Here is a 100,408-nt window from a genome sequence, read left to right on the forward strand (position 1 = left end):
CCCTGGGCCAGCTGCCCAACCTGCTGGGCATGGACCTGCCAAGCCAGGCCACGGCGTTGAAGACCGTGCAGGACCTGGCCAGCCATGCCGGCGAGGTCGACCTGCCTTCCTTGATTCTGGGCCTGGCCACAGTGGTGATCGGCGTAGGCTTCAAGCTCTGGCGCCCACGCTGGCCCAGCCTGTTGATAAGCCTGATTTTGGTAAGCCTGCTGGCCTGGCTGCTGCCCGGGTTCTTTGGCCATGTGCCGCGTGTGCCGGCATTCACTGGCCAGCTGCCACCCTTCAGCCCGCTACCCTTGCTGGATGTGGAACTGATCCTGCGCCTGCTGCCCAGCGCCGTGGCAGTGGGCATGCTCGGGCTGGTCACCAGCCTGTCGATCGCCCGCTCGTTGTCGGCACGTTCGGAGCAGTTGATCGACGCAGACCAGGAAATACGCGCACAGGGCCTGTCGAACATCGTCGGTGCGTTTTTCTCCGGTTACCTGTCTTCCGGCTCCTTCACCCGCTCCGGGCTGAGCTACGACGCCGGCGCCCGCTCGCCCATGGCCGGGGTATTCTCGGCGCTGTGGGTGGCGGTGTTCGCCGTTGCCGGGGCCGGGCTGATTGCTCACCTGCCGATTCCGGCCATGGCCGGCAGCATCCTGCTGATCTGCTGGGGGTTGGTGGACCACCGGGGGATTCGTGCGCTGTTCCGGGTCAGCCGCTCGGAGTTTCTGGTAATGGCGCTGACGGCGGCAGCGACCTTGTTGCTGGAGCTGCAGACGGCGATCTATGCCGGAGTGCTGGCGTCGCTGTTCTTCTATCTGAAGCGCACCTCGCGACCACGGGTGCAACAAAGCCGTGAAGGGGAGGCGGATGTGCTGCGGGTGGGCGGGTCGATCTTCTTTGGTGCGGCGCATTACCTGCAGGTGCGCTTGCAGCGCTGCCAGGGGCCGCATGTGGTGATCGATGCGCGGCAGGTGAACTTCATCGATTACTCGGGTGTGGATATGTTGCACCGCGAGGCGCGGCGGTTGCGGCGGGCGGGGGGGAGTCTGACCCTGCACCGGGCCAGGCCGCAGGTGATCGAGGAATTGCAGAAGCTGGAAGGGGTGGAGCTTTGTCCGATCCGGTTTGAAGAGTGATGTTGGGTTGAGATTTTTGGGGCTGCTGCGCAGCCCATCGCGACGCAAGGCCGCTCCTACACCGACCGAGCAATGCCTGCTGACGCGGTCCCCTGTAGGAGCGGCCTTGTGTCGCGATGGGCCGCAAAGCGGCCCCGGCAATCTCAGCCCCGAGCCAGCTGCCGGCGCAACTCAGCCAACACTGGCGCCGTATCCGGCCGCACCCCACGCCAGATAAAGAACGCCTCAGCCGCCTGCTCAGCCAGCATCCCCAGCCCATCCAGCACCTTGGCCGCCCCCAGCTTCTCGGCCCACTGGCAAAACGGCGTAGGCTCCTTGCCATACATCATGTCGTAGCAAACCGTGCGCCCCGCCTCGACCAGGCTGTCGGCAATCGGCGGCAACTCACCGGCCAGGCTCGCCGAGGTGGCATTGATGATCACATCCACCGGCTCCTGCAACCAGGCAAACCCGCTGGCTACCACCGGCCCCAGCTCATCGAACTCACGCGCCAGCTGCTCGGCCTTCTCCACAGTCCGGTTGGCAATCACCAGCGACTGCGGCTTGTGCGCCAGGATCGGCTCCAGCACGCCACGCACCGCACCACCAGCACCCAGGATCAGAATGCGTTTGCCCGCCAGCTCGACCCCGGCATTCACCGTCAGGTCGCGCACAAGGCCAGCGCCATCGGTGTTGTCGCCCTGCAGGGTGCCATCGGCCAGCTTGCTCAGCGTGTTCACCGCGCCAGCGCGCCGGGCACGCGGGGTCAGGCTGTCGCACAGGCGGAAGGCCTCTTCCTTGAACGGCACGGTGACGTTGCCACCGCAGCCTTGCTTGAAGAAGCCGCGCGCGCAGTCGCTGAACTCGTCCAGCGGCGCCAGCAGGGTGGCGTATTCCAGGTCCTGGCCGGTCTGTTCGGCGAACAGGCGATGGATCAGCGGCGACTTGCTGTGGCCGATGGGGTTACCAAAAACGACGTACTGGTCCATGACGGCTCCTTGATTGTCCACAGGCTTACTGGCCGAGCCAGTCGCGGTCCTGCAGGAAGTACTCGGTCAGGCGTGCTTCTTCGCTGCCGGGCGCGGCCTTCCAGTCGTAGCCCCAGCGCACCTGCGGCGGCAGCGACATGAGGATGGACTCGGTGCGGCCACCGGACTGCAGGCCGAACAGGGTGCCACGGTCGTAGACCAGGTTGAACTCCACGTACCGGCCACGGCGGTATTCCTGGAACTCGCGCTGCTGCGGGGTGTAAGGGGTGTTCTTGCGGCGCTGGATGATCGGCAGGTAGGCGTTGACGTAGGCGTCGCCGATGGCGCGGATGAAGGCGAAGCAGGTGTCGAAGTCCCACTCGTTCAGGTCATCGAAGAACAAGCCACCGATGCCGCGTGGCTCGCCACGGTGCTTGAGGTGGAAGTAGCGGTCGCACCAGGCCTTGTAGCGCGGGTACACGTCGGCGCCGAACGGCGCGCAGGCCTGCTCGGCCACACGGTGCCAGTGGATGCAGTCTTCTTCATTGCCGTAGTACGGGGTCAGGTCGAAGCCGCCGCCGAACCACCAGACAGCCTCTTCACCTTCCTTTTCGGCGATGAAGAAGCGCACGTTGGCGTGGGAAGTGGGCACATGCGGGTTGTGCGGGTGGATCACCAGCGACACGCCCAGGGCCTCGAAGCCACGGCCCGCCAGCTCGGGGCGGTGGGCACTGGCCGACGGCGGCAGACCGGCGCCGAACACGTGGGAAAAGTTGACCCCGCCTTTCTCGATCACCTTGCCATCGCCGATCACCCGCGTGCGGCCCCCGCCGCCGGCTTCGCGCACCCAGGCGTCCTCGACGAAGCGGGCGCCGCCGTCTTCTGTTTCGAGGGCAGAGCAGATGCGGTCTTGCAGGTCGAGCAGGTAGGCTTTCACGGCCTCGGTGCGGCTAGTCATCGGGTCACCAGGAGCGGGCAGGGAAGAATTCGCCGGGTAGCATACCACCGCCAGCCCGCGTGCCGCAGTTGACGGCGATCAAGCAAAGGCGTCCGATAGGAAGCCTTTCCCGATCCCGACGACAGGAGTGCGAGATGGCCAAGCGTATCAAGTTCAGCCAGCATGGCGGCCCGGAAGTGCTGCAGTTTGTGGAGTTCGAACCTGCCCCGCCCGGGCCACAGCAGGTGCGTGTGCGTAACCATGCGATCGGCCTGAACTTCATCGATACCTACTTCCGCAGCGGGCTGTATGCGCCGCCATCCCTGCCTTCGGGGCTGGGTACGGAAGCGGCGGGCGTGGTCGAGGCTGTGGGCGAGGGCGTGACGCGGCTGAAGGTTGGGGACCGCGTGGCCCATGCCGGTGGCCCGCTGGGGGCATACAGCGAGGTACATACGTTGCCGGAGGCCAACCTGGTCAAGCTGCCCGATAACATCAGCTTCGAGCAGGCAGCGGCAGTGATGCTCAAGGGTTTGACCGTGCAGTACCTGCTGAAGCAGACCTATGAGGTGAAGGCGGGTGACGTGATCCTGTTCCACGCAGCAGCTGGCGGCGTGGGTTCGTTGGCGTGCCAGTGGGCCAAGGCCTTGGGCGCCAAGCTGATCGGGACCGTGAGCTCTGCCGAGAAGGCCGAGCGGGCCAAGACGCTGGGGGCGTGGGCGACCATCGATTACAGCCGTGAAGACGTGGCCCAGCGGGTGCTGGAGCTGACCGACGGCAAGAAATGCCCGGTGGTGTATGACGGTGTGGGTGCCGACACCTGGCTGACCTCTCTGGACTGCCTGCAGCCGCGCGGGTTGATGGTGAGCTTTGGCAATGCCTCGGGGGCGGTTAGCGGGGTTAACCTGGGGATTCTGGCGCAGAAGGGCTCGCTGTATGTGACCCGGCCCACGTTGGCGACCTATGCCAACAATGCCGAGAATACCCAGGCCATGGCCGATGACCTGTTTGCGATGATTGGCAGCGGCAAGCTGGTTGTGGATATCCAGCAGCGTTATCCGCTGAGTGAGGCGGCCAAGGCGCAGGCGGAGCTGTCGGCGCGCAGGACTGTGGGGTCGACTGTACTGATCCCCTGAGCCCACTCCCACAGGTTCCCAAGAACTGGGGCCAATCACTTTACCTGTGGGAGCGGGTTTACCCGCGAAGAAGACACCGCGGTGCATGGCACCGGCTTTGCCGGTGTTCGCGGGTGAACCCGCTCCCACAGGTACTGCGTCGGCCTTGAATACGGCGCTATCCCTGTGGGAGCGGGCATGCCCGCGAAGCAAGCACCGCGGTGCATGGCACCGGCTGCGCCGGTGTTCGCGGGCGCGCCCGCTCCCACAGGTACTGCACCAGCCTTGAATACAGCGCCATCCCTGTGGGAGCGGGTTTACCCGCGAAGAGGGCACTGCGGTGCATGGCACCGGCTGCGCCGGTGTTCGCGGGCGCGCCCGCTCCCACAGGTTGCACCAGCGTTGAATACGACGCTATCCCTGTGGGAGCGGGTTTACCCGCGAAGAAGACACTGCGGTGCATGGCACCGGCTACGCCGGTGTTCGCGGGTAAACCCGCTCCCACAGGTACTGCGTCGGCCTTGAATATGGCGCTATGGCTGTGGAGGACGGGTGGTTGGTATCGACTCGATACCATCGAGAATCGCCTCCACCAATCCCTCCGCCAGTTCAATGGAATGCAGGCTCGACCAATACATGCCACGGCCTTCTTCGCGCAGGTACTCGAGGGCTTTCGAGCCCGTTTCGTAGGCGCCTCGCAGATACAGAGCTACATGAACCAAGGCGTCCTCGGCGGAAATGTTCGGGTTTACGGTGAACAGCGGTTCGTGGCCGGCATCGCAGCGGCCGAAGGGGCGGGTGGAGGTGCAGGGAAGCGGTGGATCGGGGACTATTTTCTTCATCATTGGAAAATGCTCCTCATTGCCGCCACCAATCACTACCACGTGAATGGGTGGCGACTGTACGCGAGGTGGTAGACCCGGGCATTTTCCAATCCAGGCAGGCTCGAAAGCCTCCCACGCACAGTCACCATAGACTGCCATGGAAAAAATGCATCCGGGCTACCACACCCGATCGCCAAGGTATTCAGCGACGGATGAAGCCTAGAGGCACTGGTTCCCACTGAGAAGGTGATGGCAGGGGACGCGGCTCGTAGGATATTTCCCAAGCCGCAAGCTGGACAGCCATTCGAGACAAAATCAGAAAAATCCGCAGGGACTTGGCCCTGACCTGTGGGAGCGGGCATGCCCGCGAACACGGGCGAAGCCCGTGCCAGGCACCACGTTGGATTCTTCGCGGGCTCGCCCGCTCCCACAGGAGGTCGCGGCCAGGCCTGTGGATATGTATCAGCCCGGACGAACGACTTCGCCAGTCACCAGGTCACGAATCACACTCGGGTTCTTCCTTCCACCCAAGGCCCCACCCAGCACCAGATCCAGCTGCCCATGGAAGTACTGCTCCACCCGCAACCGGGTCTTCGCCGCCGGGCGCCCGCCCGGGTTGCACGAAGTGGAAATCAACGGCCCCACCAACGCACACAGCTCGCGCACCAACGGGTGGTCGCTGACCCGCAGCGCCACGGTGTCATGCTCCCCGGTCACCCACTCGGGCAACAGGTTCTGGTGCGGCACCAGCCAGGTGTTCGGCCCCGGCCAGGTGCTGCCCATGCGGTCGATCCAGTCTTCGGGGAAATCCTCGAACAAGAAGTCGAACTGGCGGATGTTGTCTGCAACCAGGATCAGGCCTTTATCCACAGGCCGCGACTTCAGCGCCAGCAGGCGATACACCGCATCCTCGTTCCACGGGTCGCAGCCCAGGCCCCAGACCGCTTCCGTCGGATAGGCGATCACTGCGCCCGCCCGGATCTCACGTGCGGCTTGTTGCACACGAAAACTGCTCACCATTTCTGTTACTCCGCCTATATACCTTGCTTGTGAGCAGTGTACTTAGCCCGCGCGGGCAAACCAACGCCCGGCTTCATTGCTCACCCGGCCCTCCAGCTCCAGTTCGGTCAGCTGCGCCAGCACGTCGGCCAACGGCAGCTCGCTGCAGTGGGCCAGGCTTTCGCTGGTTTGTGGCGCAGCATGCAGCAAGGCGAGCAGGGGATGGTCGAATTTATCCACAACCGCAGGCGGCAGGTTCTGCCAGCCCTGCAGGCTTTCCAATATCTGCTCCACGCTCTCCACCAGCAGCGCGCCGTCACGGATCAACTGGTGGCAGCCCTTGGCCCCGGGGTGGTGAATGGAGCCCGGTATGGCATACACCTCGCGGCCTTGCTCGGCAGCCAGGCGTGCCGTGATCAGCGAACCACTGGCCAGGCTGGCCTCGACCACCAGCACGCCCAGCGACAGGCCACTGATGATGCGATTGCGCCGCGGGAAGTTGCCAGGCAGCGGCCCGGCATCCAGCGGGTACTCGGAAACCAGCGCGCTACCGTTGTCGATCATCGCTTGCGCAAGCGACTTGTGGCGCTGTGGATAAAGTTTTTGCAACCCCGTACCGAGCACGCCAATCGTGCCCCCACCAGCCTGCAATGCGGCCCGATGAGCGGCACCGTCGATGCCCACGGCCAAGCCGCTGGTAATGGTGAAACCGGCCTGCGCCAGGTAGCGGGAAAATGCCGCAGCAGTGTCGAGCGCTGGAGGTGAAGCACGCCTGCTGCCCACAATTGCCAGCTGTGGGCGCTCGAGCAAGGCCGGGTTGCCAGCGACGAAAAGCAGCGGAGGGGCATCGTCGATTTCCGCCAATAGTGGCGGGTAGCCAGGGCCGTCCCACATCAGTAAATGCTGGCCCGGGCGCTCTAGCCAGGCCATTGCGGCCAGTGCACCTTCACGTACTTCGGCACTGCGCCGGGCATCGATGGTGGCCTGTGGTATGCCCAATGCGCGCCACGCGCCGGCCGGTGCGCACAGTGCCGAAGAGGCACTGCCAAAGGCCTCCAGCAAGGTGTTAAAACGACGCAATCCCGTTTCCGGCAGCTGGTGCAGGCGTAATCGCGCCTCCAGTTCGGCAGGCGGAAGAGGCGACGAATGGTAAGTCTGCATGGGGATCATCCTTGATCGAATTGGGGCCATCGACGTGGCACAAACTGTGGATAACTTTGTTGATAACGCTTTGACAACCTGTCCATCGAATGGGCTATAAGCGGCCCTTGAAAACCCTAGCCGAGCTTTGCCAGGTGCTGAAATCCCCGTTTCCCTTTATTATGTGTGCTCAGTTTTCAACCGAACGCACAGTGACTGCCTGACCTTATGGCCATCTTGAACATTCTCGAATTCCCGGACCCGCGCCTGCGCACCATCGCCAAGCCGGTGACGGTGTTCGACGACGCCCTGCGTCAGCTGATCGACGACATGTTTGAAACCATGTACGAAGCCCCTGGCATCGGCCTGGCCGCCACCCAGGTCAACGTGCACCAGCAGGTCGTGGTCATGGACCTCAGTGAAGACCGCAGCGAGCCGCGCGTCTTCATCAACCCCACGGTCGAAGAGCTGACCCATGACATGGGCCAGTACCAGGAAGGCTGCCTGTCGGTACCTGGCTTCTACGAGAACGTCGACCGCCCGCTGCGTGTGCGGGTCAAGGCCCAGGACCGTGACGGCAAGCCATACGAGCTGGAGTGCGAAGGCCTGCTGGCGGTGTGCGTGCAGCACGAATTCGATCACCTCAACGGCAAGCTGTTCGTCGACTACCTGTCGCAGCTCAAGCGCGACCGGATCAAGAAGAAGCTGGAAAAGCAGCACCGCCAGCAAGCCTGATCCCCACCTTCCAGAAGGCTTGCTCCGGCAAGCCTTTTTCTTTTTTGAAGCGAGAACTCCATGCGCATCGTCTTTGCAGGCACTCCAGAGTTTGCCGCCGAACACCTCAAGGCCTTGCTCGACAGCCCCTACGAGATCGTGGCCGTCTACACCCAGCCCGACCGCCCGGCCGGCCGCGGCCAGAAGCTGATGCCGAGCGCGGTCAAGCAACTGGCTGTGGCCCATGACATCCCGGTGTTCCAGCCGCCGACCCTGCGCAACGCCGAAGCCCAGGCCGAACTGGCCGCGCTGAAGCCGGACCTGATGGTGGTGGTCGCCTATGGCCTGATCCTGCCGCAGGTGGTGCTGGATATCCCGCGCCTGGGCTGCATCAACAGCCATGCCTCCCTGCTGCCACGCTGGCGCGGTGCCGCACCGATCCAGCGCGCCGTGGAAGCCGGCGACGCCGAGAGCGGTGTGACCGTGATGCGTATGGAAGCGGGCCTGGACACCGGCCCGATGCTGCTCAAGGTGGTCACCCCGATCAGCGCCGAAGACACCGGTGGCAGCCTGCACGACCGCTTGGCCGAGATGGGCCCGCCCGCAGTCGTCCAGGCCATTGCCGGCCTGGCCGACGGTTCGCTGCAAGGCGAAGTGCAGGACGATGCCCTGGCCACCTACGCGCACAAGCTGAACAAGGACGAAGCACGCATCGACTGGAGCCGCCCGGCCGTCGAGCTGGAACGCCTGATCCGTGCCTTCAACCCGTGGCCGGTTTGCCACAGCACCCTCGATGGCGAAAGCGTGAAAGTGCTGGCCGCCAACTTGTCCACAGCGACAGGCACCCCCGGCGAGATCCTCTCCGCCAGCAAGGACGGCCTGGTGGTCGCCTGCGGTGACCAGGCGCTGAGCCTGACCCGTCTGCAACTGCCCGGCGGCAAGCCGCTGAACTTCAGCGACCTGTTCAACAGCCGTCGCGAGAAATTCGCCAGCGGCAAGGTGCTGGGCCAATGAACCCACGCCTCGCCGCCGCCCGTGCCCTTGCCGCTGTGCTCAGTGGCAAGGCCTCGCTGAACAGCTCGCTGCCGGCGCAACTGGACAAAGTCGATGAACGCGACCGCGGCCTGACCCAGGACCTGGCGTTCGGCACCGCGCGCTGGCAGCCACGCCTCGACCTGCTGGCCGCGCAGCTGCTGCAGAAGCCGTTCAAGGCCGCCGATGCCGATGTGCAGGCGCTGCTGCTGGTCGGCCTGTACCAGCTGTTCTATAGCCGTATCCCGGCCCACGCGGCCATTGGCGAGACTGTCGGCTGTGCCGACAAGCTGAAGAAGCCGTGGGCCAAGGGCCTGCTCAATGCCGTGCTGCGCCGCGCCCAACGCGAAGGCGAAGAATTGCTGGCCGGCATGGAGCGCGACCCGGTGGTACGCACTGCCCACCCGCGCTGGCTGCAGAAGTCGCTCAAGGCCTTCTGGCCGGAGCAGTGGGAGGCCATCTGCGCCGCCAATAACGCCCACCCGCCGATGATCCTGCGGGTCAACCGCCGCCACCACAGCCGCGATGCCTACCTGGCACTGCTGGCCGAGGCAGGTGTTGGCGCCAGCGCCTGCCAGTACAGCCGTGACGGTATCGTGCTGGCCGAAGCCTGCGACGTGCGCGGCCTGCCAGGCTTTGCCGAAGGCTGGGTGAGCGTTCAGGACGAAGCCGCGCAGCTGTCCGCCGACCTGCTGGAACTGGCCCCCGGCCAACGCGTGCTCGACGCCTGCTGTGCACCGGGCGGCAAGACCTGCCACCTGCTGGAAGCCGAAGCCGGCCTGGCCCACGTGGTGGCCATCGACCTCGAAGCCAAGCGCCTGACCCGCGTGCGCGAGAACCTCGACCGCCTGCAACTGGACGCCGAGCTGATCGCCTGCGATGCCCGCGACACCGCCAGCTGGTGGGACGGCAAGCCATTCCAGCGCATCCTGCTCGACGCACCATGCTCGGCCACCGGCGTGATCCGCCGTCATCCGGACATCAAGCTGACCCGTCAGGCCGACGACATCCCGGCCCTGGCCACGCTGCAAGGCGAGCTGCTCGATGCCCTGTGGCCGACCCTGGAAGTGGGCGGCATGCTGCTGTACGCCACCTGCTCCAGCCTGCCGACCGAGAACACCGAAGTGATCGATGCCTTCCTCGCCCGCACCCCGGGCGCCCGTGAGCTGGACCTGGCCACCGAAGCCGGCCTGCGCCAGCCTCACGGCCGCCAGTTGCTGGCCCAGGAAGGCGGCCACGACGGTTTCTACTATGCCAAGCTGATCAAGATCGCCGCCTCGCGCGGGTAAGAACAAAAGGTAGGGAGTAGCGGATGAAGATCATCATCCTCGGCGCAGGGCAGGTAGGCGGTACGCTGGCGGAGCACCTGGCCAGCGAAGCCAACGACATCACCGTGGTCGACACTGACGGCGACCGCCTGCGCGACCTGGGCGACCGCCTGGACATCCGCACCGTGCAAGGCCGCGGCTCGCTGCCTACGGTGCTGCGCCAGGCCGGTGCCGACGACGCCGACATGCTGGTGGCGGTAACCAACAGCGACGAAACCAACATGGTCGCCTGCCAGGTGGCCTATTCGCTGTTCCACACCCCGACCAAGATCGCCCGGGTGCGCGAGTCGGCCTACCTGACCCGCGAAGAGCTGTTCGACAACGACCATATCCCGGTCGACGTGCTGATCAGCCCCGAGCAGGTGGTGACCAACTACATCAAGCGCCTGATCGAGCACCCGGGCTCGCTGCAGGTGATCGACTTCGCCGAAGGCAAGGCCCAGCTGGTGGCAGTGAAGGCGTACTACGGTGGCCCGCTGGTAGGCCAGCAACTGCGCCAGATCCGCGCGCACATGCCCAACGTCGACACCCGCGTGGCGGCCATCTTCCGCCGCGACCGCCCGATCACCCCGCGGGGCGACACGGTGATCGAAGCCGACGACGAAGTGTTCTTCATCGCCGCGAAGAAGGACATCCGCGCGGTGATGGGTGAGCTGCGCCGTATCGACGAAACCAACAAGCGTGTGGTCATCGCCGGTGGCGGGCAGATCGGCGAACGCCTGGCCGAGGCCATCGAAAGCCGCTACCAGGTGAAGATCATCGAGATGAGCCCGGCCCGTTGCCGACACCTCTCCGACACCCTGGAAAGCACCGTGGTGCTGCAGGGCAGCGCCTCGGACAAGGACCTGATGCTGGAGGAGAACATCGCCGACGCCGACATCTTCCTGGCCCTGACCAACGACGACGAGGCCAACATCATGTCGTCGCTGCTGGCCAAGCGCCTGGGTGCGCGCAAGGTGATGACCATCATCAACAACCCGGCCTATGTCGACCTGGTGCAGGGTGGCGACATCGACATCGCCATCAGCCCGCAGCTGGCCACCATCGGCACCCTGCTGGCGCACGTGCGCCGGGGCGACATCGTCAGCGTGCACTCGCTGCGCCGTGGCGCTGCCGAAGCTATCGAAGCGGTGGCGCACGGGGATTCGAAGTCGAGCAAGGTGGTCGGCAAGGCGATCGAAGACATCGCCCTGCCGCCGGGCACTACCATCGGCGCGATCATTCGTGACGAAGAGGTGATGATTGCCCACGACGACACCATGATCGAATCGGGCGACCATGTGATCCTGTTCGTTGTGGATAAAAAGCATATTCGGGATGTGGAGAAGCTGTTCCACGTCGGCTTGAGTTTCTTCTAGGAGCACAGGGCATGCGCGAATCGCTGGAGAAGATGCTGGCCAAGGGTGTGGATAACCCGCTGCTGAGGTTTGGCTTGGGCAAGGCCTGGCTGGACGAAGGCAATGGTGCTGAAGCGGCAGTGCATCTGGCACGGTGCGTGGAACAGGACCCGAAGTACTCGGCGGCGTGGAAGCTGCTGGGCAAGGCGCATCAGCTGCAGGGCGACCTGGCGGCGGCGCGCAAGGCCTGGGAGGAGGGGATCGTGGCGGCGCAGGCCCATGGGGACAAGCAGGCCGAGAAAGAGATGACCGTGTTTCTGAAGAAACTGAACAAGGTCTGAAATCGCCGGGGCTGCTTTGCAGCCCATCGCGACACAAGGCCGCTCCTACAGGAGACCGCGATCCCTTGTAGGAGCGGCCTTGTGTCGCGAAAGGGGCGCGAAGCGCCCCCAGAAATATCAGTACCAGCGCGGCTCGCCAGCCGGGCGCTTCTTGAAGCGCTTCATGCTCCACATGTACTGGCTCGGGTACTCGCGCACATAGCGCTCGACCACCTTGCTCATCGCCGCTGCCGACACGGTCACGTCGGTGCTGTACATCTCTTCCGGCGCCGCCTCCAGGAACACCTTGAAGCCCGAGCCATCCGGCAGCCGCAGGGCATGCAGGAACACCCCCACCGCCTTGCCCCCGGCCAGCATGTTCGGCACGAACTTGCTGGTCAGCGCCTGGGTACCCAGGAACGGCACGAACACCCCCGCCGACTCTGCCGGCTCCGGGTCGGCAGGAATACCTACCTGGCCACCACGGCGCACTTCCTTGATCACGCTGAGGATGCCTTCCTTGGTCGAAGGCGCCACGCGGTTGCCCATCTGCACCCGCTGCTCGCGCAGCAGGTCATCCACCGCCTTCAGCTTCGGCGGGCGGTAGAAGATGATCGGTTTGCACTGGTTGCAGTAGAAGTGGTTCAGCACTTCCCAGTTGCCCAGGTGGCTGGTGATGCCGACCACGCCCTTGCCCGAGGCCAGGGCCTGCTCCAGCACTTCCAGGCCGTGCACTTCCTTGACCAGCTCCAGCGAGCGCTGCGGCGGCCAGATCCAGGCACAGGCACTTTCGACGAAGGATTTACCGATATCCTTCAACGCGCGGCCAACCAGCTGCTCGCGCTCGGCCGGGTCCATCTCCGGGAAGCACTTGGCCAGGTTGATGCGCACGACATTGCGCGAGCCGTTGGGGATCTTCCACATCAGCCAGCCGATACCGGCGCCGACGCGCTGCACAGCACCCCAGGGCAGCTTGGCAAACAGACGCAGCACCCCGACCATCAGGGCGCCCTTGAACTTTTCCACAGGCGAATTCCTTATTTCAGCAAGGCGCGCATTGTAACCCCTCAGCGCAACAAGGCGGCGTAGCGATCGCAATCGGTGGTGTGGTCCATGACCATGCCGGTGGCCTGCATGAAGGCATAGCAGATGGTCGGGCCAACGAACGTGAAGCCGGCTTTCTGCAGGGCTTTGCTCATCGCCTTGGCTTCATCGGTAACCGCTGGCACCTCGCTGCGGCCTGTGAAGTGGTTGATCTTCGGCGCACCACCAACGAATGACCAGAGCCAGTCGGCGGGGTTGTCCACAGCCAGCCAGGCCTGGGCATTGCGCCTGGCAGCCTTGAGCTTGAGGCGGTTGCGGATGATGCCGGCATCCTGCATCAGCTCCTCGATGCGTTCGTCGCTCATGACGGCGAGTTTCACCGGATCGAAGCCGTGCATCACCTCGCGATAACGCTCGCGTTTACGCAATACGGTGATCCACGAAAGCCCCGCCTGGAACCCTTCGAGCAAAAGCATCTCGAACAGCAACGCCGGGTCACGCTGGGGCGTTCCCCATTCCTGGTCGTGGTAGGCCTGGTACAACGGATCGTCGGTACACCAAAAGCAGCGTGGCATAAGGCTCCAATGAGTAGAGGGCGAGGCGAATCAGGTTATACTCCCGCTCTTTACATCCGCATCCCCAGATACAGGTGAATTTCGTGAGCCAGCCTACGCCAGCCGTGCGTACCTTCCAAGACCTGATCCTCGCCCTGCAGAACTACTGGGCCGAGCAAGGTTGTGTGGTGCTTCAGCCCTACGATATGGAAGTAGGCGCCGGCACTTTCCACACCGCTACATTCCTGCGCGCCGTGGGTCCAGAAACCTGGAACGCCGCCTATGTGCAGCCTAGCCGTCGCCCTGCCGACGGGCGGTATGGCGAAAACCCCAACCGCCTGCAGCACTACTACCAGTTCCAGGTGGTACTGAAGCCCAACCCGGCCAACTTCCAGGAGCTGTACCTCGGCTCGCTGAAAGCCATCGGCCTGGACCCGCTGGTCCACGACATTCGCTTCGTCGAAGACAACTGGGAATCGCCGACCCTCGGCGCCTGGGGCCTGGGCTGGGAAATCTGGCTCAACGGCATGGAAGTCACCCAGTTCACCTACTTCCAGCAGGTAGGCGGTATCGAGTGCTACCCGGTCACCGGTGAAATCACCTACGGCCTGGAGCGCCTGGCCATGTACATCCAGGGCGTCGACTCGGTGTACGACCTGGTGTGGGCCGACGGCCCGTTCGGCAAGGTCACCTACGGCGACGTGTTCCACCAGAACGAGGTGGAGCAGTCGACCTACAACTTCGAGCACGCCAACGTCGAGAAGCTGTTCGAGCTGTTCGACTTCTACGAAAGCGAAGCCAACCGCCTGATCAAGCTGGATCTGCCGCTGCCGACCTATGAAATGGTGCTGAAGGCCTCGCACACCTTCAACTTGCTGGACGCCCGCCGTGCCATCTCGGTAACCGAGCGCCAGCGCTACATCCTGCGTGTACGTACCCTGGCCCGGGACGTGGCGCAAAGCTATCTGCAAGCCCGCGCACGCCTGGGCTTCCCGATGGCCACCCCTGAACTGCGTGACGAAGTGTTGGCTAAGCTGGAGGCTGCACAATGAGTGCTCAAGATTTCCTGGTAGAACTGGGCACCGAAGAGCTGCCACCGAAGGCCCTCGCCAGCCTCGGCGAAGCCTTCCTGGCTGGTATCGAGAAAGGCCTGCAGGCCGCTGGCCTGAACTACACCGGCAAGCAGGTTTACGCCGCGCCGCGTCGCCTGGCCGTGCTGATCCGCCAGCTGGATGTGCAACAGCCTGACCGCAGCATCAATATCGACGGCCCGCCCCTGCAGGCTGCTTTCAAAGACGGCGAGCCGACCCAGGCTGCCTTGGGCTTTGCCAAGAAATGCGGTGTGGATCTGTCGGAAATCGACCAGACCGGCGCCAAGCTGCGTTTCTCCCAGCACATCCCGGGCAAGGCCACCGCTGGCCTGCTGCCGACCATCGTCGAAGACTCGCTCAACGACCTGCCGATCCCCAAGCGCATGCGCTGGGCGGCCAGCCGTGAAGAGTTCGTGCGCCCGACCCAATGGCTGGTGATGCTGCTGGGCGACCAGGTGGTCGACTGCACCATCCTGTCGCAGAAGGCCGGCCGTGAATCCCGTGGCCACCGCTTCCACCACCCGGAAAACGTGGTCATCACCACCCCGGCCAACTACGTCGAAGACCTGCGCAAAGCCTACGTGCTGGCCGACTTCGCCGAGCGCCGCGAGCTGATCAGCAAGCGTACCGCCGAACTGGCCATGCAGCAGGAAGGCAGCGCCATCGTGCCGCCGGCACTGCTGGACGAAGTGACCGCCCTGGTCGAGTGGCCGGTGCCGCTGGTGTGCTCGTTCGAGGAGCGTTTCCTCGAAGTGCCACAGGAAGCCCTGATCACCACCATGCAGGACAACCAGAAGTACTTCTGCCTGCTGGACAGCGAAGGCAAGCTGCTGCCGCGCTTCATCACCGTGGCCAACGTCGAAAGCCGCGACCCGAAGCAGATCGTGCAAGGCAACGAGAAGGTCGTGCGCCCACGCCTGACCGATGCCGAGTTCTTCTTCAAGCAGGACAAGAAGCAGCCGCTGGAAACCTTCAACGAGCGCCTGAAGAACGTGGTGTTCCAGGCTCAGCTGGGTACCGTGTACGACAAGGCCGAGCGCGTTTCCAGGCTGGCCGCCTTCATCGCCCCGCTGATCGGCGGCGACGCCCAGCGCGCCGGCCGTGCCGGCCTGCTGTCGAAGTGCGACCTGGCCACCGAGATGGTCGGCGAGTTCCCTGAAATGCAGGGTGTTGCCGGTTACTACTACGCGCTCAACGACGGTGAGCCGGAAGATGTGGCCCTGGCCCTGAACGAGCAGTACATGCCGCGCGGTGCTGGCGCCGAGCTGCCGCAGACCCTCACCGGTGCTGCCGTGGCCATCGCCGACAAGCTCGATACCCTGGTCGGCATCTTCGGCATCGGCATGCTGCCTACCGGCAGCAAGGACCCGTACGCCCTGCGCCGTGCCGCCCTGGGCGTGCTGCGTATCCTGATCGAGAAGCAGCTGGACCTGGACCTGACCGGTGCGGTCGAGTTCGCGGTCAAGCAGTTCGGCACCAAGGTCAAGGCCGCCGGCCTGGCCGAACAGGTGCTGGAGTTCATCTTCGACCGCCTGCGTGCGCGTTACGAAGACGAAGGCATCGACGTGGCCACCTACCTGTCGGTACGTGCCCTGCAGCCAGGTTCTGCCCTGGACTTCGACCAGCGCGTACAGGCTGTACAAGCCTTCCGCAAGCTGCCGGAAGCCGAGGCCCTGGCCGCGGTGAACAAGCGCGTGTCGAACCTGCTGAGCAAGGCCGAAGGCGCCATCGCCGATCACGTCGAGCCGAAGTACTTCGACAACGCCAACGAGTTCTCCCTGTACTCGGCCATCCAGCAGGCCGACCAGGCCGTGCAACCGATGGCTGCTGCACGCCAGTACAGCGAATCGCTGGCCCGCCTGGCGGCCCTGCGTGACCCAGTCGACGCCTTCTTCGAGGCGGTGATGGTCAACGCCGAGGATGCCAAGGTACGCGCCAACCGTTATGCCCTGCTCAGCCGCCTGCGCGGCCTGTTCCTGGGCGTGGCCGACATTTCGCTGCTGGGGTAAGCCTTGAAACTGCTGATTCTCGACCGTGACGGAGTCATCAACTACGACTCCGACGCCTATATCAAGACGCTGGACGAGTGGGTGCCGATTCCTGGCTCGGTCGAAGCGATCGCGCAGTTGAGCAAGGCGGGCTGGACGGTGGCGGTGGCCACCAACCAGTCCGGCATTGCCCGTGGCTACTATGCGCTGGCAACCCTCGAGGCCATGCACGCGCGCCTGCGCGCGCTGGTGGCCGAGCAGGGTGGCGAGGTGGGTCACATCGTGTATTGCCCGCACGGGCCGGACGAAGGCTGCGATTGCCGCAAGCCCAAGCCTGGCATGCTGCGGGCGATCGCCGAGCATTACCAGGTCGGCCTGGAAGGCGTCTGGTTCGTTGGCGACAGCAAAGGTGACCTGGAGGCCGCCCTGGCCGTCGGTGCACAACCTGTGCTGGTGAAAACCGGCAAGGGCGAGCGGACCCTGGAAAAAGGCGTCCCGGAAACTACACTGATTTTCGACGATCTGGCAGCTATCGCCAGAGAACTAATTTAAACAGTGCGCCTTCGGGCGCATTTTTCTCAGGCGGGCATGCCCCGCAATGGTACAAGCCACTATGTCGATCCTGCAGGCGATCAGAATCTTTCTTTTTTACCTGCTGCTGGGCACCAGTTCGCTGCTGTGGTGCTCGCTGAGCTTCTTCGTCGCGCCGTTCCTGTCGTTCCCCAAGCGCTACAAGTTCATCAACGTGTACTGGTGCCGTTGCGCGTTGTTCCTGGTGCGCACCATCCTGGGTATCGACTACAAGATCACTGGCGCCGAGAACGTGCCTGATGAGCCTTGCGTGATCCTGTCCAACCACCAGAGCACCTGGGAAACCTTCTTCCTTTCCCAGTATTTCTCGCCACTGAGCCAGGTGCTCAAGCGCGAGTTGCTGTACGTGCCGTTCTTCGGTTGGGCAATGGCCATGCTGCGGCCGATCGCGATCAACCGCGATAACCCCAAGGAAGCCCTGCGCCAGGTAGCCAGCAAGGGTGACGAGCTGCTCAAGCAGAAGACCTGGGTGCTGATCTTCCCGGAAGGCACTCGCGTGCCATTCGGCACCATGGGCAAGTTCTCCCGTGGTGGTACCGCGCTGGCGGTGAATGCCGGGCTGCCGGTGCTGCCGATTGCCCATAACGCCGGCAAGTTCTGGCCGAAGACCGGTTGGGGCAAGCGCGCTGGCACCATCGAGGTGGTGATTGGCGAACCGATGTACGCCAACGGCACCGGGCCACGGGCCATCGCCGAGCTCAACGACCGCGCCGCGGCGTGGAACGAAGCGACCCAGCGGGCCATGGGTTCGCTGCCGCCAGCAGAGGAAAAACCCCAGGAACAGATGGCCTGACCATCTGTGGATAACTTGTGAACTGTTTTTGGATTAAAAGCTTGAAGTGATCGCTAAGTGTTTGAATTAGCTGTTTATTTCTGTGTATGACATTTTTCTGAAAATCGTGCATAAGTTTTTTCGGGACATAAGAAAACCGGCTTTTACAGCCGGTTTTTTTATGGGCTCGGTAGCAGGATTGCACCATCTGTGGGAGAAGACTGTGGGAGCGGCCTTGCGTCGCGAAAGGGCCGCAAGGCGGCCCCAGCAATTCATGCATCACAGCTGAAATCCTGGGGCCGCTGCGCAGCCCAATCGCGACACAAGGCCGCTCCCACAGCAAGCGCGTCAGCGCCTGAGCATTTGGTGCAGGCCTTGAGCTGTCAGATCTTGTCGATATCCACGTCCTTGGTTTCTTTCAGGCAGAAGATCCCCACCACCAGGCTGACCCCGGTCACCAGCACCGGGTACCACAGCCCGTAGAAGATATCCCCGGTATACACCACCAGCGCGAACGACACCGTTGGCAGGAAGCCACCAAACCAGCCGTTGCCAATGTGGTAGGGCAGCGACATCGAGGTGTAGCGGATGCGGGTCGGGAACAGCTCGACCATCACCGCCGCCAGCGGGCCATAGGTCATGGTCGCGATCAGGATCATCGCCACGATCAGCACCACCACCATCACCTGGTTGACCTGCCCAGGGTCGGCCTTGGTCGGGTAGCCGGCCTGTTCCACCGCCGCACGCATGGCTGCTTCGTCGAAGCCGTTGATGGTCTTGTCACCGATGTTGACCACCACATCGCTGCCGGCCACATCCACAGAGCTGTACGGTAGGCCTTGCTTGACCAGGAAGGTCTTGACCTTGTCGCAAGGGCTGTCGAAACGCGCCTTGCCCACCGGGTCGAACTGGAAGGTGCAGCCTTGCGGGTCGGCAGTGACAACGATCGGCGCCTGGCGGCTGGCCGCGTCGATCTGTGGGTTGGCGTAGTGGCTCAGCGCCTTGAACAGCGGGAAGTACAGCACCGTGGCCAGGAGCAGGCCGAGCATCAGGATCGGCTTGCGGCCAATACGGTCGGACAACCAGCCGAAGAACACGAAGAACGGCGCACCAATGACCACGCTGATGATCAGCAGGGTGTTGGCCTGGGCCGGGTCCATCTTCAGCATCTGGGTCATGAAGAACAGCACGTAGAACTGCGCCGTGTAGAAGGTCACGGCCTGCCCGGCGTTGATGCTGAACAGGGCGGTGAGCACCACTTTCAGGTTCGGCCAGGAGGTGAACGACTCACGGATCGGCGACTTGCTGACCTTGCCCTGGGCCTTCATTTTCACGAAAGCCGGCGACTCGTGCATGCTCATGCGGATCCAGGTGGAAATCGCCAGCAGCACGATCGACAGCAGGAACGGCAGGCGCCAACCCCAGGTTTCGAACTGGTCGCCACTGATATAGCGGCTGCCCAGCACCACCACCAGCGACAACAACAGGCCAAGGGTGGCGGTGGACTGGATGAAACCCGTGTGGAAACCGCGCTTGCCGGGCGGAGCATGCTCGGCCACATAGGTGGCCGCACCGCCGTATTCACCACCCAGCGCCAGCCCCTGCAGCATGCGCAGGACCACCAGGATGATCGGTGCCGCGATGCCGATGCTGGCGTAGGTGGGCAACAACCCCACCGCGAAGGTGGACAGGCCCATCAGCACGATGGTGACCAGGAAGGTGTACTTGCGCCCGATCATGTCGCCCAGCCGGCCGAACACCAGCGCACCGAACGGCCGCACCAGGAAGCCGGCGGCAAAGGCCATGAGGGCGAAGATGAAGGCGGTGGTGTCGTTCACGCCAGCGAAGAACTGCTTGCTGATGACCGCTGCCAGCGCACCATAGAGAAAAAAGTCATACCACTCGAAAACTGTCCCGAGGGATGACGCGAAAATGATCTTGCGTTCTTCACGACGGCTGGAGCTGCTGGCCGCCGCACCCTGCTCTTGGATGTAATCCGACATCGTTGCTGTCCTCGGCCCGCAGGCCACAGTGATTATTCTTGTTGTTCCACTGTCGGCAGCTTCTGACCGCCAGCTGCCGGTACTGCACGCACCCGGGGTCAGGGCGTCGGTATTGCGTCTTCGTTCAGATAGGTCTGGGTAGCAGCTCCTTTGAGGATCAGTTGAGCCGCCTTCTCGGCGATCATCAGGGTGGGTGAACAAGTATTGCCGGAGGTGATCTGCGGCATGATCGAGGCGTCCGCCACGCGCAGGCCAGGGATGCCGTGTACGCGCAACTGGTTATCCACAACGTCCAGTTCGCCATTGCCCATGCGGCAGGTGCCTACCGGGTGGAAGATGGTGGTACCTATCTTGCCGGCGGCTTCGAACAGCTCTTCTTCGGTTTGCAGGGCTGGGCCCGGCAGGTATTCCTTTGGGTCGAACGCAGCGAGGGCAGGGGCCTGGACGATACGCCGGGTAAGGCGAATGGAATCGGCGGCGACGCGCAGGTCCTGGGGGTCGCTGAGGTAGTTGGGGTCGATCAGCGGTGTGCTGTTCATGTCGCTGCTGCGGATATCGATACGCCCGCGGCTGGCCGGGCGCAGGTTGCACACCGAGGCGGTAAAGGCCGGGAACCTGTGCAGTGGCTCGCCGAAGCGCTCAAGTGACAGCGGCTGCACGTGGTACTGCAGGTTGGCGGTGGCCTGCTCCGGGCTCGAACGCACGAACGCGCCCAGTTGGCTCGGCGCCATGGCCAGCGGGCCACTGCGGTCATAGAGGTAGCGCAGGCCCATGCCCATCTTGCCCCACAGGCTGTTGGCCATCTGGTTCAGGGTACGGGTATTGCGGATCTGGTAGATCAGGCGCAGTTGCAGGTGATCCTGCAGATTGCCGCCAACACCGGGCATGTCGTGACGCACGCCAATGCCCAGGCTTTCCAGTAACTGCCGCGGGCCGATGCCGGAGCGCTGCAGGATACCGGGAGAGCCCACAGCACCCGCACAGAGGATGATCTCGCGACGCGCCGCAAACTCGTGCCAGGCACCCTGCCAGAACGCCTTTACCGCCCGTGCACGGGTGTTGTTGAGCAGCACCTGGTCAACCTGAACGCCGGTCAGCACCGTGAGGTTGGGGCGGTCCTTGATCGGCCGCAGGAAAGCCTTGGAAGCGTTCCAGCGCACACCGCTGCGCTGGTTGACCTGGAAATATCCACAGCCCTGGTTGTCGCCGGTATTGAAGTCATCGACCTTGCCGATCCCGCTTTGCTCGGCGGCATCACGGAAAGCATCGAGGATCGGCCAGCTGTAGCGCTGGCGCTCGACCCGCCATTCGCCATCACCACCGTGGTGCTCGCTGGCGCCGGCAAAGTGGCTTTCGCTGGCCTTGAACAGCGGCAGTACGTCCTTCCAGGCCCAGCCGTCGTTGCCTTGCTCGGCCCAACGGTCGTAGTCGGCGGCCTGGCCGCGCATGTAGATCATGCCGTTGATCGAGGAGCAGCCACCCAGCACCTTGCCGCGTGGATAGCCCAGCGCACGACCGCCCAGGCCGGGCTGCGCCTCGGTCTTGAAGCACCAGTCGGTGCGCGGGTTGCCGATGCAATAGAGATAACCGACGGGGATATGGATCCAGGGATAGTTGTCGCGCCCACCCGCTTCCAGCAGCAGCACTCGGCAGGAAGGGTCGGCGGACAGACGATTGGCCAATAGGCAACCGGCGGGACCGGCCCCTACGACCACGTAGTCGAAGACAGAATCGGCTGATGGCATGTGCAACCTCGGGCCTGATTATTATTCTTGTCCCGATCCATCTTAGTGAGTAATTTCGTGGAGGAAACACGAGATTTCGCGCAGCCGCTGTGCGTTTTAGCACAGCGATCATCACGGCAACGGCGCGGCCCTGTAGGAGCGGCCTTGTGTCGCGATGGGGCGCGCAGCGGCCCTGAGTCAGCACATGTGGTCCTTCAGGTAGACCGATTTTGCTGAATTCAGGGCCGCTGCGCGCCCCATCGCGACACAAGGCCGCTCCTACAAAGGTTCGCGCGGTCTGGATGCATAGGGACAAGCATGTTCGACTGGAACGATCTGCGGTTTTTCCTCGAGTTGCAGCGCAGCGGCCGCCTGCTTACCGCCGCCAAGCGCCTCAACACCACCCACAGCACCGTGGCCCGGCACATCGAGAGCATCGAGCAAAGCCTGGGCACCGCGCTGTTCGTGCAGCATGCCCAGGGCTATGAACTGACCCCCTCGGGCCAGGCCCTGCTCAAGCACGCCGAAGCCATGGAAAACGTCGCCCTGCTGGCGCAGGAAGAAATCACCCAGGCCATCACGCCGCTGGGCAAGATTCGCCTGGGGGTGACCGAAGGCATCGGCATCATGTTCTTCACCCCGCGCATGAATGCGCTGTTCGACCGCTACCCCGGCCTGGAAGTGGAGCTGGTGGCAGTGCCGCGCTTCGTCAGCATCCTCAACCGCGAGGCAGAGATCAGCATCCACCTGGAACGGCCCAACGCCGACCTGCTGATCACCCGCAAGCTCACCGACTATCGCCTGGCCCTGTACGCCAGCCAGGACTACCTGGATCGCGCGCCCCCGCTGCGCAACCGCGAGGACCTGGCCCGGCACAGCTGGATCGGCTACGTCGACGACTTGCTGTTCAGCCAGGAACTGCTGTTTCTCAACAGCTTCTGCCGGGCCCCCAACGTGGTGTTTCGCAGCACCAGCGTGATCGCCCAGCAAACCGCCGCCCGCGCCGGGTTGGGCATCGCCGTACTGCCCAACTACATGGCCCGCCACGACCCCACGCTGGTGCGCGTGCTGCCTGGCGAAACCATCCAGCGCAGCTACTGGATCTGCACCCGCCGCGAACTGCACAAGTCGGTGCGCCTGCGGGTAGTGTGGGACTACCTGCTGGCGCTGTGCGCGGCAGAACAGAGCGAGCTGCTAGCCCAGTAGCGCCTTGCCGGCCAGCAGTAGGGCGGCAGCCCAACCGGCCACGGCAAACATTTGCTGCAAGCGCGGCCCGGCCAGCCTGGCCGCCAATGGCCGCGCCAGCAGCAGGCCGAGCACCGCACCGACGGCGAACGGGGCGCCAACCTGCCAGTGCATGACCCCTGCCAGGCTGGCGCTGACCACACTGCCGGTGGACACCAGCGCGATCACCGCCAGCGAGGTGGAGACGATGCTGGCCATGCGCAGGTTGGTGTAGCGGTTAAGGGCCGGGATGATGACAAAGCCACCGCCCACGCCCAGCAGGCCGGACAGCAGCCCGGACAATGCGCCGGTGAAGGCCAAGGCGCGCGCGCAGGGCAGGGTCCAGCGCAAACGGCCCTGCAGCGGGTTCAGCACGCAGGGTTCGATGTAGCGATGGGCATCATTGGCTTCGCCGCGCAGTTCCTTGGCCGCCTTGCGCCAGATGCGCAGGCAGGCATAAACCAGCACCCCGGCGAACACCAACTGCAGTGGCGTGTTCGGCAAGCGGTGCGCCAGCATCAGCCCGAACGGCGCCGCTGCCACACCGATCAATGCGATGAACAGCGCCGCCCGGTAGCGCACCAGGCCCTGACGCAAGCCCAGCACAGCACCCACCGCCGCCGCCATGCCTACGGCCAGCAGGCCGACCGGTGCCGCCTCGACCATCGACAGCCCCAGGCCGAACACCAGCAAAGGCACTGCGAGAATGCCACCGCCGGCACCGGTCAACGCCAGCACGGCACCGATGATCGCGCCCAGGCCCGCTCCCAGTATTTGATGTTCGATCACCGCCGGCCCTCGGCTACCAACGGCTGTGGCCGTGCCAGCCACTCGCGGCCCTTGAGCATGCCTTTCCAGTACAAGGGTGGCAGCACCTGCGCCTTGAGCAACCAGGCCAGACGTGTCGGCTTGCGGCCATCCAGCAACCAGTTGGGGAAGCTTGGAGCCAGCTTGCCGCCATAGGTGAACTCGGCCAGGACGATCTTGCCGCGCTCGACGGTGAGCGGGCACGAGCCATAACCATCGTACTGGGCCAGGGTAGGCAACCTGCCCAGGGCCACCAGCACGTTGTTGGCCACGACCGGAGCCTGCTTGCGTGCGGCGGCGGCGGTCTTGGCATTGCTGGTGTTGGTCACGTCCCCAAGGGCATGGACATTGGTGAAGTGGCGATGGCGCAGGGTGTGCGGGTCGACATCGACCCAACCGCCACTGTCGGCCAACGGGCTTTCACGAATGAAGTCCGGTGCCACCTGCGGCGGTACCACGTGCAGCATGTCGAAGGCCTCGATACGGGTTTCGCTGCTGCCATCGGCCAAGGTGCGCACGAAGGTGGCGCGCTTGTTCGGGCCGTCCACGGCGACCAGGCGGTGGGAAAAATTGAGGTCCACGGCGTACTTGTCGATGTACTTCATCAGTGCGGGCACGTAGTCCGCCACTCCGAACAACACTGCGCCGGCATTGAAGAAGCTGGCTTTCACAGCCCCCAGGTGACCATGCCGCAGCCAGTGGTCGCAAGACAGGTACAGCGCCTTCTGCGGCGCGCCTGCGCACTTGATCGGCATGGGCGGCTGGCAAAACAGGGCTCGGCCTTGCTTGAGCTTCTGTACCAGTTCCCAGGTGTAGGGCGCCAGGTCGTAGCGGTAGTTGGAGGTGACGCCGTTGCGGCCCAAGGTCTCGCTGAGGCCATCAATGGCCGCCCAATCCAGCTTGAGGCCGGGGCAGACCACCAACTGTTCATAACTGATGGCGCGGCCGCCTTCGAGGAGGACCAGTTGGCCCAGCGGGTCGAACCCCTGCACACGTGCCTTTATCCAGCGCACGCCGCGCGGAATGGTCGAGGCCATGGTGCGGGCAGTGCTTGGCGCCTTGAACACACCGGCACCGACCATGGTCCAGCCGGGCTGGTAGTAATGCACTTCGGCGGGGTCGATCAAGGTCACATCCAGCGACGGGTCACGGCTGATCAGGCTGGAAGCGGTGGCGATTCCGGCGGCGCCGGCACCGACGATGACCACTTTGTGGTGGTCGGTATTGGCAGGGGACAACAAGGCAGGCATGGCGGTAAATCCTGTAAATCTGGTTATGGGGCAGGGCGGTCACAGCTTGTTCAGCGGAATCTTCAGGTAGCTCACACCGTTATCTTCCGGCGCGGGGAATTGGCCGCTGCGCATGTTCACCTGCACCGAAGGCAGGATCAGCACGGGCATGTCGAGGGTCTTGTCGCGGGCTTCACGCATGGCGACGAAGCTGTCCTCATCGATGCCCTGGTGGATATGAATATTGTTGGCGCGCTGCTCGGCCACGGTGGTGACGTACTGCATGTCACGGCCACCTGGCAGGTAGTCGTGGCACATGAACAGCCGGGTCTGGTCGGGGAAGGCCAGCAGGCGACGGATCGAGCGGTACAGGGTGCGGGCATCGGCCCCAGGGAAGTCGCAACGGGCGGTACCGTAGTCGGGCATGAACAAGGTGTCGCCGACGAACACCGCAGTCTCGCCGGCGTCCTCGATCATGAAGCTCATGCACGCAGGCGTGTGCCCCGGGGTGTGCAACGCGCGGGCATACAGGTTGCCAATGCGGAAACCTTCCTCGTCCTCGAACAACACATCGAACTGGCTGCCATCGCGGGCGAAGCCAGGCTCGGCGTTGAACAGGGCACCGAACACTTTCTGTACCTGGGTGATGTGTGCGCCGATGGCGGTATGGCCGCCAAGCTTTTCCTTCAAATAGGCCGCTGCCGAAAGGTGGTCGGCATGCACATGGGTTTCCAGCACCCACTGCACGTCAGCTCCCAACTCCTTCACCCGGTCAATCAACTGGTCCGCCGAAGCAGTGCAGATACGCCCCGACTTGGGGTCATAGTCCAGGACACTGTCGATCAACGCACACTTGCGCGTTTCGCCGTCCATGACCAGGTAGCTGATGGTCGAGGTCGCCTTGTCGTAAAAAGCGTCCACGTGCAGGTTGTTGCCGATGATCATCGCGTTCTCCAATTTATCCGCCCAGCCTTGTACAGGCGTAGGCAGTGCCAGGAGGTTTATCAAGATGCATGCCAGGCATTTTCCTGCGCTTGGGCCAATGAAACCGGCCCGTTGCTGACAATTGCCGACGACAGTGGCAGCGCAGGTGGCAGTCGACTGTCAGCCAATGGCAGTGTTTGGCAGTCCTTGTTACCCTGCGCCGGTCATCCAATCGGTGCCGTCATGCCTGAAGCCCATCCCCTCATCCTAGCTTTGGTTTCCTATCTTGAGCACGATGCCCTGCCAACCATCGTGCTGGATACCGACTACAACATCCTGGCGGCCAACGCTGCCTATCGCCGCCAGTTCGGTCGCCATGAGCAGGCGCCGCTGGGCGAGAAATGCCACAAGGTCTCGCACCACTACGCCGTGCCTTGCGACCAGGCCGGCGAGCATTGCCCGATGCGCAAGGCGTGGCAAAGCAAGGTTCCGGAGCGGGTGTTGCACATTCATCACACGCCACGCGGCCCCGAGCATGTGGATGTCGAGCTGCGGCCGATCCTGGATGAACAGGGCAGGGTGGTGGCCTTTGTCGAACGCCTGACCAGCATCACCCTCGCGTCGGCGCAGCCTCAGGAACAAGGCCTGGTCGGCCGGGCGCCAGCGTTCAAGGCGGCCCTTGCCAGCCTGCAACGCGCGGCGCCGGCGCAGATCCCGGTGTTGCTGCAGGGTGAGTCGGGTACCGGCAAGGAACTGTTCGCCCGTGCGGTGCACATGGGCAGCCCCAGGGCCAACGGCCCGTTGGTGGTGGTCGACTGTACCGGCCTGACCGAATCGTTGTTCGAGAGCGAGTTGTTCGGCTACGAGAAGGGCGCTTTCACCGGCGCCAACCAGCGCAAGATCGGCCTGGCTGAAGCGGCGCATGGCGGCACCCTGTTCCTCGATGAAATTGGCGAGGTACCGCTGGCGATGCAGGTGAAGCTGCTGCGCCTGATCGAGTCCGGCAGCTTCCGCCCGGTGGGTAGCCTGCGCACGGTGCATTCGGATTTCCGCCTGGTGTCGGCAACCCATAAACCGCTCAGGCAAATGGTCGCGGACGGCAGCTTCCGCGAAGACCTGTACTACCGCATCAGCGGCTTCCCGATCCGTCTGCCGGCATTGCGCGAACGCGTAGAAGACCTGCCCTTGCTCGCCCAGAGCCTGCTGCAGCGCATGGCAGGCAAGCCGACGCCCAGGCTCAGCGACGAAGCCTTGCAGCAGCTTGGGCTGCATCCATTCCCGGGCAACATTCGCGAGCTGCGCAACATTCTGGAAAGGGCGCGCTTGTTTGCCGATGACGGGCTGATCCGGCCCGAGCATTTGCCGGAGGATATCGGCCCGGCGGGGGCGATCAAGACTGGTGGCCGGCGCAATCACCTGGGTGAGATGGCGCAGGCACTGGAACAGTTCAAGGGCTCGCGCAGTGAACTGGCCCGTCACCTTGGCCTGAGCGAGCGCACGCTGTATCGCCGGTTGAAGGAGCTTGGCCTGAATTGACGCGTTCGGTTAACGCGGTCTACAAGGGCCCGCGTATCCCCGAGGGCAACACACATCCTGTGGGAGCGGGTTCACCCGCGAACACCGGCGAAGCCGGTGCCATCCACCGCGCCTCCTCAGACCTTTACCGGACCTTTACCTCTGTCCTGACATTAAGCGGGAATGATTGTGGTCTGATCAGTTAACCGAACCTGGCAGCCAGTCAGCTCCCGCCAGGCGTCAACAAGCAGAGGACCGCAAAATGAAGAAAACCCTGACCGTGATCTGCGCCGCGCTCATGCTCAGCGCCCCCTTGGCCAGTTTCGCGCAGCCAGGCCCACCTGACCGGCATGATGGCGGCCCATCGCACCAGGGCAACCCACCGCATGGGCAGCCACAGTACCAAGGCCGACATGATAATGGTCGCGGTCCCGCCTACCGCGACCCGAACTTCCGCCCACAACAGGGCATGCCGGTTCCGCATCAACAGTGGCAACGTGGCCATGTGGTTGACCCGCACTACCGTGGCGACCGGTACTGGGTGACCGACTGGAAAGCACGCCACCTGTATGCGCCACCGCGTGATCACCGTTGGTTGTATGTGAACGGGGACTATGTGCTGGTGGCTATTGCCAGTGGTGTGATCGTCAACGTCCTCAGCGGTTACTGAATACCTGTTCCACGTGGAACGTTGAATCGTTGTCGGAGCGATTCTACCAACCCTTGCGTGTAGTCCCACCATGGGACTACACTGCCAAACATGAAGATCATCGCCATCAGCCAGTTGAAAGCCTTTTGGGAAACCTACCCAAACGCTGAACAACCACTACGCGCATGGGTCGACGAAGCCAGGAAAGCGACATGGACGAGTCCTGATACCATCAAGAGCCAGTACCGTAACGCAAGCATCCTGAAAGGCAGACGCGTCGTCTTCAATATCAAAGGGAACGATTACAGGCTGGTGGTAGCCGTTGCCTACCGCTTTGGAGCGGTCTACATCAAGTTTGTCGGAACGCACGAAGAGTACGACAAAATCGACGCAAACACTGTGGAGATGGAGTGACTATCAATGAACATCCGCCCAATCCGCACCGACGACGACTACCGGGCAGCACTCAAGGAGATCTCTCCGCTGTTCGAGAATGAGCCAGAACCTGGCACACCCGAGGGAGACGCTTTTGAAGTCATGATCACCTTGATCGAGGCTTACGAGAGCAAGCATTTTCCGGTGGAGCTGCCAGACCCGATCGAGGCCATCAAGTTTCGTATGGAACAGTCCGGCCTAACCGCTGCCGATCTGGCTCCTGCCATAGGTAAGACAAACAGGGTCTATGAAGTGCTAAATCGTAAGCGTTCATTGACGCTGCCAATGATTTGGAAATTGCACGAAATGTTTGGCATTCCGGCTGAAAGCCTGATCAAACCAATGAAGACTGCTTGAAGCTATCTGTCAGTGGAGCAGAGGAAATTCGAGGCAAAAAAAAGCCCGCGCGTGCGAGCTTGTTGTTGACCGGTGGGGACCAGAATCTGGGCCCGGCCGGTCATCTATTTGTGAAAGCGTGCAGCTTTTCTGTGAACCTACACCGAATCAGAAGTCCAGGTTCGATACCGACAGCGCGTTGCTTTCGATGAAGTCACGACGTGGCTCGACCGCATCACCCATCAGGGTGTTGAAGATCTGGTCGGCTGCGATCGCATCCTCGATGGTGACCTTGAGCATACGGCGGACGGTCGGGTCCATGGTGGTTTCCCACAGCTGCTCAGGGTTCATCTCGCCCAGCCCTTTGTATCGCTGGATGGTGTGGCGCTTGGTGGTTTCGTTCATCAGCCAATCCAGGCCTTCCTTGAACTCGACAATTGCCTTGCGGCGTTCACCGCGCTGCACATAAGCACCTTCGCCCAACAAGCTGGACAGCTTGGCACCAATGTTGACTACGGTACGGTAGTCATTACTGCCAAAGAAGTCACGGTTGAAGGTGACGTAGCTAGCCAGGCCGTGGGAGGTAACTTCCACTTCTGGCAACCATACGTTGCGCTCTTTGTCTTCGCGCAGGCTGGCTTTGTAAACCAGGCCGGACTTCTGGCTATTGTTCAGGCGTTCCTGGAACTGGGCCAGCCAGGCTTGCATCACAGCGTGGTCACCCAGCTGTTCCAGGCTCACCTCCGGCAGGTAGATGAAGTGCTCGGTCAGCTCTTCCGGGTACAAGCGCGACAGACGCTTGAGTGTCTTCATGACACTACGGAATTCATTCACCAGTGCTTCCAGCTGCACACCGGAAACCGCTGGTGCCGACTCGTCCAGGTGCAAGCTGGCATCTTCCAGGGCCGACTGGGTCATGTACTCTTCCATGGCCTCGTCGTCCTTGATGTACTGCTCCTGCTTGCCTTTCTTCACCTTGTACAGCGGTGGCTGGGCAATGTAGATGTAGCCGCGCTCGACCAGCTCCGGCAGCTGACGGAAGAAGAAGGTCAGCAGCAGGGTACGGATGTGCGAACCGTCAACGTCAGCATCGGTCATGATGATGATGTTGTGATAACGCAGCTTGTCGATGTTGTACTCTTCGCGGCCGATACCGCAGCCCAGTGCAGTGATCAGCGTGCCCACTTCCTGGGACGAGATCATCTTGTCGAAGCGCGCTTTCTCGACGTTGAGGATTTTACCCTTCAACGGCAGGATTGCCTGGGTACGACGGTTGCGGCCTTGCTTCGCCGAGCCCCCCGCGGAGTCACCCTCCACCAGGTACAGTTCGGAAAGGGCAGGGTCCTTTTCCTGGCAGTCGGCCAGTTTGCCTGGCAGGCCGGCAATATCCAGCGCGCCTTTACGGCGAGTCATTTCACGGGCTTTACGTGCCGCTTCACGAGCACGGGCAGCGTCGATCATCTTGCCAACGACGGCCTTGGCCTCGTTGGGGTTTTCCAACAGGAAGTCGGCGAAGTACTTGTTCATCTCCTGTTCCACGGCGGTTTTCACCTCCGAGGAGACCAGCTTGTCCTTGGTCTGCGAGCTGAACTTAGGGTCCGGCACCTTCACCGAGATGATCGCGGTCAGGCCTTCACGGGCGTCGTCGCCAGTGGTCGCCACCTTGTTCTTCTTGGCCAGGCCTTCCTGTTCGATGTAGCTGTTCAGGCTACGGGTCAGCGAGGAACGGAAGCCCACCAGGTGAGTACCACCATCACGCTGCGGAATGTTGTTGGTGAAGCACAACAGGTTTTCGTTGAAGCTGTCGTTCCACTGCAGGGCGACTTCAACACCCACGCCATCGTCACGCTGGACGTTGAAGTGGAATACCTGGGAGTTGACCGGGGTCTTGTTGGTGTTCAGGTATTCGACGAACGCACGCAGGCCGCCTTCGTACTTGAAGAACTCTTCCTTGCCGCTACGTTCATCCTTCAGCAGGATGCCAACGCCCGAGTTGAGGAACGACAGCTCGCGGATACGCTTGGCCAGGATGTCCCAGCTGAAGTGGATGTTCTTGAAGGTTTCAGCCGAAGGCTTGAAGTGGATGTGGGTACCGGTGGTTTCGCTGTCACCGACAACCGCCATCGGCGCCTGTGGAACACCGTGAACGTAGGTCTGTTCCCAGATTTTGCCGCTACGGCGAACGGTCAGTACCAGTTTCTCGGACAGGGCGTTCACTACAGAAACACCTACGCCGTGCAGACCGCCGGAAACCTTGTAGGAGTTGTCGTCGAACTTACCGCCAGCGTGCAGCACGGTCATGATGACCTCGGCTGCGGAAACGCCTTCTTCTTTATGCACGTCGACCGGAATGCCGCGACCGTTGTCGCGCACACTGATGGATTCGTCCGGGTGGATGATGACGGTGATGTCATCGCAGTGACCGGCGAGGGCTTCGTCGATCGAGTTGTCGACCACCTCGAAGACCATGTGGTGCAGGCCGCTACCATCATCGGTGTCGCCAATGTACATGCCGGGGCGCTTGCGCACGGCATCCAAACCTTTCAGCACCTTGATGCTGGAGGAGTCGTACGTTTGATTTTCGCTCATGCATTCACTCCCGATGGTCGTGGGTCTGGGTGATACGGCCTTGTTCCACGTGGAACAAAGCAACTGGCGTTTCCGTCTGCCAGCCTTCCCTCAGTAATTCGTGATCTACACAGGTGATGAACACCTGGCAGCGTAATTCTTCAAGCAAGCGACACAGCGCGCGGCGATGCTGGTCGTCCAGTTCGGACGGCAAGTCATCCACGAGATAAATACAGTGACCGCGGCGAGCCTGACTAACGAGGTGGCCTTGGGCAATGCGCAATGCGCACACCACCAGCTTTTGCTGACCACGCGACAGGATGTCGGCTGCATTGTTGGCAGCCAGACGAAGACGCAGATCAGCACGCTGCGGACCGGCCTGGGTGTGGCCCATCTGCTGATCGCGAAGGAGAGAGGAAGCGAGTACTTCTTGCAGTTCCCGGTCCTTGTCCCAGCCTCGGTAGTAGCTAAGGGTCAACCCGTCCAGCTCGACCAGTTCGCTCAGGGTTCGCTCGAAGACGGGCTTCAAGGCCTTGATGTAGTTGCGACGGTATTCATCTATTTCCGCGCTGGCCAGGCACAATTCCCGGTCCCAGGCGGCTTGCGAAGCTAGGTCAAGTGTACCATGCCGCAACCATGAGTTCCGCTGCCGCAGTGCCTTCTGCAGCCGTTGCCAGGCTGGCAGAAAACGAGGTTCCACGTGGAACACCCCCCAATCCAGGAACTGGCGGCGTATTTTCGGAGCGCCTTCCAACAAGCGGAAACTGTCTGGATTGATGAGCTGAAGCGGTAGCAATTCAGCCAGTTGCGCCGCACTCCGCGCATTCTGCCCATCGATGCGAATAGTGAACTCCCCCTGCCGCTCCCGGGATACACCCAGGTTACTGCTGCCACCCTCGGCCAATTGCACTTCGCCGAACACGGTACAGGCCGGTTGTTCGTACTGGATAACCGGGTTCAGGCGGGTGCTGCGGAACGAGCGCGCCAGCCCGAGCAGGTGCACGGCCTCAAGCACGCTGGTTTTGCCGCTGCCGTTGGCGCCGTAAAGGATGTTGATGCGGGGGGACGGTGAGAGTGTCACCGGGTGCAAGTTGCGCACCGCGGTGACCATGATACGTCGAAGAGACATTTCGCCTGCTACGGGTTACAGACGCATCGGCATGACAACGTAGGAAGAATCGTCATTGCCAGCTTCCTGCAGCAGGGCACTGCTGTTGGAATCAGACAGGATCAGACGAACTTGCTCGGTAGTCATTACGCCCAGCACGTCCAGCAGGTAGCTGACGTTGAAGCCGATCTCCAGCGAGCTACCTTCGTAGTCCACGCTGATTTCTTCTTCAGCTTCTTCCTGCTCGGGGTTGTTGGCCTGGATTTTCAGTTGGCCAGCAGCCAGTTGCAGGCGGATACCGCGGTACTTTTCGTTGGAAAGAATCGCAGTACGGCTAAAGGCTTCACGCAGCGCCTGGCGGTCGCCGACCACCAGCTTGTCACCGCCCTTGGGCAGTACGCGCTCGTAGTCCGGGAACTTGCCGTCCACCAGCTTGGAAGTGAAGGTGAATTCACCAGTGGTGGCGCGAATGTGGTGCTGGCCCAGGACGATGCTGACCATGCCTTCCGGGTCGGTCAGCAGGCGTGCCAGTTCGAGGATACCTTTGCGTGGCACGATGACCTGGTGGCGATCATCCTGCTCGATCGGTGCGCTCATGGAGCACAGCGCCAGGCGGTGACCGTCAGTGGACACAGCTCGCAGGGTGTTGCGGGAAACCTCCAGCAGCATACCGTTGAGGTAGTAGCGCACATCCTGCTGGGCCATGGCGAAACTGGTGCGCTCGATCAGGCGGCGCAGCTTGCTCTGTTCCAGGTTGCAGGTCAGCGAGCCCGGGCCTTCTTCCACGGTCGGGAAGTCATTGGCTGGCAGGGTCGACAGGGTAAAGCGGCTGCGACCGGCCTTGACCAACAGTTTCTGCTCGTCGACCTTGATATCGATCAGGGCGTCGTTAGGCAGGCTTTTGCAAATGTCCATCAGCTTGCGTGCCGGGACAGTGATTTCGCCAGGCTCGGCCGGCTCTTCCAGTTGCACGCGGCCTACCAGTTCGACTTCCAGGTCGGTACCAGTCAACGACAGTTGCTGGCCTTGCACGACCAGCAATACGTTGGACAGGACCGGCAAGGTCTGGCGGCGCTCGACGACACCGGCGACCAGTTGCAGGGGTTTCAACAGGGCTTCGCGTTGAATGGTGAAATGCATGGTCTAGTCCCTTGCCTTCAATTAGCTGCGCAGACGGCCATCAGGTCGTCAGCGTCCGCAGCAGGTTCTTGTAGTCCTCGCGGATGTCCGCGTCGGATTCCTTCAGTTCGTTGATCTTGCGGCAGGCGTGCAGCACGGTCGTATGGTCGCGACCACCGAACATGTCGCCGATTTCCGGCAGACTGTGGTTGGTCAGTTCCTTGGACAGCGCCATGGCCACCTGGCGTGGACGCGCCACGGAACGCGAACGACGCTTGGACAACAGATCGGAGATCTTGATCTTGTAGTACTCGGCGACGGTACGCTGAATGTTATCCACACTGACCAGCTTGTCCTGGAGCGCCAGCAGGTCCTTGAGCGACTCACGAATCAGTTCGATGGTTATGTCGCGGCCCATGAAGTGCGAGTGAGCGATCACCCGCTTCAATGCGCCTTCCAGTTCACGGACGTTGGAACGGATGCGCTGGGCAATGAAGAAGGCCGCGTCATGCGGTAGTTCGACCTTGGCCTGGTCGGCCTTCTTCATCAGGATCGCCACGCGGGTTTCCAGCTCCGGTGGCTCGACGGCAACCGTCAGGCCCCAACCAAAGCGCGACTTCAGGCGCTCTTCCAGGCCTTCGATCTCCTTGGGGTAGCGGTCAGAGGTAAGGATTACCTGCTGACCACCCTCGAGCAGGGCGTTGAAGGTGTGGAAAAACTCTTCCTGCGAGCGCTCTTTACGGGCAAAGAACTGGATATCGTCGATCAGCAACGCATCCACCGAGCGGTAGAAACGCTTGAATTCGTTGATGGCGTTGAGCTGCAGCGCCTTGACCATGTCCGCGACGAAGCGCTCCGAATGCAGGTACACGACCTTGGCGTTCGGGTTCTTTTTCAGCAGGTGGTTACCCACAGCATGCATGAGGTGGGTTTTACCCAGGCCCACACCACCATAAAGGAAGAGCGGGTTGTAACCATGCTTGGGGTTGTCTGCCACCTGCCAGGCAGCCGCGCGCGCCAGCTGGTTCGACTTACCTTCGACGAAGGTGTCGAACGTGAAGGTGCGGTTCAGGTAACTGGTGTGTTTGAGCGCACCTTCAACCTGCACGGTGCGCTGTTCGGTCCGGGCACTGCCGGCCGACGCTGAAGCCGGCTCGGCCATGGCATCGAAGCTGTCACGCGAGGATGGCTCGGCCAGTTCATCGACCAGCACAGGCTCGGCAGCCGCCACGGCGACGGGTTCGACCGCTGCCGGCACTGCCTTCTGTGTCTGGCTCTGGGCCTGGGTCTGGGCCAGCGAGGCGGCCACCGCAGCACTTACTGGCGCGTTGGGTGCGGCACGTGGCGCAGAGCTGCGACGGCTGCCGATCAACAAGGAAAGGGCAGGCGCAATGCCGCTGCCGTTTTCGCCCAACAGCTCGAGCAAACGACCCAGGTACTTTTCATTGACCCAATCGAGAACGAAACGGTTAGGCGCATAGACGCGCAACTCGTCGCCTTCGGCTTCGACCTGTAGCGGACGGATCCAGGTGTTGAATTGCTGGGCAGGCAGTTCATCGCGCAGAAGCTCCACGCACTGCTGCCAAAGTTCCACTGACACGGATATCCCCTGAGTTTGAAAGCCGGATGAGGCAAAAACAAACCGCCATTGTACCGGTCGAGCGTTCAGTTATCCACATGTGGACACGTTAGGAACCATGACAAAACAGCCATTTATCGACCAAAACGGCTTCTTCGCACTGTGAATAAGCCCTGTGGATAAGCAGCCATGAGCGCTATGCACAACCCTGAGGTCAAGCCTGTTGATAACTCTGCTGTGGATAAGCGGCTATTTAATCCACAGCTTTTGACCACGAATAAAACAAGCGCAGCACCGGTTGAGAACACAGTTGTAAAACTCTGTACAGCCCGGATTTTATGGCCTCAAGCAGGTTATCCACAGAAGGTTATCCACTTAAGATTTATAGATTCTTCAGAAAAGCTTTTTATATGTCTCTTCTTTTTTTTCATGTTGTCCCCAATTCGTGTGTCCGATCAAGCACCCTTGGGGGATGGACAAGGACGCACCGTCCATCACGTGCTCTATATGGAAAGACTGGTTGGAAATTGACCTACGGGCTTGCTTTCTCTAGAATCGCCGGTCTCTTAAAAAGGGGGCCATCCCGGCCCGTCGTCGACAAACCAGGTAACACGCCATGAAACGTACTTTCCAACCAAGCACCATCAAGCGCGCGCGCACCCACGGCTTCCGTGCCCGTATGGCTACCAAGAACGGCCGCGCTGTTCTGTCGCGTCGTCGTGCCAAAGGCCGTAAGCGTCTGGCCATTTGATTTTTCGGCACAGGTGGTGAGTCAGGACTTCAGTCGGGAAAAGCGACTGCTTACACCCCGACATTTCAAAGCGGTCTTCGACTCCCCAACCGGCAAGGTTCCAGGGAAAAACCTGCTGATCCTTGCTCGCGAGAACGGCCTCGATCACCCACGCCTTGGCCTGGTGATCGGCAAGAAGAGCGTCAAGCTCGCCGTTCAACGCAACCGCCTCAAGCGCTTGATGCGCGATTCCTTTCGCCTGAACCAGCAATTGCTTGCCGGGTTGGACATTGTGATCGTCGCGCGCAAGGGATTGGGTGAGATAGAAAACCCGGAATTGCACCAACACTTTGGCAAACTCTGGAAACGCCTGGCGCGCAGCCGGCCCACTCCAGCAGTGACCGCCAATTCCGCAGGGGTAGACAGCCAAGATGCGTAAACTGGCGCTCGTTCCGATCCAGTTTTACCGTTACGCCATTAGTCCTCTGATGGCCAACCACTGTCGTTTCTTCCCCAGTTGCTCCTGTTACGCTTATGAAGCCATCGAAAACCACGGCCTCTGGCGTGGTGGGTGGCTAGCCGTTCGTCGCCTGGGGCGTTGTCATCCGTGGAACGACGGCGGTTTCGATCCCGTTCCTCCCGCTCCTTCCTCCCGAACTTCTTCGATAGCCGAGTAATCATGGATATTAAACGCACGATCCTGATCGTCGCCCTGGCAATCGTGTCCTACGTCATGGTCCTCAAGTGGAACCAGGACTACGGCCAGGCTGCCCTGCCGACTCAGAATACTGCTGCCAGCACCGTTGCCCCGGGTTTGCCGGATGGCGTACCGGCCGGTAACGCCGGCGCCAGCGCCGATGTGCCAAGCGCCAACGCCGAAACCAGCGCAGCCGAACTGGCACCGGTTGCGGTCAGCAAGGACCTGATCCGGGTCAAGACCGATGTTCTGGAGCTGGCTATCGATCCGGTCGGTGGTGACATCGTCCAGCTGAACCTGCCGCAGTACCCACGTCGCCAGGACCACCCGGACATTCCGTTCCAGCTGTTCGACAACGGTGGCGAGCGTGTCTACCTGGCACAAAGCGGCCTGACCGGCGTCAACGGTCCGGATGCCCGTCCTGCCGGTCGCCCTCTGTACGCTACCGACAAGAAGGGTTACCAGCTGGCCGATGGCCAGGAACAACTGGTGGTCGACCTGAAGTTCAGCGACAACGGCGTCAACTACATCAAGCGCTTCAGCTTCAAGCGCGGCGAGTACGACCTGACCGTCAGCTACCTGATCGACAACCAGAGCGGTCAGGCCTGGAGCGGCAACATGTTTGCCCAGCTCAAGCGTGACGCCAGCTCCGATCCGTCGTCGAGCACTGCCACCGGCACCGCCACCTACCTGGGCGCTGCCCTGTGGACTGCTTCCGAGCCTTACAAAAAGGTCTCGATGAAGGACATCGACAAAGGTAGTTTGAAAGAAAATGTGTCCGGCGGCTGGGTTGCCTGGCTGCAGCACTACTTCGTGACCGCCTGGATTCCGGCCAAGTCGGACAACAACGTTGTTCAGACCCGCAAGGACAGCCAGGGCAACTACATCATCGGCTATACCGGCCCGGCCATCAGCGTGCCTGCTGGCGGCAAGGTCGAAACCAGCGCCATGCTGTACGCCGGCCCGAAAATCCAGTCCAAGCTGAAAGAGTTGTCCCCAGGCCTGGAACTGACCGTCGACTACGGCTTCCTGTGGTTCATCGCCCAGCCGATCTTCTGGCTGCTGCAACATATCCACAGCCTGCTGGGTAACTGGGGCTGGTCGATCATCGTGCTGACCATGCTGATCAAAGGCCTGTTCTTCCCGCTGTCGGCTGCCAGCTACCGTTCGATGGCGCGCATGCGTGCCGTTGCGCCGAAGCTTGCTGCACTGAAGGAACGCTTCGGTGACGATCGCCAGAAGATGTCCCAGGCGATGATGGAGCTGTACAAGAAAGAGAAGATCAACCCGCTGGGCGGCTGCCTGCCGATCCTGGTGCAGATGCCAGTGTTCCTGGCCCTGTACTGGGTACTGCTGGAAAGCGTGGAAATGCGCCAGGCTCCATGGATGCTGTGGATTACCGACCTGTCGATCAAGGATCCGTTCTTCATCCTGCCGATCATCATGGGCGCCACCATGTTCATCCAGCAGCGCCTGAACCCGACGCCGCCGGATCCGATGCAGGCCAAGGTGATGAAAATGATGCCGATCATCTTCACCTTCTTCTTCCTGTGGTTCCCGGCTGGTCTGGTGCTGTACTGGGTTGTGAACAACTGCCTGTCGATCGCACAGCAGTGGTACATCACCCGCAGCATCGAAGCAGCCAGCAAAAAAGCTGCTGCTTGACAGGCTACTGCGCTAGCCTGTGAATAAAAAACGCCCCCTAGTGGGGCGTTTTTGCTATCTGTCGTTTTTGTCGTAGAGGCTTTCGAGCATGAACACTGTGCGTGAAACCATCGCCGCCATTGCCACCGCCCAGGGCCGCGGCGGTGTGGGTATTGTCAGGTTGTCCGGCCCTCTGGCCGCCAAGGCCGGCCAGTTGATCACCGGCCGTACGCTTACCCCGCGCCACGCCCATTACGGCCCGTTCCGCGACGAGGAAGGCCTGGTACTGGATGAAGGGATCGCGCTGTTCTTCCCCGGGCCGAATTCGTTCACCGGCGAGGACGTGCTGGAACTGCAGGGCCATGGTGGCCCGGTGGTGCTGGATATGCTGCTGCAGCGCTGTGTACAGGTTGGCTGCCGGCTGGCTCGCCCGGGTGAGTTCAGCGAACGTGCATTCCTCAACGACAAGCTCGACCTGGCCCAGGCCGAAGCCATTGCCGACCTGATCGAAGCCAGTTCCAGCCAGGCTGCGCGCAATGCACTGCGTTCGCTGCAGGGCGAGTTCTCCAAGCGCGTGCACAGCCTGACCGAAGCACTGATAGCCCTGCGCATATACGTCGAGGCGGCGATCGACTTCCCCGAGGAAGAAATCGACTTCCTCGCCGATGGCCATGTACTTTCGATGCTCGATAACGTTCGCGGCGAGTTGTCCACAGTGCAGCGGGAAGCCGGGCAGGGCGCCTTGCTGCGTGACGGCATGACCGTGGTCATCGCCGGTCGGCCGAATGCCGGCAAGTCGAGCCTGCTGAACCAGCTGGCCGGGCGGGAAGCGGCCATCGTCACCGATATTGCCGGCACCACGCGGGACATCCTGCGCGAACATATCCACATCGACGGCATGCCGCTGCACGTGGTCGATACTGCCGGTTTGCGCGACACCGATGACCATGTGGAAAAGATCGGCGTGGAACGTGCGCTGAAGGCCATTGGCGAGGCAGACCGGGTGTTGTTGGTGGTGGATTCCACCGCGCCCGAGGCCAGTGACCCGTTCGCCCTGTGGCCAGAATTTCTCGACCAGCGGCCAGACCCGACCAAGGTGACGCTGATTCGGAACAAGGCCGATCTTAGTGGTGAGCGGGTAGCGCTGGAACAGTGCGATGACGGCCATGTAACGATCACCCTCAGTGCCAAAGGGGACGATGCGGGGCTGCAGTTGCTGCGTGACCACCTGAAGGCCTGCATGGGTTATGAACAGACGGCCGAGAGTGGTTTCAGCGCTCGCCGGCGCCATCTGGATGCCCTGCGCCAGGCCAGTGAGCACCTGGAGCATGGCCGTGCACAACTGACCCTGGCTGGCGCGGGTGAGCTGTTGGCGGAAGACCTGCGGCAGGCGCAGCAGGCCCTGGGGGAGATTACCGGGGCATTCAGCTCTGATGACCTGTTGGGGCGGATTTTCTCCAGCTTCTGCATCGGCAAGTAATTCACAGCCAGGCAAAACCAAGAGCCGCTCCTTCGGGAGCGGCTTTTTTTTGCCTAAATTTCGCAGCTTCTACGGAAATCGCGCCGCACCTGAAGGCTGTGCAGAACCCTGTGGGAGCGGGTTCACCCGCGAAGAGGCCGGTGCAGGTTCACAATTTTTTTTTATTCACCTACCCCAATCTGCTCTCAGGAGACCTGTGGAAAACTCGCCTTCAGCCCCGTTGATAAGCAGGCTTTTTTTCTGAGGACAAACCCGCTTGTGGGTAAACAGCCATTTAATCCACAGGCTAAATCCTGTTATCCATAGCCCTCATGGTACTCCAGCCACAGGGTTTAATTTTTCTCTACACGGCATGAATAAAGGCCTGCATAACCTTATCCACAGCAAAGCTTGTGCATAAGAATAAACATAAAAACAAAGCTTTTTTAAATTTTTCCTCTTTGATTTCTGTTGGCTGCCACTCATCCACAGACTGGTCAAAATTTGCTCAGACGGTTTCTTTACAGGGGGTGAAGTCCCTATACTTGTCCGCTTACCTTCTCTATTCGCAAAAACAGGCACGAGGTGCGTGGTGGATTTCCCTTCCCGTTTTGAAGTGATCGTCATCGGCGGCGGCCATGCCGGTACCGAGGCTGCGCTTGCGTCTGCACGCATGGGTGTGAAAACCCTGCTGCTGACCCATAACGTGGAAACCCTCGGTCACATGAGCTGCAACCCCGCCATTGGCGGTATTGGCAAAAGCCATCTGGTCAAAGAGATCGATGCCCTCGGCGGCGCCATGGCGCTGGCCACCGACAAGAGCGGCATCCAGTTCCGCGTTCTGAACAACCGCAAGGGCCCGGCCGTACGCGCCACCCGTGCACAGGCCGACCGCGCCATCTACAAGGCAGTGGTGCGTGAAATCCTGGAAAACCAGCCGAACCTGTGGATATTCCAGCAGTCCTGCGACGACCTGATCGTCGAGCAGGACCAGGTCAAAGGTGTGGTGACCCAGATGGGCCTGCGTTTCTTCGCCGAATCGGTGGTACTGACCACCGGTACCTTCCTCGGCGGGCTTATCCACATTGGTTTGCAAAACCATTCCGGTGGTCGCGCCGGCGATCCACCTTCGATCGCCCTGGCCCACCGGATGCGTGAACTGCCGCTGCGCGTCGGCCGCCTGAAAACCGGTACCCCGCCACGCATCGACGGCCGCTCGGTGGACTTCTCGGTGATGACCGAGCAGCCAGGCGATACGCCGATTCCGGTGATGTCGTTCATGGGCAATGCCCAGATGCACCCGCGCCAGGTGAGCTGCTGGATCACCCACACCAATGCGCGCACCCACGAGATCATCGCCTCGAACCTCGACCGTTCGCCGATGTACTCGGGTGTCATCGAAGGTGTCGGCCCGCGCTACTGCCCGTCGATCGAAGACAAGATCCACCGCTTCGCCGACAAGGAAAGCCACCAGGTGTTCATCGAGCCGGAAGGCCTGACCACCCATGAGCTGTACCCCAACGGTATTTCCACTTCGCTGCCATTCGACGTGCAGCTGGAGCTGGTGCGGTCGATCCGCGGCATGGAGAACGCCCACATCGTTCGCCCGGGCTATGCCATCGAATACGACTACTTCGACCCGCGCGACCTCAAGTACAGCCTCGAGACCAAAGTCATCGGCGGCCTGTTCTTCGCCGGCCAGATCAACGGCACCACCGGTTACGAAGAAGCCGGCGCCCAGGGTTTGCTGGCCGGGACCAACGCGGCCCTGCGGGCGCAGGGCCGAGACAGCTGGTGCCCGCGCCGCGACGAGGCGTACATCGGCGTACTGGTCGACGACCTGATTACCCTGGGTACCCAGGAGCCGTACCGCATGTTCACTTCGCGTGCCGAGTATCGCCTGATCCTGCGCGAAGACAACGCCGACCTGCGCCTGACCGAAAAGGGCCGCGAACTCGGCCTGATCGACGACCAGCGCTGGGCCGCCTTCTGCGCCAAGCGCGACGGCATCGAACGCGAGGAGCAGCGCCTGAAGTCGACCTGGGTACGCCCGAACACCGAGCAAGGCCAGGCGATTGTGGATAAGTTCGGTACCCCGCTCAGCCACGAGTACAGCCTGCTCAACCTGCTGGCGCGCCCGGAAATCGACTACGCCGGGCTGATCGAGGCAACCGGCGGCGAAGCGATCGATCCACAGGTCGCCGAGCAGGTCGAAATCCGCACCAAGTACGCCGGCTACATCGACCGCCAGCAGGATGAAATCGCACGTCTGCGCGCCAGCGAAGACACCCGCCTGCCTGTGGATATCGATTACTCGACGATTTCCGGCCTGTCCAAGGAAATCCAGGGCAAGCTGGGCCAGACCCGACCGGAAACCCTGGGTCAGGCTTCGCGTATCCCGGGCGTGACCCCGGCGGCGATTTCCCTGTTGCTGATTCACTTGAAAAAACGCGGCGCTGGCCGCGAATTGGAGCAAAGCGCTTGAGTTCCCTGGTCACCCCGCAACACGCTGAAGAGTTGTCCACAGGTGCGCGCCAGCTCGGTGTCGAGCTGAGCGCCGAGCATCACGAAAAGCTGCTCGGCTACCTGGCCCTGTTGATCAAATGGAACAAAGCCTACAACCTCACCGCCGTGCGCGACCCCGACGAGATGGTGTCGCGTCACCTGCTCGACAGCCTCAGTGTCATGCCGTTTATCCACAGCGAGCGTGACAACTGGCTGGATGTCGGCAGTGGCGGTGGCATGCCCGGTATCCCATTGGCTATCCTGCATCCGCACAAGCGCGTGATGGTGCTGGACGCCAATGGCAAGAAGACCCGCTTCCTGACCCAGGTGAAAATGGAGCTCAAGCTGGACAACCTCACGGTTATCCACAGTCGGGTCGAAGCCTTCCAGCCGACACAACCGTTCAGCGGAATCATCTCCCGCGCCTTCAGCAGCATGGAGAACTTCACCAACTGGACCCGCCACCTGGGCGACACCGGGACGCAATGGCTTGCAATGAAGGGGCTGCATCCTGCCGATGAACTGGTAGCATTGCCCGCAGACTTCACAGTGGAAAGCGAGCAGGCCCTGACCGTTCCAGGTTGCCAGGGCCAGCGCCATCTGCTGATACTGCGCCGCAAGGCATGACTGGGAACACACGCAACAATGGCTAAGGTATTCGCAATCGCGAACCAGAAAGGTGGTGTGGGCAAGACAACCACCTGTATCAATCTCGCCGCCTCGCTGGCCGCGACCAAGCGTCGTGTGCTGCTGATCGACCTCGATCCGCAGGGCAACGCCACCATGGGCAGCGGTGTGGACAAGCACGAGCTCGAGCACTCGGTCTACGACCTGTTGATCGGGGAATGCGACCTGGCCCAGGCCATGCATTACTCCGAGCACGGTGGTTTCCAGTTGCTGCCGGCCAACCGTGACCTGACCGCCGCCGAAGTGGTGCTGCTGGAAATGCAGGTCAAGGAGAGCCGACTGCGCAACGCCCTGGCGCCGATCCGCGAGAACTACGACTACATCCTCATCGACTGCCCTCCGTCGCTGTCGATGCTCACGCTCAACGCCCTGGTCGCCTCCGATGGCGTGATCATCCCGATGCAGTGCGAGTACTACGCACTGGAAGGTCTCAGCGACCTTGTGGATAACATCAAGCGCATCGCCGCCCGGTTGAACCCGGAGCTGAAGATCGAGGGCCTGCTGCGGACCATGTACGATCCGCGCCTGAGCCTGAACAACGATGTCTCGGCGCAGCTGAAGGAGCACTTTGGCCCGCAGCTGTACGACACGGTCATTCCGCGCAACATTCGCCTGGCCGAGGCCCCGAGCTTCGGCATGCCGGCCCTGGCCTACGACAAGCAATCGCGAGGCGCGCTGGCTTATCTGGCCCTGGCCGGGGAACTGGTACGCCGTCAACGCCGTCAATCACGCACTGCACAAACAACTTAAGGAATCCGTATGGCCGTCAAGAAACGGGGTCTCGGACGTGGGTTGGATGCACTGCTCAGTGGTCCTTCCGTCAGCGCGCTCGAAGAGCAGGCTGTGAAGATCGACCAGAAAGAACTGCAACACCTGCCGGTCGAGCTGATCCAGCGTGGCAAGTACCAGCCGCGCCGGGACATGGACCCGGAGGCGCTGGAAGAGCTCGCGCACTCGATTCGCAACCATGGCGTGATGCAACCGATCGTGGTGCGCCCGATCGATGGCAACCGCTTCGAGATCATCGCCGGTGAGCGCCGCTGGCGCGCCACCCAGCAGGCTGGCCTGGACAAGATCCCGGCGATGGTCCGCGAAGTGCCCGACGAAGCCGCCATCGCCATGGCGCTGATCGAGAACATCCAGCGCGAAGACCTCAACCCGCTGGAAGAGGCCCTGGCCCTGCAGCGGCTGCAGCAGGAGTTCGAGCTCACCCAGCAACAGGTGGCCGATGCCGTGGGCAAGTCGCGGGTGACCGTGGCCAACCTGCTGCGCCTGATCACCCTGCCTGACGCGATCAAGACCATGCTCGCCCATGGCGACCTGGAGATGGGCCACGCCCGTGCATTGCTCGGCCTGGAAGAACACCGCCAGGAAGAGGGGGCGCGTCATGTTGTCGCACGTGGCCTCACCGTGCGCCAAACCGAGGCACTGGTTCGTCACTGGCTCAGCGACAAACCTGATCCGGTCGAACCGAGCAAACCTGATCCGGATATCGCACGCCTTGAACAGCGGCTCGCAGAGCGCCTGGGCTCGGCCGTGCAGATCCGCCATGGCAACAAGGGCAAAGGCCAATTGGTTATTCGCTACAACTCGCTTGACGAGTTGCAAGGCGTGCTTGCTCACATCCGCTGAAACAATTCCCGTTGTAGCGCGCAGTCGGAAATCACTACCGAATAGTTGAATAGGGGTTAATCCACCCCTATACTCTGCGCGCATTTTGTCGGCACAAATTATGCCAAGTCATAACTGACTTGCTGGTCGACTTCCGAGGAGCAGTTGTGATGGAAATCCGCACGCCAAACCGCCTGCCTTTCCATCGCTGGGCGGTTTTCCCGGTACTGCTGGCTCAATTCGTCGTACTGCTGCTGGCAACGTTGGTGTTGTGGCAGTGGAAAGGGGCGGTCAGTGGATATTCAGGCCTCTGCGGAGGTTTGATTGCCTGGCTACCCAATGTGTATTTCGCCTGGAAGGCTTTTCGCTTCAGCGGGGCCCGGGCGGCACAAGCCATCGTCAAGTCGTTCTACGCTGGCGAGGCAGGCAAGATGATTTTGACGGCAGTGCTTTTTGCACTGACCTTCGCAGGAGTGAAGCCACTGGCGCCGTTAGCAGTATTCGGCGTCTTCGTGTTGACCCTTTTGGTCAGCTGGTTCGCGCCCCTGCTGATGAATAAAAGACTTTCGAGACCTTAGGGCGTTTGAGGCAACCATGGCAGCAGAAACCGCTTCGGGCTATATCCAGCACCACTTGCAGAACCTGACCTACGGTCAACTACCAGACGGCAGCTGGGGCTTCGCCCATTCGGCTGCAGAAGCCAAGGCAATGGGCTTCTGGGCGTTCCACCTGGACACCCTGGGTTGGTCCGTCGCGCTGGGTCTGATCTTCCTGTTCATCTTCCGCATGGCGGCCAAGAAGGCGACTTCCGGCCAACCTGGCGGCCTGCAGAACTTCGTAGAAGTGATGGTGGACTTCGTCAACGGCAGCGTGAAGGACTCCTTCCACGGCCGTAGCCCGGTAATCGCTCCGCTGGCGCTGACCATTTTCGTCTGGGTATTCCTGATGAACGCCGTCGACCTGGTACCGGTCGACTGGATTCCTCAGCTGGCCATCCTGATCTCCGGTGACCCGCACATTCCGTTCCGCGCCGTGTCGACCACCGACCCGAACGCGACCCTGGCCATGGCCTTCTGCGTGTTCGCCCTGATCATCTTCTACAGCATCAAGGTCAAGGGCCTGGGCGGCTTCATCGGTGAGCTGACCCTGCACCCGTTCGGCAGCAAGAACATCTTCGTTCAGATCCTGCTGATTCCGGTCAACTTCCTGCTGGAATTCGTCACCCTGATCGCCAAGCCGATCTCGCTGGCACTGCGTCTGTTCGGCAACATGTATGCCGGCGAACTGGTGTTCATCCTGATCGCTGTAATGTTCGGCTCCGGCCTGCTGTGGCTCAGCGGCCTGGGTGTGGTGCTGCAATGGGCGTGGGCTGTGTTCCACATCCTGATCATCACCCTGCAAGCTTTCATCTTCATGATGCTGACCATCGTCTACCTGTCGATGGCTCACGAAGATAACCATTAAGACCGCCTGGCGTGTCTGATAGCCTTCCCCGCCTGTTCGGGGGGAGGGCTTAAAAAGTCCGCAAGGGCATGCTGTACCAAACGATTTGTTTTACCGCTTCAAACTAAAAACCTAACCAATACGACGTAAAAGTCGGGAGGAAAGATGGAAACTGTAGTTGGTCTGACCGCTATCGCTGTTGCTCTGCTGATCGGCCTGGGTGCTCTGGGTACCGCCATTGGTTTCGGCCTGCTGGGCGGCAAGTTCCTGGAAGGCGCTGCTCGTCAACCAGAAATGGTTCCGATGCTGCAGGTTAAAATGTTCATCGTTGCCGGTCTGCTCGACGCCGTAACCATGATCGGTGTTGGTATCGCTCTGTTCTTCACCTTCGCGAATCCGTTCGTTGGTCAGATCGCCGGCTAATCACTCGTCACCACGAGTTGATGGCTGTATGAATTAAGACCGAGCGAGGTGTTGGCGTGAACATTAATGCAACCCTGATTGGCCAATCCGTTGCTTTTCTGATTTTTGTACTCTTCTGCATGAAGTATGTATGGCCTCCGGTCATCACTGCCCTGCAAGAGCGCCAAAAGAAGATTGCCGACGGCTTGGACGCTGCCAACCGCGCAGCTCGCGACCTGGAGCTGGCCCAAGAGAAAGCGGGTCAGCAACTGCGTGAAGCTAAAGCACAGGCAGCCGAAATCATCGAGCAAAGCAAGAAACGCGCTGCTCAGCTTGTCGAGGAAGCCCGTGATCAGGCCCGCGTCGAAGCTGACCGTGTGAAAGCTCAGGCTCTGGCCGAGATCGAACAGGAACTGAACAGCGCTAAAGACGCCCTGCGTGCCCAAGTGGGTGCCCTGGCCGTTGGTGGTGCTGAAAAGATCCTTGGCGCCACAATCGATCAAAACGCGCATGCGGAGCTGGTTAACAAACTGGCCGCTGAAATTTAAGCGAGGGCGATCATGGCAGAACTGACCACGTTGGCCCGACCTTACGCTAAGGCTGCCTTTGAGCATGCCCAGGCCCATCAGCAACTGGCCAATTGGTCAGCCATGCTCGGCCTGGCTGCTGCGGTGTCGCAAGACGACACCATGCAGCGCCTGCTCAAGGCCCCGCGACTGACGAGCGCAGAAAAGGCCGCCACGTTCATTGACGTGTGCGGTGACAAGTTCAATGCACAGGCACAGAATTTCATTCATGTTGCCGCGGAAAACGACCGTCTCCTGCTTCTGCCGGAGATTGCCGCCCTGTTCGACCTGTACAAGGCCGAGCAAGAGAAATCCGTGGACGTGGAAGTCACCAGTGCCTTCGCGTTGAACCAAGAACAGCAAGACAAACTCGCCAAGGTTCTCAGTGCACGGTTAGGCCAGGAAGTGCGCCTGCACGCGTCGGAGGATGCCAGCCTGATTGGCGGCGTCGTCATCCGCGCTGGTGACCTGGTAATCGATGGCTCTGTTCGCGGCAAAATCGCGAAACTGGCCGAAGCATTGAAATCTTGAGTTTGAAGGGGCAGCAGAGCAATGCAGCAACTCAATCCTTCCGAAATTAGTGAAATCATCAAGGGCCGCATCGACAACCTCGATGTGAGCTCCCAAGCCCGTAACGAAGGTACCGTTGTTTCGGTATCCGACGGTATCGTGCGGATCCACGGTCTGGCCGACGTCATGTACGGCGAAATGATCGAGTTCCCTGGCAGCGTATTCGGCATGGCCCTGAACCTGGAGCAAGACTCCGTAGGTGCAGTGATCCTGGGTGCCTATGACACCCTCGCCGAAGGCATGAGCGCCAAGTGCACCGGTCGCATCCTGGAAGTTCCGGTCGGCAAAGGCCTGCTGGGCCGCGTCGTCGACGCTCTGGGTAACCCGATCGATGGCAAAGGTCCTCTGACCACCACCGAAACCGACGCGGTCGAAAAGGTCGCTCCAGGCGTGATCTGGCGTAAGTCGGTAGACCAGCCTGTACAGACTGGCTACAAGTCCGTCGACGCCATGATCCCTGTCGGCCGTGGCCAGCGTGAGCTGATCATCGGTGACCGTCAGATCGGCAAGACCGCCATGGCCATCGACGCCATCATCAACCAGAAAGACTCCGGTATTTTCTGTGTTTATGTTGCTGTCGGCCAGAAGCGTTCCACCGTTGCCAACATCGTTCGCAAGCTGGAAGAAGCCGGCGCCCTGGCCAACACCATCGTGGTCGTTGCCAGTGCTTCGGAATCCGCCGCACTGCAGTTCCTGGCGCCATACGCCGGCTGCACCATGGGCGAGTTCTTCCGTGACCGCGGTGAAGACGCCCTGATCGTTTACGATGACCTGTCCAAGCAGGCCGTTGCCTACCGTCAGATCTCCCTGCTGCTGCGCCGTCCACCAGGACGTGAAGCGTACCCAGGTGACGTGTTCTATCTCCACTCCCGTCTGCTGGAGCGTGCATCGCGCGTTTCGGAAGAGTACGTCGAGAAGTTCACCAACGGTGCAGTGACTGGCAAAACCGGTTCCCTGACCGCCCTGCCGATCATCGAAACCCAGGCTGGCGACGTTTCCGCGTTCGTTCCGACCAACGTGATTTCCATCACCGACGGTCAGATCTTCCTGGAATCGGCCATGTTCAACTCGGGCATCCGCCCTGCAGTGAACGCCGGTGTTTCGGTATCCCGCGTAGGTGGTGCCGCTCAGACCAAGATCATCAAGAAGCTGTCCGGTGGTATCCGTACCGCTCTGGCTCAGTACCGTGAACTGGCTGCATTCGCCCAGTTCGCTTCCGATCTGGACGAAGCGACCCGCAAGCAGCTGGAGCATGGTCAGCGCGTTACCGAGCTGATGAAGCAGAAGCAGTACGCGCCGATGTCCATCGCGGACATGGCCCTGTCGCTGTACGCCGCTGAGCGTGGCTTCCTGACTGACGTAGAAGTCTCCAAGATCGGTAGCTTCGAGCAAGCACTGATCGCCTTCTTCAACCGTGATCACGCTGAACTGATGGCGAAGATCAACGTGAAGGGTGACTTCAACGACGAAATCGACGCAGGCCTGAAAGCCGGTATCGAGAAGTTCAAGGCCACCCAGACCTGGTAAGCCGCAGCGGGGGCTCAGGCCCCCGCTTGCTAACCTGATAGGTGATACATGGCAGGCGCAAAAGAGATTCGCAGTAAGATTGCGAGCATCAAAAGCACGCAAAAAATTACCAGCGCCATGGAGAAAGTGGCGGTCAGCAAGATGCGCAAGGCACAAATGCGCATGGCTGCTAGCCGTCCTTACGCGGAGCGTATCCGCCAGGTGATCGGTCATCTGGCCAACGCCAACCCGGAATACCGCCACCCGTTCATGATCGAGCGCCCTGTAAAGCGCGCCGGTTATATCGTGGTGAGCAGTGACCGTGGTCTGTGCGGTGGCTTGAACACCAACCTGTTCAAGGCCCTGGTCAAGGACATGAACGAAAACCGCGAACAGGGCGTGGAAATCGACCTGTGCGTGATCGGCAGCAAGGGTGCGACTTTCTTCCGCATCTTTGGCGGCAACGTCGTAGCCGCGATCAGCCACTTGGGCGAAGAGCCATCGATCAACGATCTGATCGGCTCCGTCAAAGTAATGCTGGACGCCTACCTGGACGGCCGTATCGATCGCCTCTCGGTGGTTTCGAACAAGTTCATCAACACCATGACCCAGAAGCCAACGGTCGAGCAATTGGTACCGTTGGTGGCAACCCCGGATCAGGATCTCAAGCATCACTGGGACTACCTGTACGAACCCGACGCAAAAGAGCTGCTGGACGGCTTGATGGTGCGTTACGTGGAGTCGCAGGTGTACCAGGCGGTGGTCGAGAACAACGCTGCTGAACAAGCGGCCCGGATGATCGCCATGAAGAACGCCACAGACAACGCCGGTGATTTGATCAAAGAGCTTCAGTTGATCTACAACAAGGCGCGTCAGGCTGCGATCACCCAGGAGATCTCGGAAATCGTCGGCGGCGCTGCCGCGGTTTAACGGTTCAAATATTCAGAGGATCCAGCTATGAGTAGCGGACGTATCGTTCAAATCATCGGCGCCGTCATCGACGTGGAATTCCCACGTGACGTCGTGCCGAGTGTTTACAACGCGCTGAAAGTACAAGGCGCGGAAACCACCCTGGAAGTTCAGCAGCAGCTGGGCGACGGCGTGGTTCGTACCATTGCGATGGGCTCGACCGAAGGCCTGAAGCGCGGTCTGGAAGTCGTTGACTCCGGCGCTGCCATTTCCGTTCCTGTTGGTAAGGCCACCCTGGGCCGTATCATGGACGTACTGGGCAACCCGATCGACGAGGCCGGCCCGATCGGCGAAGAAGAGCGTCGCGGTATCCACCAGCCAGCGCCTTCGTTCGCTGACCAGGCAGGCGGCAACGACCTGCTGGAAACCGGCATCAAGGTTATCGACCTGGTTTGCCCGTTCGCCAAGGGTGGTAAGGTTGGTCTGTTCGGTGGTGCCGGTGTCGGCAAGACCGTAAACATGATGGAACTGATCCGTAACATCGCCATGGAACACAGCGGTTACTCCGTGTTCGCTGGTGTGGGTGAGCGTACTCGTGAGGGTAACGACTTCTACCACGAGATGAAGGACTCCAACGTTCTCGACAAGGTAGCGCTGGTCTACGGTCAGATGAACGAGCCACCAGGAAACCGTCTGCGCGTAGCGCTGACCGGCCTGACCATGGCCGAGAAGTTCCGTGACGAAGGTAACGACGTTCTGCTGTTCGTCGACAACATCTATCGTTACACCCTGGCCGGTACCGAAGTATCCGCACTGCTGGGCCGTATGCCTTCGGCAGTAGGTTACCAGCCGACCCTGGCTGAAGAGATGGGCGTTCTGCAAGAGCGTATCACCTCCACCAAGGAAGGTTCGATCACCTCCGTTCAGGCCGTATACGTACCTGCGGACGACTTGACCGACCCGTCGCCAGCGACCACCTTCGCCCACTTGGACGCCACCGTCGTTCTGTCCCGTGACATCGCCTCCCTGGGTATCTACCCAGCGGTCGACCCACTGGACTCGACTTCGCGCCAGCTGGACCCGAACGTGATCGGCAACGAGCACTACGAGACCGCTCGTGGCGTTCAGTATGTTCTGCAGCGCTACAAAGAGCTGAAGGACATCATCGCGATCCTGGGTATGGACGAACTGTCCGAAGCCGACAAGCAACTGGTAGCCCGCGCTCGTAAGATCCAGCGCTTCCTGTCGCAGCCGTTCTTCGTGGCCGAAGTCTTCACCGGTTCGCCAGGCAAGTACGTTTCCCTGAAAGACACCATCGCTGGCTTCAGCGGCATCCTCAAAGGTGACTACGACCACCTGCCAGAACAAGCGTTCTACATGGTCGGCAGCATCGACGAAGCGATCGAGAAAGCCAAGAAACTGTAATTCCTGCGCCCCGCAAGGGGCGCTATCAGGTTGAGGCAAGCAGATGGCTATGACAGTCCATTGCGATATCGTCAGCGCGGAAGGAGAGATCTTCTCCGGCCTGGTCGAGATGGTAGTTGCGCACGGTAACCTAGGTGATCTTGGTATCGCTCCGGGTCACGCGCCGCTGATCACCAATCTCAAGCCTGGTCCGATCACGCTGACCAAGCAGGGTGGCGCCCAAGAGGTGTTCTACATCTCTGGTGGTTTCCTCGAGGTTCAGCCGAACATGGTCAAGGTGCTTGCCGATACCGTGCAACGTGCTGCAGACCTGGATGAAGCTCAGGCTCAGGAAGCCCTCAAGGCTGCCGAGAACGCCCTGAATCTGAAAGGCGCGGACTTCGACTACGGCGCCGCCGCCGCACGTCTGGCCGAGGCCGCAGCTCAGCTGCGTACCGTCCAGCAAATGCGCAGAGGCAAGTAATCGGCCCTCGGCTGATAACTTCTGTAGCGATTGAGTAAAAGGGTAGCCTCGGCTACCCTTTTTCTTTTTCTGATTTCTCCCCCCGGTCATTTCACTGACCACCCAGGATTGGTAGCCAGTAATGTCACTCGATATCGTTATTCTCGCCGCCGGCCAAGGCACCCGCATGCGCTCGGCGCTGCCCAAGGTGCTGCACCCGGTAGCCGGCAACTCCATGCTCGGCCATGTTATCCACAGCGCGCGTCAGCTGCAGCCGCAAGGTATTCATGTGGTCATTGGCCATGGTGCCGAGCTGGTTCGCGAGCGCCTGGCCGCCGACGACCTGAACTTCGTCATGCAGGACAAGCAGCTGGGGACCGGCCATGCGGTTGCCCAGGCACTACCGGGCTTGACCGCCGAAACCGTGCTGGTGCTGTACGGTGATGTGCCGTTGATCGAAGTGGAAACCCTGCAGCGTCTGCTGGCCAAGGCCAACGAGCAGCAGCTGGGCCTGCTCACGGTGACCCTCGACGACCCGACCGGCTATGGCCGCATCGTGCGTGACGAGCAGGGCAAGGTGACCGCCATCGTTGAGCACAAGGACGCCAACGATGCGCAGAAAGCGATCAAGGAAGGCAACACCGGTATTCTGGCCCTGCCAGCCGCGCGCCTGGCCGACTGGATGGGCCGTCTGTCGAACAACAACGCTCAGGGCGAGTATTACCTGACCGACGTCATCGCCATGGCTGTGGCCGATGGCCTGGTGGTGGCTACCGAACAGCCGCATGACCCGATGGAAGTGCAAGGTGCCAACGACCGCCGCCAGTTGTCGGAGCTGGAGCGCCACTACCAGTTGCGCGAAGGCCGTCGCCTGATGGCCCAGGGTGTGACCCTGCGCGACCCGGCGCGCTTCGATGTCCGCGGTGAAGTGACTGTTGGCCGTGACGTGCTGATCGACATCAACGTGATTCTCGAAGGCAAGGTGGTCATCGAGGATGATGTGCAGATCGGCCCTAACTGTGTGATCAAGAACACCACCCTGCGCAAAGGCGCAGTGGTCAAGGCCAACAGCCACCTCGAAGGCGCCGTGATGGGCGAGGGCAGCGATGCCGGCCCGTTCGCCCGCCTGCGCCCGGGCAGCGTGCTGGACGCCAAGGCCCATGTGGGTAACTTCGTCGAACTGAAAAATGCCCACCTCGGGGAAGGCGCCAAGGCCGGTCACCTGACCTACCTGGGCGATGCTGAGATCGGTGCACGCACCAACATCGGCGCCGGTACCATCACCTGCAACTACGATGGCGCCAACAAGTTCAAGACCGTGATGGGCGAGGACGTGTTCATCGGCTCGAACAACTCGTTGGTAGCGCCTGTGGAAATCAAGGCTGGTGCGACCACTGCTGCCGGTTCGACCATCACCCAGACCGTGGAGGCAGGCGACCTGGCGGTGGCTCGTGCGCGTCAGCGCAACATCTCGGGTTGGAAGCGGCCGGAGAAGATCAAGAAGAGCTGAGTTATACACAGCTGTTTCGATCGAAAGCCGACTTATGTGAATAAGTCGGCTTTTTTCTTGGTCGTTTGGTGTTACTTGTGGGAGCGGCCTTGTGTCGCGAAAGGGCTGCGAAGCAGCCCCGGCAATATTCGCGTTACCTTTGAAATCATTGGGGCCGCTTTGCGGCCCTTTCGCGACACAAGGCCGCTCCCACAAGGGCATGGCGAGTGCCGGAAGAAACTATCCACAGGCAGTGACACCTTGACGAATCGCTCATCTTAGGTTTTGATTGCCACCATTATCTTTCGAATCGAAACTTAAGCGCTCATGTCGAAACGAAACACCCCGCAGCGGCGGCACAACATCCTGGCTTTGCTCAGCGAGCAGGGCGAGGTGAGTGTGGACGCGTTGGCCAAGCGTTTCGCTACCTCGGAAGTCACCATCCGCAAGGACCTCGCTGCCCTCGAAACCAACGGCCTGTTGCTGCGGCGCTACGGTGGCGCGGTCCCGGTGCCACAAGAGTTGCTCGGTGAACCTGCCCAGCCGGTGTCTTCCTATAAAAAGGCCATCGCCCGCGCCGCCGTGGCACGTATCCGCGAACATGCGCGCATCATCATCGACAGCGGTAGCACCACGGCAGCCATGATCCCCGAACTGGGGCGCCATCCTGGCTTGGTGGTGATGACCAATTCGATGAACGTGGCCCGCGCCATCTGCGACCTCGAACACGAGCCGGTGCTGCTGATGACCGGTGGCACCTGGGACCCGCATTCCGAGTCGTTCCAGGGCCAGGTGGCCGAGCAAGTGTTGCGCTCCTACGATTTCGACCAGTTGTTCATCGGCGCCGACGGCATCGACCTCGGTCGTGGTACCACCACCTTCAACGAACTTCTCGGGCTGAGCCGGGTCATGGCCGAAGTCGCCCGTGAAGTGATCGTGATGGTCGAATCGGACAAGGTAGGGCGCAAGATCCCCAACCTTGAGCTGCCCTGGGGCAGCGTGCACACCCTTATTACTGACGAACGCCTGCCCGCAGCGGCACGCGAACAAATTCAAGCCCGCGGCATCAACCTGATCTGCGCCGCGATCAGCCAGGAGCAATAAACCATGTGTGGAATCGTTGGTGCCGTCGCCGAACGCAACATCACAGCCATCCTGATCGAAGGCCTCAAGCGTCTTGAGTACCGCGGGTACGACAGCGCCGGCCTGGCCGTCCTCACCCAGAGCGGTGAACTGCAGCGCCGCCGCCGTATCGGCAAGGTCAGTGAACTGGAAGCCGCTGCTGCCGCCGAGCCACTGGCGGGCCAGCTGGGCATCGCCCACACTCGCTGGGCCACCCACGGTGCGCCGACCGAGGGCAACGCCCACCCGCACTTCTCGGGCAATGAAGTGGCCGTGGTGCACAACGGCATCATCGAGAACCACGAAGAACTGCGCGAAGAGCTGAAGGGCCTTGGCTATGTCTTCACTTCGCAGACCGATACCGAAGTCATCGTCCACCTGATCCACCACACCCTGAAGAGCATTCCGGACCTGACCGATGCCCTGAAGGCTGCGGTGAAGCGCCTGCATGGTGCTTACGGCCTGGCGCTGATCAGTGCCAAGCAGCCTGACCGCCTGGTAGCTGCACGCAGTGGCAGCCCGCTGGTGATCGGCCTGGGCCTGGGCGAGAACTTCCTGGCGTCCGACCAGCTGGCCCTGCGCCAGGTCACCGACCGCTTCATGTACCTGGAAGAAGGCGACATTGCCGAAATCCGCCGTGACCAGGTCTCCATCTGGGACCAGGATGGCCACAAGGTCCAGCGCGAAACCGTGCAGTACCACGAAGGTGCCGAAGCTGCCGACAAAGGCACCTACCGCCACTTCATGCTCAAGGAAATCCACGAGCAGCCAAGCGTGGTGCAGCGCACCCTGGAAGGTCGCCTGGGCAAGGACAACGTGATGGTCCAGGCCTTCGGCCCGCAGGCTGCCGAACTGTTCGCCAAGGTGCGTAACGTGCAGATCGTTGCCTGCGGTACCAGCTACCACGCCGGCATGGTCGCCCGTTACTGGCTGGAAAGCCTGGCCGGCATCCCGTGCCAGGTCGAAGTGGCCAGCGAGTTCCGTTACCGCAAGGTGGTAGTGCAGCCGGACACCCTGTTCGTCTCCATCTCGCAGTCTGGCGAAACCGCCGACACCCTGGCCGCACTGCGCAACGCCAAGGAGCTGGGCTTCCTCGGCAGCCTGGCGATCTGCAACGTCGGTATCAGCTCGCTGGTGCGTGAGTCGGACCTGACCCTGCTGACCCTGGCTGGCCCGGAAATCGGCGTGGCCTCGACCAAAGCCTTCACCACCCAGCTGGTTTCGCTGATGCTGCTGACCCTGGCTCTGGGCCAGGTGCGCGGTACCCTGGAAGCCGGCGTCGAAGCCGAGCTGGTTGAAGAACTGCGCCGCCTGCCGGCCCGCCTGGGCGAAGCCCTGGCCATGGACGCCACCGTCGAGAAGATCGCCGAACTGTTCGCCGACAAGCACCACACCCTGTTCCTCGGCCGTGGTGCGCAGTACCCGGTGGCGATGGAAGGTGCGCTCAAGCTCAAGGAAATCTCCTACATCCACGCCGAAGCCTACCCGGCAGGCGAGCTGAAGCACGGCCCGCTGGCGCTGGTGGACAGCGACATGCCAGTGGTAACCGTTGCGCCGAACAACGAACTGCTGGAGAAGCTGAAGTCCAACCTGCAGGAAGTACGCGCCCGTGGTGGCGAGCTGGTAGTGTTTGCCGACGAGCAGGCCGGCATGACCAATGGCGAAGGTACCCACGTGATCAAGGTGCCGCACATCGCCGACGCCCTGGCGCCGATCCTGTACACCATCCCGCTGCAGCTGCTGTCCTACTACGTGGCCGTGCTCAAGGGCACCGATGTGGACCAGCCGCGTAACTTGGCCAAGTCGGTTACGGTCGAGTAAGCCAGAAGCCAGGGGCGCTTTGCTGTTTTTGAATAATAAAGGTTGTCACAAAACAATAAAGGTTGTCACAACGTAATAAAGGTTGTCACAAGGCAGGCTCTGACCGCACATCGGGCCGGAGCCAGGCCTTGGAGATTCGGGTGACAATCCTCTACCCAACGCTGTGACTGTTGTCCTGGCTTAGCCCGCTCTCTGGGGTGTCCCCTGTGCACGACACCTGTCCTCGTCCCGGTCGAGCGGGTCGCCCAATTTTGAGCGACTCGAACAATGGCATCCATGCCCATAGCTCCGGTCAAGGCTGCACATCGCAAGCTGATGACCCAGGCAAAAATAGATAAGAAAATTCAATCGGGTCGTGGGTGTGGAGTCAGAGATTCCTATAAGCCATGGATCAAAGTGTGGGAGATCAAATCAAAGGGTGTCTCTCATATGATCGCGGGAGTTAAAATTCACCGCACACACCACCTGCTGTCCAATGCAGAGCGAGATTACTTAACTGTACTTGAGCACGATGCCTCGATCATCGATATCCGAGAGCAGTATCCTCTGCTGACACAGGCTGAGACCCAAGCAATTGCCTCAAGTATTAACTGTCGCCACCCTGTATATCCTGGCACGCAAATACCTGTCGTTATGACGACGGACTTTCTCGTTACCTTCTTAGATTCCTCTGGCGAAACAAGGCTAGCTGCTCGATCAGTGAAATACCGAAAAGAGTTTGAGCAAGCTGATCTTCAGGCGCGTAATCGAATAGCAGAAAAGCTAGCCATCGAAGAAAAATACTGGGCAATGAGGGGGGTGGACTGGAAGCTGGTCCTGCATGAAAACCTCTCAAAGATAAAATTAGCGAACCTCAAGATTCTCAGGACATACGCCAGTATTCATCCCTCGTTACCGACGGAGAAGAACATCGGCAATTTGCTTGGATACATTGAGGAGGCAAAGACGGATCAAATACCGTTAAAAATTCTTTTGGATAAAGCGTCTCGTGACCTTTACATTGAATATATGGGGGTAAAGCGCCTCTTCCATCACCTGCTATGGAACGGTCGTTTAGAGTCAGATCTTACCTCGAAAATAATAAGCATGTCGCAGCCGTTGCACGTATGGCCGAATCAAAGGTCAGCGGCTTTGTCTCTGCCAAACGAGGTTTCCCATCATGCTTGATCTTAAAATCAACAGCATTGTCACTCCTGGCGAAGAACCTAGCCTACTAAAAAAAGCGGTTCGGATTTTAGGCATAGATGATGCTTCTGTAATTGTGATTGAGCTGAGTACGAATCCCAGCAAGCCGTGGCAGATCGAGCGGTCCGTTTTGATTGACGATATTGACGCAGGGCGCGCAATCTTAAGTCGAGAAATGGTGCCCTTACATCTGCTCAGAAGTGATGATGAAATTAGTGAAAATGAAAAATCGAGCCGAAATCGTAACTGGAGCCTTATAAGAGGGTTAGTAGAAGATCGCTCCGCCTTGGAAATTCTTGGACCGGGTTTTGGAAAGCTGGTTGCTAGGCATGCCCTAGAGGCAGGAGTAGAGCGTAAACAGATATACCGGCTTCTATACCGCTACTGGAGCATGGGGCAGACACCTAACGCGTTTCTATGGAACACTAGTGCTTGCGGTGGTCGGGGAAAGAAAAAGGATCGATCCTCAGGCATTATCCCCGGTAGGCCGCGTAAGTATCGTGGTGTCGTTGTCAATGATGGTGGTGCTATCACGCTCGAACCGCGCCATCTCTCTCATATCCGTTTGGCTTACGGGCGGGTTGCTAGCGGCAAATGCGGCACCCTGAAAGATGCACATAAGTGGATGTTAAACAAATTTTATAGAGAGACTCTGCCAGACGGCTCGAAAGGGAATATTGTACGCGGCAGTTACCCGACTACTACCCAGCTCAGATATCACGGTAAGCTTTTTTTCGATGATCTTTATAAACTTAAGGTGCGTGGCGGTTCTGTTCGATACAACAAAGATCATCGTGCTATCGTTGGCGCAGCTTCCCAAGGCCTGATGGGTGCGACCCATCGATATGAGATAGATTCCACCATCGCTGATGTATATTTAGTGCATCGCGTTAACAGGCTATGGCTCATAGGACGCCCCATACTTTATGTGGTCGTCGATACCTTTACTAGAATGATTGTAGGGATTCACGTGGGCCTTGAGGGTCCCAGTTGGAATGGGGCTCGACACGCGATATACAATGCTTGCACCCCAAAGGTCGATTTTTGCAAGCGATACAATGTTGAAATAGATGAGGCTGACTGGCCGTGCTCGCACTTGCCAGTCGAAATTGTTGCTGACCGGGCCGAACTTCTAAGTGAGGCTGGGGCAACGCTGTCGCAAAGCTTGGGACTAGCGGTGCAAATTTTGCCCCCCTTTAGGCCTGATTGGAAAGGGATCATCGAAAGCCGCTTCCGTCTGATCAATGAACACCTGGACTTGAAATTTGTTCCAGGCGGAGTAGATGCTCGTAAAATGGAGCGTGGTGATAGGGACTACCAACTCGATGCGATTTTGGATATCGACGAGTTCACAGAAATGGTTATTGTAGGGGTCTTGGCGCACAATAAGAGCCTACGCATACCACACCTATTAAGTCGCGAGATGATTGCCGACGGTATAGAAGCGACGCCTATAGCAGTTTGGAATTGGTCTAAAGCTAATAGTCCTATCAATTCTAAAGTGGTTTCTCCGGCTGAGTTGAAAATTGCTTTACTGCCCTCTCAAGAGTGTCGTATCAGTCGAGGCGGTATTGTTTTCCAAGGCGTCCAATATACATGTCAAACAGCCTTGCGTGAGGAGTGGTTGGAGCGCTCACACAATCTGCGGACGAAGTATGTTCGAGTATTCTACGATCCTAACTCTATTGAAAATTGTTGGATCAAGTCCGAAGCAGGTTTTGAGGCTTTAACTATTGTACCGCAGCAACGGCAGAAATATGGTGGACTCCGTATGGAGGAGGTTCTTGATATGGTCCATGTCTTGAACCAAGTATCGCCGGATGCCCGTTATGACAGTGACAATACTGCGGCGCTGGTAAGGGGGCGGCAAGAGGAAATCCTTGACCGGGCCAAAGCCAAACGTGCCGCACAGGGTGACCCGAAATCGAATGCAGATTTCAAGCGGGACAAACGTGCCAAGCGTGCGACCGAAGCTCAGACCGAGCGCGATTCCCATACCGCTGATCTGAATCAGCTACGCGTTGTGGATCACACGCCCCTTGCGGGAGAAAATTCTAGGCCAGTCACCGGCAGGCCCAGTTCCACAAGAAGCGCGGCGTTTCTGAAACTGGTAGTCAGCGAGGGTAGCGAGACAGAGACATGAACGATTTGACCTTCTCCCCCGCAGAATATATTCCTACAGGCATGCCTCAATATGATGGCAACCCGCTGATTGAATGCTTGCCTAGAATTCTCTCGGATGTTGATGTGGTGAGGCGTGTTGGGAACCTTCCGCCGAAGCCCGACGAGGCCGAACGAGCGTTGCCACCGAAGCTTCGCGGCCATGGGATCAACCGGCTCAAAGATGTTGTGGTTCCATTCGAAATCCACTTGCGCCTCGAAGACCTATTCAGCCAGCTGATCCGCTACGGCTATTCGGGCCGCAATCCGCTGTTGGCCTCATCTGTTAGGCATCGATTGCCTTCCTCAGCAGATGCCAAGCGCCATGGATTCATGTCCACCGCTGAGACGATGACCCTGATTGGCTTGAGTGGTATGGGCAAGACCACAGCGCTTAATTCCATAGCAAGGCTTTATCCGCAGGTGATCAGTCACAGCAGATATAAAGACGCGATTCTCATCGAAACCCAGGTTGTGTGGCTAAAGATTGAGTGCCCTCACGATGGCTCGTTGCGCGGTTTTTGCGCAGCATTCTTCTCTGCACTGGACGCTGCGTTAGGTGTCGAAAAATACTCTCGCAGGGGCGGTGCCGCCAACAGCATCAGCGTAATGCTCCAGCACATCAGTCAGCTGTGCAAAACCTTTTTTATCGGTGCTTTGATAATTGATGAAATGCAGCATCTTTGCTCGTCGCGAGGGGGGCAGGATCGGGAAAAGTTACTGAATTTCTTCGTAACTTTATCCAATGATGCGGGCGTTCCGCTTGTCTATGTAGGGACCAACGCAATGCTTCCGCTTTTTTCTGGTGTGTTGCGTAATGCCCGAAGAGCGGCGGGGATGGGACCAATCGCCTTTGACCGTTTCAGCGAAGACGATCCGTTTTGGCATCACTTGGTGTCCCAACTCTGGGCCTATGACTGGACGGAATCTTGCGCTCCCCTGACGAGTGACCTCCTGTCCAAGATCTATGATCTCACCCAGGGCAATACAGATTTCCTAGCGAAACTGCTTATGCTTGCGCAGCGTCATGTTATTTGGGAAGGAATCGACGCCATTACGCCAGCCGTGCTTCAGCAGGTGTATGACAATCAAATGAGGCTTTTGCACAAGCCCATCGAGGCCCTTCGAAGCGGTGATCCTCTTCAGATTGCTGATTTCGAGGACATGATGCCTACAAAAGACCAAATCGCTCAGATGATGAGCTACGACTTGGCTCGCCGGGCGGACCGGGCTCATCTTTCGCTACTTACACAGACCGCAATAGCACCTTCACCTCTAGCAAAGGAAAAATCGGTGCCGAAGGCTCCGAGTCGTACGGTCGTACCGGTTGCTGACGGCGCGTTAACTAACGTGCATTTTTCGAAGGACGAAGACCTTCAGGCTCAGCTCGAACAGCGCGGCTGGGTGGATAGGGATTCTTCCTGGTAATTTGACGCAGGGGAGCTCAGGGCAGTGGCTAACCTTCTGTTCTTCCCCCAGCCGTTTCCGGATGAGTCGCTCTATAGCCTGGCCGTGCGCTATCACAAGCTAGCAGCGAATCAGGGATACCGAGCGACCAGCCAAGAGCTGTTCGGTAGCTACTCGCGTACCTGCGGTTCCATCCTGCCGTGCTGCTTAGAGGCTCTGTCTGAACGTCTCAGAGGCGCCTTCTCTGTAGGAGAGCTGATCGAGCGCTTCACGCTTTTACCGCTTTTTCTGCCTTTTTTGGACGACGAGAAGGGCCGCGATGCTGCCGTTCTAATGGGAGGTAATCGAGGTACAGGCCTCAAGATGGCCTTGGGCATTACAGCATCGCGTTTCCTCCAACACGCCTCGTTTAGGTATTGCGAGAGCTGCGTCAGAGAGGACATTCTGGAGTGCGGCTCAGCTTATTGGCATCGTATTCACCAAGCATCGGGCACTTGCATTTGTCCACGCCACAGCGAAGTACTACAGGCGATTAGATTCCCCGGATGGTCAGATTGGCGTTGTATGTTGCTTCCGGGGGAATCTGCTGGAACGCCGGTTATGGACTGTGGTGACCACAGCGGGGCCGTTGCCATTGCCCACATGCAGCTGTGGGGGCTAGACCATCCCAATGAGATGAAAACGATTCTGGCTGGAAATTTGCTCAGGAACCGTTTGGACGAGATGGGTTTTATCAGGTCTGGACGAATTAGAGAGCAGATGCTGAGAGATTTTTTAACCAGGCGACTTCGGTGCAGTCCTAGCGCCGCCGAATTCGAAGAAATGGTTCGATCCGCTGAGTGGGTCTTTCAGATATTGCGGCGACAAGGTCGAACCGTGCAGCCTTTCAAGTTCTATTTTCTCTGCTGGCTCCTTGATCTAGAGCTGGAGCACCTGAAGACCTACCGTCTAGAGGACGTTAATCGCGCTGGTATTGTGGTCCGGCCTGATGAACCGAATAACCTCATCCCTGACGATGACCTTCACGCCCGGCGAATAGCGTTTGCGAAGAGTACGAATCTCAAATGTCATGACAAGCCGGGCTATCAGTGGTTGTACCGCCACGACAGGGAATGGTTGGCCCGTTATGTTGCTGGGAACCCCTACCACAGAGACCGAAGAATTTTGATCGATTGGCAATCCAGGGACTCGGCCCTTGCGTTGGAGCTCGCTAAAGCGAAGACGATGATTCTTTCTGTAGACGGAAAGCCTCAGCAGGTCACCCGCGCTGCTCTATGTAGGCGTGTCCTAAACGCTCATGCTTTCCTCAAGATGCCGGACCACTTTCCGATGAGCACTAGGTTGATGGCGGGTTTACTTGAGTCTACTCATGACCATCAGCTACGTAAAATCCGGTGGGCAATTCGAGAATACTCGCTGACTGAAAACTGTGCGATGAGTGTTTTATACCGTTATGCAGGAATAAGAATATCTCGCGTATCCGAAGATGAAGTCTTTACGCAGATACGTGACGATATGGATTAGTTTTCATGGCTTCGTGCAAAAGTTTATTGAATATGACTGTTTTCTTCTCCCGCAGCACGTCTTGCTCATCCTTATTATTTAGCAAGTTGAAATAATTTTCAGCGGTGTGGCATCCAAGAAACACATAGATAGGATATTTGTCGCTGGTAGAGATACTGACATGGGTGAGTCTCGAAGTTATGCCCATTTCTTCGTTGATCAGTTTGGAAATATTCAGCTGGGTTTTTTCGAATGCGCTAGTTCGATTTATCATGAGGCTTGCATATGCGACAAAGTCTGCCATTCCATCCTTGATCATAGGGCCGCTATAGTCCAAAAGGTCTGCGACAAATTTGGCATACATATGACGGTTTGATCCGAATTCTCGCTTTTGACGTTTTGACCATGTGTTAAGCTTGCTGCACTTGGCTAGGTGATTAATCTCGTGCTTTTTCATTGGTATTGAGCAGGTCGGACATGTCTCGATTAGAGCGCAGGCATGAGTACTGCACACCTGTACGGAACCCAATACGTGCCTGCGATGAATATAGGGGCTTCCGCAATTATCCAAGTCTTCGCGAACACAATCTGGACAAACCTTTTCCCAAGTTTTCGGTGTGACGATTGCGGTCGCTCGATGACGCCCGAGGGCAGCTATCATAGGATACAAAGTGTGATCGCTTAAGGCTAGGTCCGAAATCTTGTGCTCGTCTAGCAGCTTTGGGTAATAGAATTCTTGATGCGGCCGCCACTCTGTTTGCAACTTCCCCAAAGTCTTATTAATTCCGAACCCAATACGAGGTTTCGCTTTTATATAGAAATCTTCAGTTTTCAACGATTTAATGCCTAGGAGCTCATTGCCGCGCTTAAGCGCAGATGCGATATATTCTCCAGGTAATGGTGTGAAAATTTTCATGCAATGATGTTCTGGAAGACGAGTGGTATGGCATTTTAGTTAGAAGACACCGGTACTGCATACACATTAGTGATCGTTTTGGGCTAAGGTGTGAAGGTTAAAGGGCGTCGGGCGTGCTTGGGAATCAAATTCGATCTAGTCTGACAGCCAACGCACAAGAGGAGGTCGATGCAATGAATCCTACAAGCACGCCCCCACCTGTTGAATCGCAGGCTTTTGCACCAACGTTCCACTTGGTTCATACCGACCTTGATGAGTTGAGCCAGCTGGAGCTCCTGCGTCTTGTCCAAACAGGATTTTTTTTCAGCGACGTGAAATGCATGGTCGAGTCCTCAAGCCTATTCAAGGCTCGTAACCTCGTCAGGCGAATCACAGGAATATCGACCAGAAGCGTTCACCGTCTGAGCCATTCCGTTCAGGCCCATCGCCTGGATGCCCAGCAGAGCGCGGTGGCGTTTCAATATGCGAAAGGACTGGAGCTTGCGTCGAAGGTATTTGGCTCTCAGATGCTCGCGGAGCAGTGGCTTTGTCGGCCGTGCGGCCGTTTGATGGGGTTTGTACCCTTCGAGATGCTCGACACGTCGCTCGGATTCAGCGTGGTAGCGGACTATCTTGAGCGTCTTCGCCTGGGTGTCTATCAGTAGTGTGCCTGAGGGGAATTGGTATGCCGTGTAGACGCAACGCTACCTCCATCTGCAAGCCGGACTTACAACCTTGTAATCCCCGTATCACTCAATTGACAGCGACAAAATCCTAATCTTCAGTCACGTCTATTGGAGTGATTGAAATGAAAGTCATCAAAAGCATCGCGGCCATCCTGGCCATAGTGGCCTCCTCAACCGCGCTCGCCGAAGGAGGATCCGACCGTCTATACGGGAAGATGATTCAGGCCAATGAGCAAGCTATGCGAGCTTATGCGGCCGTCAATGATATGAAGCCACCGGAGGTGATCCATTATCGCTACGGGATGCGGCTCGACGTGGCGAGAGTAATCAGCATGACATCGACCAAGGCGAGCTGTGACGTGATGCCAGCACAGATGAACTACGAGGATTCCAATGGAGACCTGAAAATCCTTGAGTACCGGACCGCTGGTATCGGTTGCCGGGGCCAGAACTGAGCACTGATCGAGCGGGCAGGACTTACGCTGATAAAAAGCCGGGTTGAAGCGTCAATTCCGGCGATTGATCGCCTGGTTACCGGCTTTCATGACTGGTGGAGTACGATGAGAATTGGTAGCTCAGGCAGGACAGCCCAATGACTCAATCAGCGCGCACCACGGTCAAGTGCCTTGATCCCGGCGACGGCTCCGGCGATGTGATTGTGGAACTACCCGACGACATTCTGAGCGAGCTCGGGGTCACGACGGGCGACAGACTCTCCATCGAGCTTATCAACGGCGATATCGTACTCAAGCCAGTCCGCGAGCGCCGTGAATCTGATTAGCTACGCTTTGCAGGCCCTCTGTGTCGTCGTGTTGAGCTGATGAAACTTTCTAGCGGGGATTTATGGGACGGCAGTCAGCCTACTGCCGTCCTTCTGGTCGGTGGGTTATTTGGCTGGATAGTTGGCGACTACTTGGTCCTCGCCGCTTTTGGTCAAACCAATAACCTGGTAGGCATGGCTTACACCATCAACCTCCATGCCTGGGGATCCAGCTGGCATTCCTGGCACGGCGATCCCTACCAGATCGTTCCGCTCCTTGAGTTCTCGAATCTGCTCAGCTGGCACGTGACCTTCAACAAACTTTCCGTCAATCACGGCTGTGTGGCAGGAGGCTAACCGTGGCGCTACGCCCAGCTTCTGTTTCACTGCGCTCATGTCCGTCTCAACATGGTCGGTCACTTTGAAACCATTGGCTTCCAGGTGCGCGATCCACTTCTTGCAGCAACCGCAGTTCGCATCTCGGTGAACGTCGATGGACAATGACTCTGCGGCGTAGGCCGCCGAGGCCACCAGCAGCCCAGCGATTGCGGCTAGCCGAACGAGTATCCGGTTAGTTGGCATGAGTGTGCTCCTTACCGTCTTTGTGAACATGCGTCTTTGTCGACGATTTCGGGTGGGCGTCCGAATGGGCTTCGGCCGCATTGTGGTCACCGTGATGATCTGCCGCTTGGGCGGCGCCTGCGGGTGCAGCTCCATGGTCGTGAGCTGTCTGAGCATGGTCGTCATCTGCCGCTTCGTCGTGATCGCCACGCTCGGCATGACCGCTCCCGCCGTGCTGGCCCTCATGATTATGCATATCGCTTTCACCGCCGCCGTGCTGATGGCCGCCGCTCGTGGCCACCAACGCCTTGTACTGCTCAGAATTCATTTGGGGCAGTTGGTCAAGGAACGCGACTATTCCCCAGATGTACTCATCACCCATGCTCTTGCCCCAGGCGGGCATGCCGGTGGCTTTGATGCCGTGCTTGATCGTCCAGAATGCGGCAGCCGGATCGTCTCCGACACCCACCTTGGTGAGGTCAGGTGGCGACGGGTATAGCGCTTGGCTGAGTTCTGTCTTTCCAACGCCAGGGGCGAGGTGGCACCCAATGCACATGGCGTTGTAGTTGCCTGCGCCTGCCTTGATCAACGCAGCGTTCTTCAGGTCAGGCACTTCAATGTCTCGCGCTCGAACCTCAATCGACCGGTCGCGAGCCATGGCGAGAAACGAATGGACAGCCGGGAAGTGAGGATCATCGGCGCCGACATTCACCAAGCCGAAATACGCGGTGCCCAATACCGCAGCACTTCCGACAGCACCGGCCACAAGCAGCGTTGTAATTGTTCTTTTCATGTTGGAATTCTCAGAACCACATCCTGATACCGGCAACGAAGCGTGCCTCATCAACATCTCCACCCTCGTCTCGGATGAAGTCAGCGGTGTTGCCGTAGGAGCGGCTCCAGGTAACGCCTATGTACGGGGCAAACTGGCGGACGATTTCATACCGTAGACGCAGCCCGACTTCGGTATTGGCCAGACCCGATCCAACACCGCGCTCAGGATCGTTCTTGCCATAGAAGTTCGCCTCAGCCGTGGGCTGCAAAATCAAGCGATTGGTCAGCAGGATGTCGTATTCGCCTTCAAGACGCGCAGCAGTCTGGCCGTTTTCGCCGATGAACGCCGTAGCTTCGGCCTCGAAGTCATACAAGGCCATGCCCTGAATACCAAAGGCTGCCCAGGTCTGCGGTGATTCCGGTTTGAAATCCTGACGGACCCCGGCGACCACGTCCCACCAAGGACTGACCGAGCGCCCGTATAGCAGTTGCAGCTCAGCATCTTCGGTTACCCCGTTGGTGCGCTCGCCTTCCGACCGAACCCAGAGTCGATTGATGTCGCTACCTACCCAGCCAGATGCATCCCAAGCCAGGGTGCTGCCCTCATCGGCGTCCTGGTATTCGAGCTGGTCCAACAGAAAGAAGCTGTTGATTCCGCTGTCGTGCACCTGGTGGCCACCCAAAGGCGGAAAGGCTGCCTCGCGGTCGGCATCAGTGAGCACTGGAATCGGCGTGCGGCTCGTTGTGGTCGGAGAAGTCGCTGAACCAGGATTCATCTGGGAATGGTCCATGCCCTTCATCGAACCGTGATCCATGCCCTTCATGTTTCCATGGCCCATTTTGCTGTGGTCCATCTTGCTATGGTCCACCGGGCTGGATTTGCTCTGGCTTTGAGCATGCCCCATCTGGCTGTGATCAACAGGGGCAGGCTGTTTCTGCTGTTTGCTCATCCCCATCTTGCTGTGATCCATCGCCGGCATCGATTCGGACGGAGCAGCATCCATTTGCATGGAACCGTGCCCCATTTTCGAATGATCCATGCCCGAGTGATCCATTTCTTCAGCGGCGAAGCTGGGCGTTACGCCCAGCATGCCGATTGAAACAGTCAGGGCCAGCAGCGAAGGCCGCCCAAGGCTATTGACCATCTTTCCCTGCCTTAGCTTTGTCGCTGCCATGCGATTCCATCATTTTGTCGTGGTCCATGCCTTCCATCGAGCCATGGTCCATCCCCTTCATCGAGCCATGGTCCATCCCCTTCATCGAGCCGTGGTCCATACCTTCCATGGACCCATGGTCCATGCCTTCATGGTTCATGCCCTGGCCCTGCTTGTCCTGCGAACCTTTGGCTTTACCGGCCTCGGTGGATTTCTGGGAATGCTGATCGTGGTTGTCGCTAGACCACGACGACGGGGCATAAACAGCCAACATGCCGACCATCGCAGCAGAGAGGAAAAAGGCGCTTCGTTTCATTGGTTTGCTCATCTCAAATCTCCAGTTCATTCGTCCACACGGACTTCTCGGAACATGCCCATTTCCATGTGGAACAGTAGGTGACAGTGATAGGCCCAACGTCCCAAGGCATCTGCGGTGACGCGATAGCTTCGTTTTGAGCCAGGTGGCATGTCGATGGTGTGCTTGCGAACCATGAAGTTGCCGTTCTCGTCCTCCAGATCACTCCACATACCGTGGAGATGGATGGGGTGAGTCATCATGGTGTCGTTGACCAAGGTGATGCGAAGACGCTCGCCATATTTCAACCGCAGCGGTTCAGCGTCGGAGAATTTGATACCGTCGAACGACCATGCGAACTTCTCCATTTGGCCGGTAAGGTGCAGTTCGATTGTGCGTCCAGGCTCTCGACCATCGGGATCGATGAAGGTGCTCCGCAAATCGGCGTAGGTCAGCACTCGGCGCCCGTTGTTGCGCAGGCCAATTCCCGGATCGTTCAGCTTCGGGGTCGGCGACATGGTCTGCATATCGACCAACGGGTTGTTGGTCTCGGAAGTCGGATGGCTCTGCATTGCACCGCTCATGCCGGCCATGCCCTCATGACCCATCCCAGCCATCTTGCTGTGATCCATGCCGGCCATGTTGCCGTGGTCCATTCCAGCCATCTTGCTGTGGTCCATGCCGGCCGTGCTGCCATGGTCCATTCCAGCCATCTTGCTGTGGTCCATGCCGGCCATGTTGCCATGGTCCATTCCAGCCATCTTGCTGTGGTCCATGCCGGCCATGTTGCCGTGATCCATTCCAGCCATCTTGCTGTGGTCCATGCCGGCCATGCTGCCATGGTCCATCCCAGCCATCTTGCTGTGATCCATGCCGGCCATGTTCCCTTGGTCCATGCCAGCCATGCCGCCGTGATCCATTCCGCCCATGCTGCCGTGGTCCATGCCCATATCGCTCATGGCGATGATCGGGCGTGGATCTACCTCCGGTACGGGCGCTTGCAAGTCTTCACGAACTGCCAGGGTGCCTCGGGAGTACCCGGTACGGTCCATGGATTGCGCGAAGATCGTATAGGCCTGCTCGTTTTCAGGTTCGACGATGACATCGTAGGTTTCGGCAACGGCGATCCGGAACTCATCGACCGATACGGGTTTGACGTACTGGCCGTCAGCAGCCACAACCGTCATCTTGAGCCCAGGAATCCGGACATCGAAATAGGTCATGGCCGAGCCGTTGATAAAGCGCAGGCGGATCTTCTCGCCGGGCTTGAAGAGTCCCGTCCAGTTGCCGTTCGGAGCCTGGCCGTTCATGAGGTAGGTGTAGGTATACCCGCTCACGTCAGCGAGGTCGGTGGGGCTCATCTTCATTTCAGCCCACATCTTCCGATCCGCTACAGCGGCCGACCAGCCTTTCTCGCTCACATCGTCAACGAAGTCGCTTACAGTGCGCTTGTGGAAGTTGTAGTAGTCAGATTGCTTCTTGAGTTTGGAGAGCACCCGCGCCGGGTCTTCATCCGTCCAATCGCTGAGCATGACGACGTAATCACGGTCGTACACAAACGGCTCCGGATCCTTGGCATCGATCACCAACGCCCCATAGACCCCGGACTGTTCCTGGAGGCCTGAGTGGCTGTGATACCAGTAAGTGCCGTTCTGGTGGACCTTGAACTTGTATTCGTACATGCCATCGGGAGCGATGCCGTGGAAGCTCAAGCCCGGCACACCGTCCATGTTGGCGGGCAGGATGATGCCGTGCCAGTGAATGGAGGTGTCCTGTTTCAGCCGGTTGCGTACGCGCAGCGTCACGGTGTCGCCTTCGCGCCATCGCAGGATCGGCCCTGGCACGGAGCCGTTGATGGCCATGGCCGTACGAGCTGCACCCGTGATGTTGACGGGCAGTTCGCCGATATACAGATCGAAGTCCGTGCCGCTGAGCACGTTCGGTTGGCCAGGGCTGGTCACGGCCCAGACCGGCGCGCGCCACATGCCGAGCCCACCCAGAAGTCCGGTAGCGGCCAGGCCTTTGACGAAAGATCGTCTCGTGGTTTTGCTTTGCATGCCGTTGCGTCCAGTCAGGTAGATCGCTGATATCCAGGCTGCTAGATGGTGCAGCCCTTGGGTTCATTGGAGCTCTCACCAGTCTCGTAGACTTTCGCCACTACGCGAGGCTGATGAGAGGCCGTACTCTGAAACAGCCATAGTTCAGATTCCGGGATGATTACTTTTCTGTAAGCTAGGATCAGCAGCTTTCGTGGCCCGCGTGCTTGCTGGACTGGGCGGCGAATGGCGCCTGCTCTTTCTTCCCCTGCGCAACCTGGGAGGCCTGCATGGAGCTTTGGAGAGCCGCTTCCATCCGTGCAAAGGTCCGGTCCGCGCCGCCCTCTGCCAGGGCAATGCCTGCCATGCCGAAGGTAACGACCATCACAATTGCTTTGACCATGTTCATCTGGAGATCCTCAGTGGGTTCTGCGCCTCATGGCGTCAGGTACAGGGTCAAGTTAGCCTCGCGGTGCTGTCAGAAAACTGATCTCGACATTACTTTTCCGTCAGCTTCTGGTTGGGCTTCTTTTTTCCCGCAAACTGGAAATGCACCCCGCGTGGATGAGAGCAGATGAAATTACTCGTGGCCGAAGATGAGCCGAAAACCGGTGTCTACCTCCAGCAAGGTCTAACAGAAGCTGGCTTCACCGTTGACCGGGTGATGACAGGCACTGACGCCCTGCAACAGGCACAGAGCGAAGCGTATGACTTGCTGATCCTCGACGTGATGATGCCGGGGCTCGATGGCTGGGATGTCCTGCGCAAGATCCGTGCGGCGGGTCAGGATGTGCCGGTCCTTTTCTTGACGGCCCGAGACGGCGTAGACGACCGCGTGAAAGGTTTGGAACTGGGCGCTGATGATTACCTGGTGAAGCCCTTTGCGTTCTCGGAGCTGCTGGCTCGAGTTCGTACGTTGCTGCGCAGAGGCAACGGTGGTTCTGCTCAAACCACTATGAAGATGGCAGACCTTGAGGTGGACCTGCTCAAGCGTCGAGCTACGCGAAACGGCAAGCGGATCGACCTTACTGCCAAGGAGTTTTCCCTGTTGGAGCTGCTCATGCGCCGACGCGGCGAGGTGCTTCCCAAATCGCTGATCGCTTCTCAGGTGTGGGACATGAATTTCGACAGTGACACCAACGTGATCGAGGTCGCGATTCGCCGACTGCGGGCCAAGATTGATGACGACTTCGCGCCAAAGCTAATCCATACCGCCCGAGGCATGGGCTACATGATGGATGTGCCCGAGTGATGCGCCCGCAATCATCGCTCGTCAAGCGGCTGACCCTGATGTTCATGTTCGCGGTGACTGCTGTCCTGGTGGTTGCCGGCGTCGCTTTCTACGGGCTCAGCCAGCACCATTTCCGGATGCTGGATGAGCAGGCGCTTTCTGAAAAGCTGGAGTCAACGCGTCATATCCTTTCCATCTCAGCAGCGCGAGGCGGGCTCGACGATCAGGAGCAGCAGCTGCGGGCATTGCTCGGCGCACATCAGGATCTGTCGGCGAAAATCACCAAGGCTGACGGAACGGTCCTGTTTTCAGACCCCAAAGCCTCCCAGATTCCTCAGCGGTTCGAGCAGGCGCATCGGGGTGCGGTCTGGGAGTGGCAGGATAAAGCGCAGAACTTCCGCGGCATTACCGCCCAGCTGACCATTGCAGGCGAGCCGGAACCGGTGACGGCCGTGCTGATGCTCGATGTCACCACTCACGCCCATTTCTTTGTCACCCTGCAATGGTGGTTCGGAATTGGTCTGGTGATCAGCGCGATTGTGAGCGCAGGCTTGGGCTGGGTCGTGGCCAAAAGCGGGCTTCGGCCTTTTGGGCAAATCACCAAAGTGGCCACCGGGATGTCGGCAAGATCACTTCGCGAACGCATTCCGCTGGAGCCCGTACCGCTAGAGCTTCAGGAGCTCATCCTGTCTTTCAACGGGATGCTGGGACGGTTGGAGGATGCATTCGTTCGGTTGTCCAACTTCTCTGCCGATATCGCTCACGAATTGAGAACGCCAGTCAGCAACCTTCTGACCCATACCGAAGTGGTGCTCACCAAGAAGCGTGACCTGGATGCCTATGAAGAAAACCTCTATTCGAACCTGGAAGACCTCAAGCGCATGTCGCGCATGATCGACGACATGCTGTTCCTGGCCAAGGCGGATAACGGTCTGATCGTGCCCGAGCAGATCGATGTGGAGCTCTCCGAACTCGTATCAAAGCTGTTCGAGTACTACCAATTCCTGGCTGAGGATCAAGGCATCCAACTGACCCTACACGGGCAGGGTAAGGTTCGTGGCGATCGCCTGATGATTGACCGAGCGCTTTCCAACCTTCTATCCAACGCGTTGCGCTACACCCCGGAAGGCAACGAGATATCAGTGCAGATCGAGCAGACGCCTGAAAGCGTGACGCTTTCCGTGCGTAACAGCGGGGTAACCATCGATCCCCAGCACATTGGCAAGATCTTCGACCGATTCTATCGAGCCGATCCAGCCAGACGCGAAGGCGGCCCAAGCAATGCAGGCCTGGGGCTGTCGATAACCCGCTCTATCATCGAGGCTCATAGCGGACGAATCTGGTGTACATCAGCGGAGGGTGTCACAACATTCTTCATCAGTCTCCCAGCCTCCAAGCGGTTGGTTAGTGCAGCCCCAACCCCTTAATGCTGAACTCATCCCGGTAACCTATACTCGCCCATCATGAATCGGCTCATTCGACTACTCACCCTCCTGATGCTAATCGTGGCGCTTCCGCTTAACGGGATGGCGGGCATCGATTCGGCGACTGAACCTTGCCCAATGCAGGCGATGGGCATGGAAATGATGGCGGGCATGGACCATGACTGCTGCCAGGACCAAGACCTGGGTAAGACTGGCGACCATGCCAAATCCTGCAAGGTCGGCCAGGAGTGCAGGACTGCCAGTACCGTACAGATTAGCTTCCTGACGCCTGGGCTGACTTTCGCCAAGCCACGACCTGCCGATACCTACGCTGTAGGCATAGCGACAGGTTCTCCCCCCGATCCGTGGCGTCCTCCCCGCGTCTGATTCCCTCTTAATTTCACACCGTCGTTCCGCCTAGCAGCGGGGCGATGGCACGCGCCTGGGCGCTGATCTTTCGAGGAATCATTTTCATGACTCCCCAACGTTTTCAGGGACGGATAACCACGGCCGTCCTGTTCATACTGCTGCCGGCTGTCTCGGCACAGGCTGCAACGCTGTCGCTGGATGAGGCGCTGCAACTGGCTGAACGTAACGCTCCCTCTCTACAGGCCCGCCAGGAGCAGGCATCAGCTGCGCGCAGCGCAGTCATTCCAGCGGGCGAACTACCCGATCCGCGCCTGAATCTCGGGGTACAAAACCTGCCGATTGAAGGCACCGATCGCTGGAGCATGAACAGAGACTTCATGACCATGCAGGTGGTTGGCCTGTCCCAAGAAGTACCGAACCGGGACAAACGCAAAGCTCGCATAGAGACAGCGCAGGCCACGGTCGAGCGAGCCGATGCCGAGGCGATCTTCGAACGCTTGAAGGTTAGGGCGGCAACCGCACAGGCTTGGGTTACTGCGTACACCGTGCAGCGAAAGCTTGAACAGTTCGACGCCTTCTACAAAGAAAACCAGCTGCTGGCTTCCACGGTGCGGGCCCGCCTGGCCGGAGGCGCAGGCTCCAGCGCCGATACGCTGGCTCCCAAGCAAGAAGCCGCGCAGTTGGACGAGCAGAAAGACGTTCTATTGAGTCAGTCAGCTCAGGCGCGAGCCGCGCTGAAGCGCTGGATTGGGCAGGACGCCGAAGTAGGCGCGCCGACCTTCCCTGTCTGGCCTGTAGACGCAGCTGAATACTTGCACTCCGTCCATGCCCATCCGGAGCTCAATACCTACAACGCCATGACACGCGAGGCTCAAGCCCAGGTACACCAGGCTCAGGCGGAAAAGAAATCGGATTGGTCCTGGGGAGTGGATTATCAGCGCCGTGGTCCGGACTTCAGCAACATGGTCAGCCTGCAAGTCAGCTTCCAATTGCCATTGTTTACCAGCTCACGGCAAGACCCGATGATTGCGGCACGACGCGCACAAGTTCGCCAATTGGAAGATGAGCAGGACGCTGCCCTGCGCGAGCATCAAGCCCAGCTTGAAACAGACCTTGTCGAGTACCAACGCTTGCAACGGGCAGTGCGGCGCAGTCGCGAAACACTTTTGCCCCTGGCCGAGGACCGGGTACGCCTCGCTCTGGCGGATTACCGCGCCGGTAAGTCGCCGTTGAGTGAAGTGCTGTCGGCACGCCGGCAGCGTGTGGAGGCACTACTACAGGATGTGGACCTGCAAGGACAGTTGGCGGCAACAGCAGCGCGTCTGCATTTCGTTTATGGAGAGGTGCGGGCATGAGGAATAGGTCGATTGGTTTCGTCGTGGCTGCTGCCCTTGCTATTGGAATAGGCGCTGGCTTCTGGCTAGGTGGGAGAGGTGCGTATTCGCCATCGCAGCCCTTAGGTCAGGAAAAAAAAGCGCTGTACTGGTACGACCCGATGTATCCCCAGCAGCACTTCCCGGCGCCCGGAAAATCGCCGTTCATGGACATGCCGCTCGTGCCCAAGTATTCGGATGACACGGCTGGCGAGGAGCAGCCTGCGGTTCAGGTCTCGGCTGGGCTCCAGCAAAACCTTGGGATTCGATTGGCAACGGTGACGGCTGGCCGGCTAGAACGGACCCTAAGTGTGAGCGGCGTTCTGACGTTCGACGAACGCGACTTCAGCGTGTTGCAGGCCCGTACTGGCGGTTACGTCGAACGCGTCTATGGTCGAGCGACGGGGGACATCGTTGCCAAAGGGGCTCCTCTAGCCGATGTGCTGACCCCGGAGTGGGCTGGTTTGCAGGAGGAATACCTGGCGTTGCGGCATTCTGGCGACGCTCAGCTGACGGCGGCGGCACGACAGCGGCTCGTGCTCGCCGGCATGCCGGCCGACCTGATCAACCGGGTCGCGAGCACTGGGAAGGTGCAGCTCTCGGTCACACTCTCCGCACCCACTGCCGGTGTAATCCAGGTTCTCGATCTGCGACCCGGCATGACGCTGACGCCGGGCGCTACCTTAGCAAGGATCAATGGAGTGGCCAACGTCTGGCTGGAAGCGGCTGTGCCGGAAGCCCAGGCTCAAGGCCTTCGCGAAGGCCAGCCTGTGCAGGCGCAATTGCCAGCGTTCCCAGGCGATCCCATACCGGGCAAGTTGACTGCGCTATTGGCCGATGCCGATTTGCAGAGCCGCACGTTGCGCCTGCGTATCGAGTTGCCCAACCGAGATGGGCGGCTTCGTCCTGGGATGACCGCTCAAGTGGCTCTCCATCCCGGCGAGTCTGCCAAGCAAAGCCTCTTGGTGCCTGCCGAGGCGGTCATCCGCACCGGCAAGCGAGACCTGGTGATGCTGGCTGAAGACGGTGGTCGCTTCCGGCCGGTGGAAGTCGTGTTGGGCCAGGAGAGCAAAGGCCAAGTTGCGGTGTTGCAGGGTCTTCAGGCAGGACAGCGCATCGTCGCGTCCGGGCAATTCCTGTTGGACTCCGACGCTAATTTGAAAGGCATCGAGGCGGCGACGGTGCAGGATAGTCAGCCTAATGCGGGGCCAGCCCTGCATGAAGCGGATGGCCGTGTCGTGCAGATAGACGGCACACAGCTCACCGTTGCCCACGGTCCTTTCATCACCCTGGGCATGCCAGGGATGACCATGACCTTCCCTGTGGCTGAGCAGTCTCTCCTTGATGGCCTCAAGATCGGTGCGCAGATTCGCTTTGGCATACGCGAACGCGACGAGGGCATGGTCGTTGAGCAGATCAAAGTGTTGGAGGGCCAACCATGATTGCCAAACTGATCCGCTGGTCGGTAGGCAACCGTGTGCTGGTGCTCCTCGCCACGCTGTTTCTGGTGGCATGGGGCTTCGTCTCGGTGCGTAGCCTACCAATCGACGCCTTGCCCGACCTGTCGGACGTGCAGGTGATCATCCGCACGTCCTACCCAGGCCAGGCTCCCCAGATCGTTGAGAATCAGGTGACCTATCCGCTGACCACTACCATGCTCTCGGTTCCGGGGGCCAAAACGGTTCGCGGCTTCTCCGCCTTCGGTGACAGCTTCGTCTATGTGCTGTTCGAGGACGGCACCGATCTGTATTGGGCGCGCTCTCGGGTTCTTGAGTACCTGAGCCAGGCGCAATCGCGATTACCTGCCGCAGCCAAGCCGGTACTGGGCCCGGACGCCACCGGGGTGGGCTGGATTTATCAATATGCGCTGGTCGATCGTAACGGCGGCCATGACCTGTCGCAACTGCGCAGCCTGCAGGACTGGTTCCTGCGCTATGAGCTCAAGACGCTGCCGGATGTCGCTGAAGTGGCCACCATCGGCGGTATGGTCAAGCAGTATCAGGTCGTGCTCGATCCGCTGCGCATGGCCAGCCTCGGTATCACCCAGGCTGAGGTGGTGGAGGCTATAGGCAAGGCCAACCAGGAGACCGGTGGCGGTGTACTGGAGCAAGGCGAAGCGGAATTCATGGTACGTGCGGCCGGCTACCTGCGATCGCTGGATGATTTCAGAGCGATACCCCTGCGACTGGCTACCAAGGGCGTGCCGGTGACATTAGGCGACGTCGCTACGGTGCAGATAGGTCCGGAAGCCCGCAGAGGCATAGGCGAACTGGACGGCCTCGGCGAAGCCGTAGGAGGTGTGGTGATCCTGCGCAGCGGGAAGAATGCTCGTGAGGCCATCGCGGACGTCAAGGCTAAGCTCGAAACCCTGAAGAAAGCCCTGCCAGCCGGGGTGGAACTTGTCACCGTCTACGACCGCAGCCAGTTGATCGACCGTGCCGTGGAGAACCTCAGTCACAAGCTGATCGAGGAGTTCTTGGTAGTGGCGTTGGTATGCGCAGCCTTTCTCTGGCACCTGCGCTCGTCATTGGTGGCTATCGTTTCGCTGCCCGTGGGAATCCTGATAGCGCTGATCGTCATGCGTCATCAGGGCATCAACGCCAACATCATGTCCCTTGGCGGAATCGCTATTGCCATCGGTGCAATGGTGGACGCTGCCGTGGTCATGATCGAGAACGCCCACAAACGTGTTGAGGCCTGGCATATCCGGCATCCTGGTCAACCTTTGCGGGGAGAAGCGCATTGGAGGGTAATGACGGAGGCGGCCGTCGAGGTAGGGCCGGCACTGTTCTTCAGCCTCATGATCATCACGCTTTCGTTCATCCCGGTGTTCACGCTGCAAGCCCAGGAAGGACGCCTCTTTGCACCCTTGGCCTTTACCAAGACCTACGCAATGGCTGCGGCAGCTGCGCTATCGGTGACCCTGATACCGGTGCTGATGGGGTACTGGATCAGAGGGCCACTGCCTGCGGAACAGCGCAACCCGCTCAACCGGGGCCTCATCCGGCTATACCGTCCGGCATTGGAGGTCGTCCTGCGCCGGCCTCTGGTTACCCTCGCTGCAGCATTGGTGATCCTGCTCAGCAGTCTGTGGCCCTTGAATCATCTTGGGGGCGAGTTCCTTCCTCCGCTCGATGAAGGTGATCTGCTCTACATGCCTTCAGCCTTGCCTGGACTCTCGGCGCAGAAAGCTTCAGAGCTGTTGCAGCGAACGGATCGTCTGATTCGAACTGTTCCCGAAGTGGCCAGTGTCTTTGGTAAAGCCGGCCGCGCCGAGTCAGCTACCGACCCGGCACCGCTGGAGATGTTCGAGACCACCGTTCGGCTCAAGCCCAAGAGTGAGTGGCGTCCAGGAATGACCACGGACAAGCTTATCGAGGAGCTTGATCGCACTGTGCGTGTGCCTGGGCTGACCAACATCTGGATCCCGCCCATCCGCAACCGCATCGATATGCTGGCCACCGGCATCAAGAGCCCAATCGGCGTCAAGGTGGCCGGCAGCGACCTAGGCCAGATAGACCGGGCCACTCTCGCTGTGGAGCGGGCCGCGAAAAAGGTGCCTGGAGTGACTTCGGCGCTGGCAGAGCGTTTGACTGGTGGCCGCTACATTGATCTGGATATCGACCGCCATGCCGCTGCCCGTTACGGTCTGAACATCACCGACGTACAGGCCATCGTGGCCGGCGCCATTGGTGGCGAAACCATCGGGGAAACAGTTGAAGGCTTGGCCCGCTATCCCATTAGCGTGCGCTATCCACGCGAATGGCGTGATTCGGTGGAGGCGTTGCGTCAGCTGCCGATCTACACCTCGCAGGGCGGCCAGCTGACGCTCGGCAGCGTGGCCCGCATACGTATTGCTGATGGCCCGCCCATGCTGAAGAGCGAGAATGCTCGCCCCTCGGGCTGGGTGTACATCGACGTGCGCGGCCGGGACCTTTCGTCTGTTGTTGCAGACTTACGTCAGGCGATCGACAGCGAGGTAAAGCTCGATTCAGGCATGAGCTTGAGCTACTCCGGCCAGTTCGAATACCTGGAGCGGGCGAACGCCCGTCTGGCCTGGGTGGTGCCAGCGACGCTGGCCATCATCTTCGTGCTGCTCTACCTGACCTTCGGCCGCCTCGGTGAAGCACTGCTCATCATGGGCACTTTACCTTTTGCCCTGACCGGGGGCGTCTGGCTGCTCTACCTGCTGGGCTACAACCTTTCAGTGGCCACAGGCGTTGGCTTCATTGCCCTGGCCGGCGTAGCGGCGGAGTTCGGAGTGATCATGCTCATCTACCTGAATAACGCTTGGGCTGAGCGTCAGGCCAACGGCGAAACTACACGAGCAGCGCTGCTCGACGCGATCCGTGAGGGCGCGGTGCAACGCATCAGGCCCAAGGCAATGACTGTGGCAGTCATCGTTGCAGGCCTGCTGCCCATCCTCTGGAGCAGCGGTACCGGCAGCGAGGTCATGAGCCGCATCGCGGTGCCCATGGTGGGCGGCATGCTCACCGCCCCCTTGCTTTCACTTTTTGTAATCCCTGCGGCGTACTGGCTGATCCGTCGCCGCGAACTTGCTGTAACTACCCCCAACCTCTCAGGAGAAATCCAATGAAAAAGCTAATTGTCATCGCAGGCCTGGTCACAGCTTTCGCCGCCAGTGTGCATGCCCAGGACATGGATGGTATGGACATGAAGAAAATGCCAGCCTCCGCCGAGGGTGGCCAAGGCAGCCAGGCGGCGCCCACTGCGCATGCGGAAGGGACAATTAAGGCGCTGGATCCTCAAAGCGGGAAAATCACCTTGGCGCACGGCCCGGTAGCAGAGCTCAAATGGCCGGCGATGACCATGGGCTTCCAAGCTGAGCCTGCACAGCTGAAGGGCTTGAACGTAGGAGACAAGGTGAAATTTGGGTTCCGTATGGAGGGAAGTGTCGCGAAAATCGTGAGCATCCAGAAGCAGTGATTGAAAAGCCTTGAATGATCGGGCACGCCTTCATACCGAGATGATTCGGACAAGCTTACAGAAATGTAATCAATCTTCAGGCCCCCGTCAGGTCGAACGCTACATACCGTCATGAGACGGTGCACTGGCATCTCATCGACCCGATACCGGAGATATGATCATGAACAGTAGCTTTGATGAATGCATCTCGGAATGCATGCGCTGCGCGCTGGCCTGTGAAGTCTGCGCGTCAGCCTGCCTGCGAGAGCAGGACGTAAAAATGATGGCTGACTGCATCAAGCTGGACAGGGATTGCGCAGATATGTGCAAGCTGGCGGCTACCTTGATGACACGAGAAAGCATGCTCGCCAAGGAATTTTGTGCGTTGTGCGCAAGGATTTGCCGCGCCTGCGGGGAGGCGTGCGGTAAGCATAAGGCAGACCACTGTCAGCATTGCGCACAGACCTGTTTGGCCTGCGCTGCATCCTGCGAAGCAATGGCTGCGTAAGCGTTTTCGCCCAGTCAGCTTTCCATGCGCCTGACAAAGGATATGGATACGTCGTTAACCGTCTGGCTAGGGAGACGGGTAGACCGCTGATGTTGAGCATGCGCTCTGGCGGAGCCTAGCTTGGGCAGCCATTCACCAAGGCGCTGCCTTACGGATCTGATGACAAAAAAGCCCGCCTCGGCGGCGGGCTATCAGATGTCTCCCAGGGGAGGCTGTAGGCCAACAAGTCTCGGAGCAAGCATTTGTAGGATACGCCTCTTGGCTCACGCCCACCAGCCAGCTTCGGCCGGAGCGAATGGTTCTACGTCGAGGGCATTGGAAACGGCTTATGTAGGCCCCGTCAATTGGCAGGGCAATCCGCAAAGACAAAGCAGGCCGATTATCCCCTGGCGGTATACCCCCAGGCAGAGTCAAAGGCAAAGCTAGGGGGGAAATCTAGCGGGTACCCCGATTTGAGGGCAGAATCACCAGCTTCACCTACGTTGCACTGGGTTGAGGGGCAGTTTGAAACTGCTATCTAGCGCGACAGCGACCATCGCCGCCATGAGCAAGAGCACAGGTGCGCCTTGAGTACTCAGCACAAAGGCCGTAGCAAACGGCCCCGTGGCCTGCGCCAAGACCATTGGGCGAGCTAATGCTCCCATGCGTGCGCGATACCCTTGCCAAACAGCACCAGAGGCAAGATGACTCTGGCAATAGTGAGAATCCCGATGCCGGCGCCCTACAGCGCTGCTGCAGGGAATGCCAGCCAAGGCACGCCAGGAATGAATAAGCAGATGCCGATGAAGCTCACCAACACGCCGGCACGGCCGACCAGGTTGGGTGAAGATGCCGAGCAAGCGAGAACTCCAATACTCTTGCCACCACCTGGGCCGGCCCAAGGACCATCCCCACCGCCAACACCGTGACCGTTGGAAGGCCAAGTTCCTTGAGCGAGGTGAGAAGATGCACAGAGAGGGTGGCCATGACGAAGGCAATGACCGTGAGTAGCCCTGCAACGAACCAGAAAAGCCGGCGGGCGCCATCATCGTTGAGCGGCGACTGAGCCTGCTTGGTGCTGTAGTCGGGAGGTTAACCTCATCGCCGGCGCACAGTATCAGAGGTAAGCCATGGCGCTGTTAAAAACAATGTCCGCTGAGCGTGCGTCAGCTCTGGCATACGCTTGGCCTTCCGTTACCTGTTGATAATCTATGCTATACCTTATGTCCAGCACACCTCATACGTTTAGTGAGGAAACGCGCGCTAAGGGTCAAAAACAGTATGGCTCGACTTACATGCATGATCCCTGGCTCTGTTTTCATGACTAAGTAGCGGGCGATCAACGCTTCTCAAGCACATAGCCCACACCGCGAAGCGTATGGATCAGCTTCGTCTCGAAAGGGTCATCGATCTTGGCTCTAAGTCTTCGAATCGACACTTCTACAACGTTTGTATCGCAGTCGAAGTTCATATCCCAGACCTGTGAGATGATCTGTGTGCGGCTGAGCACCACGCCGGTATTGCGCATTAGGTAGTGCAGAAGTGCAAACTCTTTCGTCGTCAGATCAATACGCTGGCCGTCCCTGAAGGCCCTGTGACGGCTCTGGTCTAGCTCCAGGTCAGCGACACGAATGATCTCCACAGATGCAGGGTGTTCAGACCTGCGCATTAAGGCGCGAACCCGGGCTAGCAGTTCTGGGAACTCAAATGGTTTGATCAGGTAGTCATCTGCACCGTTCTCCAAACCCCGGACCTTATCTGCCAAACGACTTCTCGCCGTGAGCATCATGATGCGGGAGGGGCAATTTTTACGCCTCAAAAGCTCAAGTACCTGCCACCCATCCATTTCTGGCAGATTGATATCAAGAATAATCAACTCGTATTCGTGTTGCTTGGCTAGGAATAGCCCATCTGACCCGGTATGCACGCAATCGACGACATAACCGCATTCTGTAAGGCCTTGACGCACATATTCCGCAGTTTTTACTTCGTCCTCAATTACCAGAATTCGCATGGGATTTTGTCTCGATATCACTGAGCAATTAACCGCGCACGCGCGCCGGCATTATTGAAAGGAATGGTAAATCAAAATGAGCTGGGTGGGGCCTAAATGACGGATTTGTAATTTCCAGGTAATATGATTGATAGTCTGGAGGTATATCTTTTCGCGGTTTGGGTTCGACAGGTGCGGGCCCTCTCTCCAATAGGTAATTTGACCTTATGAAGTATGTGGTTGTTTTCTTCTTTGTGTTGAGTTTGTTCCGTTCAGATGACGGCGAAGTTACTCATGTCGAGGAAACTGGTCATTGGTGCAGCCATGAGTTTCACCGGCATGCAATGCGTACACTCGAACGGTTGATTGAATTTTAGGTAAAAAAAAGGCGCCCAAAGGGCGCCAAATATCCACCTTTTACCAAAGGAGCACTTAAGCCACTCAAGGTGAATTCGTAATGCACATTTTTCTGAAGAGACCAGTTTACGAATAAACTGATCCCCTTAGAGAATCACAGGATCGAAAGCGGGTACTCAATGATCACACGAGTTTCATCCAGATCCGATTCGAATGCAGTGGCACGCGTGGTGGCCTGGCGCAACCGGAAGGACAGGTCTTTTGCTGGACCAGTTTGCACGACATATTTAACCTCTACGTCACGCTCCCAACGTTTCTGATTGGTGAGCGGATCACCGTTGGCGTCGGTGCGCATGTAGAACTGGTTGGCGTTCGAGTAGTCTGCGCCCGAGCCTCTAGCGTAGCGGGTCATGAACGTCAGACCAGGAATGCCGTAGCTGGTGAAGTTCAGGTCGTAGCGCAGCATCCAGGAACGCTCTTTCGGCGAGTTGAAGTCGCTGTACTGGATAGAGTTGTCGACGAAAATCGAGTCTGACTGACGCAGGTAGTCGAAATCATCGTCGCCGTTGTTGCGTTGGTGCGACAGGGCCAGGGTGTGAGCGCCGTAACGGACCCCGACCTTGGCACTCCAGATATCGTTGTCAAACTCGCCTAGGCGCTGCTTCCCTTCATCCACGGCTTTGTAATAGTTGAAGCCGCCAATCAGCGCAAGGTCGTCATTCAGTGGATAGGCGAAGCTGGTGCCAGCGTAGTACTGGTTCCAGACTTCTTTCAACTGACTGGCGTATACGCTCACGGTCCAGTTATCGTTGATCGCGTAATCACCGCCACCGTAGCCTACCCAAGGCGAGTTAACCGGGCCACCGTAGAAAGTTGCGAAGTTATCATTCAGATTGCTGGAGACCGGCTGGCTCATCGCATGCAGTCGGCCACCCTGCAGGGTGAGGCCCTGGATGCTGGTGTTCTCAACGGTCACACCGCGGAAGCTTTCAGGCAACAGGCGCGAGTCGCCTGATGCAACAACTGGCGTCGACGGGAAAACATCACCCACTTTCACGACCGTATCAAACAAGCGAACTTTAGCCGCCCCGCCAACCTTGGTGTATTCGTCGCGAGCTTCGCCTTTGTTATCAACAGGCATGACGTCGAATGAACTACGACCGCCGTTGCGCCCGTCACCAGTATCGAGCTTAAGCCCTATCATGGCAAAGGCATCAACACCAACGCCGACCGTCCCTTGGGTAAAACCAGAGTTGAATTTGGTGATGATCCCGTGCGCCCAGGCCTCGGAGTAGCCATTGGTGTTGCCCTTGCCGCTGTTGTAAGTGGGAGCTGAGCTGTCGCGGTTATCACGATTGAAATAGAAGTTGCGGTTGAGCACTGTAAGGCTGCTACCTTCGATGAAACCTTCGGGCTTATCTTCAGCTTGAGCAGTAACTGCATAGCTTCCAGACAGCGCCGAAACTGCCGCCAAATACAGTGGTACTTTGATTTTCATCCGATGCTCCTTTGATTTACGGCAGTTTTTATTATGTTTCCGGCGCGGGTGTCGTTATAAGTTCTGAGCCGGCGGCGCGCCTCGCGTAGCGCCGAGCTCATATTTGCAGGCGGAAGATAACGGGATGGTGATAGGAAAATTACAATTTCGTCATCTGGTCGTTATTTTGGTCATTGACGCCGCATGCTAGCCATCTCTCGCGTTCGCAATGAAATTCGGTGGTTCGACTGTGTCATCAGCGTTTTCGGGCATTACAAGCTTTTCTTACGAAATTGTAATTTTCTAGCCACCCCTCTGATAGCTACCGCTCTTTAGAGTGCCATCACCTAATCCAGTGGGGCTTGGCAGCTATTTCGGCGTTCTGGCCAAGCTAACGAAGTTTGTGCACGAGGACCAAGAAAGTGCTCCGGTATAACCGCAATGTCTTATCCAAGACCTACGTCTCACCGTGGAAAATTGCCGCTCTCTGTGCGGTGATTTCCGGGTTGCTGGCACCCACCGCATTTGCCCAAAGCATCAGCTTGCCCCAAGCGCTGTCGACGGCAATGGATGCCAACCCAGACCTCGCGGCGGCACGTCAGGAAATCGGCATCGCGGACGGTGCGCGCAAGCAAGCCGGGCTGATTCCAAACCCCGAAATCTCGTATGAGATGGAGGACACACGGCGTAACACCAGCACAACGACCGTTACGCTAAGTCAGACCTTGGAGCTCGGTGGTAAGCGGGGAGCCCGCGTAGATGTCGCCACATACGGCCAGAGTGTTGCACAACTGGAACTGGACCGACGCGTGAATGGTCTGCGTGCAGACGTCGTGCAGGCGTTTTACGCTGCATTACGAGCCCAAACCGGACTCGACCTCGCTAAACAATCCCTTGAACTTACTGAGCGCGGCCTTCGCATTGTCGATGGTCGAGTTCGCGCAGGTAAATCTTCACCTGTGGAGGCTACCCGCGCCCAGGTTCAACTGGCTGAAGCCCGGTTGCAGGTCCGTCGCGCCGAAACGGAAAAAGCGAATGCTTACCAGCAACTCGCCCAAGTCACGGGGAGTTCTGTGACCATATTCGATCGCCTTGAATCACCAACCTTGTCTCCTGGCTTGCCGCCGCGCACTGAAGAGTTGCTGGCAAAGCTCGATCAGACTCCGGAAATGCGGCAGGCAGTGGTGGAGATTGATAAGAGCGATGCCTCGCTTGGCGCAGAAAAAGCTCAGCGTATTCCAAACCTCACGGTAAGCGTGGGTAGCCAGTACGACCGCTCGGTGCGCGAGCGAGTCAATGTCGTTGGTCTGTCCATGCCTTTGCCGCTGTTTGATCGTAACCAAGGCAACATTCTTTCCGCTTCTCGACGTGCCGATCAGGCCCGCGACCTGCGTAACGCTGTCGAGTTGAGATTGCGCGCCCAAACCCAAACCGCGCTGAACCAGTGGTCCACCGCCATGCAAGAAGTTGAGTCCTACGACAAGACCATTCTGCCCTCAGCCCAGCAGGCCGTGGATACCGCAACCCGCGGATTCGAGATGGGGAAATTCGGCTTTATCGAAGTACTGGACGCCCAGCGCACCTTGATCCTTGCTCGTGGCCAGTATCTCGACTCGCTGGCAGCGGCGACCAATGCGCGTGCGCAAGTAGAAAGGGTTTATGGCGAAGTAGGCTCGACCGCCGGCGCACGCTGAACGGGGCATACATTTTTCTCGGCACTCGGCGTTTAAACCTGCCGGTGCCTACGATCAGCAGGAGTAGCAATGGAAAACAAACGCAAGATCGCCCTCGCGGTAGCCGCTGTGGCAATCCTTGGATTTGGCAGCCTCGCCTGGAACAGCAGTTCCGATCAACAAGCGGCGACTAACGCAGAACATGGTGCTGACGATGGTCATGGCCATGACAAGAAGGCCGGATCAGCTAACAAAGAGAACAGTGAAGCGGAGCATAGTGAAGATGGGCACGGTGAAGAAGGTCATGGCGAGGAGGGCCACAGTGAAGAGGGCGGTGAGGAAGAAGGTAAGCTAACCCTTAGTGCTGAACAGATCAAAGCAGCTGGCGTGACTCTGGAATCGGCAGCGCCTCGTGATTTGGGAACCGTCGTGAGCTTCCCGGGTGAGATTCGTTTTGACGAGGACCGCACTGCGCACGTTGTTCCTCGCGTTCCAGGCGTTGTCGAAACAGTCCAGGCGAATTTGGGTGAGTCCGTCAAGAAGGGTCAAGTCCTTGCGGTGATTGCCAGCCAGCAGATCTCTGACCTGCGCAGCGAGCAACAAGCCGCTCAGCGTCGTGTCGAACTTGCGCGCGTGACTTTTAGCCGAGAGAAGCAGCTCTGGCAGGACAAGATTTCTGCGGAGCAGGACTACCTCCAGGCTCGCCAGGCGCTGCAGGAAGCCGAAATCTCTCTGGCCAACGCCAAGCAAAAAGTCAGCGCGATCGGTGCCTCGGTCAATTCGGTAGGCGGTAACCGTTACGAACTCAGGGCTCCCTTTGACGCCGTAGTGGTGGAGAAACACTTGACCGTCGGGGAAGTCGTCAGCGAGGCGACTAACGCCTTTATTCTGTCCGACCTTAACCAAGTTTGGGCCACTTTCGCTGTACCGCCTACCGATTTGGCCAAGGTCACTACCGGCCGCGCCGTGAAGGTTTCCTCACCTGACATGAACGTGGAGGTCGAGGGCAAGGTGGGTTATGTCGGCAGCCTGTTGGGCGAGCAAAACCGAGCAGCGACCGTCCGCGTTACGTTGACCAATCCCAACGGGGCCTGGCGTCCTGGTCTTTTCGTGAACATCGCAGTCACGTCCCAGACTGATCGCGTGGCGGTGGCTGTCCCGGAACACGCCGTGCAGACCGTTGAGGACAAACCATCGGTCTTCGTACGCACCGCCGAGGGCTTCGACACCCGCCCAGTAAAGCTGGGCCGCCGTGACAGTGGGTACGTGGAAATCACGGACGGCATCGAAGCGGGCGCTCAAGTGGCTACCAATGGCAGCTTCACACTCAAGTCTGAGCTCGGCAAAGCCTCTGCCGAGCACAGTCACTGATGCGAACTGACAGGATGATTTCTTATGTTTGAACGTATCATCAGATTTGCCATTGAACAGCGGATCGTTGTAATGATCGCTGTCCTGATCATTGCCGGTATCGGCATCTACAGCTACCAAAAGCTGCCGATCGATGCCGTTCCTGACATTACCAACGTCCAGGTGCAGATCAACACTGCAGCGCCTGGCTATTCCCCATTGGAAACCGAGCAACGGATCACGTTTCCAGTTGAAACGGCCATGGCTGGTCTTCCAGGTCTTCAGCAGACCCGTTCGCTGTCTCGCTCGGGTCTGTCTCAGGTGACCGTGATTTTCAAGGACGGCACCGACATCTTCTTTGCCCGCCAGCTGATCAATGAGCGGCTACAGGTTGCAAAGGAACAGCTGCCAGAGGGCGTAGATGCCGTCATGGGCCCGGTCTCAACCGGCCTCGGCGAAATTTTCCTGTGGACCGTTGAAGCCGAAGAGGGCGCGGTCAAAGAAGACGGTACGCCCTACACGCCCACCGACCTGCGGGTAATCCAGGACTGGATCATCAAGCCTCAGCTGCGCAACGTACCTGGCGTGGCAGAGATCAATACCATCGGTGGCTTTGCCAAGCAGTTCCTGGTTGCGCCGGATCCGAAGCGCCTGGCTACCTACAAGTTGACCCTGAATGATCTGGTAGCCGCGTTGGAAAGCAACAACGCCAACGTAGGCGCCGGTTACATCGAGCGTAATGGTGAGCAGTTGCTCATTCGTGCACCGGGCCAAGTCGGCAACATCGAAGACATCGCCAACATCGTAATCACCAGTGTGGATGGTGCACCGATTCGCATCAGCAACGTCGCCGACGTCAGCATCGGTAAGGAGCTTCGTACTGGTGCTGCCACTGAGAATGGCCGCGAGGTCGTGCTCGGTACAGTATTCATGCTGATCGGTGAGAACAGCCGCACTGTGTCCCAAGCTGTCGCAGCGAAGCTTGCGGACATCAACCGTACTCTGCCAAAGGGCGTGGTTGCGGTCACCGTTTACGATCGTACCAACTTGGTTGAAAAAGCCATTGCGACGGTGAAGAAGAACTTGGTTGAAGGTGCGATCCTGGTTATCGCCATTCTGTTCCTGTTCCTCGGCAACATCCGTGCAGCGTTGATCACCGCGATGGTGATCCCGCTGTCCATGCTGTTCACCTTCACAGGGATGTTCAATAACAAGGTCAGTGCCAACCTAATGAGTTTGGGCGCACTCGACTTCGGCATCATCGTCGACGGGGCCGTGGTCATCGTGGAGAACGCGATCCGTCGATTAGCACATGCGCAGCACAAACATGGCCGTATGCTCACCAAAACCGAACGCTTCCATGAGGTCTTTGCTGCTGCCCGCGAAGCGCGTCGGCCACTGATCTTCGGGCAACTGATCATTATGGTGGTGTACCTGCCTATCTTCGCCCTCACCGGCGTGGAGGGCAAAATGTTCCACCCCATGGCATTCACCGTTGTGATGGCGCTATTGGGTGCAATGATCCTCTCCGTTACCTTCGTGCCGGCAGCGATCGCCATGTTCGTCACTGGCAAGGTCAAGGAGGAAGAGGGCGTTGTTATGCGCACTGCGCGGCTGCGTTATGAGCCTGTGCTGCAGTGGGTGCTTGGGCATCGGAATATCGCTTTCTCCGCAGCAGTAGCACTGGTCGTTCTCAGCGGTGTACTTGCCAGTCGCATGGGGAGCGAGTTCATCCCAAGTCTCAGTGAGGGGGACTTCGCTCTTCAAGCCTTGCGCGTACCTGGTACTAGCCTCAGCCAGTCGGTGGACATGCAGGAGCGTTTGGAAAAAGCAGTCATCGAGCAGGTACCGGAAGTTGAGCGTATGTTCGGCCGAACCGGTACGGCTGAAATCGCCTCTGACCCAATGCCACCGAATATCTCCGATGCTTACGTCATGCTCAAACCAAAGGACCAATGGGCCGATCCCGACAAGTCGCGGGAGGAGCTCATTGCCGAGGTTCAAAAGGCGGCAGCCAGTGTCCCGGGCAGTAACTATGAACTCTCCCAGCCTATCCAGCTTCGTTTCAACGAACTGATCTCCGGGGTGCGCAGCGATGTTGCGGTGAAGGTTTATGGTGACGACATGGATGTGCTCAACAGCACGGCCAATAAGATCGCCGCAGCGCTCAAAGCGGTACCAGGCTCCTCGGAGGTCAAGGTTGAGCAGACCACAGGTCTGCCAGTGCTGACCATTAACATCGACCGGGAAAAAGCAGCACGCTACGGCCTGAACATTGCGGACGTGCAGAATTCGATCGCGATTGCTGTGGGTGGTCGTACAGCGGGAACGTTGTACGAGGGTGATCGCCGATTCGACATGGTGGTGCGCCTGCCTGAGGCTGTACGCACCGACGTCGCGGGTATGTCTAGTTTGCTGATTCCTGTGCCTGCCAATGCGGCTCAGGGCGCTAATCAGATCGGTTTCATTCCACTTTCGCAGGTCGCTAAGCTGGACTTGCAGTTGGGCCCGAACCAGATCAGCCGCGAGAACGGTAAGCGCTTGGTTATTGTAAGCGCCAACGTCCGGGGCCGTGACCTTGGGTCGTTCGTTGATGAGGCGGCATCTACCTTGTCAACGAAGGTGGAAATTCCAGCAGGCTACTGGACCAGTTGGGGCGGCCAGTTCGAGCAGCTGCAGTCGGCAGCCAAGCGCCTGCAGATTGTGGTTCCGGTAGCCTTACTGCTGGTAATGACCTTGCTGTTCTTGATGTTCAACAACCTGAAGGACGGCATGCTGGTCTTCACCGGTATTCCATTCGCTCTCACTGGCGGGGTCGTGGCCCTTTGGCTGCGTGATATCCCGCTCTCGATCTCGGCAGGGGTAGGCTTCATCGCACTCTCCGGCGTCGCGGTACTGAACGGCCTGGTGATGATTGCCTTCATTCGCGGATTGCGAGAAGAGGGACGAACGCTCAGGCAGGCAGTCGATGAAGGCGCACTCACCCGACTGCGACCAGTGTTGATGACAGCCTTGGTGGCGTCCCTGGGCTTCATCCCAATGGCCTTGGCCACCGGTACCGGTGCGGAGGTTCAACGGCCTCTGGCTACAGTGGTAATTGGTGGGATCCTTTCCTCCACCGCGCTGACTTTGCTGGTCCTGCCGGCCCTGTATCATTGGGCACATCGCAAGGATGAAGACGGCGACGAGGCAGAAGCCGTAAGCTGATCCCCCCAGATACAAAAACCCACAACACGCGTTGTGGGTTTTTTGTTTTATATGAAATAGATGCACTTACCTTTCAAAATTGTAAGTTTCTCGTCATGCCGGTGATGCCTCTGCGTTGCTAAAGTTACGCCCGAGATGATTTGAATTTGAGAGGTTCCTATGAAAAAGCTAATTGTTGCTGCTGCACTTGTTATGTTCTCGATGGCTTCGCAGGCTTATACTTACTCTGAAAGCAAGCAGCTGCAATACATCAAGGAGCATCAGACTGCTGTAGCGAACTATGCCGAGAGAAATGGCAAACCGATGCCGGAGATCCAGGACTACAATTACGGCATGAAGATCGATGTTGCGAAATTCGTGCGTCAGTCCCAAGACCCGCGTACCTGCCAAGTTTACCCGCGATTGATGACCTTCGAGGACTCTCAGGGTACGCTTAAGACGGTTCGCTACTCCATGTACTCGCAATGCATCAACAACAAGTAGTAATTGCTGTGAGTAGAATACTTAGAGAATTCATAAATGCCAGGCAGTGCCTGGCATTTTTTATTGAGCTCGATGAACGTCATTTAGGCTAGATGCCTTAATGACTGCCCCTGGGTTAGCTGTGAAATAAATCTCAACTACACAACAGTAATGTCTTTCAACTGCATAGAGCAGTTTATAGTCTTGCCCCCCAGAAGGGACGAGTTATGAAAAGTTCGCTTGAACGCCCAGATGACCAAGCAGAGCATGAAGGGCTGAGCCATGAGCACGACGGCATCTTTGGCATGAACACCGAGCTGGTTTTCGCGCTGATCTGTGGTGCCCTGCTCGGAGCCGGAGCGCTCGCAGGAAAACTAGGGCTGATCGACTGGCTGCCGCTGGTTCTGTACCTGTCTCGGCGTTGCTCCTGTCCGGTCGGATCAATGAGGTTGGCCGAAGGATCACCAGGGCGCCGCCGCGAGCGTTGATACTGCCAATCATCGGCGTCGACATCATCTATGCCGGGGTGTTGATGCAGAGGCCTCAGAACCAGCGAGATGTCGTTCAGGCCTGGTTGAATGTGCTCAATCGGCCCCTCTGATCTACCCTGGTCGCCGCTCGAATTCCTCGGAGTTCTACAGCAGCGGGAAGTCCGAAAACATCCAGTACCCAGCAAAGTGGCCTCGTGACAGCTCATTCTACCTGTCCCGGCGCTTACTCGACAGCAATGCTGAGCTGCCTGCCAACCTGGGCTGTGTCGAGATCACCGAAGCGAACGCCAGTCAGCTGTTGCTGTGCCGTTGGAAAGACGCCAAGCAAGGTACCGAAGGTCTGGTCGGAGACAGTAATGCGGAAACGCCTCGTACAAACGAAGGTAAAATTCCAGACACAAAAAAAACCAGGTTTTACCCTGGCTTTTTTGTCGATTGCTTTCGTCATTTAAAGTCCTATTTAACCGCCGTTTAGTTATCGGCTTGTTCCTTACCATCCTTGCTTTCTTTCTTTTGCTCTTGAGCGACTTGTTGTTTGTTCTGGTCCGAAGAATCGTCGCTCCATAAGCGAGCCTGTTCATTTCGGAAGTTTTCCTGGAACTGTTTCGCTCGTTCGTAACCACCTTCAGCGTAAGCGGTACCCACGAGACCAAGCAGCAGGCTGCCAATAGCGATAGATTTGACAAATTTCATTGTGTGCCTCGGTTCTTACTAGGCCTGCCTGACTGACGGCCTTTGTTGGTTTGTAGTTTAGGAACGCGAAGCTAACGACAAGGTGAGTCAATAATTACAATTCCGTAATTTAGGCGGCTGGCCGGATGCGCCCAATCTGCAAATCTGGAAGGATCATGTCTATCTCGCTTGTGTCGAGGCTGACTTCAAACTGTTCCGTAAATTACATTTTTGATATCTAACAAAATAAAACCGTGCGCCGTCACCGGCCGCTCTAGGAGATAGCCATGAATGACATAGAGCCTTGGTCAGTTGCCATCGGTGACTTCCGCCGAAGCACTGAAAAACTCACTGTTCAGCTCGATGAGCTGGCCTCCCAGACCAGGGCCTGCAACGCTGTTCTGGAAAAGTCGAACGAGCTGGTGGAGGAGGTTGACCTTGTCAGTCGGCAGATTCAGGAGGAGGTACGAAAGGCTGAGAAAGCCTGGTCCAATGCCGAAGAGGTCGTCATCCGCGCTGCGGCAGAGGCATATTCCGCTGCCGCTCGTGGAGTCGAGACCGCCATCCAACCGCTGATTTCGGAGCTTACTGCCGCGACAAAATTAGCGGATGCCTCGATCCTGGAGCTAAAGCGGGCACCGGTGCTGGCCAAACGTTATGTCATGGTGGTGGCGACAGCATTCTTCATCCTGGCACTGATCTGTGTGTACTCGACCATGCAGTTCATTGAGGCCGCCGGCAGTGTGAGCGCTCAGGAAAAAGTGAATGCCCAATACTTCTCCCACCTGTGGAGAAACGCCAACCCAGAAGAGCAAAAGATCATAAAGTCGGTAATTCTGCGGTCACCTATGGACCCTGTGGTGCTTAGGCACTGAGGCATTGCATAGACAAAAGGCCCGTCGATTGACGGGCCTTTTCAAGTGGGCGCGCTTCAAGCAGCGGTCTTTGCCGACTGCTTTAGCTGGGCTTCGGGAAAGTGAAGGTGGAACCAGGTGAAATTTTCCTCGGTCACTTCCACGCTCGCCGAGCCTTGATGCAGGCTCATGATCGACTGCACGATGGCAAGGCCAAGACCGGTCCCCCCTTCGCTTCGTGCTCGGCTCTTATCTACGCGGTAGAACCGTTCAAACAAATGCGCATGGTGTTCCTTGGCGATCCCGCGGCCCGGGTTGCCGACGCTCAAGGTCGTGCCGCTACCACCGCGTTGCACTTTCACGTAGACCGTGCGACCGCGAGGGCAGTAGCGAATCGCATTTGACACCAGGTTCGAGACGGCTCGTTGAATCATCAGGCGGTTACCGCGCACCACGTCATCACTGCCAGAGATCTGCAGCTGGATCTCGCCATCCTCTGCCGAAATGCTGAAGAGATCACACACCCGCTGAACTTCATCGACCAGGGACACAGGTTCGAACTCCACCATGGATGCCGGATGACTGACCTGAGCGAGGAACAGCATGTCGGAAACCATGCGGCTCATGCGGTCCAGCTCTTCTGTGCACGACTCCAGCACTTCCCTGTACTCGGGAAGGGATCGCTCTCTGGTCAGTGCAACTTGGGCTTTACCCATCAGGTTGGATAGCGGCGCTCGCAGTTCGTGAGCAAGATCGTCAGAAAACTGCGAGAGCTGCTGAACCCCGTCATCCAGGCGAGCCAGCATGATGTTGATACCGTCGGCGAGCTCTTTGAGTTCTGCTGGCATTCCATTAGTCGGCAGACGATGGTCAAGACTCTCGGTGGAGATCTTCGAGGCGACTTTCAGGAACTTGGTCAGAGGCAGCAGACCTCTGCGTACGGTCCACCAGCCGATTGCGAGGATCAGCGCGATGATGAGCGGGGAAATCATCAGGGCCCAGGTGAGCAATGCATCAAGCAGCGCTTCATTGGACGACTGGTCCATAGTCATGTACACGCTGACTTCGGTTCCGTCGCCCAAATTCATGGTGCGAGAAGCTGTCAGCAAGGGGCGGTCCTGGGTGTCGCGCCACTCATGTTCCTTCGGCTGTGCGGATGGTTGAAACTTGTGCACCTCCACGTTGACCTGCTTCGAGCCAATCGAGAGCAGGGGCGTTTCACTCTGCGCCGACTCGAAAATGCTGACGTACAGGTTGTTGTGGCCCATCACCAGATCCACAAGCTGATGTGCGTCTGCGTTGACTCCTGAGATGTCGGAAATCATGGACAGGTTGTGAGCCATGCCCGCCATCTTCACTTCCAGGTCACTGCGGGCATTTCGCTCTAGCGCCTGACCCACCATCAGATACCCGAAGGTGGCGAACAGAAGCAGCAACGCTGCGCTCATCAACCCCACCTTTAATCCCAGCTTTGCAGCCAGGCTGAATGGCCTCATGCGCGTTCCTCAAAAACGTACCCTACGCCACGAAGCGTGTGAATGAGCTTGGTTTCAAACGGGTCATCGATCTTTGAGCGAAGGCGCCGGATAGCGACATCGATGACGTTGGTATCGCAGTCAAAATTCATGTCCCAGACCAACGAAATGATCTGAGAACGAGTCAGCGCTTCGCCCGTCCTGCTCATAAGCAGGTGCAGGAGCGTAAATTCCTTTGTGGTGAGATCGATGCGTGTGCCAGCGCGGAAAACCCGATGGCGCACTGAGTCGAGTTCCAAGTCGGCAATTTTCAGCGAACTCTTCTCGACTAATTCATCACCACGCCGCTGCAGCGAACGGATTCGAGCGAGCAGCTCCGGGAATTCGAAGGGTTTGACAAGGTAATCGTCGGCTCCGCCATCCAAGCCTTTGAGCTTGTCGTTGATGCGACCACGAGCGGTCAGCATGATGATGCGGACCCGGCTGGTTTTCCTGATGGTTTCCAAAAGGTCCCAACCGTCGATGCCAGGAAGGTTTACGTCCAGCAGAACCAACGAATAGACGTTAGTATTGAACAAGTGCAGGGCGTCAACACCATTGTGCACGATATCTACGACATACCCGCTTTCGGATAGGCCCTGCTGAAGATATTCGGCAGTTTTAATTTCGTCTTCCACAACTAGAACGCGCATAACTTATCTCAAGGTGTGAGGAAGGAATTGGCCTAATCCGCCAAGACTGTGGTTGCAGGCAGTTTGAAGGTTCGGCTGAGTGCATGACATCTGGTAGTCGCTACCTCTGTCCATACGCCGGGGTCACCTGAGGACGCTTGAATCTTAACGCGAAGACGCTGGCCGCGGCGAAATCCTACAAATTTGTAATGTAGCCGCAAGATTGCTGACAGTCATGACGGCTTTCCCTACTGAGCTTAGCGGATTCTGTGGCTTGCAGCGGTTATCAGTCCTCAGGACTGACAGGAGGATTCGGCCGAGAGGGGTGGCGTTTCTGCCAAGCTGCTCAGCATTTATGGCGTTCAATCCTACAAGCTCAAGCTCCGAGTGGTAGCAAGCCACCGATCGTTCGCCCCTTTGATAACGGGCTTAAACCGGCCAGCATGCATGGCTTTTCATCTTAATTGGGCAAGAATAATTACTTTACAATCTATTACATGTCCAAATTGTAATTTCACAATCATCTTGTCGTTAGCCGCTTTTGCTAGTTTAAGAACAGCACACAGGCAGCGCTGCTTTGGGCCAGTCTCATCTGAAGCAGCATGGCGGGAGTAACGATACCCTGCTCACGCCAATGCATTCACCTTGGAACCATACGCTCCTTTGGTAAGGTGAATTTTAGCGCCCCGCCATGGGCGCTTTTTTATTAATGGACTTCTCATGAAAACAACTATATCGGCTATTGCCGCGTTCATGCTTTTCTCTGCACTGTCGACAAATGCCCAAAGTAGCGTTCAGATCAACGACGATCTTGAGCAGTCTGCCAGGAAGGCTACAGAACGCTATGCACAGAGCGTGAAGAAACCCATGCCCGAGCTTGAAGATTACGCATACGGTATGGATTTGGACGTTGGCAAGTTGGTGTACGTCTCGCCTAGCGTGCGGTACTGCGGGAATGTGAGAAGCATGATGACTTACGAGGATTCCAAGGGCGAACTGCACATGGTTCGCTACCTCGTGAAAGGTGAGTGCATCAACAGCCGGTAAGCGGTGACCGAGTGCTTTCCTCTACACCCGACTCAAAGCAACTCGATGCCCAATCGCCTTAGAAGTAGGGCAAATCCTCCGAAGCTCGCCATGGTGATGAGGATGCTGGAGATAAGTGTTGGCCAGAATCCCAACTTGGGCAGCAGTGCCGGAAACGCGATAAACATCGGCAGCGTTGGAATCACATACCAGAACGTGTACCAGGCATGATTGGAAATCTTCTCCATGCTCTGGTTCTCCAAGTAGAGCCAGATGAGCGTCAAGACGGTGACCAATGGCAGGGCGGCAACCAAGCCGCCCAGCTTGTCACTGCGCTTTGCCAGCTCAGACACGATAATCACTATCGCGGCAGTGACCAGGTACTTCGTAATGATCCAAGCCATCGCTGAACCTACTTGAGCTAGTGGAGTGGATCTCCTGGGATCATTCGCCAGGCACTCACGACGTGCTTGGGGGAACCGCAGAATTCGGAAAAAATCGTACGCTAAGCTAACGGTGTTCTCGTGACAGCTCTTTGACTAGGCTTTCTAAGGGGTCGTCTCAGAAAACGGAAAATAAAGCACGCTAAGGCATAGCCGAACCTGCCAAGCTTGCTCCACCCTGTAGTGACGCGATCAGCGGGCAGGAAACGTTCCCCCTTCGCGCATGGCAGGCGCACACCAACTCAGACAGCACGGCCTCCATGCGCGCCAGGTCAGCCATTTTCTCGCGCACGTCCTTGAGCTTGTGCTCGGCCAGACTGCTGGCTTCCTCGCAATGGGTGCCATCCTCCAGCCGCAGCAGCTCGGCGATCTCATCCAGGCTGAAGCCCAGCCGCTGGGCTGATTTCACGAAGCGCACCCGCGTTACATCCGCCTCGCCATAGCGGCGGATGCTGCCATAGGGCTTGTCAGGCTCCAGCAACAAGCCCTTGCGCTGATAGAAACGGATGGTCTCCACATTGACCCCGGCCGCCTTGGCGAAAACGCCAATGGTCAGGTTCTCCAAATTGTTTTCCATATCGCTTGACTCCGTACATGAGTACGGAAGTAAGGTTACGCTATCCAATTTCAATTCGAAAGGACAAGCGCATGTCTGAACCAAAAACCGGGCGCGGCGCGCTCTTCACTGGAGGGCTTGCCGCCATCCTCGCCTCGGCTTGCTGCCTCGGGCCGTTGGTTCTGATCGCCTTGGGGTTCAGCGGCGCTTGGATCGGCAACTTGGCGGTGTTGGAACCCTATCGCCCCATCTTTATCGGCGTGGCGCTGGTGGCGTTGTTCTTCGCCTGGCGGCGCATCTACCGGCAGGCAGCGGCCTGCAAACCGGGTGAGGTCTGCGCGATTCCCCAAGTGCGAGCTACTTACAAGCTCATTTTCTGGATCGTGGCCGCGCTGGTTCTGGTCGCGCTCGGATTTCCCTACGTCATGCCATTTTTCTACTGATCGGAGTTCACCATGAAGAAACTGTTTGCCTCCCTCGCCCTCGCCGCCGTTGTTGCCCCCGTCTGGGCCGCCACCCAGACCGTCACGCTGTCCGTACCGGGCATGACCTGCTCCGCCTGCCCGATCACTGTCAAGAAGGCGATTTCCAAGGTCGAAGGCGTCAGCAAAGTTGACGTGACTTTCGAGACACGCCAAGCGGTCGTCACCTTCGACGATGCCAAGACCAGCGTGCAGAAGCTGACCAAGGCAACCGCAGACGCGGGCTATCCGTCCAGCGTCAAGCAGTGAGTCACTGAAAACGGCACCGCAGCACAACGGACGTCATTGTCTGGCGCCACAAACGATAAAGGATCTGTTGCATGACCCATCTAAAAATCACCGGCATGACTTGCGACTCGTGCGCGGCGCACGTCAAGGAAGCGCTGGAAAAAGTGCCAGGCGTGCAGTCGGCGCTGGTGTCCTATCCGAAGGGCACAGCGCAACTCGCCATCGTGCCGGGCACATCGCCGGACGCGCTGACTGCCGCCGTGGCCGGACTGGGCTACAAGGCAACGCTAGCCGATGCGCCACTGGCGGACAACCGCGTCGGACTGCTCGACAAGGTGCGGGGATGGATGGCCGCCGCCGAAAAGCACAGTGGCGACGAGCCCCCGGTGCAGGTAGCGGTCATTGGCAGCGGTGGAGCCGCGATGGCGGCGGCGCTGAAGGCCGTCGAGCAAGGCGCGCAGGTCACGCTGATCGAGCGCGGCACCATCGGCGGCACCTGCGTCAATGTCGGCTGTGTGCCGTCCAAGATCATGATCCGCGCCGCCCACATCGCCCATCTGCGCCGGGAAAGCCCGTTCGATGGCGGTATTGCGGCAACTGTGCCTACGATTGACCGCAGTAAGCTGCTGGCCCAGCAGCAGGCCCGCGTCGACGAACTGCGGCACGCCAAGTACGAAGGCATCCTGGGCGGTAATCCGGCCATCACCGTTGTGCACGGTGAGGCGCGCTTCAAGGACGACCAGAGCCTTACCGTCCGTTTGAACGAGGGTGGCGAGCGCGTCGTGATGTTCGACCGCTGCCTGGTCGCCACGGGTGCCAGCCCGGCGGTCCCGCCGATTCCGGGGTTGAAAGAGTCACCCTACTGGACTTCCACCGAGGCCCTGGCGAGCGACACCATTCCCGAACGCCTTGCCGTAATCGGCTCGTCGGTGGTGGCGCTGGAGCTGGCGCAAGCCTTTGCCCGGCTGGGCAGCAAGGTCACGGTCCTGGCGCGCAATACCTTGTTCTTCCGTGAAGACCCGGCCATCGGCGAGGCGGTGACAGCCGCTTTCCGTGCCGAGGGCATCGAGGTGCTGGAGCACACGCAAGCCAGCCAGGTCGCCCATATGGACGGTGAATTCGTGCTGACCACCACGCACGGTGAATTGCGCGCCGACAAACTGCTGGTTGCCACCGGTCGGACACCGAACACGCGCAGCCTCGCGCTGGACGCAGCGGGGGTCACTGTCAATGCGCAAGGTGCCATCGTCATCGACCAAGGCATGCGCACGAGCAACCCGAACATCTACGCGGCCGGCGACTGCACCGACCAGCCGCAGTTCGTCTATGTGGCGGCAGCGGCCGGCACCCGTGCCGCGATCAACATGACCGGCGGCGATGCGGCGCTCGACCTGACCGCAATGCCGGCCGTGGTGTTCACCGATCCGCAAGTGGCGACCGTGGGCTACAGCGAGGCGGAAGCCCACCACGACGGGATCGAGACCGACAGCCGCACCTTGACCTTGGACAACGTGCCGCGTGCGCTCGCCAACTTCGACACACGCGGCTTCATCAAGTTGGTTATCGAGGAAGGCAGCCATCGGCTGATCGGCGTACAGGCGGTCGCGCCGGAAGCGGGTGAACTGATCCAGACGGCGGCTCTGGCCATTCGCAACCGCATGACGGTGCAGGAACTGGCCGACCAGTTGTTCCCCTACCTGACGATGGTCGAGGGGTTGAAGCTCGCGGCGCAGACCTTCAACAAGGATGTGAAGCAGCTTTCCTGCTGCGCCGGGTGAGAAAAAGGAGGTGTTCAATGAACGCCTACACGGTGTCCCGGCTGGCTCTTGATGCCGGGGTGAGCGTGCATATCGTGCGCGACTACCTGCTGCGCGGATTGCTGCGCCCGGTGGCGTGCACACCAGGCGGCTACGGCTTGTTCGATGACGCCGCCTTGCAACGGCTGTGCTTCGTGCGGGCGGCCTTCGAGGCGGGCATCGGCCTCGACGCGCTGGCGCGGCTGTGCCGGGCGCTGGATGCGGCGGACGGCGACGAAGCGGCCGCGCAGCTTGCCCTGCTGCGTCAGTTCGTCGAGCGTCGGCGCGAAGCGTTGGCCGATCTGGAAGTGCAGTTGGCCACCCTGCCGACCGAGCCGGCACAGCACGCGGAGAGTCTGCCATGAACAACCCCGAGCGCTTGCCGTCCGAGACGCACAAACCGATCACCGGCTACCTGTGGGGCGGACTGGCTGTGCTGACTTGCCCCTGCCACCTGCCCATCCTCGCTGTCGTGCTGGCCGGCACAACCGCCGGTGCTTTCCTCGGCGAGCATTGGGTCATCGCGGCGCTCGGTTTGACCGGCCTGTTCCTTCTGTCCCTGTCGCGGGCGTTGCGGGCATTCAGGGAAAGAGAATGAGCGCTTTCCGGCCGGATGGATGGACGACGCCGGAACTGGCCCAAGCGGTCGAGCGCGGGCAGCTTGAACTGCACTACCAGCCCGTCGTCGATCTGCGCAGTGGTGGGATTGTCGGCGCGGAAGCCCTGTTGCGCTGGCGTCATCCGACGCTTGGACTATTGCCACCGGGCCAGTTCCTGCCCGTGGTCGAATCGTCCGGCCTGATGCCTGAAATCGGCGCTTGGGTGCTGGGCGAAGCCTGCCGCCAGATGCGTGACTGGCGAATGCTGGCATGGCGACCGTTCCGGCTGGCCGTCAATGCTTCGGCGAGCCAAGTGGGACCGGACTTCGACGGGTGGGTAAAGGGCGTGCTGGCTGATGCCGAGTTGCCCGCCGAGTATCTCGAAATCGAGCTGACCGAATCGGTCGCGTTTGGTGATCCGGCGATCTTCCCCGCCCTGGACGCCTTGCGGCAGATCGGTGTGCGCTTCGCCGCCGATGACTTCGGGACGGGGTATTCCTGTCTGCAACATCTGAAGTGCTGCCCAATCAGCACGCTCAAGATCGACCAATCGTTTGTCGCCGGGCTCGCCAACGACCGCCGCGACCAAACCATCGTGCACACCGTGATTCAGCTTGCGCACGGGCTGGGCATGGATGTGGTGGCTGAAGGCGTGGAAACATCGGCGAGTCTTGATCTATTGCGACAAGCGGACTGCGACACAGGACAAGGCTTCCTGTTCGCGAAGCCAATGCCGGCGGCGGCATTCGCCGTCTTCGTCAGTCAATGGAGGGGTGCCACCATGAATGCAAGTGACTCGACCACCACCAGTTGCTGCGTGTGCTGCAAGGAAATCCCGCTCGATGCCGCCTTCACCCCGGAAGGCGCGGAATACGTCGAGCACTTCTGCGGGTTGGAGTGTTATCAACGCTTCGAAGCGCGTGCCAAGACAGGGAACGAAACCGATGCCGATCCGAACGCCTGCGACTCGCTACCGTCAGATTGAGGCATACCCTAACTGGATGTCAGGCAGGGCCGCGCCGCTTAGTCAGAATAGAGTCATCTTTCGCATTTTTGACACATGCCTGCGAAGGTCATAGATTTCAGCCTGACAGAAACGGGGTTTGAGGCACAACGGAACAGAAGGAGCACTTAAGCCGCCTTCAACCAAGGAGACATCGTGCAGGGGCACCGCATCGGCTACGTCCGGGTCAGCAGCTTCGACCAGAACCCGGAACGCCAGCTGGAACAGACACAGGTGTGCATGGTGTTCACCGTCAAGGGATCGG

Annotated in this window: 95 protein-coding genes and 2 pseudogenes (1 of these 97 running past the window's edge); 66 read left to right on the forward strand and 31 right to left on the reverse strand. The window is 59.2% G+C overall.

Annotation, left to right across the window (positions count from 1 at the left end; genetic code table 11):
• Window positions 1-1,124: the 3' portion of a SulP family inorganic anion transporter gene (locus ABIB24_RS18580; protein ID WP_354316980.1), read on the forward strand. It extends 442 nt beyond the left edge of the window; 1,124 of the gene's 1,566 nt are visible here — the last part of the coding sequence; its start codon lies off the left edge, out of view; it ends in the stop codon at window positions 1,122-1,124.
• A 143-nt stretch (window positions 1,125-1,267) separates the two neighbouring features.
• Here the strand turns inward: ABIB24_RS18580 and aroE are convergent, their stop codons facing one another.
• Window positions 1,268-2,092 (reverse strand): shikimate dehydrogenase, encoded by an 825-nt coding sequence (gene aroE / locus ABIB24_RS18585; protein WP_354316981.1) that lies wholly within the window; start codon window positions 2,090-2,092, stop codon window positions 1,268-1,270.
• Window positions 2,093-2,117: 25 nt separating this feature from the next.
• Window positions 2,118-3,029, reverse strand: a complete 912-nt coding sequence (hemF, locus tag ABIB24_RS18590; protein WP_137162704.1) for an oxygen-dependent coproporphyrinogen oxidase — start codon at window positions 3,027-3,029, stop codon at window positions 2,118-2,120.
• Between the two features lie 134 nt (window positions 3,030-3,163).
• Here hemF and ABIB24_RS18595 point away from each other — a divergent pair, with 134 nt between their 5' ends.
• The gene (locus tag ABIB24_RS18595; protein ID WP_354316983.1) at window positions 3,164-4,141 is read left to right on the forward strand and encodes an NADPH:quinone reductase; all 978 of its coding nucleotides are present in this window, start codon (window positions 3,164-3,166) and stop codon (window positions 4,139-4,141) included.
• 512 nt (window positions 4,142-4,653) lie between these two features.
• Here ABIB24_RS18595 and ABIB24_RS18600 read toward each other — a convergent pair.
• The 3 genes from ABIB24_RS18600 to dprA form a co-directional block, all read right to left on the reverse strand.
• Window positions 4,654-4,965, reverse strand: a complete 312-nt coding sequence (locus ABIB24_RS18600) for a hypothetical protein (protein ID WP_085601972.1) — start codon at window positions 4,963-4,965, stop codon at window positions 4,654-4,656.
• A 441-nt stretch (window positions 4,966-5,406) separates the two neighbouring features.
• Window positions 5,407-5,964: an L-threonylcarbamoyladenylate synthase type 1 TsaC gene (gene tsaC, locus ABIB24_RS18605; RefSeq protein WP_025337188.1), complete on the reverse strand. Its 558-nt coding sequence runs from the start codon at window positions 5,962-5,964 to the stop codon at window positions 5,407-5,409.
• 42 nt (window positions 5,965-6,006) lie between these two features.
• Entirely contained in the window at window positions 6,007-7,104 is a 1,098-nt protein-coding gene (dprA, locus tag ABIB24_RS18610) for a DNA-processing protein DprA (RefSeq protein ID WP_354316985.1), read from the reverse strand.
• Window positions 7,105-7,311: 207 nt separating this feature from the next.
• Here dprA and def point away from each other — a divergent pair, with 207 nt between their 5' ends.
• Genes def through ABIB24_RS18635 form a run of 5 tightly spaced genes read left to right on the forward strand, consistent with a single transcriptional unit; the run spans window position 7,312 to window position 11,835 of the window.
• Window positions 7,312-7,818, forward strand: coding sequence for a peptide deformylase (gene def / locus ABIB24_RS18615; protein WP_003260000.1), 507 nt, complete (start codon window positions 7,312-7,314; stop codon window positions 7,816-7,818).
• Window positions 7,819-7,878: 60 nt separating this feature from the next.
• Window positions 7,879-8,811: a methionyl-tRNA formyltransferase gene (gene fmt, locus ABIB24_RS18620; RefSeq protein ID WP_085691543.1), complete on the forward strand. Its 933-nt coding sequence runs from the start codon at window positions 7,879-7,881 to the stop codon at window positions 8,809-8,811.
• On the forward strand, window positions 8,808-10,118 hold the full coding sequence (gene rsmB, locus ABIB24_RS18625) for a 16S rRNA (cytosine(967)-C(5))-methyltransferase RsmB (RefSeq protein WP_013970265.1): 1,311 nt from the start codon (window positions 8,808-8,810) through the stop codon (window positions 10,116-10,118). The genes fmt and rsmB overlap by 4 nt, the downstream gene beginning before the upstream one ends.
• 23 nt (window positions 10,119-10,141) lie before the next feature.
• Window positions 10,142-11,515: a Trk system potassium transporter TrkA gene (trkA, locus tag ABIB24_RS18630; protein ID WP_013970264.1), complete on the forward strand. Its 1,374-nt coding sequence runs from the start codon at window positions 10,142-10,144 to the stop codon at window positions 11,513-11,515.
• Window positions 11,516-11,526: 11 nt separating this feature from the next.
• On the forward strand, window positions 11,527-11,835 hold the full coding sequence (locus tag ABIB24_RS18635) for a tetratricopeptide repeat protein (RefSeq protein WP_075046834.1): 309 nt from the start codon (window positions 11,527-11,529) through the stop codon (window positions 11,833-11,835).
• A gap of 117 nt (window positions 11,836-11,952) precedes the next feature.
• On the opposite strand, the gene ABIB24_RS18640 is transcribed toward ABIB24_RS18635, so the two are convergent.
• Window positions 11,953-12,840 carry a lysophospholipid acyltransferase gene (locus ABIB24_RS18640; protein ID WP_003260003.1) on the reverse strand — a complete coding sequence of 296 codons (888 nt, stop codon included), beginning with the start codon at window positions 12,838-12,840 and terminating at the stop codon, window positions 11,953-11,955.
• 41 nt (window positions 12,841-12,881) lie between these two features.
• Window positions 12,882-13,433 (reverse strand): DNA-3-methyladenine glycosylase I, encoded by a 552-nt coding sequence (locus ABIB24_RS18645; RefSeq protein WP_003260004.1) that lies wholly within the window; start codon window positions 13,431-13,433, stop codon window positions 12,882-12,884.
• Between the two features lie 83 nt (window positions 13,434-13,516).
• On the opposite strand from ABIB24_RS18645, the gene glyQ reads away from it, so the two are divergent.
• Genes glyQ through ABIB24_RS18665 form a run of 4 tightly spaced genes read left to right on the forward strand, consistent with a single transcriptional unit; the run spans window position 13,517 to window position 17,875 of the window.
• Window positions 13,517-14,464, forward strand: coding sequence for a glycine--tRNA ligase subunit alpha (gene glyQ / locus ABIB24_RS18650; protein ID WP_025337182.1), 948 nt, complete (start codon window positions 13,517-13,519; stop codon window positions 14,462-14,464).
• Entirely contained in the window at window positions 14,461-16,512 is a 2,052-nt protein-coding gene (glyS, locus tag ABIB24_RS18655) for a glycine--tRNA ligase subunit beta (protein WP_085588885.1), read from the forward strand. Before glyQ ends, glyS begins: the two co-directional genes overlap by 4 nt.
• Window positions 16,513-16,515: 3 nt before the next feature.
• Window positions 16,516-17,043: a D-glycero-beta-D-manno-heptose 1,7-bisphosphate 7-phosphatase gene (gmhB, locus tag ABIB24_RS18660; protein ID WP_025337180.1), complete on the forward strand. Its 528-nt coding sequence runs from the start codon at window positions 16,516-16,518 to the stop codon at window positions 17,041-17,043.
• Window positions 17,044-17,089: 46 nt separating this feature from the next.
• Window positions 17,090-17,875: a lysophospholipid acyltransferase family protein gene (locus ABIB24_RS18665; protein ID WP_025337179.1), complete on the forward strand. Its 786-nt coding sequence runs from the start codon at window positions 17,090-17,092 to the stop codon at window positions 17,873-17,875.
• A gap of 362 nt (window positions 17,876-18,237) precedes the next feature.
• Here the strand turns inward: ABIB24_RS18665 and ABIB24_RS18670 are convergent, their stop codons facing one another.
• Together ABIB24_RS18670 and ABIB24_RS18675 are read right to left on the reverse strand one after the other, a co-directional pair.
• Window positions 18,238-19,857 (reverse strand): MFS transporter, encoded by a 1,620-nt coding sequence (locus ABIB24_RS18670; RefSeq protein ID WP_354316989.1) that lies wholly within the window; start codon window positions 19,855-19,857, stop codon window positions 18,238-18,240.
• A 98-nt stretch (window positions 19,858-19,955) separates the two neighbouring features.
• Window positions 19,956-21,602 (reverse strand): GMC family oxidoreductase, encoded by a 1,647-nt coding sequence (locus tag ABIB24_RS18675; RefSeq protein WP_137162699.1) that lies wholly within the window; start codon window positions 21,600-21,602, stop codon window positions 19,956-19,958.
• 297 nt (window positions 21,603-21,899) lie between these two features.
• Between ABIB24_RS18675 and ABIB24_RS18680 the strand changes: the two genes are divergently transcribed.
• A complete protein-coding gene (locus ABIB24_RS18680; RefSeq protein ID WP_013970255.1) occupies window positions 21,900-22,787 on the forward strand; it encodes a LysR family transcriptional regulator in 888 nt (295 codons plus the stop codon).
• Here the strand turns inward: ABIB24_RS18680 and ABIB24_RS18685 are convergent.
• Genes ABIB24_RS18685 through ABIB24_RS18695 form a run of 3 tightly spaced genes read right to left on the reverse strand, consistent with a single transcriptional unit; the run spans window position 22,776 to window position 25,786 of the window.
• Window positions 22,776-23,594 carry a sulfite exporter TauE/SafE family protein gene (locus ABIB24_RS18685; RefSeq protein ID WP_013970254.1) on the reverse strand — a complete coding sequence of 273 codons (819 nt, stop codon included), beginning with the start codon at window positions 23,592-23,594 and terminating at the stop codon, window positions 22,776-22,778. The two genes, ABIB24_RS18680 and ABIB24_RS18685, sit on opposite strands and share 12 nt — an antisense overlap.
• The gene (locus ABIB24_RS18690) at window positions 23,591-24,862 is read right to left on the reverse strand and encodes an NAD(P)/FAD-dependent oxidoreductase (RefSeq protein ID WP_274078977.1); all 1,272 of its coding nucleotides are present in this window, start codon (window positions 24,860-24,862) and stop codon (window positions 23,591-23,593) included. The genes ABIB24_RS18685 and ABIB24_RS18690 overlap by 4 nt, the downstream gene beginning before the upstream one ends.
• Before the next feature lie 39 nt (window positions 24,863-24,901).
• On the reverse strand, window positions 24,902-25,786 hold the full coding sequence (locus tag ABIB24_RS18695) for an MBL fold metallo-hydrolase (protein ID WP_274078976.1): 885 nt from the start codon (window positions 25,784-25,786) through the stop codon (window positions 24,902-24,904).
• Between the two features lie 222 nt (window positions 25,787-26,008).
• Between ABIB24_RS18695 and ABIB24_RS18700 the strand changes: the two genes are divergently transcribed.
• From ABIB24_RS18700 to ABIB24_RS18715, 4 genes are all read left to right on the forward strand, one after another.
• Complete coding sequence (locus tag ABIB24_RS18700) at window positions 26,009-27,301, forward strand: sigma-54 interaction domain-containing protein (RefSeq protein ID WP_354316992.1); 1,293 nt, start codon at window positions 26,009-26,011, stop codon at window positions 27,299-27,301.
• 241 nt (window positions 27,302-27,542) lie between these two features.
• On the forward strand, window positions 27,543-27,950 hold the full coding sequence (locus ABIB24_RS18705; RefSeq protein WP_015268427.1) for an RcnB family protein: 408 nt from the start codon (window positions 27,543-27,545) through the stop codon (window positions 27,948-27,950).
• 90 nt (window positions 27,951-28,040) lie between these two features.
• Window positions 28,041-28,343: a type II toxin-antitoxin system HigB family toxin gene (locus tag ABIB24_RS18710; RefSeq protein WP_015268426.1), complete on the forward strand. Its 303-nt coding sequence runs from the start codon at window positions 28,041-28,043 to the stop codon at window positions 28,341-28,343.
• A 6-nt stretch (window positions 28,344-28,349) separates the two neighbouring features.
• The gene (locus ABIB24_RS18715; RefSeq protein ID WP_137162696.1) at window positions 28,350-28,721 is read left to right on the forward strand and encodes a helix-turn-helix domain-containing protein; all 372 of its coding nucleotides are present in this window, start codon (window positions 28,350-28,352) and stop codon (window positions 28,719-28,721) included.
• 147 nt (window positions 28,722-28,868) lie between these two features.
• Here ABIB24_RS18715 and gyrB read toward each other — a convergent pair whose 3' ends face one another.
• The 4 genes from gyrB to dnaA are packed head-to-tail and all read right to left on the reverse strand — an operon-like array spanning window position 28,869 to window position 35,095.
• Window positions 28,869-31,289 (reverse strand): DNA topoisomerase (ATP-hydrolyzing) subunit B, encoded by a 2,421-nt coding sequence (gene gyrB, locus ABIB24_RS18720; RefSeq protein ID WP_013970249.1) that lies wholly within the window; start codon window positions 31,287-31,289, stop codon window positions 28,869-28,871.
• A 4-nt stretch (window positions 31,290-31,293) separates the two neighbouring features.
• A complete protein-coding gene (gene recF / locus ABIB24_RS18725; RefSeq protein WP_025337172.1) occupies window positions 31,294-32,397 on the reverse strand; it encodes a DNA replication/repair protein RecF in 1,104 nt (367 codons plus the stop codon).
• A gap of 15 nt (window positions 32,398-32,412) precedes the next feature.
• The gene (gene dnaN, locus ABIB24_RS18730; RefSeq protein ID WP_003260019.1) at window positions 32,413-33,516 is read right to left on the reverse strand and encodes a DNA polymerase III subunit beta; all 1,104 of its coding nucleotides are present in this window, start codon (window positions 33,514-33,516) and stop codon (window positions 32,413-32,415) included.
• 40 nt (window positions 33,517-33,556) lie between these two features.
• Window positions 33,557-35,095, reverse strand: a complete 1,539-nt coding sequence (gene dnaA / locus ABIB24_RS18735) for a chromosomal replication initiator protein DnaA (protein ID WP_025337171.1) — start codon at window positions 35,093-35,095, stop codon at window positions 33,557-33,559.
• Window positions 35,096-35,263: 168 nt separating this feature from the next.
• Here dnaA and ABIB24_RS18740 point away from each other — a divergent pair, with 168 nt between their 5' ends.
• The 26 genes from ABIB24_RS18740 to ABIB24_RS18865 all read left to right on the forward strand — a co-directional run bounded on the left by ABIB24_RS18740 (window position 35,264) and on the right by ABIB24_RS18865 (window position 62,378).
• Entirely contained in the window at window positions 35,264-35,605 is a 342-nt protein-coding gene (locus tag ABIB24_RS18740; RefSeq protein ID WP_274079274.1) for a hypothetical protein, read from the forward strand.
• A gap of 85 nt (window positions 35,606-35,690) precedes the next feature.
• Window positions 35,691-35,825 (forward strand): 50S ribosomal protein L34, encoded by a 135-nt coding sequence (gene rpmH, locus ABIB24_RS18745; protein WP_003253163.1) that lies wholly within the window; start codon window positions 35,691-35,693, stop codon window positions 35,823-35,825.
• A gap of 13 nt (window positions 35,826-35,838) precedes the next feature.
• Window positions 35,839-36,243, forward strand: a complete 405-nt coding sequence (rnpA, locus tag ABIB24_RS18750; RefSeq protein WP_003253166.1) for a ribonuclease P protein component — start codon at window positions 35,839-35,841, stop codon at window positions 36,241-36,243.
• On the forward strand, window positions 36,236-36,481 hold the full coding sequence (yidD, locus tag ABIB24_RS18755) for a membrane protein insertion efficiency factor YidD (RefSeq protein ID WP_015268406.1): 246 nt from the start codon (window positions 36,236-36,238) through the stop codon (window positions 36,479-36,481). Before rnpA ends, yidD begins: the two co-directional genes overlap by 8 nt.
• A gap of 2 nt (window positions 36,482-36,483) precedes the next feature.
• Window positions 36,484-38,166: a membrane protein insertase YidC gene (gene yidC / locus ABIB24_RS18760; protein ID WP_025341164.1), complete on the forward strand. Its 1,683-nt coding sequence runs from the start codon at window positions 36,484-36,486 to the stop codon at window positions 38,164-38,166.
• Between the two features lie 88 nt (window positions 38,167-38,254).
• Window positions 38,255-39,625, forward strand: a complete 1,371-nt coding sequence (gene mnmE / locus ABIB24_RS18765; RefSeq protein ID WP_025341163.1) for a tRNA uridine-5-carboxymethylaminomethyl(34) synthesis GTPase MnmE — start codon at window positions 38,255-38,257, stop codon at window positions 39,623-39,625.
• Between the two features lie 571 nt (window positions 39,626-40,196).
• Window positions 40,197-42,089, forward strand: a complete 1,893-nt coding sequence (gene mnmG, locus ABIB24_RS18770) for a tRNA uridine-5-carboxymethylaminomethyl(34) synthesis enzyme MnmG (protein WP_015268403.1) — start codon at window positions 40,197-40,199, stop codon at window positions 42,087-42,089.
• Entirely contained in the window at window positions 42,086-42,736 is a 651-nt protein-coding gene (gene rsmG, locus ABIB24_RS18775) for a 16S rRNA (guanine(527)-N(7))-methyltransferase RsmG (RefSeq protein ID WP_354316997.1), read from the forward strand. The genes mnmG and rsmG overlap by 4 nt, the downstream gene beginning before the upstream one ends.
• An 18-nt stretch (window positions 42,737-42,754) precedes the next feature.
• Window positions 42,755-43,546, forward strand: a complete 792-nt coding sequence (locus ABIB24_RS18780; protein WP_012274913.1) for a ParA family protein — start codon at window positions 42,755-42,757, stop codon at window positions 43,544-43,546.
• 9 nt (window positions 43,547-43,555) lie between these two features.
• Complete coding sequence (locus ABIB24_RS18785) at window positions 43,556-44,428, forward strand: ParB/RepB/Spo0J family partition protein (RefSeq protein WP_354316998.1); 873 nt, start codon at window positions 43,556-43,558, stop codon at window positions 44,426-44,428.
• A 149-nt stretch (window positions 44,429-44,577) separates the two neighbouring features.
• On the forward strand, window positions 44,578-44,985 hold the full coding sequence (locus tag ABIB24_RS18790; protein ID WP_008092225.1) for a F0F1 ATP synthase subunit I: 408 nt from the start codon (window positions 44,578-44,580) through the stop codon (window positions 44,983-44,985).
• Between the two features lie 16 nt (window positions 44,986-45,001).
• Window positions 45,002-45,871, forward strand: coding sequence for a F0F1 ATP synthase subunit A (gene atpB / locus ABIB24_RS18795; protein ID WP_003260030.1), 870 nt, complete (start codon window positions 45,002-45,004; stop codon window positions 45,869-45,871).
• A gap of 144 nt (window positions 45,872-46,015) precedes the next feature.
• Entirely contained in the window at window positions 46,016-46,273 is a 258-nt protein-coding gene (atpE, locus tag ABIB24_RS18800) for a F0F1 ATP synthase subunit C (RefSeq protein ID WP_003097235.1), read from the forward strand.
• Window positions 46,274-46,329: 56 nt separating this feature from the next.
• Window positions 46,330-46,800 carry a F0F1 ATP synthase subunit B gene (locus tag ABIB24_RS18805; RefSeq protein WP_003260032.1) on the forward strand — a complete coding sequence of 157 codons (471 nt, stop codon included), beginning with the start codon at window positions 46,330-46,332 and terminating at the stop codon, window positions 46,798-46,800.
• 12 nt (window positions 46,801-46,812) lie between these two features.
• The gene (locus ABIB24_RS18810) at window positions 46,813-47,349 is read left to right on the forward strand and encodes a F0F1 ATP synthase subunit delta (RefSeq protein WP_003253191.1); all 537 of its coding nucleotides are present in this window, start codon (window positions 46,813-46,815) and stop codon (window positions 47,347-47,349) included.
• Window positions 47,350-47,370: 21 nt separating this feature from the next.
• A complete protein-coding gene (gene atpA, locus ABIB24_RS18815) occupies window positions 47,371-48,915 on the forward strand; it encodes a F0F1 ATP synthase subunit alpha (RefSeq protein ID WP_013974906.1) in 1,545 nt (514 codons plus the stop codon).
• A 48-nt stretch (window positions 48,916-48,963) separates the two neighbouring features.
• Window positions 48,964-49,824, forward strand: coding sequence for a F0F1 ATP synthase subunit gamma (gene atpG / locus ABIB24_RS18820; protein WP_013974905.1), 861 nt, complete (start codon window positions 48,964-48,966; stop codon window positions 49,822-49,824).
• Window positions 49,825-49,851: 27 nt separating this feature from the next.
• Window positions 49,852-51,228, forward strand: coding sequence for a F0F1 ATP synthase subunit beta (gene atpD / locus ABIB24_RS18825; protein WP_013974904.1), 1,377 nt, complete (start codon window positions 49,852-49,854; stop codon window positions 51,226-51,228).
• Between the two features lie 43 nt (window positions 51,229-51,271).
• The gene (locus ABIB24_RS18830; RefSeq protein WP_003260039.1) at window positions 51,272-51,691 is read left to right on the forward strand and encodes a F0F1 ATP synthase subunit epsilon; all 420 of its coding nucleotides are present in this window, start codon (window positions 51,272-51,274) and stop codon (window positions 51,689-51,691) included.
• A 121-nt stretch (window positions 51,692-51,812) separates the two neighbouring features.
• Window positions 51,813-53,180: a bifunctional UDP-N-acetylglucosamine diphosphorylase/glucosamine-1-phosphate N-acetyltransferase GlmU gene (glmU, locus tag ABIB24_RS18835; protein WP_085588874.1), complete on the forward strand. Its 1,368-nt coding sequence runs from the start codon at window positions 51,813-51,815 to the stop codon at window positions 53,178-53,180.
• A gap of 306 nt (window positions 53,181-53,486) precedes the next feature.
• On the forward strand, window positions 53,487-54,263 hold the full coding sequence (locus ABIB24_RS18840; RefSeq protein WP_015268400.1) for a DeoR/GlpR family DNA-binding transcription regulator: 777 nt from the start codon (window positions 53,487-53,489) through the stop codon (window positions 54,261-54,263).
• A 3-nt stretch (window positions 54,264-54,266) separates the two neighbouring features.
• The gene (gene glmS, locus ABIB24_RS18845; protein WP_274079277.1) at window positions 54,267-56,102 is read left to right on the forward strand and encodes a glutamine--fructose-6-phosphate transaminase (isomerizing); all 1,836 of its coding nucleotides are present in this window, start codon (window positions 54,267-54,269) and stop codon (window positions 56,100-56,102) included.
• Between the two features lie 267 nt (window positions 56,103-56,369).
• Window positions 56,370-57,269, forward strand: a complete 900-nt coding sequence (locus tag ABIB24_RS18850) for a TnsA endonuclease N-terminal domain-containing protein (RefSeq protein WP_049798467.1) — start codon at window positions 56,370-56,372, stop codon at window positions 57,267-57,269.
• Window positions 57,262-59,430 carry a TnsB C-terminal domain-containing protein gene (locus tag ABIB24_RS18855; RefSeq protein WP_013974899.1) on the forward strand — a complete coding sequence of 723 codons (2,169 nt, stop codon included), beginning with the start codon at window positions 57,262-57,264 and terminating at the stop codon, window positions 59,428-59,430. Before ABIB24_RS18850 ends, ABIB24_RS18855 begins: the two co-directional genes overlap by 8 nt.
• A complete protein-coding gene (locus ABIB24_RS18860; RefSeq protein ID WP_013974898.1) occupies window positions 59,427-60,875 on the forward strand; it encodes an ATP-binding protein in 1,449 nt (482 codons plus the stop codon). Before ABIB24_RS18855 ends, ABIB24_RS18860 begins: the two co-directional genes overlap by 4 nt.
• 24 nt (window positions 60,876-60,899) lie before the next feature.
• Window positions 60,900-62,378, forward strand: a complete 1,479-nt coding sequence (locus ABIB24_RS18865) for a TnsD family Tn7-like transposition protein (protein ID WP_013974897.1) — start codon at window positions 60,900-60,902, stop codon at window positions 62,376-62,378.
• On the opposite strand, the gene ABIB24_RS18870 is transcribed toward ABIB24_RS18865, so the two are convergent.
• A complete protein-coding gene (locus ABIB24_RS18870) occupies window positions 62,350-63,273 on the reverse strand; it encodes a TniQ family protein (protein ID WP_114167560.1) in 924 nt (307 codons plus the stop codon). The two genes, ABIB24_RS18865 and ABIB24_RS18870, sit on opposite strands and share 29 nt — an antisense overlap.
• Window positions 63,274-63,446: 173 nt before the next feature.
• Here ABIB24_RS18870 and ABIB24_RS18875 point away from each other — a divergent pair, with 173 nt between their 5' ends.
• From ABIB24_RS18875 to ABIB24_RS18885, 3 genes are all read left to right on the forward strand, one after another.
• Entirely contained in the window at window positions 63,447-63,917 is a 471-nt protein-coding gene (locus ABIB24_RS18875) for an antitoxin Xre/MbcA/ParS toxin-binding domain-containing protein (RefSeq protein ID WP_044047197.1), read from the forward strand.
• Between the two features lie 143 nt (window positions 63,918-64,060).
• Window positions 64,061-64,393, forward strand: coding sequence for a DUF2790 domain-containing protein (locus ABIB24_RS18880; protein WP_044047196.1), 333 nt, complete (start codon window positions 64,061-64,063; stop codon window positions 64,391-64,393).
• Window positions 64,394-64,530: 137 nt separating this feature from the next.
• Complete coding sequence (locus tag ABIB24_RS18885; protein ID WP_044047195.1) at window positions 64,531-64,719, forward strand: AbrB/MazE/SpoVT family DNA-binding domain-containing protein; 189 nt, start codon at window positions 64,531-64,533, stop codon at window positions 64,717-64,719.
• Between the two features lie 105 nt (window positions 64,720-64,824).
• On the opposite strand, the gene ABIB24_RS18890 is transcribed toward ABIB24_RS18885, so the two are convergent.
• The 6 genes from ABIB24_RS18890 to ABIB24_RS18915 all read right to left on the reverse strand — a co-directional run bounded on the left by ABIB24_RS18890 (window position 64,825) and on the right by ABIB24_RS18915 (window position 69,927).
• The gene (locus ABIB24_RS18890; RefSeq protein ID WP_044047194.1) at window positions 64,825-65,280 is read right to left on the reverse strand and encodes a DUF411 domain-containing protein; all 456 of its coding nucleotides are present in this window, start codon (window positions 65,278-65,280) and stop codon (window positions 64,825-64,827) included.
• Window positions 65,270-66,052 (reverse strand): c-type cytochrome, encoded by a 783-nt coding sequence (locus tag ABIB24_RS18895; RefSeq protein WP_013974894.1) that lies wholly within the window; start codon window positions 66,050-66,052, stop codon window positions 65,270-65,272. The genes ABIB24_RS18890 and ABIB24_RS18895 overlap by 11 nt, the downstream gene beginning before the upstream one ends.
• A gap of 10 nt (window positions 66,053-66,062) precedes the next feature.
• Window positions 66,063-67,178, reverse strand: a complete 1,116-nt coding sequence (locus ABIB24_RS18900) for a copper resistance protein B (protein WP_044047193.1) — start codon at window positions 67,176-67,178, stop codon at window positions 66,063-66,065.
• On the reverse strand, window positions 67,168-67,515 hold the full coding sequence (locus ABIB24_RS18905; protein ID WP_013974892.1) for a hypothetical protein: 348 nt from the start codon (window positions 67,513-67,515) through the stop codon (window positions 67,168-67,170). The genes ABIB24_RS18900 and ABIB24_RS18905 overlap by 11 nt, the downstream gene beginning before the upstream one ends.
• A 14-nt stretch (window positions 67,516-67,529) precedes the next feature.
• Complete coding sequence (locus ABIB24_RS18910) at window positions 67,530-69,539, reverse strand: copper resistance system multicopper oxidase (protein ID WP_044047191.1); 2,010 nt, start codon at window positions 69,537-69,539, stop codon at window positions 67,530-67,532.
• 181 nt (window positions 69,540-69,720) lie between these two features.
• Window positions 69,721-69,927, reverse strand: coding sequence for a co-regulatory protein PtrA N-terminal domain-containing protein (locus ABIB24_RS18915; protein ID WP_013974890.1), 207 nt, complete (start codon window positions 69,925-69,927; stop codon window positions 69,721-69,723).
• Window positions 69,928-70,092: 165 nt separating this feature from the next.
• Between ABIB24_RS18915 and ABIB24_RS18920 the strand changes: the two genes are divergently transcribed.
• From ABIB24_RS18920 to ABIB24_RS18950, 7 genes are all read left to right on the forward strand, one after another.
• Window positions 70,093-70,770 carry a heavy metal response regulator transcription factor gene (locus ABIB24_RS18920; RefSeq protein WP_044047190.1) on the forward strand — a complete coding sequence of 226 codons (678 nt, stop codon included), beginning with the start codon at window positions 70,093-70,095 and terminating at the stop codon, window positions 70,768-70,770.
• Window positions 70,770-72,176 carry a heavy metal sensor histidine kinase gene (locus ABIB24_RS18925; RefSeq protein ID WP_044047189.1) on the forward strand — a complete coding sequence of 469 codons (1,407 nt, stop codon included), beginning with the start codon at window positions 70,770-70,772 and terminating at the stop codon, window positions 72,174-72,176. The genes ABIB24_RS18920 and ABIB24_RS18925 overlap by 1 nt, the downstream gene beginning before the upstream one ends.
• A gap of 470 nt (window positions 72,177-72,646) precedes the next feature.
• On the forward strand, window positions 72,647-73,897 hold the full coding sequence (locus tag ABIB24_RS18930) for a TolC family protein (protein ID WP_049798466.1): 1,251 nt from the start codon (window positions 72,647-72,649) through the stop codon (window positions 73,895-73,897).
• Window positions 73,894-75,357, forward strand: a complete 1,464-nt coding sequence (locus ABIB24_RS18935; RefSeq protein WP_044047188.1) for an efflux RND transporter periplasmic adaptor subunit — start codon at window positions 73,894-73,896, stop codon at window positions 75,355-75,357. Before ABIB24_RS18930 ends, ABIB24_RS18935 begins: the two co-directional genes overlap by 4 nt.
• Complete coding sequence (locus tag ABIB24_RS18940; protein ID WP_013974884.1) at window positions 75,354-78,512, forward strand: efflux RND transporter permease subunit; 3,159 nt, start codon at window positions 75,354-75,356, stop codon at window positions 78,510-78,512. Before ABIB24_RS18935 ends, ABIB24_RS18940 begins: the two co-directional genes overlap by 4 nt.
• Window positions 78,509-78,862, forward strand: coding sequence for a copper-binding protein (locus tag ABIB24_RS18945; RefSeq protein ID WP_047595905.1), 354 nt, complete (start codon window positions 78,509-78,511; stop codon window positions 78,860-78,862). Before ABIB24_RS18940 ends, ABIB24_RS18945 begins: the two co-directional genes overlap by 4 nt.
• Window positions 78,863-79,022: 160 nt before the next feature.
• Window positions 79,023-79,349 (forward strand): four-helix bundle copper-binding protein, encoded by a 327-nt coding sequence (locus tag ABIB24_RS18950; RefSeq protein WP_085982928.1) that lies wholly within the window; start codon window positions 79,023-79,025, stop codon window positions 79,347-79,349.
• Window positions 79,350-80,667: 1,318 nt separating this feature from the next.
• Here ABIB24_RS18950 and ABIB24_RS18955 read toward each other — a convergent pair.
• The gene (locus ABIB24_RS18955; protein WP_013974882.1) at window positions 80,668-81,342 is read right to left on the reverse strand and encodes a heavy metal response regulator transcription factor; all 675 of its coding nucleotides are present in this window, start codon (window positions 81,340-81,342) and stop codon (window positions 80,668-80,670) included.
• A 490-nt stretch (window positions 81,343-81,832) separates the two neighbouring features.
• Window positions 81,833-83,176, reverse strand: a complete 1,344-nt coding sequence (locus ABIB24_RS18960) for an OprD family porin (protein WP_013974881.1) — start codon at window positions 83,174-83,176, stop codon at window positions 81,833-81,835.
• Window positions 83,177-83,577: 401 nt separating this feature from the next.
• Between ABIB24_RS18960 and ABIB24_RS18965 the strand changes: the two genes are divergently transcribed.
• The 5 genes and pseudogenes from ABIB24_RS18965 to ABIB24_RS18985 form a co-directional block, all read left to right on the forward strand.
• Complete coding sequence (locus ABIB24_RS18965; RefSeq protein WP_080563836.1) at window positions 83,578-84,849, forward strand: TolC family protein; 1,272 nt, start codon at window positions 83,578-83,580, stop codon at window positions 84,847-84,849.
• 69 nt (window positions 84,850-84,918) lie between these two features.
• Window positions 84,919-86,199 carry an efflux RND transporter periplasmic adaptor subunit gene (locus tag ABIB24_RS18970; RefSeq protein WP_013974879.1) on the forward strand — a complete coding sequence of 427 codons (1,281 nt, stop codon included), beginning with the start codon at window positions 84,919-84,921 and terminating at the stop codon, window positions 86,197-86,199.
• 24 nt (window positions 86,200-86,223) lie between these two features.
• Complete coding sequence (locus tag ABIB24_RS18975) at window positions 86,224-89,385, forward strand: CusA/CzcA family heavy metal efflux RND transporter (protein ID WP_013974878.1); 3,162 nt, start codon at window positions 86,224-86,226, stop codon at window positions 89,383-89,385.
• Window positions 89,386-89,544: 159 nt separating this feature from the next.
• Window positions 89,545-89,868 carry a DUF2790 domain-containing protein gene (locus tag ABIB24_RS18980; protein WP_013974877.1) on the forward strand — a complete coding sequence of 108 codons (324 nt, stop codon included), beginning with the start codon at window positions 89,545-89,547 and terminating at the stop codon, window positions 89,866-89,868.
• 206 nt (window positions 89,869-90,074) lie between these two features.
• Window positions 90,075-90,263 (forward strand): annotated as a pseudogene (locus ABIB24_RS18985) (hypothetical protein); the annotation flags it as partial.
• Window positions 90,264-90,561: 298 nt separating this feature from the next.
• On the opposite strand, the gene ABIB24_RS26915 reads toward ABIB24_RS18985, so the two are convergent.
• The gene (locus tag ABIB24_RS26915) at window positions 90,562-90,786 is read right to left on the reverse strand and encodes a hypothetical protein (protein ID WP_044047187.1); all 225 of its coding nucleotides are present in this window, start codon (window positions 90,784-90,786) and stop codon (window positions 90,562-90,564) included.
• 23 nt (window positions 90,787-90,809) lie between these two features.
• Window positions 90,810-91,031 (reverse strand): hypothetical protein, encoded by a 222-nt coding sequence (locus ABIB24_RS18995; protein ID WP_013974874.1) that lies wholly within the window; start codon window positions 91,029-91,031, stop codon window positions 90,810-90,812.
• 266 nt (window positions 91,032-91,297) lie between these two features.
• Between ABIB24_RS18995 and ABIB24_RS19000 the strand changes: the two genes are divergently transcribed.
• The gene (locus ABIB24_RS19000) at window positions 91,298-91,885 is read left to right on the forward strand and encodes a hypothetical protein (RefSeq protein ID WP_013974873.1); all 588 of its coding nucleotides are present in this window, start codon (window positions 91,298-91,300) and stop codon (window positions 91,883-91,885) included.
• Window positions 91,886-91,941: 56 nt separating this feature from the next.
• On the opposite strand, the gene ABIB24_RS19005 is transcribed toward ABIB24_RS19000, so the two are convergent.
• Window positions 91,942-93,360: a heavy metal sensor histidine kinase gene (locus ABIB24_RS19005; RefSeq protein WP_013974872.1), complete on the reverse strand. Its 1,419-nt coding sequence runs from the start codon at window positions 93,358-93,360 to the stop codon at window positions 91,942-91,944.
• Window positions 93,357-94,031, reverse strand: a complete 675-nt coding sequence (locus ABIB24_RS19010) for a heavy metal response regulator transcription factor (RefSeq protein WP_044047186.1) — start codon at window positions 94,029-94,031, stop codon at window positions 93,357-93,359. The genes ABIB24_RS19005 and ABIB24_RS19010 overlap by 4 nt, the downstream gene beginning before the upstream one ends.
• A gap of 699 nt (window positions 94,032-94,730) precedes the next feature.
• On the opposite strand from ABIB24_RS19010, the gene ABIB24_RS19015 reads away from it, so the two are divergent.
• Window positions 94,731-95,057 carry a DUF2790 domain-containing protein gene (locus tag ABIB24_RS19015; protein WP_013974870.1) on the forward strand — a complete coding sequence of 109 codons (327 nt, stop codon included), beginning with the start codon at window positions 94,731-94,733 and terminating at the stop codon, window positions 95,055-95,057.
• A gap of 32 nt (window positions 95,058-95,089) precedes the next feature.
• Here ABIB24_RS19015 and ABIB24_RS19020 read toward each other — a convergent pair whose 3' ends face one another.
• Entirely contained in the window at window positions 95,090-95,440 is a 351-nt protein-coding gene (locus ABIB24_RS19020; protein WP_044047185.1) for a DUF3147 family protein, read from the reverse strand.
• Window positions 95,441-95,621: 181 nt separating this feature from the next.
• Window positions 95,622-96,056: a mercury resistance transcriptional regulator MerR gene (gene merR / locus ABIB24_RS19025; protein ID WP_003131969.1), complete on the reverse strand. Its 435-nt coding sequence runs from the start codon at window positions 96,054-96,056 to the stop codon at window positions 95,622-95,624.
• Between the two features lie 71 nt (window positions 96,057-96,127).
• On the opposite strand from merR, the gene merT reads away from it, so the two are divergent.
• The 7 genes and pseudogenes from merT to ABIB24_RS19060 all read left to right on the forward strand — a co-directional run.
• Window positions 96,128-96,478, forward strand: coding sequence for a mercuric ion transporter MerT (merT, locus tag ABIB24_RS19030; RefSeq protein WP_003131974.1), 351 nt, complete (start codon window positions 96,128-96,130; stop codon window positions 96,476-96,478).
• A 12-nt stretch (window positions 96,479-96,490) separates the two neighbouring features.
• Window positions 96,491-96,766 carry a mercury resistance system periplasmic binding protein MerP gene (gene merP / locus ABIB24_RS19035; RefSeq protein ID WP_003131987.1) on the forward strand — a complete coding sequence of 92 codons (276 nt, stop codon included), beginning with the start codon at window positions 96,491-96,493 and terminating at the stop codon, window positions 96,764-96,766.
• A gap of 71 nt (window positions 96,767-96,837) precedes the next feature.
• Entirely contained in the window at window positions 96,838-98,523 is a 1,686-nt protein-coding gene (gene merA, locus ABIB24_RS19040; RefSeq protein WP_013974868.1) for a mercury(II) reductase, read from the forward strand.
• Between the two features lie 17 nt (window positions 98,524-98,540).
• On the forward strand, window positions 98,541-98,906 hold the full coding sequence (merD, locus tag ABIB24_RS19045; protein ID WP_000995360.1) for a mercury resistance co-regulator MerD: 366 nt from the start codon (window positions 98,541-98,543) through the stop codon (window positions 98,904-98,906).
• On the forward strand, window positions 98,903-99,139 hold the full coding sequence (merE, locus tag ABIB24_RS19050; RefSeq protein ID WP_003132004.1) for a broad-spectrum mercury transporter MerE: 237 nt from the start codon (window positions 98,903-98,905) through the stop codon (window positions 99,137-99,139). The genes merD and merE overlap by 4 nt, the downstream gene beginning before the upstream one ends.
• Window positions 99,136-100,125: a DUF3330 domain-containing protein gene (locus tag ABIB24_RS19055; protein WP_012314201.1), complete on the forward strand. Its 990-nt coding sequence runs from the start codon at window positions 99,136-99,138 to the stop codon at window positions 100,123-100,125. The genes merE and ABIB24_RS19055 overlap by 4 nt, the downstream gene beginning before the upstream one ends.
• A 174-nt stretch (window positions 100,126-100,299) precedes the next feature.
• A pseudogene (locus ABIB24_RS19060) lies at window positions 100,300-100,408 on the forward strand (recombinase family protein); the annotation flags it as partial.

It is taken from the genome of Pseudomonas sp. UYEF17 (genome assembly GCF_040546125.1).
In the GTDB taxonomy this organism is placed as follows: domain Bacteria; phylum Pseudomonadota; class Gammaproteobacteria; order Pseudomonadales; family Pseudomonadaceae; genus Aquipseudomonas; species Aquipseudomonas putida_Z.

Coding starts and splice junctions, on each gene's coding strand:
- aroE (WP_354316981.1), bottom strand. CDS start 2,092: ATGGACCAGTACGTCGTTTTTGGTAACCCCATCGGCCACAGCAAGTCG.
- hemF (WP_137162704.1), bottom strand. CDS start 3,029: ATGACTAGCCGCACCGAGGCCGTGAAAGCCTACCTGCTCGACCTGCAA.
- ABIB24_RS18595 (WP_354316983.1), top strand. CDS start 3,164: ATGGCCAAGCGTATCAAGTTCAGCCAGCATGGCGGCCCGGAAGTGCTG.
- ABIB24_RS18600 (WP_085601972.1), bottom strand. CDS start 4,965: ATGATGAAGAAAATAGTCCCCGATCCACCGCTTCCCTGCACCTCCACC.
- tsaC (WP_025337188.1), bottom strand. CDS start 5,964: ATGGTGAGCAGTTTTCGTGTGCAACAAGCCGCACGTGAGATCCGGGCG.
- dprA (WP_354316985.1), bottom strand. CDS start 7,104: ATGCAGACTTACCATTCGTCGCCTCTTCCGCCTGCCGAACTGGAGGCG.
- def (WP_003260000.1), top strand. CDS start 7,312: ATGGCCATCTTGAACATTCTCGAATTCCCGGACCCGCGCCTGCGCACC.
- fmt (WP_085691543.1), top strand. CDS start 7,879: ATGCGCATCGTCTTTGCAGGCACTCCAGAGTTTGCCGCCGAACACCTC.
- rsmB (WP_013970265.1), top strand. CDS start 8,808: ATGAACCCACGCCTCGCCGCCGCCCGTGCCCTTGCCGCTGTGCTCAGT.
- trkA (WP_013970264.1), top strand. CDS start 10,142: ATGAAGATCATCATCCTCGGCGCAGGGCAGGTAGGCGGTACGCTGGCG.
- ABIB24_RS18635 (WP_075046834.1), top strand. CDS start 11,527: ATGCGCGAATCGCTGGAGAAGATGCTGGCCAAGGGTGTGGATAACCCG.
- ABIB24_RS18645 (WP_003260004.1), bottom strand. CDS start 13,433: ATGCCACGCTGCTTTTGGTGTACCGACGATCCGTTGTACCAGGCCTAC.
- glyS (WP_085588885.1), top strand. CDS start 14,461: ATGAGTGCTCAAGATTTCCTGGTAGAACTGGGCACCGAAGAGCTGCCA.
- ABIB24_RS18665 (WP_025337179.1), top strand. CDS start 17,090: ATGGTACAAGCCACTATGTCGATCCTGCAGGCGATCAGAATCTTTCTT.
- ABIB24_RS18670 (WP_354316989.1), bottom strand. CDS start 19,857: ATGTCGGATTACATCCAAGAGCAGGGTGCGGCGGCCAGCAGCTCCAGC.
- ABIB24_RS18675 (WP_137162699.1), bottom strand. CDS start 21,602: ATGCCATCAGCCGATTCTGTCTTCGACTACGTGGTCGTAGGGGCCGGT.
- ABIB24_RS18680 (WP_013970255.1), top strand. CDS start 21,900: ATGTTCGACTGGAACGATCTGCGGTTTTTCCTCGAGTTGCAGCGCAGC.
- ABIB24_RS18690 (WP_274078977.1), bottom strand. CDS start 24,862: ATGCCTGCCTTGTTGTCCCCTGCCAATACCGACCACCACAAAGTGGTC.
- ABIB24_RS18695 (WP_274078976.1), bottom strand. CDS start 25,786: ATGATCATCGGCAACAACCTGCACGTGGACGCTTTTTACGACAAGGCG.
- ABIB24_RS18700 (WP_354316992.1), top strand. CDS start 26,009: ATGCCTGAAGCCCATCCCCTCATCCTAGCTTTGGTTTCCTATCTTGAG.
- ABIB24_RS18705 (WP_015268427.1), top strand. CDS start 27,543: ATGAAGAAAACCCTGACCGTGATCTGCGCCGCGCTCATGCTCAGCGCC.
- ABIB24_RS18710 (WP_015268426.1), top strand. CDS start 28,041: ATGAAGATCATCGCCATCAGCCAGTTGAAAGCCTTTTGGGAAACCTAC.
- ABIB24_RS18715 (WP_137162696.1), top strand. CDS start 28,350: ATGAACATCCGCCCAATCCGCACCGACGACGACTACCGGGCAGCACTC.
- gyrB (WP_013970249.1), bottom strand. CDS start 31,289: ATGAGCGAAAATCAAACGTACGACTCCTCCAGCATCAAGGTGCTGAAA.
- recF (WP_025337172.1), bottom strand. CDS start 32,397: ATGTCTCTTCGACGTATCATGGTCACCGCGGTGCGCAACTTGCACCCG.
- dnaN (WP_003260019.1), bottom strand. CDS start 33,516: ATGCATTTCACCATTCAACGCGAAGCCCTGTTGAAACCCCTGCAACTG.
- ABIB24_RS18740 (WP_274079274.1), top strand. CDS start 35,264: ATGAGCGCTATGCACAACCCTGAGGTCAAGCCTGTTGATAACTCTGCT.
- rpmH (WP_003253163.1), top strand. CDS start 35,691: ATGAAACGTACTTTCCAACCAAGCACCATCAAGCGCGCGCGCACCCAC.
- yidD (WP_015268406.1), top strand. CDS start 36,236: ATGCGTAAACTGGCGCTCGTTCCGATCCAGTTTTACCGTTACGCCATT.
- yidC (WP_025341164.1), top strand. CDS start 36,484: ATGGATATTAAACGCACGATCCTGATCGTCGCCCTGGCAATCGTGTCC.
- mnmE (WP_025341163.1), top strand. CDS start 38,255: ATGAACACTGTGCGTGAAACCATCGCCGCCATTGCCACCGCCCAGGGC.
- ABIB24_RS18780 (WP_012274913.1), top strand. CDS start 42,755: ATGGCTAAGGTATTCGCAATCGCGAACCAGAAAGGTGGTGTGGGCAAG.
- ABIB24_RS18785 (WP_354316998.1), top strand. CDS start 43,556: ATGGCCGTCAAGAAACGGGGTCTCGGACGTGGGTTGGATGCACTGCTC.
- ABIB24_RS18790 (WP_008092225.1), top strand. CDS start 44,578: ATGGAAATCCGCACGCCAAACCGCCTGCCTTTCCATCGCTGGGCGGTT.
- atpB (WP_003260030.1), top strand. CDS start 45,002: ATGGCAGCAGAAACCGCTTCGGGCTATATCCAGCACCACTTGCAGAAC.
- atpE (WP_003097235.1), top strand. CDS start 46,016: ATGGAAACTGTAGTTGGTCTGACCGCTATCGCTGTTGCTCTGCTGATC.
- ABIB24_RS18810 (WP_003253191.1), top strand. CDS start 46,813: ATGGCAGAACTGACCACGTTGGCCCGACCTTACGCTAAGGCTGCCTTT.
- atpA (WP_013974906.1), top strand. CDS start 47,371: ATGCAGCAACTCAATCCTTCCGAAATTAGTGAAATCATCAAGGGCCGC.
- atpG (WP_013974905.1), top strand. CDS start 48,964: ATGGCAGGCGCAAAAGAGATTCGCAGTAAGATTGCGAGCATCAAAAGC.
- atpD (WP_013974904.1), top strand. CDS start 49,852: ATGAGTAGCGGACGTATCGTTCAAATCATCGGCGCCGTCATCGACGTG.
- ABIB24_RS18830 (WP_003260039.1), top strand. CDS start 51,272: ATGGCTATGACAGTCCATTGCGATATCGTCAGCGCGGAAGGAGAGATC.
- glmU (WP_085588874.1), top strand. CDS start 51,813: ATGTCACTCGATATCGTTATTCTCGCCGCCGGCCAAGGCACCCGCATG.
- ABIB24_RS18840 (WP_015268400.1), top strand. CDS start 53,487: ATGTCGAAACGAAACACCCCGCAGCGGCGGCACAACATCCTGGCTTTG.
- glmS (WP_274079277.1), top strand. CDS start 54,267: ATGTGTGGAATCGTTGGTGCCGTCGCCGAACGCAACATCACAGCCATC.
- ABIB24_RS18850 (WP_049798467.1), top strand. CDS start 56,370: ATGGCATCCATGCCCATAGCTCCGGTCAAGGCTGCACATCGCAAGCTG.
- ABIB24_RS18855 (WP_013974899.1), top strand. CDS start 57,262: ATGCTTGATCTTAAAATCAACAGCATTGTCACTCCTGGCGAAGAACCT.
- ABIB24_RS18860 (WP_013974898.1), top strand. CDS start 59,427: ATGAACGATTTGACCTTCTCCCCCGCAGAATATATTCCTACAGGCATG.
- ABIB24_RS18870 (WP_114167560.1), bottom strand. CDS start 63,273: ATGAAAATTTTCACACCATTACCTGGAGAATATATCGCATCTGCGCTT.
- ABIB24_RS18875 (WP_044047197.1), top strand. CDS start 63,447: ATGAATCCTACAAGCACGCCCCCACCTGTTGAATCGCAGGCTTTTGCA.
- ABIB24_RS18880 (WP_044047196.1), top strand. CDS start 64,061: ATGAAAGTCATCAAAAGCATCGCGGCCATCCTGGCCATAGTGGCCTCC.
- ABIB24_RS18885 (WP_044047195.1), top strand. CDS start 64,531: ATGACTCAATCAGCGCGCACCACGGTCAAGTGCCTTGATCCCGGCGAC.
- ABIB24_RS18890 (WP_044047194.1), bottom strand. CDS start 65,280: ATGCCAACTAACCGGATACTCGTTCGGCTAGCCGCAATCGCTGGGCTG.
- ABIB24_RS18895 (WP_013974894.1), bottom strand. CDS start 66,052: ATGAAAAGAACAATTACAACGCTGCTTGTGGCCGGTGCTGTCGGAAGT.
- ABIB24_RS18900 (WP_044047193.1), bottom strand. CDS start 67,178: ATGGTCAATAGCCTTGGGCGGCCTTCGCTGCTGGCCCTGACTGTTTCA.
- ABIB24_RS18905 (WP_013974892.1), bottom strand. CDS start 67,515: ATGAGCAAACCAATGAAACGAAGCGCCTTTTTCCTCTCTGCTGCGATG.
- ABIB24_RS18910 (WP_044047191.1), bottom strand. CDS start 69,539: ATGCAAAGCAAAACCACGAGACGATCTTTCGTCAAAGGCCTGGCCGCT.
- ABIB24_RS18915 (WP_013974890.1), bottom strand. CDS start 69,927: ATGAACATGGTCAAAGCAATTGTGATGGTCGTTACCTTCGGCATGGCA.
- ABIB24_RS18920 (WP_044047190.1), top strand. CDS start 70,093: ATGAAATTACTCGTGGCCGAAGATGAGCCGAAAACCGGTGTCTACCTC.
- ABIB24_RS18925 (WP_044047189.1), top strand. CDS start 70,770: ATGCGCCCGCAATCATCGCTCGTCAAGCGGCTGACCCTGATGTTCATG.
- ABIB24_RS18930 (WP_049798466.1), top strand. CDS start 72,647: ATGACTCCCCAACGTTTTCAGGGACGGATAACCACGGCCGTCCTGTTC.
- ABIB24_RS18935 (WP_044047188.1), top strand. CDS start 73,894: ATGAGGAATAGGTCGATTGGTTTCGTCGTGGCTGCTGCCCTTGCTATT.
- ABIB24_RS18940 (WP_013974884.1), top strand. CDS start 75,354: ATGATTGCCAAACTGATCCGCTGGTCGGTAGGCAACCGTGTGCTGGTG.
- ABIB24_RS18945 (WP_047595905.1), top strand. CDS start 78,509: ATGAAAAAGCTAATTGTCATCGCAGGCCTGGTCACAGCTTTCGCCGCC.
- ABIB24_RS18950 (WP_085982928.1), top strand. CDS start 79,023: ATGAACAGTAGCTTTGATGAATGCATCTCGGAATGCATGCGCTGCGCG.
- ABIB24_RS18955 (WP_013974882.1), bottom strand. CDS start 81,342: ATGCGAATTCTGGTAATTGAGGACGAAGTAAAAACTGCGGAATATGTG.
- ABIB24_RS18960 (WP_013974881.1), bottom strand. CDS start 83,176: ATGAAAATCAAAGTACCACTGTATTTGGCGGCAGTTTCGGCGCTGTCT.
- ABIB24_RS18970 (WP_013974879.1), top strand. CDS start 84,919: ATGGAAAACAAACGCAAGATCGCCCTCGCGGTAGCCGCTGTGGCAATC.
- ABIB24_RS18975 (WP_013974878.1), top strand. CDS start 86,224: ATGTTTGAACGTATCATCAGATTTGCCATTGAACAGCGGATCGTTGTA.
- ABIB24_RS18980 (WP_013974877.1), top strand. CDS start 89,545: ATGAAAAAGCTAATTGTTGCTGCTGCACTTGTTATGTTCTCGATGGCT.
- ABIB24_RS26915 (WP_044047187.1), bottom strand. CDS start 90,786: ATGACGAAAGCAATCGACAAAAAAGCCAGGGTAAAACCTGGTTTTTTT.
- ABIB24_RS18995 (WP_013974874.1), bottom strand. CDS start 91,031: ATGAAATTTGTCAAATCTATCGCTATTGGCAGCCTGCTGCTTGGTCTC.
- ABIB24_RS19000 (WP_013974873.1), top strand. CDS start 91,298: ATGAATGACATAGAGCCTTGGTCAGTTGCCATCGGTGACTTCCGCCGA.
- ABIB24_RS19005 (WP_013974872.1), bottom strand. CDS start 93,360: ATGAGGCCATTCAGCCTGGCTGCAAAGCTGGGATTAAAGGTGGGGTTG.
- ABIB24_RS19010 (WP_044047186.1), bottom strand. CDS start 94,031: ATGCGCGTTCTAGTTGTGGAAGACGAAATTAAAACTGCCGAATATCTT.
- ABIB24_RS19015 (WP_013974870.1), top strand. CDS start 94,731: ATGAAAACAACTATATCGGCTATTGCCGCGTTCATGCTTTTCTCTGCA.
- ABIB24_RS19020 (WP_044047185.1), bottom strand. CDS start 95,440: ATGGCTTGGATCATTACGAAGTACCTGGTCACTGCCGCGATAGTGATT.
- merR (WP_003131969.1), bottom strand. CDS start 96,056: ATGGAAAACAATTTGGAGAACCTGACCATTGGCGTTTTCGCCAAGGCG.
- merT (WP_003131974.1), top strand. CDS start 96,128: ATGTCTGAACCAAAAACCGGGCGCGGCGCGCTCTTCACTGGAGGGCTT.
- merP (WP_003131987.1), top strand. CDS start 96,491: ATGAAGAAACTGTTTGCCTCCCTCGCCCTCGCCGCCGTTGTTGCCCCC.
- merA (WP_013974868.1), top strand. CDS start 96,838: ATGACCCATCTAAAAATCACCGGCATGACTTGCGACTCGTGCGCGGCG.
- merD (WP_000995360.1), top strand. CDS start 98,541: ATGAACGCCTACACGGTGTCCCGGCTGGCTCTTGATGCCGGGGTGAGC.
- merE (WP_003132004.1), top strand. CDS start 98,903: ATGAACAACCCCGAGCGCTTGCCGTCCGAGACGCACAAACCGATCACC.
- ABIB24_RS19055 (WP_012314201.1), top strand. CDS start 99,136: ATGAGCGCTTTCCGGCCGGATGGATGGACGACGCCGGAACTGGCCCAA.